This is a genomic window from Nocardioides sp. NPDC006303, assembly GCF_040613175.1.
Taxonomy (GTDB): Bacteria; Actinomycetota; Actinomycetes; order Propionibacteriales; family Nocardioidaceae; genus Nocardioides.
On record NZ_JBEXRR010000008.1, the window covers coordinates 56,980 to 169,291 of the forward strand.

A 112,312-nucleotide genomic window follows, 5' to 3' on the forward strand; every position below is an offset into this window, starting at 1 on the left:
GGCCCGCCGATGCTCGGCTCCTCGATGACGACCAGGGGTTTCGGGGTGGGGAGGTGGTGGCGTACGCCGAGGGTGTCGAGGACCTTGATCGCCATCAGCTGATGGCCGGGGGCACCCAGGAAGCCGTGGCCGTCCCAGTAGCCCGCATCGTCGTACTCGGTCATCCGCCAGAAGTCGACCAGCGTCGCCCCGCGCCGCTGCGCGATCTCGCGGACGGCTTCGTTGTAGACCGCGAACCGCCCACGGAGCAGGCGCCCGACGGTCGATGCCCGTGCACCGTAGGCGGTGAAGACCACCACCTTCGCGCCGCTGTCGACGAGCTGCCCGATCGCCGACTCGTAGGTCACGAGCAGGGCGTCGATGTCGACGTGCGGCCACATCAGGTCGACCGATCCGCCGTAGATCGTCACCACGTCCGGCTCGAGCGCGATCGCCGCTGCGACCTGCTCCTTGACGATCCGGTCGATCCCGCGGCCGCGGACGGCGAGGTTGGCGTAGGTGAACTCGGGGGTCCGCTCTGCCATCACCTCGGCGACCCGATCGGCCCAGCCGCGTACGCCGTTCGGACGACGGGCGTCGGCGTCACCGACGCCCTCGGTGAATGAGTCGCCCAGCGCGACGTACCGGCGATATCCGCCGGGGATCAGCGCATCCAGTGCCATGGCCCCGATTCAACCCGTTTTGCCCCGGGACGTACGACTCTGTCGCGGAATCTGTGACGGATGAGGCAGGGGAGATTCCCGGGACGCCGCAGGAGGGGTACGCAGCGACCGGCTGCGTTAGGTTTGGCTCGTGCTGCTCAGCGACAAGGACATCCTGACCGAGATCAACGACGGAAGGATCGTCATCGACCCCTGGGACGAGTCGATGCTGCAGCCGTCGTCCGTCGACGTACGCCTGGACCGGTTCTTCCGGGTCTTCGACAACCACAAGTACGCCACGATCGACCCGGCCGTGGACCAGTCGGAGCTCACCCGGCAGATCGAGACCGAGGGGGATGAGCCGTTCATCCTGCACCCGGGCGAGTTCGTGCTCGGGTCGACGTACGAGACCGTGAGCCTGCCCGACGACATCGCGGCGCGTGTGGAAGGCAAGAGCTCACTCGGGCGTCTCGGGCTGCTCACCCATGCCACCGCCGGCTTCGTCGACCCGGGCTTCTCCGGTCACGTGACACTCGAGCTGGCCAACGTCGCAACCCTGCCGATCAAGCTCTACCCGGGGATGAAGATCGGTCAGTACTGCTTCTTCAGGCTCACCTCGCCGGCTCAGAACCCCTACGGCAGCGAGAAGTACGGGAGCCGCTACCAGGGCCAGCGCGGCCCGACCGCCTCGCGCAGCTTCCAGAGCTTCCACCGCACCAAGATCTGAGCGGCCGGTGGGAGAGGTCTTCGCGGGGCGCTACGAGCTGCTGGAGCCCATCGCGGAGGGAGGGATGGGCGCGGTCTGGCAGGTCCAGGACCGTCGCGAGGGCGACGTCAAGGCCGCCAAGCTGCTGCGTCAGCGTGACGCCGCCTCCTTGCTCCGGTTCATCCGCGAGCAGGCCACCCGGATCCACCATCCGCACGTCGTGACCCCGCTCGGCTGGGCCGGCGAGGACGACAACGTGCTGTTCACGATGCCGCTGCTGCGCGGTGGCTCTGTCGCCATGCTGCTGGGCGACTACGGCGCGCTCTCCGAGCAGTGGGTCGTCGCGATCCTCGACCAGACGCTGTCGGGTCTCGAGGCGGTGCACGCCGCCGGTGTGGTGCACCGCGACGTCAAGCCCGGCAACCTGCTGCTGGAGGTGACCGGCGCGGGTGTCCCGCACGTGCGGCTCTCCGACTTCGGGGTGGCCGTGCCCGCTGACCAGCCGCGGCTCACCGAGGCGAACGTGATGATCGGTACGCCGGGTTACATGGCGCCTGATCAGGGCTTCGACCCCGACCCTCGCGACGATCTCTACGCCACCGCGGTCACCGGTCTGCACCTGCTGACTGGGACGAGGCCGCCGCACGATGCTGCGTACGTGCCACCGACTCCGCTGGGGCGGCTGCTGCTGCGCGCGGTCGGAGATGATCGCGCCGCCCGGCCGCAGTCCGCGGGGGAGTTCCGGCAGCTGCTCGCCCGGGCCGTGCCCGCACGGCCGTGGGAGCCGGGCGAGATCGAGGTCCTGGACCAGTACGCCACCGGGCGCATGTCGCCTCCGCCGCCTCCACCTCCGCCGACGCCTCGGGACACTCGGGAGAAGACCGCGGTCCGGCGTACGAAACAGCACGACGACCGGCCGATGTGGCCGATCGTCGTGCTGGTGCTCGCCGGGGTCCTGCTGCTGGCGGGCAGCGCGTTCCTGTTGAGCTAGGCGCGTCGCCTCCGGATCAGCAGCACGGCCGCCGCCGCGAGCGCGGCGATCCCGAGCCCGGCACCGCCGATGCCGGCGACCAGCTTGACGGTGTCGCCGGAGACCTTGGTGCCGTCCTCGTCGGTGCCGGTCCCGTTGCTCGCCCCGTTCTTGCCGGAGCCACCCGAGCCGTCCGGGTCATCGACGCCGTCGGCCGAGTTCAGGTTGAGGTCGGCGGTCGGCGGGGTGAGCCCGGAGACCTTCTCGTAGTCGGGCTCGCCGGCACCGTCCTCGCCGACGGTCTTGATGGTGAGCGTGTAGGGCACGTTGATGTTCTCGTCGAGGCCGTACTGAACCCGGACGTAGTGGACGCCCGGCAGCCCGGTCGAGGCCTCCGCATCGGCGTTGTCGAAGCGGTTGCGGTAGGCGATGACGTTGGACAGGGTGCCGGTGCGCCAGGCGTCCGGGCAGTTCTGGAGCAGGCCCGAGTCGCACCAGGTCTGCGGCGCCTTGCTGCCTAGGTCGACCGTGGCCTGGCCGCCGAGGGGACCGATGACGTCGAGCTCGACGCCGGCTCCGACTCCCCACTCGCCGCGGATCGCGTCGGTCATCTTGGCGTCGAACTGGGCCTGGAGGTGCTGGCCCCAGCCGACGGGGACACCGATGACCTGGTTCTCACCGGGGTTGATGTCGAAGGAGTAGGTGCCGTCCTCGAGGATCGGCGCGTTGGCGATCGCGCTGCCCGGGACGATGTTGCTCGTCGGCTCGACCGGCGTCATGTCCGTCCACGTCGGCTCCTCGGTCTGCGGAGGCAGGGCGTCGAGCGCGGCCGCACTGACCGGCGGCTCCTCGTAGACCATCAGCTGGACCGGCTTGCCGGCGATCGCACCGGTGTCGCCGCGGCCGGACGCGGTGCCCAGGACCAGCTCGTCGGCCGTGTTGCACAGCTCCTCCGGGTCCGTGTCCGCGCTGTGGGTGGAGCCGAAGATCAGCCGGTTGCCGTCGCCGTACGTCGTCGACTGGACCACCGTCCAGCGGCATCGGCTGAGCTCGCCGTTCTCGTCCTCGACGCTGATCTCGGGGCTCAGGTTGCTGACGAGATCCTCGGACTCACCCTCGAAGATCAGGCCGAGGTGCACGGTGGAGCCCGAGGCGGTGCGCTTGAAGCGGTAGTAGCGCTTGTCGCGGGTCTGGATGGTGTCCAGATACTGCCCCGCCTTCACGAGCGGTGCGCCGGCCGGGTCGGGGGTGCCCTTCACCGGGCTGCCGGTGAACTCGAACGGCCGCAGCGCCCGCTGTGAGGCGCCCGAGATCGACTCGCCGATGCCCTCGGCGTCGTCGGCGTCGTAGTAGGTGCCGTTGCCCTTCTCGGCGATGCACTCCAGCTGCCTGCGGGCCTTGCCCGAGACGGAGAGGCCGACGACGTCGATCTGCAGGTCGATGCCCTGCTCGGCGATCGCCTGCGCTGCCGGACACGGGTCGCCACAGGTCGACTCGCCGTCGGAGACGAGGACGATCGACCGCTTGCCCTCGGCCCCGATGTCCTCGGCGGCGCGCTCCAGGGCGACCGGGATCGGCGTCTCGCCATAGGGCTTGTATCCGCTCACCGCCGACCTCAGGTCGTCGCGGTTGTCGGTGCCGGGTTCGACGACCAGCTGGGTGTCCTCGCAGGCGCCCTTCTGCTTGCGGCCGAACACCTTCGCGCCGAACACCCGCATGCCCACGTCAGCACTCTCGGGGAGGTCGTCGATCACGGTGTCGAGCGCCTGCTTGGCAGCCTGGATCTTCGTGCTGCCTCCGCCGGCCGGCTCCTTCATCGAGCCGGAGGAGTCGAGCACCAGGATCATCCGGCCGTACGTCCCCTGGGTCTGCTCCTCGGTGGCGGCAGCGGGGGCGACGCCGATGCCGGCCACGGCTACAGTGAGGAGCCCGGCGAGGCCGGTGGCGATGACACGTCCTGTTCGCATGGGCAGCACCCTAGATTCACTAACGTATACGCCGCAAGTACGTTTGCAAACGTCTTGTCTACTTGTGTAGATTGCCGGCATGGGCGTCGAGGAGAACATCCGGCAGCAGCGGGAGCTGTACGGGGAGCCGCTCGGTGAGCTGGTGCGGCGTGCGACCGCGCCGCTCGGTCTCACCCAGGCGACGACCGCCAAGGTGCTCGGTCTGAGCCCGGCGATGCTGTCGCACCTGATGACCGGACAGCGGGTCAAGATCGCCAACCCGATCGCGCTGGGGCGCCTGCACGCGCTGATCGACCTCGGTGCCGAGGCGGGTGGCCTCACCACCTCCCAGATCAACGAGCGGCTCGACGAGATCCGTGAGCTCTCCTCGGAGCTGACCACCGGCTCCCGGGCAGCGGCCGTCGAGGGCGGTGCGGCGGTGCGCGGCGTACTGCGCGCGGTGGCCTCGGGCCGCGAGCTCCAGCAGGCTGTCGACGCCCTGCGCGAGGTCGCCCCCGGCCTGGCCGAGGTGCTCCAGATCTACGGCTCCGGGACCGACGAGGAGATGCGCGCTCATTTCGCCTCCGTCCGTCATCTGCTCTGAGAAAAGGGGTTGTCGGTGGTCGCGGCTAGGGTCGGGTGGATGAGTGAAGCACCATTCCTGGCCCCCGACGGCCAGACGCGTTGTGCGTGGGCCGGCGGGGCGCCGGAGTTCCTCGGCTACCACGACACCGAGTGGGGATTTCCGGCCGGCGGTGACGTACGGCTCTTCGAGAAGATCTGCCTGGAAGGATTCCAGAGCGGGCTGTCGTGGCGCACGATCCTGAACAAGCGGCCCGCGTTCCGTGAGGTCTTCGCCGACTTCGACTTCCACAAGGTGGCCGAGTTCGACGAGGGTGACGTCGAGCGCCTCCTGCAGGACGCGAGGATCATCCGTCACCGCGGCAAGATCGAGGCGGCGATCAACAACGCCCGCCGCGCGGTCGAGCTCGTCGAGGAGCGTGGGTCGCTGGCTGCGTACGTCTGGGGGTTCGAGCCGGAGCCGCTCAAGGTCCCGGAGGTGGTGGCCACCTCCGCCGCCTCGATCAGCCTCTCCAAGGACCTCAAGAAGCGCGGCTGGAAGTTCGTCGGGCCGACGACGATGTACGCCTTCATGCAGTCGATGGGGATCGTCAACGACCACTCGCTCGACTGCGTGATCCGGGATCGGGTCGAGGCCGAACGGGCGGCTTTCGTCAGGCCCTGACCGTCCACTGCGTCGTCCCAAACCCTGGGGGCCGATATCTCGTGGAAACCAGAATGTGTTTAGGCTGTCCTAACTAAGCATTGCCTAACCCGAGGTGGTTCCCCACGTGATCCGTCGTCCCGTACTCATCGCAGTGAGCACCGCGCTTGCTGTCTCCGGCCTGGCTGCCTGCAGCACGGGCTCCACCGATTCCGCCGACTCCGGCCAGGAGTCGACCTCGAAGGCCGACTCGGGCGCCTTCCCGGTGACCATCGAGCACGCCTTCGGTGAGGCCAAGATCGAGAAGGAGCCGAAGCGCATCGCCGTCGTCGGTGTCAACGACGCCGACATGCTCCTCTCCCTGGGCGTCGTGCCCGTCAGCATCCCCAAGGTCACCTGGGGCGGCGACGAGGACGGCACCACGCCTTGGTTCGACGAGAAGCTCGAGGAGCTCGACGCCGACATGCCGGCGATCCTCGACCAGACCGACGCCATCCCGGTCGACGAGGTCGCCAAGCAGACCCCCGACCTGATCCTGGCGACCTACTCGGGCATCACCGAGGAGGAGTACAAGAAGCTCTCCGAGATCGCGCCGGTCGTCGCCTACCCGGACCAGCCGTGGGCGACCGCGTGGGAGGACTCCCTCGACATGGTCGGCAAGGCGACCGGCCGCAACGAGCTGGCCGACGAGGTCGAGGCCGACACCCAGAAGCTCTACGAGGACGTCAAGAAGGACACCCCGGAGATCCAGGGCAAGACCTTCATCTGGGCCGCGCTGTCGACCGCCGACCTCTCCCAGATCCCGTTCTACACGACCGAGGACGCCCGCCCGGACTTCCTCTCCGACCTGGGCATGAAGAACGCGCCGGTCGTCGAGGAGAACACCAAGAAGGGCGAGTTCTTCGCCCAGGTCTCCGCGGAGAAGGCCAGCGAGCTCGAGTCCGACTTCCTGTTCACCTACGCGGTGGAGGACGCGGACGCCGAGACGTACGCCAAGGACAAGCTGATCGGCCAGATCCCCGCGATCAAGGCCGGCCACATGTGGGCCTCGACCGACAACGTCGCCTCGCTCGCCGCAGGCACCCCGACGCCGCTGTCGGTGCCCTACGCCATCGATGAGTTCGTCCCGGGCATCGTCAAGGCACTCGAGGGTCAGTGACCCTCACGACGACGCTCAACCGAGCCCCGGCCGCGGATCCGCGCGGCCGGGGCCGGTCGTCGATGGTGCGGGTCGTGATCCTGCTCGCCGGTGTCCTCCTGGTCGCCGTCGTCGCCTCGATGCTCATCGGTGCGAAGCTCGTCTCCCCGCTCGATCTGTGGCGTGAGGGCAGCGTCGGTCAGGGCATCCTGGAGACCCGGATGCCGCGTACGGTCCTCGGGCTGATGGTCGGCGCCGCGCTGGCGCTCTCCGGTGCCTGTCTGCAGGGTCTGACCCGCAACCCGCTGGCCGATCCGGGGCTCCTCGGGCTCAACTCCGGGGCCACGTTCGCGATGGTTCTGGCGGTCTCGGTCTTCGGCATCGGCTCACTCAACGCCTACCTCTGGTTCGGCTTCGCCGGTGCCGCGGCCGCCGCGATTCTCGTGCACACGGTCGCCTCCTTCGGCACCGGTGGCGCGACGCCGGCCAAGCTCGTCCTCGCCGGTGCCGCGCTCGCCGCCGGGGTCACCTCGTGGACAACCGCCGTCCTGCTCACCGACAAGGCCACCTTCGACGTGATCCGGCTGTGGCAGGTCGGCACCATCGGCGGCCGTGGCTGGGACATCGTCCTGACCGGGCTGCCCTTCCTCGCCGTCGGTGCGCTGCTGACCCTGGGTGGCGCCCGCACGCTCGACACGCTCGCACTCGGCGACGACCTCGCGCGCGGGCTCGGACGGCGCACCGGCATCGACCGCGCCGTCATCGGCCTCGGCGTCGTGCTCCTCACCGGCACCGCCACCGCGCTGTGCGGGCCGATCGGTTTCGTCGGTCTGATCGTCCCCCACATGGTCCGGGTCATGGTCGGCTCGGCCTACACCCGCGTGCTTCCTCTCTCGGCGGGCTTCGGTGCCGCCCTCACCCTCCTGGCGGACGTGGTCGGCCGGGTCATCTGGCCGCCCTCGGAGATCCAGGTGGGTGTGATGGCGGCCGTCGTCGGCGTACCCGTCTTCGTCTTCTTCCTGCGCCGTGGACGGATGGCTGGCCTATGAGTGTCCAGTCGATCAACCCCACAGCAGTCGTACGCAGCGCCCGGCGCATCCCGCAGCGGCGGCTCGCCCTGGTCACCGGTGGCATGGGCGCGGCCCTGTTCGGGCTGTTCGCACTCCGTGTGCTCGGCGGCGACTACATCATCACGCTGCCGGACTTCTTCCGGATCCTCGGCGGCGAGGAGATCCCCGGCGCGACCTTCATCCTGATGGAGTCGAAGCTGCCGCGGGCGGTCCTGGGCGTGCTGGCCGGAGTCGCCTTCGGCACCGCCGGCGCGATCTTCCAGTCGACCCTGCGCAACCCGCTCGCCAGCCCCGACATGCTCGGCATCTCGCTCGGGGCGAGCGCGTCGGCCGTCTTCGCGATCGTGGTCCTCTCGCTGAACGGCTCGGCGCTCTCGGTGGCCGGGACCATCGGTGCGTTGCTCACCGCCGTCGTGATCCGGCTGGTGGCCGGCAGCGACGGTGGCTATCGGCTTGTGCTCGTCGGCGTCACCGCCGCCGCGGGCCTGGTCGCGGTGATCCAGTACCTCTTCACCCGCGCCAACGAGTCCGACGCCCAGCTCGCGCTGCGCTGGATGACCGGCAGCCTCAACGCGGCCGCCTGGCCGACGATCCGGATCCTGCTCGTCGCCCTGGTGATCCTGCTGCCGCTGGTCGCCTGGACGGTGAAGTCGCAGCGCGTGCTCGAGCTCGGTCCGGACGTCGCCAACGCTCTCGGCGTCACCCATCGCTATGCCGACCTGCTGCTCCTCCTCGCCGTGCTGCTGTGTGCGCTGGCGGTCGCCGCGACCGGCCCGGTCGCGTTCGTCGCCTTTGTGGCCGGGCCGATCGCCCGGGTCCTCAACGGCGGGCGTACGACGATCCTCGGCGCCGCGCTGGTCGGTGCCGTCGTGATGGTCGGGGCCGACTACGTCGCGGCCTACGGATTCTCAGGCACCAACCTCCCGGTCGGTGTCGTCACCGGTGCGTTCGGGGCGCCGTTCCTGTTGTGGTTGCTCGCCAGCGGGCGGGCTGGAAGGCGATGACATGAAAGAGGCCCAGATGAGACTCGCTGCGGAGAGTGTGAGCCTCGGCTACGGCGCTGATCCCATCGTCGACGAGGTCTCGCTGGAGATCCCCGACGGCCTGACCACCGTGATCGTCGGTGCCAACGGCTGCGGGAAGTCGACCCTGCTGCGTGGGATGGCGCGGCTGCTCAGGCCCATCTCCGGGCAGGTGGTCCTGGACGGCAAGGCGGTCCACAAGCAGCCCACCCGCGCGGTGGCCAAGACGCTCGCCCTGATGCCGCAGTCGCCGATCGCGCCCGAGGGGATCACCGTCGTCGACCTGGTCGGCCGCGGTCGCCAGCCCCACCGGGGCGCGCTGCAGCGCTGGTCGCCCGAGGACGACGCGGCGGTCGCCGAGGCGCTCGAGCTGACCAACACGCTCGACCTCGCCGATCGGATCGTCGATGAGCTCTCCGGTGGCCAGCGGCAGCGGGTCTGGGTGGCGATGGCGCTCGCCCAGCAGACCGACCTGCTGCTCCTCGACGAGCCGACCACGTTCCTCGACGTCGCTCACCAGATCGACCTCCTCGACCTGCTCCACGGGCTGCGCTCGTCGCGCGGCACCACCGTCGTGATGGTGCTCCACGACCTCAACCTGGCCGCCCGCTACGCCGACCACCTGATCGCGATGAGCGGCGGAAAGGTCGCCGCCACCGGCACGCCCGCCGAGGTGGTCACCGCCGACCGCGTCGAGCAGGTCTTCGGCCTGGAGTCCCAGGTCATCGTCGACCCCGTCTCGGGCACGCCGATGGTCGTCCCCATCGGACGTCACCATCGACCCACCGCTCACCCCCACGCACAAGGAGCCTGACATGCCCATCCTCGCCCGCGTCTCGGTGCGCTCCGTCGAGCGCCTCTCCCCGTCCTTCGCCCGGATCGAGCTGGCCGGCGATGACCTGGCCGACTTCGGCAACGACGGCCCGACCCTCGACCAGCGCATCAAGCTCCTCTTCCCGGCCACGCCGGGCGTGCTGCCCGAGCTCTCGGCCGAGGACTGGTACACCGAATGGCTCGCCCTGCCCGAGGACGAGCGTCCGCGGATGCGCACCTACACGATCCGCTCGGTCGAGGGGGACGGCATCGAGAAGCGTCTGTACGTCGACTTCGTGCTGCACCCCGGCGCGCACGGTCCCGGCTCCGACTGGGCCGGCGCGGCCAAGCCGGGCGACGAGATCCTGGTCGCCGGGCCCAAGCTCGGAGAACCCTACGGCGGGATCGAGTGGCTTCCCGGTGACGCGACCCGACTGCTCCTGGTCGGCGACGAGACCGCCGTCCCGGCGATCGTCTCGATCCTCGAGTCGTTGCCGGCGGACGCCACCGGATCGGCCTTCCTGGAGGTGCCGGTCGCTGATGACGTACAGAAGGTTTCTGCGCCTGAGGGGCTGCAGGTCAGCTGGCTGCCGCGCGAGGGCGCGCCCGTGGGCGGACCGGCCCTGGCCGCCGTCGGTGGACTGCTCGGCTTCGAGGCGACGCCCGAGGACGTGACCTCGGTCGAGGTCGAGGACCCCGACCTGTGGGAGACCCCGGACTACTCGTCCTCGGGCGAGGCGGTCGCCGGCCCCGACGGCTCCACGAACGGTGCTGAGAACGGTGCTGAGAACGGTGCTGAGAACGGTGAGGACGGGCGGTACGCCTGGATCGCCGGAGAGTCCCGGATGGTCACCGCGCTGCGCCGTCATCTGGTCAACGAGCTCGAGATGCCGCGCAAGCAGGTCGCCTTCATGGGCTACTGGCGAGAAGGCGTGTCGATGAAGGGATGACCCAGCGTGTTTTTGAGGCGTACGCGTGGTTAAGTTTGGTGCGCCCAATCAAATAGAAGGGTCTCGGAATGCAAGCAAGCATCCTGGCCGCGGACACCCTGATCCAGGCCAACGCGGTCGACTATCTCCTGATCGCGATCTACTTCGCGTTCGTTCTCGGCATCGGCTTCCTGGCCAGCCGCGGCATGTCGAGCTCGGTCGACTTCTTCCTCTCGGGTAGGTCCCTGCCCGCGTGGGTCACCGGTCTCGCCTTCATCTCAGCAAACCTCGGCGCGGTCGAGATCATGGGGATGTCGGCAACGGGGGCGCAGGTCGGGCTCCCCACCGTCCACTACTTCTGGATCGGCGCCGTCCCGGCCATGCTGTTCCTGGGCGTCGTGATGATGCCCTTCTACTACGGCTCGAAGGTGCGCTCGGTCCCCGAGTTCATGAAGCGCCGTTTCGGCACCGGTGCCCACCTGGTCAACGCGCTCTCGTTCGCGGTGGCGCAGCTGCTCATCGCCGGCATCAACCTCTACCTGCTCGGCTCCATCGTGCACGCGCTGCTCGGCTGGCCGCTGTGGGTGGCTCTGATCGTCGCCGCGGTGATCGTGCTGTCCTACATCACCCTCGGTGGTCTGAAGGCCGCGATCTACAACGAGGTGCTGCAGTTCTTCGTGATCGTCGCCGGGCTGCTGCCACTGACCATCCTGGGCCTCCACCGGGTGGGCGGCTGGGACGGCCTGACCTCGCAGATCGAGAGGGCCGCGGCCGCCAACCCCGACACCATCGCGCCGGCGGCCGACCAGCTCAACTCCTGGCCCGGCACCGCCCTGACCGGCTTCTCCTCCGACTTCCTCTCGGTCGTCGGCATCGTGTTCGGTCTCGGCTTCGTGCTCTCCTTCGGCTACTGGACGACCAACTTCGTCGAGGTCCAGCGAGCGATGGCCGCCGACTCGATCAGCGCGGCTCGCAAGACGCCGATCATCGGTGCGTTCCCGAAGATGTTCATCCCGTTCATCACCATCCTTCCCGGCATGATCGCGGCAGTCCTGGTCACCGAGATCGCCCAGACGAAGGCGGGGGAGTCGGTCGCCGGCGGTGCTTCGGGTGAGGGCGTGACCTACAACGACTCGCTGCTCTATCTGATGGCGGAGGTGCTGCCCAACGGTCTGCTCGGCCTGGCGATCACCGGTCTGCTGGCAGCGTTCATGGCCGGTATGGCGGCCAACGTCTCCGCGTTCAACACGGTGGTGTCCTTCGACATCATCCAGGAGTACATCATCAAGGACCGCCCCGACGACTTCTACGTGAAGCTCGGCCGCTGGGCGACCGTCGCGGCGACCGCCATCGCGATCTTCACCGCTGTCCTGGCGTCCAGCTTCTCCAACATCATGGACTACCTGCAGACCCTGTTCGGGTTCTTCAACGCGCCGCTGTTCGCGACGTTCATCCTGGGTATGTTCTGGAAGCGGATGACCGCGACCGCCGGTTGGGCGGGTCTCGTCTCCGGCACCTTGGCGGCGGTGGGCGTCGGCATCCTCGCCGACGGCACGCTCGGCGGACTTTCCGTCGGCGTCCTGCCGCTGTCCGGTCAGGGTGCGTCGTTCGTCGCTGCCGGTGTGGCCTTCGGCGTCGACATCATCGTCAGCGTGCTCGTCTCGCTGGTGACCGCGCCGAAGCCGGAAGGCTCTCTGAAGGGTCTGGTCTACTCCGAGACCCCGAGGGAGGACCTGGTGGATCCCGAGGACGCCGGTCGCCCGTGGTGGCAGCGCCCGGTGCCCCTGGCGGGTCTCGCGCTGGTCATGGTCACCATCCTGAACGCGATCTTCTGAGGAGACTGAGATGCCTAGCGAATCGAAACCAGCCAAGACCAACAAGGGGCTGCTCGGCACGCTGCTGTCGCTCTTCGACATCCGCAACGTGATCGGGTCCCTGCTCGCGGTCTACGGCGTCATCCTGCTGCTGATGGGCCTGTTCGGCGACCCCGAGGTCGACAAGACCGGGGGGCCCAACGCCAACCTCTGGGCGGGCATCGCCCTGCTCATCGTTGGGGCCGCCTTCATCGCCTGGGGTGTGCTCCGGCCGGTCGTGCCGGACGCTCCACACCCCAGCAAGGAGAAGTAGGCCTCCCTCCTCGGGCTCAGAGCCCGATGAGGGTGATGTCACCACTCACGGTGGTGGTGCGGAGCTCGACGTAGGGCTCACCCGCGGCCGGTGCGCCAGCGCTCTCGACAGTGCTGGTGCACCGGCCGGTCACCGTGTTGACGTCGGTCCAGACCGGGGTGCCGTTCGGGATCCCGATGCGTACGTCGGACGAGGCTCCCTTCACCGAGATCCGCCCCGCGCTGACCGAGTGGATCGCGAAGTCGCCCGCGCCGGTCGAGTGGTTCACGTCGCCCTCCACCTCGTCGATCTCCACGGTGCCGGAGCCGGTCTTGGTCTGCAGGTCGTGGACCGTACCGATCCGGATGTCGCCGGATCCGGACTTGATCGAGGCGCGCCCGTCGAGGGTGTCCGCCTCGACGTCCCCCGAGCCGGACTCGACCTGGAACTCCTCGCTGACCCGGTCGATCCGAATGTCACCCGACCCGGTCTGGAGCCACGCTGCCCGCAGGACGCCCTGGGTGGCGATGTCGGCGGTCCCGGTGCGGGCTCGCAGCTGGCTGCGGGCGGGGACCGTCACGCTGATGTCGTAGCGCCGCGAGCGGCTGAACGGGCCTTTGTGCGGGTCGATGATGTTGATCGTGTCGCCGCTCTGCTCGACGACCAGACTCTCGGCGTCGTCGCCGTCGATCTCGACGACGGTCTCGTTGGTGTCGGTCGCTTGGACCTCGAGATTGCCCTTGCCGAACTCGACGAACAGCTTGGCGGGGGCGGTGGACATGAAGGTGTACGTGCTCATGATGGTGCTCCTCAGGGTGTGCTGATCTACCGGACCGGCCGGGCGGCCGTCCGTGGTCGTTCTCGAGCTCAGGTCAGAGCCAGCCGGTCATCCGGCGATCGGACCTGCCGCGGTTGCTCCCGCGGAACGGATCGAGGCTGCTCATCGCCTCGTTGACGATGTGTGGGATCGCGGACAGGTCGACGTCGACGTTGAGCGCGTTCTCGCGGGTCGCCGCGCGCACTGCGCCGACGAGCCAGGTGTTGAGGGACTGGCCGGCCTCGGCCGCAGCCTCCTCGGCCTTCGCCTTGAGCGACTCCGGGATGCGGAGGGTCACTCGGGCGAGGGCGTCGTCGCCCTCCGGTTCAGGCGGGGTCGGAGGAGCCGGGGGCGCGGGCGGCGTCGGCGGCGTCGGGGGAACCGGCTCGGCGAGCTCGGGAAGCGTGACCCCGAACTCCAGGTCGCGCCCTCGCAGACGTACGTCCACGTTGCCCGTCGGCAGCTCCGCCGTGATCTCCGCGGCCGCCTGGCTCACCGCCTCCATCACCGCCAGCCGAGCTGCCGGGTCGAGGGCGTAGGTGAGCCGCTCCGCGGTCTCCCTGGCCTCCGGCCCCGATGCCTCGGCAGCGGCCAGGAGGTCCCGTCGCAGGCTGTCGATGTACGGCGTGATGTCCATACGCACCACTATGACATCATCCTGACGTCATGACAAGTCCAATTTGACATCACGTGACGTCAGAGCCCTCGCCGAGGCGTCACCCCCGTCGGCCGAGACGTCGCGTACGTCGTTCGAGTGGGTACGCCGGTGCCATCTCGGCCAAATGACGATGACACCTTGTGAATCACTCACAAGGTGTCATCGTCTGGTGCAGCGGACCGCGGTGGGTCAGAGGTCGAAGAGCGACCCTGCCTCATGGATGTCGACGTCCGTACGTGGCGCGTGCGCCTCTCCGCTCACGGCCGGTGCCGGCTTCGGCTCCGGCGCGGGGGCGGCCTTCTCGGGCTCGGGCTCCGGCTCGGCCGGCGTCTCCACCTCGACCGCCGCTTCTTCGGCGGGTGCGGCGGGTGCCTCGTCGACCACGGTCTCCGGGGCAGCCTCGGCCACGGGTGCGGCCTCAGCGGGGGCGGGAGCAGCCGGAGCCGCAGCCGCGACTGCGCCCTCCGGGGCCTCGATGTCGAAGAGCGAGCCGAGGCTGTCGAAGTCGACGTCGGTCTTCGGGTCCGAGGTCACGCCCGAACCTGCCGCCGGTGCAGCAGGCGCAGCGGGTGCGGCCGGGGTCTCCGTCGTGGTCGCGACAGGAGCCGGGGCCTCGACCGGAGCCGCAGGCGCGGGCTCGCTGGCCGGGATGTCGAAGAGCGAACCACCCGCGCTGAGGTCGATGCTCGGCTCCTCGGCGGCCGGCGGAGCAGCCGGGGCCGCGGGCTCGGCTGCCGGAGCAGCCTTCGCCTCAGGCGCCGGTGCGGCCGGGATGTCGAAGAGCGAGCCGCCTCCACCGAGGTCGACAGCAGGCTCCTCGGCGGGCGCCGGAGCGGCCGGAGCTGCCTTCGCCTCGGGTGCGGCAGCAGGCTCCGCCTCCTGAGCCGGTACGTCGAAGAGCGACCCACCAGCCCCGAGATCCGCAGCAGGCTTCTCAGCCGGCTTGTCGGCAGGCTCCTCAGCAGGTGCCTCCGCAGGCGTGTCGAAGAGCGACCCGCCGTCGTCGAACAGCGAGCCACCGAAGGCCGGCTTCTCCGGCTCAGCGGCCGGCGCGGGGGCATCGAAGAGCGATCCGCCACCCGACGTACCTCCCGAGGCCGGCTCGGCCGGGGCGGGGGTGTCGAAGAGCGAGGACGCGTCGGCCGGCGCCTTCGGGGTCTCGGCGGTCTCCGCGGCCTCGGCGGGGGAGTCGAAGAGCGACGAACCCGCAGCGGCGGTGGCAGCACCGGCGGCCGGAGCGGCTTCCTCGACTGCCGGAGCAGCCTTGGCGGCGGCACCGACCTTCGCGCCCTCGCCCGGGGCCAGCTTGGTCGCCTGCTCGCCCTTCACGGACGCGAGCAGCATCTGCGCGACGTCGAGCACCTCGACCTCTTCGCGCGCGGCCCCGTTGGCCTGGGCCTTGGTCAGACCGTCGGAGAGCATGACGCGGCAGAACGGGCAGCCGACGGCGATCTGGTCGGCGCCGGTGGCGACGGCCTCGTCGGTGCGGTTCTCGTTGATCCGCGACCCGATCTTCTCCTCCATCCACATCCGGGCACCACCGGCACCACAGCAGAAGGAGCGCTCGGAGTTGCGGGGCATCTCCTTGTACTCGGCACCCGGCATGATCTGCAGGAGCTCGCGCGGCGGCTCGTAGACGCCGTTGTGGCGACCGATGTAGCACGGGTCGTGGTAGGTGATCGAGCGCTTGTGGGCGCCGGCGCCGTCCGAGACCGGGGTCAGCTTGCCCTCGCGGACGAGGCGGTTGAGCAGCTGGGTGTGGTGGACGACCTCGAGCTCGATGCCGAACTCCTTGTACTCGTTCTTCAACGTGTTGAAGCAGTGAGCACAGGTGGTGACGGCCTTCTTGACCTTGAACTCCTTGAACGTCTCGACGTTCTGCTGAGCCAGGCCCTGGAAGACGAACTCGTTGCCGGCGCGACGGGCGGAGTCGCCGGTGCAGGTCTCGCCGTTGCCGAGTACGCCGAAGGAGACCCCGGCCATGTCGAGCAGTTCGGCCACGGCGCGGGTGGTCTTCTTGGCCCGGTCCTCGTAGGCGCCGGCACAGCCGACCCAGAACAGCCAGTCGACCTCCTCCAGCGACTCGATGTCCTTGCCGACCTCCTTGACGTCGAAGGGCAGGTCCTTGGCCCAGTCCATGCGCGCGTTGGCGTTCATGTTCCAGGGGTTGCCCTTGCCCTCGAGGCCCTTGAAGAGGCCGTTGAGCTCGGAGGGGAAGTTGGACTCGACGAGCACCTGGTAGCGGCGCATGTCCATGATGTGGTCGACGTGCTCGATGTCGACGGGGCACTGCTGGACGCAGGCGCCACAGGAGGTGCAGGACCAGAGGACGTCCTCGTCGATGACGAAGCCGCCGTCCTCGGGGTTGTAGAACCAGTCGAGGACCTCGGTGTTGCCGCCGGCACCCTCCGGGGCGCCGTCGGCCTTGCCGATCAGCGGCTTCTCCTTGAGGTCGGAGTCACCGGCAGCGGCGTACGCGTGCTCACGCAGGCCCATCATCAGGAGCTTGGGCGAGAGCGGCTTCTCGGTGTTCCAGGCGGGGCACTGCGACTGGCAGCGACCACATTCGGTGCAGGTGGTGAAGTCGAGGATGCCCTTCCAGGAGAAGTCCTGGACCGAGCCGACACCGAGGATGGCGTCCTCGGGGATCCGGTCCTCCTCGACGTCCTCGAGGGTGACCGGCTTGCCGTCGATGAGCATCGGCTTGATCGCGCCGAGCGCGGTGCCGAGCGGGCGCGCGCCTTCAGTGGTGGACGTACGCGATCCCGGCTCGCGCTTGAACCAGATGTTGAACCAGGCCGTGAAGCGGTGCCAGGCGACACCCATCGTCAGGTGGGTGGAGACGACGGCCAGCCAGATCAGCGCCGTGATGATCTTGAAGGTCGCGATCGCGTAGATGACGTTCTCGAGCGTGTGGATCGAGTCGGGGCCCGTGGGGTAGAGCGCGCCGAAGAACTGCGAGATCGGGAAGTGGAACGCGGTGGCGTGCTCGGCGACCTCGCCGCCGTGGGCCTTGGCGAGGTTGTACTCCGCGCCGCGGATGAAAAGGATCGCCGCGCTCTCCAGCAGCACCATCGCCTCGACGAAGAAGGCCTGCCACTGCGTGGAGCCGTAGAACCGCGTGCCGCGGCCCATCTTCGAGGGCAGGTGGGTCACCCGGTAGATGATCAGCGGGATGATGCCCAGCGCGCCGAGCAGGCCGAGGAGCTCGGCGAGCCACTCGTAGGCGAACAGCTTGCCGATGACCGGCAGTGTCCACTCGGGATCGAAGAGCTGGAAGTACGCGGCACCCACCGCCGTCGAGAGCAGCAGGAACGCGGCGAAGGCGAACCAGTGGAGCACGCCGACCCAGGTCCACTGCAGCATGCGCGTGTGGAGGACCGTCTCTTTCAGCATCGTCAGGGTGCGGGCGAGTGGCTGGTCGACGCGGCTGATCGGCGTACCGATCTTGATGACCGCGAGCATCGACCGGACCGCCTTGATCACCAGGTAGGCGGTGGCCACCGTTGCCGCAAGACACACGACGATGGCGATGATCTGCAACATGCCTAGGCGCTCCTCATCAGGGGGCAGGACTGCCGGAATGAACCGAGCCTAATGCTTCGGGTCGGCTCGACTGCGTATGGGTGGGTTGATACTACCCGTGAGTAACTTCAGAATGAAGAAACGGCCCGCGACCTGGTCAGGACGCGGGCCGTTTCTTAGGACAGCCTCAGTGGATCAAGGCCTCACTTGTTGGCGTTCACCTTGAACTTCGCGTGACCGATGTTGACGACCGTCTTGGTGCCTTCGGTCGCGTCGAGGAGCGTCAGCCGCAGGGCGACGACCTCGACCAGGTTCTTGCTGCGCTCGACGACGACCTTGGTCTCGATCTTGGCCAGGCCGGGGATGTCGACGCGGGAGAGCGCCGATTCGAGCTGGGCGAGGGAGACCTTCTGCTTGCCGATGTAGATGTCACCGAACTTGGTGCCCGAGATGGACGTCGTCGAGCCCTTGCCCTTGACGAAGTTCGCGTTCGCCTGGGCACGGATGGCCTCGATGCGGATCGCGCCGTCGCCGATGTTGACGTTGGCGACCTCACCGAAGGTGTAACCCCCGGCGGTGGTCTTGGTCTGGTTCGAACGCTGACCGCTCGTGAGGCCCTTGACGTCCACGACGTCGCCGACCTCGCCCAGCGGGACGTGGCCGATGGACTTGGTCTTCAGCTTGCCCTTGGTGCCGGCGCAGCCGGCATTGGTCAGCGGGTTCTTGCCGACCTGGACGGCACCGCCGAGAGCGGAGGCGTCGACGGAGTTGGAGAAGCCGGAGAAGACGCCGGAGAACGCCTGGCCGTTGATCTCGGCGCGGGAGCGACCGACGATGACCTCGGAGTCGGTGCCGTGGAGCTTGATCCAGATGCCGTTGGCGTAAGCCTCGGCGCCGTCGGCGTTGGTCTTCTCGACGGTGTTGCCCAGACCGATGGTGGCAATGCCCGGGATGACGAGCGGCTTGTCACGGCCGGGGATCGGAAGGTCGATCTTCTGGCCGGGGCCGGCCGGGTCGAGGACCACGTGAGCGATCTTGGCCTTGGAGTCAGCCTTGTAGGCCTTCCCGTCCCACCAGGCCTGGGACACCGAGCTGAGGCCCTCGACGGTGACCTTGCCCAGCGGGCTCTTGTCGAGCACGACGTCGGCGATCTTGTGCTCCGAGATGGACTTGACCGTCGAGCCGGACTTGACGGTGCGCTGCTTGGTGGCGGTCGCACCGATCGTGCCGAGGCCGGGCACCTTGGCGCCGGCGGTGTTGTTGTTGACGTCGTAACCAGCCTTACGGGTGCACCCGATCGTCTGGTATCCGAGGTCTCCCGAGTTGGCCGGGATGCTTCCACCGGTCACGCGGGTGCCGAAGCCGGCGGCGAACATCCCGAAGGAGGTGTTCGTCAGCGCGGCCTGTGAGGGCGCCGGCACAACCAGAACTGCGCCGACGACGGCGGCAGCGGCTGCGGACAGCGCGAACGTACGGATGCTTCGCATTGTTGGTTGGACTCCGATTCTGCGGTGGGGATCCCCCAAGATCCCCGCAACGGGGCCGTGCCACCTGCCAGATCCGGGGGAACCTGGCGCACTCCCGAGTTAAGGGGTGGCACATCGCTCAAACGAGAGAAAACCACGGAAGTTATCGGGACGGAGGTCCTATTTCTAGATGGCCCGTCCTTGCCATGGGTAACCCACCCGGGCATACGCAAACGGGGCCGTGACCTCGGATGAGGTCACGGCCCCGTTCTGGGCCACTCGATAACTACGGCGTCAGGTCGAGCTTGATTCCGGTGAGACCGTCGATGACGCCCGTCACCGTGTCGAGCACCGGGGCGACCACGTTCTTGCCCAGCGACGGCTGCGCCGGCACGGGGGTCGGTTCGGGTTCGGGCTCCGGCTCGGGTTGCGGGGCCGGCTCCGGGGCCGGCTGCGGTGCCGGTTCGGGAGCGGGCGCCGGGTCCTTGTCCGACAAGGTGTCCCCGCTGCGCGGGGTCGAAGCCGACCCGCTGGAGGAGTGAGCGCCGCCGTAGGCCTCGGCGGTGGAGGGCGCGTCGTAGTCGCCGTTGGAGTGCTTGCCGCCGGAGGTGGTGCCTGCGGCGGCAGGGGAGAACGGGGACGTCTTCTCCGGCGCGATCACGCCGGGGGCGTCGATGACCTTCTGGTCGGCGATGTCGACCACGGGTACGGCGTCGTACTGGCCGGCGTGGGCCTTGGCCTGCGTGGTCTCGAGGCCCGGTCCGACGTTGGCCTGGGCGAAGGCGCCGATGCCGGCCGAGGCGATCGCCATCGCGGCGAGCGGCAGCAGCACGGCCTTCTTGTTGCGGGCGCGGCTCTTCGGAATCCGCTGTTCCTCGACCACGCCGTTCCGGGTCGGCACCTGTGCGGCGGCGTACGACGGCATCGCCGGGTTGGCGAACGTCACCGGCCCGGCAGGGTGGAACTGCTGTGCCGTGTAGGGGCTCGGCTGGTAGGCGTACTGCGGCAGCTGGGCGTGCGGAGGCATCGGACGCTGGTAGGTGGCCCGCGGCGGCTGGGAGTAGCCGGCATCGGAGTGTCGCAGGACGAGCGCCGTGCCGGGCTGCGGCGGTGGTGTGTACGGCGTGTGACGCGGTCGCACTCGCTCCACGGCTGGGTTCGTCTTGGGATTGGTGAACCACGACTCGTCTGCCGGCGACAACCCCTCGAGAGCGCGGCGGGCGATCTCGAGGGGTTCGGGCGCGGTGTCGTTCGTGGGGAGCATCGGTGTGGCGGGGTGTCGAGCCGGCGTGGGTGGGACGTTCGAGTGGTCCCCCGTCGCGGGCCGACGATTCGCTTCAGTCATCTGACGCTGTCTCCTGAGCGCGTAGCGAGTGTCGGTGGTGTCGCGCAGCACGTAACGGAACCAGAATCTCGACCGCTTGTCACCTTCTTCTCAGAAAAAAGTTACTGACAAGCCGAAATGCACGCAGGGAGTAACGGCGAAGATACACCCGGGGGTATATCTTCCTGTGGATTACAACGCTGCGATGGCCTCGGCGATGCTCAGTGTGCGCCGCGCGGACTCGACGTGGAGGTTCTCCACCATCTTGCCGTTGTAGGTCACCACGCCACCGTCGCTCGCCTCCCAGGTCTCGATGAGGCCCTTGGCGTCGGCCACCGCCTGCTCGCTGGGTGCGAAGCCTGCGTTGGCGCCCTCGACCTGGGCGGGGTGGATCAGGGTCTTGCCGTCGAACCCGAAGATCCGTCCCTGCTCGACCTCGGCCGCGTAGCCCTCGGCGTCCTTCACGTTGTTGTAGACGCCGTCGAGGATGACCTTGCCGCTCGCGCGTGCGGCGAGCACGGCCAGCTGGAGGCTGGTGACCAGGTTGGCGCGGGCCGGGACGTGGTCGACGTACAGCTCCTTGACCAGGTCGTTGGTGCCCATGACGAGCACTGTCAGCCGCTCGGAGGCGGAGGCGATCTCCTCGGCGTGGAGGATGGCGTACGGGCTCTCGATCATCGCCCAGAGCTTGGTCTGCTCCGGGACGCCGGCCTTCTCGAAGGCTGCGACGAGGTCGTGCACCTGCTGGGCGCTGTTGACCTTGGGGACGACGATCGCGTCGGGTCCTGCCTTGGCGGCGGCAGCCAGGTCGTCGGCGTGCCACTCGGTGTCGGCGCCGTTGATGCGGATGGTGAGGTACTTGTTGCCGTACTCGCCCGATGTCACCGCCGCAGCCGCGTTCTCGCGCGCCTCCGGCTTGGCGTCGGGGGCGACGGCGTCCTCGAGGTCGAGGATCAGCGCGTCGGCGGTGATCGTCTTGGCCTTCTCGAGGGCACGCGTGTTGGAGCTCGGCATGTAGAGAACCGAGCGCAGGGGGCGGAAGGTGGTCTCGGTCATCTCAGTCCTCGATCTCGATGGCGTCGTAGAGCTCCTTGAGCTTCGGGTCGATGGCGGCCAGCTCCTCGGCGAGGTCGACGAGCACGAGGCACTGCTTGAGGCTGGCGTCGTCCTCCATTTTGCCGTCGAGCATGACCGCGCCGGTGCCGTCGCCCATGGCGGCGACCACGCGACGCGCGTGCTTGATGTCCTCGACGCTGGGGGAGAAGACGCGGTTGGCGATCTCGATCTGCTTGGGGTGCAGGCTCCAGGTGCCGACGCAGCCGAGCAGGAACGCGTTGCGGAACTGGTCCTCGGCCGCCACCACGTCGGTGATGTCGCCGAACGGACCGTAGTAGGGGTAGATCCCCGCCGCGGCGCAGGCGTCGACCATCTTCGCGATCGTGTAGTGCCACAGGTCCTGCTGGAAGACCGTGCGGGTGCCGTGGATGTCAGGCCCTCCATCAGGCCCAGTGACCGGGTCCTGGCGGACCAGGTAGCCCGGGTGGCCGCCGCCGACGCGGGTGGTCTTCATCTTGCGGTCGGCCGCGAGGTCGGCCGGGCCGAGGCTGATGCCCTGCATGCGCGGGGAGGCGAGCGCGATCTCCTCGACGTTGGCCACGCCGCGCGCGGTCTCGAGGATGGCGTGGATGAGGATCGGCTTCTGTACGCCGCCCTTGGCCTCGAGCTGCGCGAGCAGCCGGTCCACGTAATGGATGTCCTCGGGGCCCTGCACCTTCGGCACCATCACGACGTCGAGCTTGTCGCCGATCTCGGTGACCAGGGTGACCAGGTCGTCGAGCACCCATGGGGAGTCGAGCGAGTTGATCCGGGTCCACAGCTGGGTCTTGCCGAAGTCAGTCTCGGAGGCGATCTTCACCAGACCCTCGCGCGCGGCGACCTTGTTGTCGGCCTTGACGGCGTCCTCCAGGTTGCCGAGGAGTACGTCGACGGTGCCGACCATGGCGGGCACCTTGGCCGCCATCTTCGGGTTCGACGGGTCGAAGAAGTGGATCGCGCGACTCGGCCGCGCCGGGATCTCCCGCAGGGGTGCGGGAGCGCCCACCGCCAACGGTGCGAAGAAGTCCTTGGGGCTCTTGTGACTCATGTCGGTCACCCTAACGGCCGGGGGTTACCGGCCGGTAGGCGTCTCGGCTTGTAACGATCACGACCGGCGTCGCGAGGGATGGTCCTTCGGAACCTGGGCTCCGTGACGGATCCGGGCGCCGGCGTCGAAGCCGGCGAGGACGGAGCGGACGGTGCTGCGGACCTTGCTGGGGTTCTTCTTGTAGTTGGTCATGACTCCAGAGTGCTCTCGTGGAGCCCTCTGCAGGAGTGGCAGGATTGACTAAGAGTGATAGATTCTTGCCATGCCTGCAAAGCCGTCCATCGCCATCCCGATCGTCGACGGGATGACCCTGTTCGAGATCGGGATGCCGCTCGAGGCGCTCGGCTACGACTGGGACCACGACGCCAGCCCCCTGTACGACGTGGTGCTGTGCGGTGACCTGCGTGGGGTGCGCGTCCACGGTGGGCCGCGGCTGACGCCACAGCAGCCGATGGCAGCGCTGGCTGAGTTCGGAACGGTGCTGGTGCCGGCGATCCGGCCGGGCGACCCGATCAGTCAGACCTTGATCCGAGAGCTGCGCCGGGCCGCCGCAGGCGGAGCCCGGATGGTCTCGCTGTGCACCGGTGCCTTCGCCCTGGCCGAAGCCGGGCTGCTCGACGGTCGCCGCGCCACGACCCACTGGCGATGGGCGGAGCTGTTCCGGCGTACGTTCCCGCAGGTCGACCTCGACCCGCGGGCGATCTACGTCGACGACGGCGTGCTGACCAGCGCCGGCTCTGCCGCCGGGCTGGACCTGTGCCTCCACCTGATCCGCACCGACCACGGCCAGCACGCCGCCAACACCATCGCCCGCAACCTGGTCATCGCCTCGCACCGCGACGGCGACCAGGCACAGTACGTCGCGGCCGACCCGCTCACCGAGCAGGCCCACTGGCTCGACGAGCTGCGTACCTGGCTCCGGGCCAACCTGCACGAGGACATCACTCTCGAGCGTCTGGCGGCGGCCGCCGCGGTCTCCCCGCGCACCCTCGCCCGGCGCTTCGAGCGCGACCTCGCCACCACCCCGATGCGCTGGGTCACCGCCGAGCGCATCGCGGTCGCCAAGACTCTCCTGGAGACCACCGACCTGCCGATCGAGCGGATCAGCCACGAGTCCGGCTACTACTCACCGGTGACCTTCCGGGCCGGGTTCACCACGGAGGTAGGCGTGACCCCAGCCCGCTACCGGCAGCGGTTCTCGCACCGCCGAGAGGTCAGAATCTGACGTCGAAGCGTCGATTTCTGACGTCGAGTGGTCCATTCACCGTCAGAAATCGACCTCTCGGGGGTTGCTCAGGGGCGGCGCCACCAGGGGCGCTTTCGGGGCTGTCGGGTGCGTACGTCCTTGGCGGCGGCCACTCGGGCTGCGCGGCGCTCTCGCCAGGCGTCGAGCGTGGCGTCGACGTCGCGGGGCATGGTGATCAGCGGCGGGCCCTCGGGTGCGCCGTAGCGGGCCGCAATGACCCGCTCGTTGAACTCCTCGACGATCCTGCGAGCGCCGTCCTCGGTGGTCTGGGTGTCGAGGAGGTCGTCGAGCTCGGCGTCGTCCTTGCGGAGCTGGACGGATCGGGGGAGCACCACGATCTGCTCGCGTTCGACGAGCTGCTTGACCCACCAGTCGGGATCGTGGTCGCGGTCGAGGTTCTTGATCGGCTTGCCGGCGCCGGGCAGGTCGTCGAAGTCGCCGCGCTGGATCGACTGCTGCACCTGGAGGTCGACCCACTTGGTCTGGTTCTCGATCCGGGCAGCGGCCGCCGCCTTGCTTGCAGTGTCGGAGAGAGGGGGCGCCTGCGTCTCAGGGCGCTCCTCGGGCCGGTCCTCGCTCGTGGGCATGTGATCACCTCCAGCGCGGGAAAGTTTACCGAGCGCTGGTTGTGCGGCGGGGCAGCAGGAGCAGCAGCCCGGCGACGAGAGCGGTGATGCCGCACACCGCCCACACCGTGAGGTAGCCCGAGAGCGGCGCGTGCGCCTCGCCGGCGATGGATCCGTCCGCGGCGAGCGCGATCGCGAAGACCGCGGAGGCGATGGCCCCGCCGACGGTCTTGGTGGCGTTGGTCATGCCGGTCGCGAACGCGGTGCGGGAGGACGGCGCGGCCGCGGCGGCGGCCGCCGGCAGCGAGGCGACCAGGGCTCCCGAGCCGAGCCCGACGACGGCCATGTTGAGGAGTCCCTGGCCGGTGGAGTCATGGAACGGGAGCCACATCAGATAGCCCGTGGCGACCAGGAAGCAGGCGACCGCCTGGGCTCGGACCGGGCCGAGGAACCGCGCCCACAGCGGCAGGGTGAAGGCGGAGATCGCCATCGCGATGACGTACTCCGCGATCAGCAGCGACACGAACGCCGCGTCCGCGCCCAGTCCGAAGCCGGCGTCGGCGGGATCGGTGCGCGCGAAGGTCGACAGCGGGACCTGCGCTCCCAGCACCGACATGCCGAACAGGAACGCGGTCAGCTGGATCGGCCACTGTCCGCGCGAGACCAGCAGACGTACGTCGATCAGCGGCTCGCGCCCGCCGGCATCGTCCAGCGCGGTCTCGATGCGCCAGAACGGGATCAGCGTGAGCAGCCCCAGGACCACGAGGGCCCAGGCGACGAGAGACCCGGCCCCGAGAACGCGTACGCCGACCAGGCCGGCCATGACCAGGCCGAGCACGAGGGTCAGCACCGTCAGCCCGAGCCAGTCGAAGGCGCCGCCGCTGGTGCCGGAGTCGGGCTCTATGCCCACGGCGATGACGACGAAGACGGCGGTCACGGCGACGGCCGGGAAGGAGAGGATCGCCCACATCGGGAGGATGCCGACGAGGGCGCCGGCGGCGATCGCGCCGATGATCACCGAGAGCTGCAGCGCGCCGACCAGGACACCGGCGGCCCGGCGGGTCAGGGCGGTGTCGCCCCCGGTGCGCTTGTGGACGATGGCGACCTCGAGCGGCAGCCAGATGACGTAGGCGCCCTGGATCGACCAGGCGACGAGGAACGAGCCGAAGTCGGGAGCGACCACGGTCCACCAGGTGGCGAGCGCGGTGATGCCGGTCGCCAGCAGCAGCACCTTCTTGTGGCCGATCAGGTCGCCGAGCCGGGCGAGCGGCGGCACGCACAGCGCGGAGACGATGAGCTGCCCGGCCTCGAGCCAGTTGAGGTCGGCGTCGGAGACGCCGAGATGGTCGGCGAGATCGGAGAAGATCGGGGTGTAGTAGCCCTGCAGGATGCCGCTGGCGAACTCGACGGCCACCAGGAAGCCGACGATCACCCAGATTCCGCGGGCGGCCTTCTGGACGCCGGTGCGCTGACTTTCGGTGGTCACAGTGACTCGATCAACCTTCGGTAGAAGCGGATCCCGTCGAGGTAGTCATCGACCCTGATGTTCTCGTCGGCGGCGTGGATGGTGGCGCGCTGGGCGGCGGTCATCCGAAACGGCGCGAACCGGTAGACCCGGTCGCTGATCTCGTAGAAGAAGCGCGAGTCGGTCGCGGCCATGACCGTGTAGGGAGCCGGCACGGCCTCCGGGAAGATCTCTGCGATGGAGTCGGTGACCAGGGAGAACGCCTCGTCGCGAGGGGAGACCGGCGACGGCTCACCCGCCCGGACGACCTCGATCTCGACCTGCTTGTCGCCGATCGCGGCACGCAGCCGCTCGACGACCTCGGCGACCGTCTCGCCGACCATGATCCGCAGGTTGACCCCGGCCGAGGCGGCCGAGGCGATGACGTTGGCCGCCGGGCTGCCCTCGAGCGTCGTGATTGCGACGGTGGTGCGCACCAGGGCAGCGGGCTCGGGCCCCAGCCGGGTCAGCAGCCGGGCCAGCGCAGGTGCCAGCCGGCCGGCGTTGGCCAGCACGGGTCGCAGGGGCTTGGTCGCGTACGGCGCGATCTGTTCGAACATCTCGACCGTCGGCGCCGGCAGCCGGACCGGCATCGACATGCGGTCGAGCCGGGTGATCGCGCGGGCCAGCCGCGCGGTAGGACCGTTCTGGCGTGGGGTGGAGGAGTGGCCGCCGTCGCCGGTCACCTTGAGGCGTACGTCGGTGGTGCCCTTCTCGGCGACGCCGACGACCCCGATCGGCGCGGTGACGCCCGGGAAGGCGTCGAAGGCGACCGCGCCGCCCTCGTCGAGCACGAACCACGGCTCGACCCCCTGGTCGCGGAGCTCCTCGACGGCCGCCCGCGCGGCCGCGCCGGTGGTCTCCTCGTCGGAGCCGAACGACAACCAGACGTCGTACGCAGGCTCGAACCCGTCCGTGAGCAGCCCCTCGACCGCGGCGCAGATCGCCACCAGTTGGCCCTTGTCGTCGAGGGTGCCGCGCCCGTGGATGACCCCGTCGACGATCTCGCCGCCGAACGGGTCGTGGGTCCAAACGCCTGCGATCGGGACGACGTCCTGGTGGGCCATCAGCACGACCGGCTTCTCTGCCGAGGCGCCGGGCCAGCGGAAGAGGAGCCCGTGCTCGCCGACCGGAGTGAGGTTGAGGGTCGCGTGCAGCAGCGGGAAGTGCTCGCGCAGCGCCTCGTGGAGCTGCTCGAATGCCTGGGTCTCTGCGCCGGAGCCGTCGTTGACGGTCGGGGCTCGAAGTGCGGCCTGAAGAGCGGCGACGGCATCGAGTGTCATGGCCGCAACCTAGTCGGCGACGGTGGCGTGGATCACCGTGGTGGCGTCTCCGTCACCAGTTTGTAGCCTTCTGCGCGCCGGGCAGCCGCACGTCGCGCGGGTGGATGACGTAGGTGATCCCGTCGGTCGAGGTCTGCCAGACCCGCTCGAAGTTCTCGCGGGTGTATACGTTGCGCACCTCGTCGTTGGAGGAGTGGTTGGGGTCGTAGACGATCGGGTCGCCCTCGGCGGTGAAGCCGCCGATGACCAGCAGGTGTCCGTCGGTGCCGTAGCCCGACTCCGGCATCTCCTCGAGCTCCCAGCTGGCGGAGACGACCAGCGGGAAGCCGGCCGCCACCAGGGTCTCGGCCTCGGCCAGCGAACGCAGTCGGGTCACGGCCCCGTCCAGGCCCCAGCGGCCGGCGTAGGCGGTGTTGAACGGCCAGTTGCCCGCGCCCTCGTAGGCGTAGTCCCAGGTGTTGATCGCGGCGTAGGCGACCTGCGGGTCGCCGTTGGGGGCCTCGATGCCCGCCAGCTCGCTCGCAGGGACCTCGTGACCCCAGTGGTACTGCACCATCGTCGTCGAGGTCGGTGAGCACCAGACCTGGCCGCCGCCACCGAACTCCGGGTATTCGCCGCGGTGGATGTTCTGGCTGAACGGCGGGACACGGAGGTCGACCGCGTCGTCGAGGGTCGGCGTGCTGGTGCCGGGGTAGGCGGAGTCTGGCAGGTATTCGTTGGTCAGCGTCGAGACCGTCCGCAGGCTGGGGGAGACTGTCGCGCCCTCGGGGCGCAGCAGGGTGACCCTGGTCTGGAACGCCTCGGGCTCCTTGCCGGTCCGGGCGACGTACGTGTCGGTGTAGAGCGCCGCGTCGGTGTCGCTCTGTCCTTCGACGGAGGTGCGGTGGATGTCGCCGGCCGCGAAGTCGTCGCCGGCCGTCCAGCGACCCATCACGAACCACTTCGTCCAGGTGCCGTCCGCCTTCCGCCCGCGGAACCGGATCTCGGCCCAGGTGCCGGTCGGGGTGTCGACGTCCCACGAGGTGACCGACTCGTCGATCGGGTAGCCGGTCTTCACCACGGGCGAGGTCCAGGTGCCGTACTCGTAGGTCTTGGCCGTGCCGTCGCCGAACGGGTCGGCGTAGGTCGTCGTCTCGCTGCCGCGGCCGATCCGGAGGGTGCCGTGCCGGTCGGGGCGCAGGTTGCTCGACCTGCCCTTCGCGAAGTCTTCGAGGCTGTTCCACCGGGTGAGGGTGATATTGGTGGGCTGGGTCCCAGGCTCGGCCGCGTGGACCGGAGTCGTGGGCGCGACCAGGACGACTGCGGCGGCGAGGGCGGCAACGTACGCGAGGCGGGACCGTGGGCTCATGCCCGGCACGCTATTCCTCCTCCGAGGCCCCGGCCATGACAATTCAGATGTCCGACTCCCCGGAAACTTCGCTGCGGGCTGGCATCCTTGGTCGACGTGAACAACTTCGCATCCGACGGCTGGTTCAAGGACGAGTTCCACAAGAGGTATTCCGAGTCGGCCAAGGAGATCGGCCGGTTCAACCTCGCCGTCTTCGGCAAGACCGGGGTCGGCAAGTCGACGCTGGTCAACGCCGTGTTCGGGGCGGAGGTGGCGAAGACCGGGATCGGCGAGCCGGTGACGAAGGAGTCGACGCTCTACCTGCACACCAGCGGGTTCTTCGGGCTGCTCGACACCCAGGGCCTGGAGATCGGCGTCGAGGGCGACCGGGTGATCAAGGATCTCGCCAAGCTGATCCAGGAGCGGCGCCGCAAGCCGCAGTCCGAGCAGATCCACGTCGCCTGGTACGCCGTACGTTTCGCCGATCGCCGCTTCGAGGACACCGAGGCCGCGTTCATCCAGAAGCTCGCCGACCTGGGGCTGCCGGTGGTGCTGGTGATGACCCAGGTGCCGACCTCGCCGACCGGTGCCTTCCACCCGGACGCGGTCGAGTTCGCCCAGCAGATCGACGCGCGGGGCCTGCCCGTGCACGGGGCGCGGGTCTACCTGACCAACGCCAAGGCCGACGACTTCTCCGGCCAGCAGGTCCACGGGCTGCAGGAACTCGTTGATGCCACCTTTCGATGCGCGCCTGCAGGGGTCGAGGAGGCCCTCACCGCGGCGCAGAGGGTGGATCTCAAGCGTAAGCAGGAGCAGGCGAACACCGTGATCGCGGGCGCCGCGACCGCGGCCGGGGCGGCCGGAGCGACCCCGATCCCGTTCTCCGACGCGGTCGTCCTGGTGCCGATCCAGCTCGGGATGATGGCGCGCATCTCGGCGATCTACGGCATCGAGGTGGACAAGGCCGCGATGGCCTCGATCGCGGCCACCGCGGCCGCCACCCAGGCCGGCCGCACCGTGGCCGGCAACCTGCTCAAGATGATCCCCGGGTTCGGCACCGTCGGCGGTGGGGCGATCAACGCCACCGTCGCGGCGGGCTTCACCGGCGCGATCGGCGCCGCCTGGTCGGCCGTCTGCGTCAAGCTCGGCGAGGGCAAGCTGCGCGGGGTCAACGGCGCCCTGGACACCGAGAGCATCAGGACGCTCTTCCTCGACGAGCTGAAGAACCAGATCTCGCGGCTGAAGCTCCACGGCAAGGAGAAGTGAGGCCTCGGCTCACTCCGCCATGGCCGCCTCGTACGCCGCGGCGAGCTGCTCGCTCGCCCGCGGAGCATCAGGGTCGGGCCGCGGCGTCCCCAGGTGGAGCTCGCGCAGCTCGTCCATGAACGACTCCACCATCTCGGGGCCGGCATCGCGCAGCAGCTCCGCCCGGACCCGGAGCTGCCGGGTGCCGTCGCGGTGGGCGAGCCCCCAATTGCCGAGCGCGACCATGATCGGCAGCGTCTGGATGCCTGCCTCGGTCAGCGCGTAGGCGGCCTTCTGGCCGCGGCCGGCCTCCTCCTTGGTGAGCAGGCCGCCGTCAACGAGCTTCTTGAGCCGGCTGCTGAGGATGTTGGAGGCGATGCCCTCCTCGGAGCTGCCGAGCAGCTCGCGGAAGTGGCGACGGTTCCCGAACATGACGTCACGCAGCACGATCACCGACCAGGGGTCTCCGAAGACCTCCACGGCTGCGTTGATCGGGCACCCCGATCTGGGCTCGCTCACTCGGTGTCTCCCGCACTCGGAAATAGTGGTTGCAATCTGCAATCGGGAAGTCTACTCTCGACGCCAGTGATTGCAAAGTGCAATCACTCTGATTCGAGGGAGACGGACATGTCACTCGTACGCGCTCACACCATCGGCATCTCGCTGGACGGCTTCGCCACCGGCGACGGCCAGAGCCTGGAGGCGCCGTTCGGCCACGCCGGCATGCGGCTGATGGAGTGGTTCTTCCCGACCAGGACCTTTCAGAGCGCGACCGGCCACCGGGAGCGGATGGAGGTCGACCCGGCCGCCGATCCCGACGACGCCTTCGCCGCCCGCTCCTGGGAGGGCATCGGCGCCGAGATCATGGGCGCCGGCAAGTTCGGCCCTCCGGGATGGCAGGACGACGCCGACTGGACCGGCTGGTGGGGCGAGGAGCCCCCGTTCCACACTCCCACCTATGTGCTGACCCACCAGCCCCGCGAGTCGATCGAGATGAAGGGCGGCACCGTCTTCCACTTCCGCAACGCGCCCATCGAGGAGGTGCTGGCCGAGGCGAAGGAGGCGGCCGCCGGTCAGGACGTACGCATCGGCGGCGGCCCGTCCTCGCTCCGGGACTTCCTGGCAGCCGGTCTCGTGGACCACCTGCACGTCGTCGTCGTCCCGATCATCCTGGGCCGTGGCGTACGGCTGTGGGACGGGTTGGAGGCGCTGGAGGACGGCTACGAGGTGGCCTCGACCACCACGCCGAGCGGCGTCACCCACGTCACCTTCGACCGGACGGCTGCGGCCCGATGAGCGGGAAGGTGCTGTGGCACTTCTCCATGTCGCTGGACGGGTTCGTCGACGCCCACGAGCCGGGGATGGCGTGGTTGAAGGGCGTCACGGGCCCGCCCGGGGTCGCGGAGGCGTACTCCTCGCAGCTCGGCGCCGTCCTGGGCGGGCGCAACGGTCACGACGCCTACCCCGACGCGATGCCGTACGGGGACTGGCAGGGACCGGTCTTCATCCTGACCCACCATCCCGAGGACGCCCGGCCGCAGGAGCACGTCACCTTTCTCAGCTGCGACGTCGGCGAGGCGCTGCGGATCGCGATCGGCGCGGCCGACGGGAAGAACGTCGAGGTCCACTCCGCCGACATCGGCCGCCAGCTCCTCGAACGCGGCCTGATCGACCAGATCGACCTGCACATCGCGCCGGTCCTCCTGGGCGACGGCATCCGCCTCTACGACAACCCCGGCGGCGAGCCGATCCGGCTGCACAACCTCATCGGCGACGATCCGCACCTGGAGGTCGACCTCCGCTACGCGCCGGTGCGCCCGTGACGTCCTGGGGTCAGCGGTCTCAGACCCGGCAACCGGCCGCGCGAGCGACGGCGAAGGGGTAGGACTGCGCCGGACCGGTGCCGTAGTAGTACGGCGAGCACAGGTAGGCCCAGGTCCTGGGGCCGACGATGCCGTCCACCACCACCGAGGAGTCCCAGTAGCGCCACGAGGTCTGACGCGCGACCACGGCCTGCCGCGTCAGGTTGCCGTACGCTCCGTCGACCGCCAGGTCGATGCCGGGCTGCCAGTTGAGCAGCGTCTGGATGTAGCTGACACACGTGCCGTTGCCGCCGTAGGAGTAGTTGTACGACGTGCAGGTCGCGGCGTGGGCCGGGGTCGGGGCCGCAAGACCGGTGACGGCTGCGCCGGTGATCGCGATGAGGGTCGCGGAGACGATCCCGGCGATCCGCCGCTTCCACGTACGCGGGACGATGCTGGTGGTTGACATGTTCTCTCCTGGGATCGTGCGGTGGTGCCGGCTCGGGCCGACATCTCGACGCGTCACGCTAAATGCCTCATACCCGGGACGGCACCCAACGAATTCGCGGAAACGAATCCGGGTCGAGGTCGCTAAGGTGCGGGAGTGGTCAGCCTGTTCTCGCTTCCGCTCCTGCAGACGCCGCGCGCACGGGTGGCGCGCACGATCCGGGCCGTGACCGGTGCTCCCGGCCCTCTCGCGGGCCGCACGGTGCTCGTCACCGGCGCCAGCTCCGGGATCGGTGAGGCGACGTCGTACGCCGCGGCTCGACGGGGCGCGCACGTGCTCCTCGCCGCCCGCCGGGCCGAGGAGCTCGAGCGGGTGCGGAAGACCATCGAGGAGAGCGGCGGAAGGGCGTCGACCTACCTCGTCGACATGGCCGACGGTGCCTCGATCGACGCGCTGGTGGAGCAGTTGCTCGCCGAGCACGGGGCGGTCGACTACCTGGTCAACAACGCGGGCCGGTCGATCAGGCGGTCGCTGGAGCTGACTCACGACCGCTTCCACGACTTCGAGCGGATGATGGCTGTGAACTACTTCGGTGCGGTCCGGCTGACGATGGGCCTGCTGCCGGCGATGCGCGCCCAGCGGTTCGGCCACGTGGTCAACATCGTCACCTGGGGCAACCAGATCAAGGCGCCGAAGTTCGCCGCCTACATCGCCGCGAAGTCGGCGCTCGACGTGTTCGGCCGGATCCTGAGCCGCGAGGCCTACTTCGAGAACGTCACCTGCACCAACATGCGCGTCGCGATCGTGCGGACGCCGATGATCGCCCCGACCGCTGAGTACGAGGGTCGCGGCGAGAGCCCCGAGGAGTGCGCCGAGCGCGTCGTCCGCGCGCTCGAGGACCGGCCGGTGACGGTCGACGGCGCCTTCGGCTCGGTCTTCGAGGTCCTCAACATCGTCACCCCGCGGCTGGCCGATCTCGCGATGGCCGTCTCCCACCTGCGTACGCCGGACTCTGCGGCCGCACGCGGAGCGGCGCGGATCGCGGACTGACCGGCGGCGTCACCAGCGGCCGCGGTGGACGACGTCCTCGAGCGGGGTGCGCTTGCGGCGGGTGGGGGAGCCCTTGGCGCCACCGGACGCGGGGTGGCCGATGGTGACGGCACCGATCGGGTCGAAGGCGTCGGGGATGTCGAACGCCTTGCGGACCGCGGCGTCGGACTCGGGCGGGATGCCGAAGTAGAGGGCGCCGAGGCCCTCGTCGACCACCGTCTGCAGGATCAGCATGGTCGCCATCGCGGTGTCCATGTGCCAGAACGGCATCGGCCAGTGGGCCTCGTCGCGGTCGGTCCAGCCCTTGTCGGGCTGTGCGTAGCGGTCGAGGTAGGCCGCCTTGGAGGAGCAGGGGATCACGATCACCGGGGCCTGCATCATCCCGGTCAGCCACGTGTCTGGGTTATCCACGTCGGCTGTCGCCTCCCAGTAGCGGCGTACGTCCTCAGGGGTGTCGAGGACGAGGAACCCCCAGCCCTGTGAGAAGCCGGCCGACGGCGCCCGGGTGGCGTTGTGCAGGATCTTGTCGATCACGGCCGGGTCCACCGGATCGCTGGTGTAGTTGCGGACCATCTTGCGGCGACGTACGACCTCGGAGAACTCCATAGGCCCAGTGTCCCGTCTAAGGCGCGGAGCGCCTGCCCTAGGTCGGAAAGTAAGGCGCCCGGGTCGGTAAGTAGGGCGCGCGACCGATTCGGGTGCCTACCTCAGCGGAGGAGTCTTCTCGATGTCAGCAGGACATCCCAGCAGGACAAACTCAGCAGGAGATCGAGATGTACACCACCGTAGGTTACGAAGCAGAGGTCAAGTACCGCCGCCAGCAGATCCAGAAGGACCTGGCCAAGCGCCAGCGGGCCACCGAGGCTCGTCAGACGCGACGCAACCGCGCTCGCTGAGATGCGGCCGCGGACCGGCAGTCAGGACCGGGGCAAACGCCGAGCAGGAGAGATCCCGCTCGGCGTTGCTTCATGTCCAGGGCACGGCAGTCTCGACCCCTGGGCCGACCCGGTGTTGTCAGAAGGCGCGATGATTGCGCCCATGGCGCAGAGTGCCGAGAGGCTGGTCGGACGTGATGCCGACCTGGAGACACTGGTGGGGCTGGTGGGGCTGGACGGCGCCGCACAACCGGGCGGACGCAGGCATGTCCTCCTCGCGGGCGACGCCGGTGTCGGGAAGACCCGGATCTTGCGCGAGCTTCGTGGCCGGGCCGCCGCCGACGGCAGGCAGGTGCTGGTCGGCCACTGTCTCGACTTCGGCGACAGCGCCGAGGCCTACCTGCCCTTCACCGAGATCCTCGACAACATCACCACCGCGCTGCCCGACGTGGTCGCGCAGGTCGCCGACGTACATCCGGCGCTCCTGCGGATGGCGCCCGTGGCCCGTGCGCTCGGCGGGGCTGACACCGCCGTCCAGGAGGCGCTCGACCGAGGCAACCTCTTCGCCGCGATCCACTCACTCCTGGAGCGCGCGGCCGAGAAGGCGCCGCTGCTGGTCATGGTCGAGGACACCCACTGGGCCGACCAGTCCACCCGTGACCTGCTGACGTTCCTCTTCACCCGGCCGTTCGACGGCCCGGTCACGATCCTCGCCTCCTACCGCGCCGACGACCTCCACCGACGTCACCCGCTGCGCCGCCAGCTCGCCGAGTGGACCCGGCTGCCCTCCGTCGAGCGGTTCCACCTCGGCCGGCTCTCCGACGATGACGTACGCATCCTGGTCGGTGAGCTCGCCGGTGACCTCTCCGACGGGGTCGACGTCGAGAGCGTCGTACGTCGCGCCGACGGCAACGCTTTCTTCGTCGAGGAGCTGGTGCAGGCCGCCGGCGCCGACGAGCTGCCCTGGGATCTCGCCGACCTGCTCCTGATCAGGCTGGACCAGCTCGACGCGACCGCGCGCGAGGTGGTCGACACCGCCAGCGCCGCCGGGCGCGACGTCAGCGACGAGCTCCTCGAGGCCGTCGCCGGTCTCGACCGCGCCACCCTCGACGCCGGGCTGAGGCAGGCGATCGAGCGCGCGATCCTGGTTCCGCGTGAGGACGGCTACTACGTCTTCCGGCACGCGCTGCTCGGCGAGGCCGTCTACGACGACCTGCTGCCGGGTGAGCGGGTCCGGCTCCATCAGCGGTACGTCGAGGCGCTGAGCAGCGACCTCACGACCGGCAGCGCGGCCGGTCTCGCCCGTCACGCCCGTCTCGCCGGCGACCACGAGACCGCCCTCGCGGCCGGGATCGCCGCCGGTGACGAGGCGGCCGCCGCCGGTGGTCCCGACGAGGCCTCGCAGCACTATCAACAGGCGATCGCCCAGCTTGCCGGTCGTGCCGACTCCGGCCACGACACCCAGCGCCTCGTCGATCTGGTGGTCAAGGCCAGCGACGCGATGGTGGCCGCCGGGCACGCCGACCGGGCCGGGAAACTGGCTCGTGAGCAGCGGGAATCGCTCCCGGCCGATGCCCCCGGGCTGTGGCGCGCACAGCTGATGACGGTCGAGATCGAGACCAGCTTCGCCTACGTCAACGATGTCCGGGTCGGGGCGCTCGCGGAGAAGGCGATGGCCGAGCTGCCCGAGGACGCCCCGCCGTTGGTGCGGGCGCGGCTGCTCGCGGCGTACGCCCGGTCGCTGATGATCTACCGTCGCCACGAAGACGCCGAACGAGCCGGCCGGGAGGCGCTGGCGCTGGCCGAGGAGCTCGGCCGGACCGGCCTCGCCGCGGAGGTGGCCGCGACCCTGGCCGGGTCGTGGGGGCGTCCGCCTCAGCTGTGGATCGAGCCGCTCCGTGAGGCGGTTGCGCGGGCCGCCAAGGTCGGCGCGCTGCACCCGGAGTTCCGCGCCCGGCTCCAGCTCGCCTTCGCTCTCGACGCGGCCGACCGTCGCGACGAGGCCGGCGAGAGCTACCGCAGCGCCTTCGAGCTCAGCGTGGAGCGGGGCGTCCCCTGGGCGCCGTACGCCTTCGACGCCCGGATCGCCTGGCTCGACTACCTCCACACCGCCGGCCGGTGGGACGAGGCGCTCGCGCTGACCGACGCGTTCGGCATCCCGCCGGCGCTGTGGCCGTGGCTGGAGTCCAAGCGGCTGATGATCGAGCAGGCCCGCGGTGCCGACGTCGGTGCCGAGGCGCGGCGGCTGCGGCCGTCGTGGAAGCAGGAGGTGGCCACCGCGAGCGAGTCGGCACCCGTGGAGATCAGGGCGGCCGCGGCTCGTGGAGACATCGACGGAGCGATCGAGGCCTACGACGCCGGCGTCGCGGCACTCACCACCGGCTGGGGCGAGTGGTTCGGCGCCCATGCCCGGCTCTCGGCGATCGCCGTCGGTGCGATCGGCTCCGCCGTTCCGGCGGTCCCCGTCGGTGCGCGACCGCAGGTGATGGCACAGGTGGACCGCATCCTGGAGGCCGGCACGCGGCCCGTCGAGACCGAGCAGCCCTGGGGGCTGGAGGGGCAGGCGTGGTCGGCGCGGCTGCGGGCCGAGGGGCTCCGTGCCCACTGGCTGGCCGGCATCTCCGTGCCCGAGCAGGCCGACCTCGTCGAGGCGTGGCGCGAGACCGTGGCCGCGTTCGAGGTCTTTCCGCACGTCCACGAGCTCGCCTGGTCGCGGGTCCGGCTCGCCGAGATCCTCCGCGCCGGTGGGGACACCGCCGGCGCTCGTGTGCTGGCTGACCAGGCCAGGGAAGCGGCGAAGCGGCTCGGCGCTCGACCGCTCCTCGACCACCTGCTCACGCTCGGCACCACACCGCAGCGGTCGGCTGCCGGGCCCTCCGGCCAGCTGACCGCCCGGGAGAGCGAGATCCTCGCCCTGGTCGCGGCCGGGCGCAGCAACGGCGAGATCGGCAAGCAGCTGTTCATCTCGACCAAGACCGTCTCCGTCCACGTCTCCAACATCCTGGCCAAGCTCGGCGCCTCCGGCCGCACCGAGGCAGCGGCCATCGGCCGCCGCCGGGGACTCGTGGAGTGACGCGCATCACGGCCGAATGAGGCACCCCTGACGTACGCCTAAGGCAGGCGCCTCATGCGTGGCGCTACCTCAGGAGCCGAGTCTGGATGCATGACTTACAGCAACCAGATCAGCTACGACGCCGAGCTGGCGTACCGACAGCAGAGCATTCGCCGCGCGACCGCGGCCGACCGCCTCGCCCGCCAGGTGAGGCGCCGCCGTCCCCGCCGGATGGACTCGATACACAACTGAGTCCTCGGAGGTCGGTAATGCGGGAGAATCCCGGGCCCGGAGGCGCGATGATAGTGGACATGGCGCAAAGTGCTCGGTCATTCGTAGGTCGCGACCCGGAGTTGCGCACCCTCACCGGGCTGCTCGGCGTCTCGTCCACCGAGGAGACGGGCTCGACCTCCGGACGGCGCCAGCACGTCCTCCTCGCCGGTGACGCCGGCGTCGGCAAGACGCGCCTGCTCACCGCGCTGCGCGACAGTGCCGTCTCCGACGGCTGGCAGGTGCACGCGGGACACTGCGTCGACTTCGGCGAGAGCGCCGTGGCGTACATGCCGTTCTCGGAGATCCTCGACCGCATCGTCGCGGACCTGCCCGACGTCGTCGAGCGGGTGGCGGCCGACTACCCGGCGCTGGCCAGGCTGAGGCCCGTACGCCGCGTGATGGGCGCCAACCAGGGAGCCGCCCCGACCGGCACCGACCGCGGACAGCTCTTCGATGCCGTCCACACCCTCTTCGAGGCGGCCGCCGAGAAGGCGCCGCTGCTGGTCGTGGTCGAGGACACCCACTGGGCCGACCAGTCGACCCGCGACCTGCTGACCTACCTCTTCACCCGGCCCTACGTCGGCCCGGTCGCGATGGTGGCGTCCTACCGCGCCGACGACATCCACCGCCGGCACCCGCTGCGCCGGCAGGTCGGCGAGTGGGGCCGGCTGCCCGACGTCGAGCGGATCGTGCTCGAGCCGCTCTCCGACGACTCGGTGCGCCTGCTGGTCCACGAGCTGGCCCCCGGAAAGGTCGACGCCGAACGAGTCGTACGCCGCGCCGAGGGCAACGCCTTCTTCGTCGAGGAGCTGGTGCAGGCCGGCTGCGACGAGGACCTCCCGGTCGACCTCGCCGACCTGCTGCTGGTGCGGCTGGACCGGCTCGACGGCTCGGCGCGGAGCGTGGTCCGCACGGCGAGCATCGCCGGGCGCCGGGTCACCCACGAGCTGCTCGCCGCGGTGACCGAGATGAAGACCGACGAGCTCGACGACGCGCTGCGCACCGCGGTCGAGCAGAAGGTGCTCGAGCCGACCGGCTCGCGCTACACGTTCCGCCACGCGCTGCTCGCCGAGGCGGTCTACGACGACCTGCTGCCCGGCGAGCGGGTCCGCCTGCACGCCCGGTTCGCCGAGGTGCTGAAGGAGACCCCCGGGCTGGGTGCGGCCGCGGAGCTCGCGCTGCACGCCAAGCACGCCGGTGACCTCGCGACCGCGCTACGGGCTCGCATCGCCGCGGCTGAGGAGGCTCGCAGCGTCAGTGGTGTGGGCGAGGCCGCCCACCACTACGAGAAGGCGCTGGGCCTCGCCGCCGACCCGAAGGTCGCCCAGGCAGCCGCGGTCAACCTGGACCGGGTCTACGAGCGTGCCGCCGACACGCTCATCCTCGCCGGACTGCCCTCGCGGGCCGACGCGATCCTGGCCGAGCGGCTCGACGCCATCCCGGCCGGCCAGTCGGTGGGCCGGGCGTTACTGCTGGCGACCCGGGCGGAGGCGGCGGTCCTCATGGAAAACGGCGATCCGCTCACCCACTCCCATGACGCGATGGTCGCGCTGCCCGACGACGCCGAGCCCAAGGCGCGGTGCGCGGTCCTGGCCGTGCGAACCCGCACGCTGGTGAGCTTCCGCCGCAGCGAGGAGGCCGAGGCGGTCGGGCTGGAGGGCATCGAGATCGCCGAGCGGCACAGCCTCTCCAAGCTCGCCTCCGACATGGCCACCAGCCTGTCGATGCTCAAGGTCCGCACCGGCCGCGGCGGCGGCGACAAGGTGGAGGGTTTCCGGCAGGTGCTGCGTGAGACCATCGACCAGGCGCGACGGGTCGGGTCGACGTACGCGGTCAGCCGGGGGATGTTCGCACTCGGCCGCTCCTATGACGAGGCCGGTGACTACGCGGAGGCGCTGCGGTGGTTCCGGGCGGTGATCGACGAGGGCGGGGGCGAATCACTGCAGTGGTCTCCCTACGCCGCTGCCGCCCGCTCCGACATCGTCCGGATCCAGATGGTCTTGGGGGAGTGGGACGAGGCGCTGGCGCTGGCCGGCGGCAACCTGCCCGACGCGCCGCCGGTCCCGGTCGCGCTCCTCGACGTGCTCGGGATGATGATGGAGCAGGCGCAGGGCGCATCGGTCGGTGACGAGGCCAACGCGTTGCGGCCGTTCTGGACCCAGGAGGGCCTGATCGCCCTCTACGGCTCGATCGTGGAGATGACCGCGCTGGCGCGTGCCGGCGACCCCGAGGGAGTCCTCGAGGTCTACGCGGACGCGGTCGAGACCCTCTCCCAGTTCTGGACCGAGTGGTTCGGCGGCCGGGTGCGGCTGGCAGTCGTGGCCGCCTCCGGGATCGCGCAGATGCTGCCCTCGCTGCCGGCGGCGCGATGGCCGTCGCTCGTTGAGGCTGTCGACGGTCTGCACAGCGACGGCGAGCAGGTGGTCGCGCAGTACGAGCCGGGAGAGTGGGGCCCGGAGGGCCGCTCCTGGGCCGCCCGGCTGGAGGCGGAGGTGCTCCGCGTCCACTGGCTCGCCGGCATCGACGCCCCGCCCCAGGAATCTCTGCTGGCGGCGTGGGAGCGCGCCGAGCAGCAGGTCGAGGCCTACGGCGACGTCCCGGGTCTGGCCGCCGTCCGAACGACGTACGCCACCATCCAGCGGGCCACCGGTGACGTGGCCGGATCGAGGGTGACCGCCGACAAGGCGCGGACGACCGCGAAGCGGCTCGGGCTGCAGCCGTTGCTCGACGAGCTGAGGTCGCTCGGCGCCACGGCGGTCAAGCAGCAGCAGGCGACGTCGACGTCGCTGACGCCGCGGGAGAGCGAGATCCTGACGCTGGTGGCCGCTGGACGCAGCAACGGCGAGATCGGCAAGCAGCTGTTCATCTCCACGAAGACGGTCTCCGTGCACGTCTCCAACATCCTCGGGAAGCTGGGCGCCGGGAGTCGCACGGAGGCGGCCGCCATCGCTCGTCGTCAGCAGCTGATCAGCTGAACCTGTGGTGCTCGGTAGGAACGTGTGGCTGAATTGTCACCATCACCACGGGCGGGTCGAGGAGCAGATGTGAAGCAGAGCGGGCAGCACCCGATCACAGCCGGAGTCACGGCCCTCGTCGCGGTCGCGGTCGGGGTGGGACTGATCATCGGGATCGGGATGTTCGTCGGTGCCAACATCCTGGGCCTCGGTGGCGGCGGTGCCGCCGACGACCAGGCCACCGACCCGGACGCGGGTGCCTCGCTCTACGCCCCGTCGCCCAAGCCGACCAAGACCGCGGACGGGCCGGCGATCACGCTCAACGCCTCGCCGACGAGCGCTCCGGAGAAGCAGGCGGCCTCCACGAGCCCGTCGCCGTCCAAGACCGTCGAGGAGAAACCGGCGAAGAAGGAGATCACCCTCCAGGCCGGAATCGTCCAGGCGAAGCCGATGGAGCGGATCGACCTCAGCGGGATCTACCCGCGCGGCGAGGGTGCCATCCTCCGCCTGGAGCGCAACGACGGCCAGGGCTGGGAGGAGTTCGGGATCCCGGACGTACCGGTCAGGGGCGAGCAGTTCTCCACCCCGATCCAGTCCGGACGGATCGGGAAGCACAAGTTCCGGATGAAGGACATCGACACCGGCACCTACTCCAACGTGGTGACCGTGACGATCGGCTGAGCCCTGGAATAGGCCATCACCCGCTTGGTTGTATGTGGGTATGACGGTTCCCACGATCAAGCTCAATGACGGCACTTCGATCCCGCAGTTCGGTCTCGGCGTCTGGCAGGTTCCGCTGGACGAGACCGAGCAGGTGGTGAGTCAGGCTCTCGAGGTCGGCTACCGCCACATCGACACCGCGCAGATGTACCAGAACGAGGCCGGAGTCGGCGCCGCGCTGAAGAGCGCCGGACTCGCCCGCGAGGACGTCTACGTCACCACCAAGCTCAACAACTCCCAGCACGACCCGGCCAAGGCGAAGGCGTCGCTGGAGAGGTCCCTGGAGCTGCTCGGCCTGGACCGCGTCGACCTGTTCCTGATCCACTGGCCGCTGCCGACGCAGTACGACGGGACGTACGCGAAGACGTGGGAGGCCCTCGTCGGCCTCCGTGAGGAGGGCCTGACCACCTCGGTCGGCGTCTCCAACTTCCAGCCCGACCATCTCGACAAGATCGTCGCCGAGACGGGCGTCGCGCCCGCGGTCAACCAGATCGAGGTCCACCCCTACTTCGCCAACGAGGCCGCGCGCGCCGCCACCCTGGCCCACGGCGCGAAGGTCGAGTCGTGGTCCCCGCTCGGGCAGGGCGGCGGTGAGCTCACCGACCCGGTGGTCGCCGAGATCGCCTCCGCCCACGGCAAGTCGCCCGCCCAGGTCGTGCTCCGCTGGCAGATCGACCGTGGCGACATCGTCTTCCCCAAGTCCGTACGCCGCGACCGGCTCGAGCAGAACCTCGCGATCTTCGACTTCGAGCTGAGTGCCGACCAGGTCACCGCCCTCGCCGCCCTCGACAAGGGCGAGTCCGGCCGTTCCGGCCCCAACCCCGACACCTTCGACTGGATCCCGTCCTTCTGATCCCCGCCTTCCGCCGAGTCGGCCCGTCCTGACGGGCCGACTCGGCCTGGTTTTGACCGGCGTTGGAATAGGGGGCGTAGGGTCTTCGTTGTGGAGAGTGAACGAAGTTGAGTTGATCCGACTCAACTTGTTTGCAACACTCGGCGGCAGCAGTCGCCGGGCGGGTGCAGAACAACCCAAGTCTTCCGGGGTCTCCCCAGAGAACAGTCCACATACACACAGCTTCAACAAGCGGAGGTAGCAAAGATGGCACGTGCCGTCGGTATCGACCTCGGGACCACCAACTCGGTCGTCTCGGTTCTGGAGGGTGGCGAGGCCACCGTCATCGCGAATGCCGAAGGCGCCCGTACGACGCCTTCCGTGGTCGCGTTCAGCAAGTCCGGTGAGGTGCTGGTCGGCGAGGTCGCCAAGCGCCAGGCCGTCACCAACGTGGACCGCACCATCCGGTCGGTCAAGCGTCACATGGGCACCGACTGGAAGGTGAACATCGACGACAAGGACTTCACGCCGCAGCAGATCAGCGCGTTCGTCCTGCAGAAGCTCAAGCGCGACGCCGAGGCCTACCTCGGTGAGACGGTGACCGACGCGGTCATCACCGTCCCGGCCTACTTCTCCGACGCGCAGCGCCAGGCCACCAAGGAGGCCGGTGAGATCGCGGGCCTCAACGTCTCCCGCATCGTCAACGAGCCCACCGCCGCGGCGCTGGCCTACGGCCTCGACAAGGGCGACGACCAGACCATCCTCGTCTTCGACCTCGGTGGCGGCACGTTCGACGTGTCCCTGCTCGAGATCGGTGAGGGTGTCGTCGAGGTCAAGGCGACCTCCGGTGACAACCACCTCGGTGGTGACGACTGGGACAACGCGATCGTCAAGTGGATGGTCGACAAGTTCAAGGCCGCCAACGGCGTCGACCTGGCCGCCGACAAGATCGCCGCTCAGCGCCTCCAGGAGGCCGCCGAGAAGGCGAAGATCGAGCTCTCCTCGAGTCAGAACACCTCGATCCACCTGCCCTACATCACCCACGGTGAGTCCGGCCCCCTCCACTTCGAGGAGACCATGACCCGGGCGGAGTTCCAGAAGATCACCGCCGACCTGCTCGACCGCACCAAGAAGCCGTTCGAGTCCGTCCTCAAGGACGCCGGCGTGGCCCTCAAGGACATCGACCACGTCGTCCTGGTCGGCGGCTCGACCCGGATGCCGGCCGTGACCGACCTGGTCAAGAGCCTGCTCGGTGGCAAGGAGCCCAACAAGGGCGTCAACCCCGACGAGGTCGTCGCCGTCGGTGCCGCGCTGCAGGCCGGCGTGCTGAAGGGCGAGGTCAAGGACGTACTGCTCCTCGACGTCACCCCGCTGAGCCTCGGCATCGAGACCAAGGGCGGTGTCTTCACCACCCTGATCGAGCGCAACACCACCATCCCGACCAAGCGCTCCGAGATCTTCACCACGGCTGACGACAACCAGCCGAGCGTCGAGATCAAGGTCGCCCAGGGCGAGCGCCCGATGTGGTCGGAGAACCAGCCGCTGGGCAACTTCGAGCTCACCGGCCTCCCGCCGGCGCCGCGTGGCGTGCCGAAGATCGAGGTCGCCTTCGACATCGACGCCAACGGCATCGTGCACGTCTCTGCCAAGGACCAGGCCTCGGGCCGCGAGCAGTCCATGACGATCTCCGGCGGCTCCGCGCTGTCGAAGGACGACATCGACCGCATGGTCAAGGAGGCGGAGCAGTACGCCGAGGAGGACGCCAAGCGTCGCGAGTCCATCGAGATCCGCAACCAGGGTGACAGCCTCGTCTACACCACCGAGAAGTTCATCACCGACTCCGGCGACAAGGTTCCGGACGACGTGAAGACCGAGGTGCAGGCCGACCTGGACGCCCTGAAGAAGGTCCTCGAGGACACCGAGGCCGACAAGGACGCCATCCAGACCGCGATCACCAAGCTCGGTGAGTCCTCGCAGAAGATGGGTGCGGCCATGTACGCCGCGGCCGAGGCCGAGCAGTCCGCTGCCGGTGGTGCCACCGGTGCGACCGGCGAGGCCGACGACGACGTCGTCGACGCCGAGATCGTCGACGAGCCCGTCGAGGGTGAAGAGGGCGACAAGAAGTGACGAAGCGCCGCCCCGGCGGGGCGGAGGAGGCCGTCGAGGAGACGACCTCCGAGGCCCCGCCGCCCGAGACCGACGAGGAGTCGACCGAGGGCTCCGAGGTGGACGCTCCTGAGGGCGACGCCTCGGACTCGGACGACGCCGCCGACGCTGCATCCGACGAGGATCGCTCCGCCGAAGAGGCGGAGGACAAGGCGGACGAGGCAGACGACGAGGAGGACGTGATCGAGGACGACAGCGATGTGGACTTCATGGGCGATGCCGCCGACGAGGTCGACAAGCGGGTCGCCGAGCTGACCACGGACCTGCAGCGTCTCCAGGCCGAGTACGTCAACTACAAGAGGCGGGTCGACCGTGACCGCGAGCTGGTCTCGCAGAACGCGACCTACAAGGTGCTCACTCCGATCGTGGAGGTGCTCGACACCATCGACCGTGCCCGCGAGCACGGCGAGGTCGACGGCGGCTTCAAGGCCGTCGCCGACCAGCTCGAGAAGATCGTGACCAACCTGGGTCTGAAGAAGTTCGGTGAGCCGGGCGACGTCTTCGATCCCAACCGTCACGAGGCGCTCAGCCACATGGGCACCGACCCGGAGGTCGAGGAGACCTCGGTCAAGCTGGTCGCCAAGGCCGGCTACATGATCGGCGACCGGGTGGTCAGGGCCGCGCAGGTCCTGGTCGTCGACCCGGAGTGACCCGGAGTGACAACGATGGGGGGCCGGGGCTGTCGAGAGATCGGCAGCCTCGGTCACCGAGAAGAAGGGAGGAGGGGCTAGGTGGCTGAGAACGACGGGATCCGGCCGGACTGGATCAACAAGGACTACTACGCCGAGCTGGGTGTCAAGAAGGACGCCTCGGGCGACGACATCAAGAAGGCCTATCGCAAGCTCGCGCGGGCCAACCACCCCGACTCCAACCCGGGCGACGACGCCAAGCACGAGAAGTTCAAGAAGGTCGCCGAGGCCTACGACGTCATCGGCGACGCCGAGAAGCGCAAGAAGTACGACGAGGTCCGCACTCTCGGTGCCTCGGGCGGGTTCCCGGGCGGCTTCGGCGGCACGGGCGGTGGCCGCGGCTACAACTTCGACGACCTCTTCGGCGCCGGTGGTGCCCAGGGCGGTGGCCTCGGCGACATGTTCGGCGACCTCTTCGGCGGTGCCGGTGGCGCCGGCGGAGGCTTCGGCGGGCGGCGTACGACTCCGAGGGCTCGGCCGATCAAGGGTGCCGACGTCGAGACGAGCGCCACGATCGGGTTCACCGACGCGCTCGACGGCGTGACCATCTCGCTGCGGCTGACCTCGGACGCCGCCTGTCCCGACTGCAACGGCACCGGTGGCAAGCCCGGCACCAAGCCGCGGGTCTGCCCCGAGTGCGAGGGCGCTGGCTACGTCGTCAACTCCGTCGGCGGCGCGTTCTCGATGAACGAGACCTGCCCGCGCTGCGGTGGCCGCCAGCTGATCTACGACGAGGCCTGCCCGACCTGCCACGGCTCCGGCCGCGGCACCTCCGCGCGCACCATCCAGGCGCGCATCCCGGCCGGCGTCAAGGACCGTCAGCGGATCCGGCTCAAGGGCAAGGGGGCCGCCGGTGAGAACGGCGGCCCGGCCGGTGACCTCTACGTCACCGTGCACGTCACGCCCCACCGCGTCTTCGGCCGCAAGGACGACAACCTCACCATCGACGTCCCGGTCGGGTTCGACGAGCTGGCTCTCGGCGCCGAGGCCAAGCTGCCGACGCTGTCCGGCTCGCCGGTGACGCTGAGGATCCCGGCGGGGACCCCCAATGGGCGTACGTTCCGGGTCCGCGGCAAGGGGTTCCGCCGCTCGGACGGTACCGTGGGTGACCTGCTCGCGACCGTCGAGGTGCAGATCCCGGCCGTGCTCGACGCCGATGCCAAGGCCGCCGTCGAGGCCTATCGGGCCGCGATGGCCGGCAAGCCCCTGCGTACGTCTCTTCTCGAGGAGTCATGATGAGTGACGGATTCGGCAGCCCGGCGCCGGATGCCGCGGTCTACGTGATCAGCGTCGCCGCGGAGCTGACCGGGCTGCACCCGCAGACGCTGCGTACCTATGAACGGATGGGCCTGATCACCCCTGGTCGCACCGGGGGCGGCGGGCGCCGCTACTCCTTCCACGACATCGAGCTGCTGCGCTCGATCGCGGACCTGACCGCGGCCGGCATCGGCATCGAGGGCGTACGTCGCATCCTCGCCCTCGAGCAGCACGTCGACGCCCTGCGCCGGCGCAACGAGGAGCTGCTGCACGAGCTGGCCGCGACCCGCGAGGCGCTCGCCCAGGCCAGGTCGGCTGCGCCTGAACCGAAGGGCCCGACCAGCAGGCTTCCTGCGGTTCGCCAGGCCCCGCCAGGACAGGCGATCGTGGTCTGGCGGCGCCAGCAGCAGTAGCACTGTCTGCCCTGAGATCACAGGAATGCTGTTGGCGAGTTGTGGATTTCGGTTAAAACCGATGTTGGTGCAATACCCGCATACTGATGAGTAAGCCGCGGGTGTCGGACCAACCCCCATATGGTCGGGGCACACGCGGCGGACCCGGTGGAGCCGACCCGAGACGGACCCGCCGGGTCCTTCCAATTTTCGAGGTTGGTGGTCGTTGGAATACCCGGTTAACCGGGTATTCCTGCACTTCTCTGGCAATGCAACACCTGAGAAGTGCAGGAATTGCCTGTTCTCTGTGACAGATGTGGCGCCCGGTGCGAGCGTCGCCCTGGACCGAACCCAAGTGATCGGGCAGGATCTGAAGTGACGCCTGCGCGCGGCGCGGGCGAGATATCTCCCAGCTCGGTGACTCTCGGCGCGCCTCTGTGTTGATCGGTGCAGTCTCCGGATAGCGGGAGACTCACTGACCGAAATACGAGGGGTCCCGTGTCTAGCGTCGTCGACGTGCTCTCCGGGTGGGACATCGACTGGTTCGAGTTCTGGTCGGTCCCGATCTTCACCGCCGTGATCGGCTGGCTCATCAACTGGTCGGGGCTGTGGATGCTCTTCTCCCCGATCCATTTCCACGGGATCACCGTGCCGGGGCTCAAGCAGATCGCCGGTTCGCTGCCGCGCAAGGTCCAGGAGATCCCGGGCATCCTGCGCGGCGGGCTCGGCTGGCAGGGGATCGTGCCGGCACGGGCCGCGAAGATGGGCTCGATCGCCGTCGACCGGGCGCTGTCGCAGATGGCGACGGCTCGAGACTTCTACGAGCAGCTCGAGCCGGACAAGATCGCCGCCCACATCGTCGACGTCTTCCGTCCCGAGATCCCGCTGCTTGTCGACGAGATCATGTGGCGGGAGCATCCCCGGTTCTGGCGCGACCTGCCGCGCCCGCTGCGTACGGTCGTGATCCAGCGGGTCCAGGACCGGCTCCCCGAGGTCGTCGGTGACGTGACCGTCGAGATCGGCAACCACATCGACCAGATCTTCGACCCGAAGATCATGGTGATCGAGAACTTCGAGAAGGACCCCTCGATCATCGTGCGGATCTTCAAGGACTTCGGGGCCCGCGAGCTGCGGATGATGGTCGTCTTCGGGGCGATCTTCGGTTTCCTGCTCGGCATCCCGGTCGCCGTCGTCGACCAGGCCTTCCACATCTGGTGGCTGCTGCCGATCCTCGGTGTGCTGGTCGGCTGGACGACCAACCTGCTCGGCATGCTGCTCATCTTCGAGCCCGCCGAGCCCAGGCGGATCGGGCCGTTCAAGATCCAGGCGCTCTTCGCCCGGCGGCAGTGGCAGGCCTCGGACGTCTACGGCAAGCACATCGCCCAGGACGTGATCACGCTCGAGCACATCGGCGAGCACCTTCTCAACGGGCCGTCCGGCGACCGCACCCGCCAGATGCTCGCCGCGGCCCTCGAGCCGGCGGTCAACGCAGCGGTCGGACCGGCCTACGGTGCGGTCCGGGTCGCGGTCGGGACCAGGAGGTTCGACGCGATCCGGTCCTCGGTCGCCGAGCAGGCCGTCGAGTACACACTCACTCCGCTGCGCGACGCCGCCTTCAGCCAGCAGCAGTCGTGCAACATCCGCCGGCTGATCGCCGACCGGTGCCGCGCGCTGCCCCCGAAGACCTTCGTTGAGATGATGAGAGCCGCGATCAAGGAGGACGAGTGGCTGCTCTACGCCCATGGGGCGATCATGGGGCTGGCGGGCGGGTTTCTGCACGTCGCAGTCTTCGAATGGTGGAACGTGTTGTGAGCGCCCTCCACATCAACACCGAGCCAGGGGCCCGTCAGCCACGCTCGATCGAGCCGCCAGAAGAGCTCGTCGAGGGCCGGGAGGGGATGCACCGCATGCCCACGCCGGCCCCGAGCGGCGGTCTCGTAGACGATGCGATGGAAGTCCTCCCGGGCCTGCTCCGGATCTCCGCGGTCACGGTCGCCCACACCGCGGGCTGGGGGCTGAGGACGTACGCCCGAGGGGTGGGGCGGGTCGCGAAGGCGGTCGTCGATCCCGACGAGGCGGTCCGGCTCACCGAGGACGTGGCGACCAACGCCCGCCAGGTGACCGCGCTCGCGAAGCGGGTCGCCACGGGCAACCCGGTCACGGGTCTGCTGGAGCGGTTCGCGCTGCCGGCCGCCGAGAGCGCGAGGGCGGCGATGGAGGGTCGGGCCGCCCGGGTCAACGGAGTCGCCCCGGGCACGGAGCCCGACCGGCTGCGGCGGACCGGCGAGGAGCTGCTGCGCCGCTCGCGTGACGTATGGGACGAGAACGAGCGCCACCCGGCCTTCGTGTCGATCCTCAACGAGCTGGCTCCCGACGAGGCCCGCATCCTGGTGCTGATGCTCAAGGACGGCCCGCAGCCGGCCGTCGACGTGGTCGAGGGTGGCCTGATCGGCCACCTGCGCGGGGCTCGGATGATCGCCCGGGGACTGACCATGATCGGAGCGCAGGCCAGCGTGCGCTACCCGTCTCTGGTGCCGCAGTACCTCAACAACCTGACCCGGCTCGGCCTGGTCTGGCAGTCCGAGGACCCGGTCAGCGAGCTGATCCGCTACCAGGTGGTCGAGGCGCAGCCCGACGTACTCGCGGCTCTCCACGCCAAGGGCGGTGCCCGGATCAAGCGGCGCTCGATCCACCTGACCCCGTTCGGGCAGGACTTCGCCCGGGCCTGCTTCGCCGACGTCGAGGATCTCGACCGGCTGCCGATCCATGAGATCCCGCCCGGCGCGGCGACGGAAGCCTCAACCGAATAGCAGACGCTTCGGGGTGGTTGCGTTCGCCTGTGGGTAGGGTACGCATACTGACGGTCTGGAACTCTGGCGGAAGGAGCTCGGATGTCGCCGGAGTGGCAGGACTCGCTGGTCAGCTGGTTCGAGGACTGGGCTGCCCACGTCCACTGGCTTTCGCTGATCACCATCCCGATCTTCACCGGTGTGATCGGCTGGCTGATCAACTGGTCGGGCCTCTACATGCTCTTCTCCCCGCTCTCCTTCAAGGGGTTCCAGGTGCCCGGGCTGCGCGAGCTGACCAGGGTGCTGCCGCACAAGCTGCAGGAGGTCCCGGGCTTCGCCCAGGGCGGGATCGGCTGGCAGGGCATCATCCCCGCCCGGGCCGCGAAGATGGGCTCCATCGCCGTCGACAAGGCGATCGCCAAGCTCGGCACGCCCAGCGACTTCTACCAGCAGCTCGGCCCCTCGGAGATCGCCACGCACATCGTGGAGACCTTCCGGCCGGAGGTGCCCGAGCTGGTCGAACAGATCATGATGCGGGAGCACCCGCGGCTCTGGCGCGACCTGCCGCAGGCGGTCAAGGACGCGATCGCCGTCAGGGTGCAGGCGCAGCTGCCCTCGATCGTGCACAAGGTCACCGACGACATCGGCATACACATCGACCAGCTGCTCGACCCGAAGCTGATGGTCATCGACCACTTCCGCAAGAACCCCGCGCTGGTGGTCAGGATCTTCCGTGACTTCGGGCAGCGCGAGCTCAACCTGATGGTCGCCTTCGGGTTCATCTTCGGCTTCCTGCTCGGCATCCCGGTGGCGCTGGTCGACCAGACCTTCCACGTCTGGTGGCTGCTTCCCGTGCTCGGCGTGGTCGTCGGCTGGGTGACCAACCTGCTCGGTATGTGGCTGATCTTCGAGCCCGCCGAGCCGCGGCGCATCCTGGGGATCAAGGTGCAGGGTCTCTTCCCGCGCCGCCAGGAGCAGGCCGCGGAGGTCTACGCCGACATCATCGCCACCGACGTGATCACGCTCGAGCGCATCGGCGACTTCCTGCTCGACGGTCCCCGCGGCGACGCCACCCGCAAGCTGCTGATCAACGCGCTGATGCCCGCGGTGGACAGGGCGGCCGGGCCCTACCGCGGTGCGGTGCGGATAGCGCTCGGCTCGGAGCGGTTCGACCGGATCAGCACCTCGGTGGCCAACGAGGCGGCGGATCGTACGCTGGTGCCGTTCCGCGATCCCGGCTTCAGCCGTCACCAGGCGGACAAGATCCGTGACCTGGTCGCGCGGCGCACCAAGGAGCTCCCGCCGGGCGACTTCGTGGACATGATGAGGTCAGCGATCAAGGAGGACGAATGGATGCTCTACGCCCACGGCGCGATCATGGGACTCGCGGGCGGCTTCCTTCACCTTCTAATCTTTCCGACATGAGTCTCCTCGGCAAGGTCATCCCGACCGCCTCCGCCGTGGCCGGCACCGCACCCGGTCTGGCGAGGGTGGCCGCGGGGGCTGCCTGGCACACGGCCGGGTGGGGACTGCGCACCTCCGGCCGCGCCGGGATCCGGGTCGCCCGGGCGATGGTCGACCAGGACGTACGCGTGGGGCTGGTGCGCGAGACGGCCGAGGCGGTGGGCATCGTCGCCGGCACCGCGGCCCGGATCATCCTCCCCAACGCGAACCAGGTGATGGAGCTCTCCGACGCCGACTACGAGGCCGCCGGTCGCGATGTCGTGCTCGCCCGCACCCGGGAGGCCGAGGCGTCTGAGGACTCCCTGCCGGTGCTGCGCCGGCGAGGGGCCGAGCTGCTCGACCGGTCCCGCGACGTCTGGGCCGATGAGCAGGGGCACCCGGCGTACGCCCGGATCCTCGACGAGCTCGCGCCCGACGAGGCGCGGATGCTGCTCTACCTGCTTCAGGCCGGGCCGCAGCCCTCGGTCGACATTCGCACCGGTGGGCCGGCAGGGCTCGTCGGCAGCACCATGATCGCGCCCGGTCTCAACATGATCGCGGGGCGCAGCGGCGTGCGCTATCCGGACCGGGTGCCGGCCTATCTCAACAACCTGTTCCGGCTCGGGCTGGTGTGGTTCTCCAAGGAGCCGCTGCCCGACCCGTTGGAATACCAGGTCTTGGAGGCCCAGCCCGACGTGCTCGGGGCGCTGCACTCGGTGAAGTTCGCCAAGATCGTGCGCCGCTCGGTGCACCTGACGCCGTTCGGCGAGGCCTTCGGCCGCACCACCCTGGTGGACGAGGTCTCGGCCGAGTCCATCTTCCCGGAGCATCAGGCTCCGGTCACGGGTGGAGCGGATCTGCCGAAGGCGTAGAGATCGCCTCGACGAGCTTCGCGAACTCGGGGTCGACGGTCTGCGGGGACACATCCGCGTCGCGTTCGAGCATGATCCCGGGGAGGCGACGTCCGGCGTACGCCTCGACTGCCGTCGCGAGCAGCGACAGCACCGGCGCCGGCATCGGGTGGGCATGGGTGTCGATGTAGAGGCCCTCGCGCTCGGTGCCGCCGGCGACGTGCATGTAGGCGACCGCGTCGAGCGGGAAGCGGGCCAGGTCGGCGATGGGGTCGGTGCCGCGGGCGACCGCGGAGGCGTAGAGGTTGGCGACATCGAGGACGAGGCGTACGCCGGTGCGCTCGACGAGCTCGGTGAGGAAATCGGGCTCGCTGATGGTGTCCTCGGGCCAGGTGAAGGTGGCCGCGATGTTCTCGACCGCGAGCGGCACCGGCAGCTGGTCCTGCGCGATCCGGATGTTGTCGACCAGCACGTCGAGCGAGTCTCTCGTGCGTGGCGGCGGCAGCAGGTGGCCGGCCTCCAAGACGTCGCCGTGCAGCGGGTCGGGGGAGTCGCTCGCCCGCACGAACGCGACGTGCTCGGAGACGAACGGGCTGTCGAGGGCCTCGGCGATCTCGGCCAGCCGGGCGAGACGGTCCGCCACGGGATGCGCGGCGCCGGCCAGGCCGAGGGTGACGCCGTGGGCGATGACCGGGACGCCGAGATCTCGAACGGCCTGCGGGACCCGCGCCGGCGCGGTGTTCTCCGCGACCACCTCGGTGAAACCGAGACGGCCGGAGGCGGCGTACGTCTGGAGGAGCTCGGCGATCGCGGGACGCCATGCCACGGCGACTCCTGAGACCGAGGGGTTCACAGGGAGAAGTGTGGCGGATCGAACGCGATCGTTGTGGGGCCTTCCGGTATTCTGAACACCTGTTCTCCAATCGTTCAGCAACCCTCGCCGGTCCTGGCTCGAGGCCCGGGTAGGAGCCCCCATCTTGGCGCGCAAAGTCGTTCGTACCATGCCGTTTCACCGCGTCGCGATGCGGTTCGCGGCATTCATCGGCGTCGCCGCGGTGACCGGGCTGGTCGCCTCCGGCATGGCGGTCCCGTTCATCCACCTGACCGGCGTCGCGGCCAAGTCCGGCGCCCAGGCGATCGACGAGCTGCCCCTCGACATCGACATGGGCGAGCTGTCGCAGACGACCCGCATCCTGGATGTGCACGGCAAGGTGATCACGACCCTCTACGACCAGAACCGGTCCTACAAGGCGCTCGACCAGATCTCGCCGAACATGCCGAAGGCCCTGCTCGCGATCGAGGACAGCCGCTTCTACGAGCACGGCGCGATGGACCTCAAGGGCACGCTGCGGGCGCTGCTGCGCAACTCGGCCTCCGAGTCGGGTTCGGTGCAGGGCGGTTCGTCGATCACCCAGCAGCTGGTCAAGACGACTCTCGTCTACGGGGCCGACACCGACGAGGAGCGGGCCGCGGCGACCGAGAAGTCCACGGCCCGCAAGATCCGCGAGCTCCGCTATGCGATCTGGCTCGAGGAGAACCACGACAAGGACTGGATCCTCGAGCGCTACCTCAACGCGGCCTACTTCGGTGACTCCGCCTACGGGGTCCAGGCGGCCGCGAAGCACTACTTCGGCGTCGACGCCGCCGATCTGACCTGGGGACAGGCCTCGATGCTGGCCGGGATGGTGAAGAACCCGACCGGCTACGACCCGACCGACTACCCCGACGCCACGGTCGCGCGCCGCAACCTGGTGCTCGAGCGGCTGGCCCAGGTCGGCGACCTGCCGCGGGCCGACGCCGAGAAGCTCAAGGAGACCGAGCTCGGGCTCAACGTCCAGGACAGCCGCAACGGCTGCTTCGGATCCTCGGCAGAGTTCTTCTGCGACTACGCGCTGCAGTGGCTGCTCGCCGACAAGTCGCTGGGCGAGACCGAGGCCGAGCGCTGGCGGCTGCTCCAGACCGGCGGTCTGACCATCAGGACGACCCTGGACGCGAGCTTCCAGAAGGCGGCGCAGCGGTCCGTCAGCGGCCGCGTCTCGCCCACCGACAACGCGGTCGGCGCCCTGGCGATGGTCGAGCCCGGCACCGGCAACGTCAAGGCGCTCGCGCAGTCGCGGCCGATGGGGGAGAACCGGAGGAAGGGCGAGTCCTACCTGAACTACCTGGTGCCGAAGGAGTACGGCGACGCCAACGGCTTCCAGGCGGGCTCGACCTTCAAGGTCTTCGTCGGCGCCGCGGCGATCGAGAAGGGCTTCCCGCTCAGGCAGGAGATCCCGTCGCCGGCCAAGAGGACGTTCAACCAGGCGTCCTTCGCCAACTGCCCCGGCGAGGGCAACTTCAACCCCAACCCCTACCCGGTCGGCAACTCGACCACCTCGGGCAACAAGAACCTCTACACCGGCACCCGCGAGTCGGTGAACACCTTCTACGTCCGGCTCGAGCAGTTCACCGGCGTCTGCGCCCCCTACACGCTCGCGAAGAAGATGGGCATCAGCCTGACCAATCCCGCCCACGAGCGGGTGCCGTCCTTCACCCTCGGTCCGGTCGATGTCAGCCCGCTGGAGATGGCCGAGGCGTACGCGACCTTCGGTGCCCGCGGCAAGCACTGCGACTCGCGGCCGGTGACCGAGATCGTCGGCCCTGACGGGAAGACGATGAAGGAGTACGCGGCCTCGTGCGAGCAGGTGATGCGTACCGGGACCGCGGATGCGATGAACGACATCCTCCGCGGCGTGCTGCAGCCGGGTGGGTTCGGGCAGCGGCTCGCGCTGAGCGTGCCGTCGGCGGGCAAGACCGGGACCACCAACAGCAACCGCGCGGTGTGGTTCAACGGCTACACGCCCAAGCTGGCGACCGCCTCGATGATTGCCGGTGCCAACTACGAGGGCAAGTGGGTCTCCCTCAACGGGCAGCGCCTGCGCGGAGGCTACGTCGCCTCGGCGTCGGGCTCGACCGTCGCCGGTCCGATGTGGGCCGACGCGATGCGGGCGATCGACGGCAAGCTGGGCTCCGCGAGCTTCGTACGTCCTGGCGCCAGCGTCGTCAACGGCAAGGGCGTCAAGATCCCGAAGGTCGAGGGGCTCTCCGTCGCCCGGGCCACCGCCCGGCTCAAGGCCGCCGGGTTCAAGCCGGTCGTCGGCAAGCGGGTCAAGTCGCGCTGGAAGGCGGGCACGGTCGTCGGCACGGTTCCCGGAAGCCGGGCGATCAAGGGCGCGACGGTCGAGATGCTCGTGTCGAAGTGGCGCGGGTGAGCAGGTGTTGGTTTCGACACGCCTTCGCCTAGCGGCTCCGGCGGCTCAACCAGCGGTTGCGTGCGTTGGTTGAGCCCGGCGAGCGCTAGCGAGTCGGTGTCGAAACCAACACGGTCGGCTAGGCAGCCGCGCGCGCTCGAGCCGCCTCGACCGCGTCGCGGAAGGCGCGGGTGACGTAGTCGGGGACGGGGAGTCCGCGGTCGCGGGCCCAGAGGAGCTCCTGCTCGACCCGGGCCACGTCGGCGGCGAGGTCGCGGCCTTCGTGATCGACACCCAGGGTCTCCATGACGTCGCCGAAGTCGGCGAGCTGGGTGACGTTGTTGACGCCGACGGGGGCGAAGGAGATCCGGCGCAGGCGTCGGACCAGCCACTTCTGCCAGGCCGCGAGCGTGGCCCAGTGGGAGCGGGCGGAGAGCTGGTAGAAGGCGTAGTGGCCCGGCTCCTGGCGCTTGATCGGCGCGATGACGGTCTCGGCGACGGCGTGCTCGCCGGTCTCGATGACCCCGTCGTGGAGCAGGTTGTAGGCGATCACCGCGGAGCGTTCGGTGGCCATGCCGGTCAGGTAGTAGAGCATCCGGCAGACGTCTTGGAACGGCTCCAGGTGAGCCAGCAGGCCGAGCACCTTCAGCTTCAGGCCGACGTGGTCCAGGTCGGTGGTCGCCGGCGGACGGCCGAGGATCTGCTGGAGCCGGTCGAGGATCAGTCCGTGCTGGATCTCCTGCGGCTGCCACACCTCGCCGTAGAACTGCTTGTCGACCTCGGGTGGGTTGGGGAGCATGGTCGAGATCTCGAGTACGTTGCGGTCGACCTCGAGCTCGACCCGCGCCATGTAGTCGAGCACATGGCCGAAGCGGGCGCCGAAGCCGGCCGGGTCGTTCACGGTGAAGTCGACCGAGTCCATCGAGATCGGTGGGTGCTCCTCGCCGAGGCGCGCGACATGAGCAACGAGACGTTCGGTATCGGTCGGCATCGGGCGGCTCCTGGTGGGGGAGTCAAGCAGCGCCTCCAGTCTGCCCGCACCGGGCGACGTTGTAATGCGATTTAACGTAACCGAGGGGTGTTGGCCTCGACACGTTCGCGCGGCGGCTCCACGCTCGACCAGCGGGGGAGGGCGGTGGTCGAGACGTGTGCGCGGGCGGAGGTGTCGAGGCCAACACGTTGGGGGCCCGATTCTCAGGGCGTGCTCGCCGTGGCCTCCGCGCCGGCGGACTCGCTGGCCGACTCGGTCGCGGCCGGAGTTTCGGTGGGCGTCTCGGTCGGGGCTTCGGTCGGGGTCTCGGTCGGAGTCGGATCCACCGTGGGGGTCTCGGTCGGAGTTTCCGTGGGCGTCTCGGTGGGCGTCTCGGTCGGTGACCCCGTCGGGGAGCTGCTCGGGTCCGGGCCCGAGGTGGGCGACGGGATGACGGACCCGTCATCGCCGGGGGAGCCGGACGGCGAGGGAGTCGAGGGCGTGGTCGAGCCGCCGCCGGGCGTACCGGTGTCCGTCCCGCCCGAGGGCGAGCCGCCTGAGCCCCGGGGCGGCTGGGCGCTGGGCGAGGCGCCGGAGAGCGGCTCGAGATCGGAGGCGGAGGTGACCGGGATCTGTGCGGCCGGCAGGACGACGCCGGTCGGTGCCTCGAAGGTACCGAGCCGATAGCCCTCGGCGATCTGCAGAACCGCCGAGACGTACGCCTCGCTGTGGTTGTAGCGCAGCACCGCCGAGCGTTGCCCGGCCTCGGTGGACAGGTCGGCGGAGCCGGAGCACAGGTAGACCGCGGCGGCGAGGGCGGCGTCGTCGACGTCCTGCGGGTCTCGGTGCCCGTCGCCATCGGCGTCGACCCCGACATCGGACCAGGTCGACGGGATGAACTGCATCGGCCCGACCGCGCGGTCGTAGACGAGATCGCGGTCGTAGGTGCCGCCGTCGGTGTCGAGGATGCGTGCGGTGCCGCCAGCCCCGGTCAGAGGTACGCCGAAGATCCCGGGCGTCGCGACCCCGGAAGCGGACAGCGTGTTACCCCCGGCCCGGCCGTGGTCGGACTCGACCCGCCCGATCGCGGCGATCAGCGACCAGTCGAGACGACAGCCCGGGTCGGCGTCGGCGAGCACCGTCGCGGCCCGCTGGTAGGCGGAGAGCGCGGTCTCGGGAATGACGCCGGCGGCCGCCTTGGCGGCGAACCCGGCGGGCTTGGCCGCGAGGGTGGGACTGGCCTTGGGGATGGGCTTGACCGCGGAGACGCTCACCGGCGGCAGCAGCTCCTGGGCCGGCACCTCGACCGGCACCTGACGCACGCTGGCCGTGGCGTCGACGGGCCGGCCCTCCTGGATCGCGTGGATCGTCCAGGCGGCGGTCGCGGCGGCGACGGGCAGCGCAGCTGCCTTGAACAGCAGACCGGGTCGTGGGGTCATCCGCGGTCACATCCTCGGGTCGGGCGGGGTGGGTCGATGTCACCGATCCAGCCATCATGTGAGCCCCGCCACAACGAGGTGAGCGCGATCCGGGCCGAGAATCCGCAAAACTACTCACGTACGTGACAAGTTTCCCGACCTCGCCACCGGGACCGCGCCGACCACGGCCGCGGTCACCAGGCAGAGCAGCGCGCACCCCGCGGCGAGCACGACCGAGCCCGCGCCCAGGATCGTCAGCACCGCCCCGACCACCGCCGGCACCAGCGCGACGGGCCCGGCCCAGCGACGCCCCACGACGGCCCCGCGCGCGAGCGAGATCAGCTCGGCGACGCGCCGGACGTCGAGATCCGCCAGCCGTACGCCGGAGCTCCCGCCCACGGCCAGGTCGGCCACCGCCTGGGCCTCGGCGTCCTCCGGGCGAGAGCTCACGAAGGCGACCACCCGCCCTTGCTCCTGCAGCTCGGCGACGAGCCGCTCCCGCTTCTCGGGGGCGATCTCGGAGTGCCACCGCTCGATGCCACAGGTCTCGGCCAGGTGCTCGGTCTCGCGGTCGGTGTCGTCGGAGACCAGCAGCGGCGTCACTCCGGCCGCCGTCAACCGTGACACCGACGCGCCCGCGTCCTCGCGCGGCTGGTCCCCGACCACGAGATAGCCCAGCGGCCGCCCGTCGAGCTCGACGCCGAGGACGGTGCCGCGGTCGGTGCGCTCGGCCATGCCGACCCAGGACGGCCGCCCGACGCGTACGGGATGCCGGTCCACCGACCCCCGCACCCCCGATCCGGGAACGACACCGAAGTCGGTCACCTTGCCCCGCGGTGAGAGCCGAGCGACCGCGCGGGCGAGCGGGCCCTCGGCCTCGTGCTCCAGCGCCCCCGCGAACCAGCGCAGGTTGCGCAGATGGTCGGGGTCGAGCGGGTCGACGGTGGTCACCACGAGCCGCCCGGTGGTCACCGTCCCCCACCGGTCGAGCACCACCGTGTCGACTCGAGCCGCGAGCGCCCACGACGACCGGGGCACCGACTCGATACCGCTCCGGCGCCCGGCCCAGGCCGCGAAGACGTGCGGGAACACCGACCCCAGGACGTACGCGACGACAGCACCGGCCACGAGAACGATCACTTCCACCATGAGCGGCTCCGGGTCAGCCGGTCTGCTGCTGATAGCGGTCGAAGTCGCTCTGGTCGCCGGCGACCCACAGTGGCACGCTCGCCTTGAGCAGCAGCAGGAGCTGGGTGACGAACTCGGGGTCGCGCAGGGATTCCCCGAAGAGCTCGTTGATCCGCTTCCAGCGGTAGCGGATCGTCTGCGGGTGTACGCCGAGGACCGCCGCGATCGCCGGGGCGCTCTCCCGGGTCTCGAGCCAGACCAGCAGGGTCTCGGTGAGGATCTCGCGGGAGTTGGCAGACTCGGCCAGCAGCGGCTCGAGCAGCTCCTGGGCGAGCTGGCGGCGCATCACCGGCTCGGCGTGGAGCCAGATCTCGGTGCGGTAGGCGAGGCAGTTGATGACCGGCTTGGCCGGGATCACCCGGGCGTTGACCAGCGCCAGGGCGCGGTTGGCCCAGCGCCAGGCGGCGGGTACGTCCTCAGGTGGCACCGGCCAGCAGATCGAGACCCGCGCCTTGGGTGCTGCCGCCCGGACCTCCTTGGTCACCGCCTCGGTGTCGCGAGGCGGGCACATCACCACCTGGGTCGGCTCGCGGCGACGGGTGAGGGCGGTGGCGGACAGGGCGTCGGACGGGATCCGGCCGCCGTCCCGCAGCTCGACCGCCATCACGGTCACCTTCTCGGGCAGTGCCCAGTCGCCCAGCGCTGCCTGCACCTCGATCTCGTCGGCGGAGGCCCCCGACAGCATCCGGTCGATCAGCCGGGCCCGGGCGACGTCGTTGTCCTGGTCGCGAGCCTCGGTGCCGGCCTCGAAGCCCTTGCTGACCTGCGAGGTCAGGTGGCTGACGTACGTCGTCATCATCTCGTTGAGCGCGTTCAGCGCCGCGGCGGAGAGCTCGTTCTCGACCGCCCGGCGGCGCAGCTCGTCCCAGAGCTCGGTGGTGGCCATGTCGATGCCCTGGTCGACGATGGCCCGGTCCTGGCCCAGTGCGGCGACCTTGAAACCGACCTTGCGGAAGTGGTCGTCGATCGCGATGTAGGGCGCCGAACGCCCGAGGCCGAGGTCGATGAAGTGCGACATCGCGCCGTGCACGGCGGTGAAGATGAGCTCCTCGAAGCCCTCGGTCTCAGCCGGCAGCCCCTCGCGCAGGTGGCGGGTGATCTTGCGCGCGATCGGCCGCACCTCGCTCTCGAGGCTCTTCAGCATCCACACGGCGGAACCGGGGAGACCGGGGGACTGCTGGGTCTGCGTCATCTCGTGCTCCGTCGCACGTCAAACTCCTTCGTCCAACATGCCTGTGAAGGTATCGACCACCATGGCACGTCTTTGCCAAGCCTGCCCCCGAATTCCGGTACGACTGTTCCACCAAGCGGGCCGAACGGCGTGCGTGCGCTGGATCCAGTCGGTCGATTTGTCATGCGCGTGACAAATCACGGCACTCATTTGATGCCTGAGCGAATTTACCCTCCCGTGTGATCAGGGCCACACGTACTGTCCCGATCGTCGACGCACCCCACAACGGCAGAACAGGGAGGTCCCGCGATGGGCGGAACCGTGGAGGTCACCGGGCTCACCAAGAGCTTCGGGTCCCAGAACATCTGGAGCGACGTGACCCTCACGTTGCCGCAGGGCGAGATCACCGCGCTGCTGGGGCCCTCGGGCACCGGGAAGTCGGTGTTCCTGAAGTCGCTGATGGGGCTGCTGCGGCCGGAGGCCGGCGCCTGCCTGGTCGACGGGGTCGACATGGTGAAGGCGCGCGAGTCGCAGCGGCAGGAGCTGCGCAAGCGGTTCGGGGTGCTCTTCCAGGACGGTGCGCTCTTCGGCTCGATGAGCGTCTTCGACAACGTCGCCTTCCCGCTGCGCGCGCACACCAGGAAGCGCGAGTCGGAGATCAAGCAGATCACCAACGACAAGCTCGACCTGGTCGGGCTGATGGGGCAGGAGCACAAGCTGCCCGGCGAGATCTCCGGCGGGATGCGCAAGCGCGCCGGCCTGGCCCGCTCGCTGGTCACCGAGCCCTCGATCATCCTGTGCGACGAGCCCGACTCCGGGCTCGACCCGGTGCGTACGGCCAACCTGGCCCAGCTGCTGGTCGACGTCAACGCGGCCACCGACGCCACCATGCTGGTGGTCACCCACAACATCGAGCTGGCACGTACGCTGCCGGACAACCTCGGCATGCTCTACCGCCGCCGCCTGGTGATGTACGGCCCGCGCGAGGAGTTCCTGCTCACCGACCACCCGGTCGTCTCCCAGTTCATGAGCGGCGACCCGATCGGGCCGATCGGGATGAGCGAGGAGACCGACCACGGCGTCAACGACGACTACGTCGAGGGCGAGGCCTACTACCCGTCCGGCGGCGTGGCGACCGTACGCGCCGGGGCCCGCGCCATCGAGGTGCTGCCGCGCCAGCTCGCCCCCGCCAACGGCTCTCCGCGGGCCGCGGTCGAGCGGCACGGCGCTCGGGTCGCGAGCGGTGCGGCGACGCTCTACACCGCTGATGACGACGACGTTGACCGAGCACCGAGGACGAAGGTCAAGGACCCGGTCAGCCGGGGGCTGGACCAGGTCGGGGCGCTCTTCGCGCTGGGCCTGGACACCTTCCGGGCGGCCTTCCGCAGGCCGTTCGCGGCCCGCGAGCTGCTCGACCAGTTCTGGTTCGTCACCTCGATCTCCTGGATCCCGGCGATGCTGGTCGCGATCCCGTTCGGAGCGGTGATCGCGCTGCAGCTCGGCACGCTGACGGTGCAGATCGGGGCGCAGTCGTTCACCGGCGCCGCCTCGGTCCTCGCCGTCGTGCAGCAGGCGGCACCGATCGTGACCTCGCTGGTGATCGCGGGGGCCGGTGGCGCGGCGATCTGCGCCGACCTGGGGTCCCGGACCATCCGCGACGAGATCGACGCGATGCGGGTGATCGCGGTCGATCCGATCCAGGCGCTCGTGGTGCCACGTGTGCTCGCCTGCGTGCTCGCGGCGGTGCTGCTCAACGGCCTGGTCAGCGTCGTCGGCGTCCTCGGCGGCTACTTCTTCAACGTCATCATCCAGGGCGGGACGCCCGGGGCGTACCTCTCCTCCTTCACCGCCCTCGCCCAGCTCTCCGACCTGTGGGTGGGCGAGCTCAAGGCGGTGCTCTTCGGGCTCATCGCCGGCCTCGTCGCCGCCTACCAGGGGCTCAACACCAAGCCCGGGCCGAAGGGGGTGGGGGAGGCGGTCAACCAGTCGGTCGTCGTCACCTTCCTGCTTCTCTTCTTCGTCAACTTCGTGATCACGACGCTCTATCTCGAGCTCGTCCCCGGGAAGGGGGCCTGAGAATGGCGACCATCGATGTGGCCAAGAAGCGGCCCCGCTGGGACCGTGCGCTGGACGGGCTGGTCCAGACCGGCCGTGACATCCGGTTCTACGGGAAGGTGCTGGTCGGGATCCCGTCCGCGATCCGGCACTACCCGCGCGAGATCCTCCGGATCCTCTCCGAGGTCTCCTTCGGCACCGGCGCGCTCGCCGTCATCGGCGGCACCATCGGCGTGATGACGGGGATGAGCATCTTCGTCGGCACGGTCGTCGGCATGCAGGGGTACGCAGCGCTCGACCAGATCGGCACCTCGACGCTCAACGGGTTCATCTCCGCCTACTTCAACACCCGCGAGATCGCGCCGCTGGTGGCTGCCCTGGCGATGTCGGCGACCGTCGGCGCCGGGTTCACCGCGCAGCTCGGCGCGATGCGGATCAACGAGGAGATCGACGCGGTCAAGGTGATGGGGCTGGGCACGATCCCCTACCTGGTCTCGACCCGCGTGGTCGCCGGTTTCGTGGCGATCATCCCGCTCTACGTCGTCGGGCTGCTGACCTCCTACGCCGGCTCGCGGATGGTGACGGTCTACTTCCACGGGCAGTCGGCCGGGACGTACGACCACTACTTCCAGCTCTTCCTGCCGCCCATCGACATCCTGCTGAGCTTCGGGAAGGTGCTGATCTTCTCGATCCTGATCATCCTGATCCACTGCCGGTTGGGCTTCTACGCCAGCGGCGGGCCGTCGGGGGTCGGGATCGCGGTCGGGCGTTCGGTGCGGCGGACCATCGTGGTCGTCGCGCTGCTCGACCTCGCCCTCTCGATGGCGATGTGGGGCGCCACCACGACGGTGAGGATCGCGGGATGACCCGGCCCACAATGAGCCTCTCGAGACTTCGCGACGCCTTCCTCGGCCTGTGCTACCTGGCCGTCGTCGCGGCGGTGGCGCTCGGCGCCTGGCTCGCCTACGACCAGACCTTCGTGGACCGATCCGAGGTCACGCTGACCACCGGCACCTTGGGCAACGCGCTCCAGGTGGGATCCGACGTCAAGCTGCGTGGGGTGCCGGTCGGCACCGTCCGCACCGTCTCGGCCCGCGAGGGCGGCGCCGAGCTGACCCTGGCGCTGGAGCCGGACGTACTCTCCGATCTCTCGGCCGACACCACCGCGCGGCTGCTGCCCAAGACCCTCTTCGGGGAGCGGTACGTGGCGCTGCAACCGGCCTCGGGGCCGGAGCTGTCGGCCGGCGACACCATCGAGCAGGACCGCTCCGACGAGGCGGTCGAGCTGGAGCAGGTGCTCGACGAGCTGCTCCCGGTGCTCAAGGCGATCCAGCCCCACAAGCTCAACGCGACGCTGAGCGAGCTGGCCACGATGCTGCGCGACAACGGCGACGACATCGGCCAGGTCTTCTCGGCGTGGGCGGACTACCTCAGGAAGCTCAACCCGCTGGTCCCGCAGCTGGCCGACGACCTCGCCTCGCTCGGCCGGGTCGCGGGCCACTACGAGGAGGCCGCGCCGGATCTGCTGGACGCGCTGGACACCATGACCGTGACCGCAGAGACCCTCGTCGACCAGCAGAGACAGCTCGCCGACACGTTCCGGTCGGTGACCACGACGGCGGCCGACACCGACCGCTGGCTCGAGCGCAACCGGGAGACGATCGTGGTGCTCTCCGACACCTCGCGCGACGCGCTCCGCGCGGTCAGCCCGTACGCCTCCTCCTTCCCGTGCCTCTTCAGCGCCCTGCGCGACTACGCGCCGGCGATGGCCAAGAACCTCGGCAAGGGCACCGACGAGCCCGGCTTCCACGCGCTGGTCAGCGTCTCCGACATCCGGCAGCCCTACCCCGCCGGCTACGTCCCGAAGCTGCGTACCGGCGGCCCCCGATGCCCGTACGTCACCGGTCAGACCGGCAGCCAGCCGGCCGTCACCGGGACGGCCGACACCGCCGAGCGGATCGAGGCACCACCGACGGACCGGGTGCGCGCCTTCGGTGCGGCCACGGGCCTCGGAGAGCAGAACTCCAAGAGCGAGAACCAGCTGATCGCCGAGGTGATGGCACCAGCGGAAGGCCTGGCACCTGATGAGTATCCGACCTGGTCGAGCCTGCTGCTCGGCCCGACCCTGCGAGGCACGGAGGTGATCGTGCGATGAGACTGAACAGCGGCGGCTCGGTCGCGGTGACGCTCACCAAGTCGGTGGTCTTCGCGCTGGTGACCGTGCTTGCGATGGCGGCGCTGGCGACGACGATCTCCAACGGATCGACCTCGTCGGGGCGTACGTTCACGGCGCTCTTCACCGACGTGACCAGCCTCAACAAGGGCGACGACGTGCGGATGGCGGGGGTGAAGATCGGCACCGTCCAGTCCATCGGACTGCATCACAACGACACCGCCGAGGTCGTCTTCACCGCGGCCGACTCGGCGCCGATGGTCGAGGGCACCCGCGCCGAGCTGCGGTTCCGCAACCTGATCGGGCAGCGGTACATCGCACTCGAGCCAGGCTCTCCTGGCGGCGAGCCGTTGCGCACGGGCTACACGTTCTCGCTCGACGAGACCCAGCCGGCGCTGGACCTGACGATGCTGTTCAACGGCTTCCAGCCGCTGTTCAAGTTCCTCGACCCGGAGGACGTCAACAACCTCAGCGCCCAGATCATCGCGGTCTTCCAGGGCGAGGGCGCGACGGTGGAGTCGCTGCTCTCCTCGACGGCCTCGCTGACCTCGACCCTCGCGGACCGCGACCAGGTGATCGGCGACCTCATCACCAACCTCAACTCGGTCCTGGAAGTGGTCAGCCAGCGCACCGGGATGCTCGACACCACCCTGGTGACGCTGCAGCGGCTGGTCTCCGGGCTCGCTGCCGACCGGAAGACGCTCGGCTCGACCATCGAGGGGATGGGGGAGCTCTCCCAGAGTGTCACCGGGCTGCTGGAGGAGGGCCGCGAGCCGCTGCGCGACTCGATCGACTCCCTCGGCGACGTCTCGGAGAACCTCGCCGAGAACGACGAGGCGCTGACCAAGTTCCTGACCACCATGCCGCAGAAGACCGACCAGATCGGCCGGATGGCCACCTACGGGGGCTGGCTCAACTTCTACATCTGCTCCATCGACGGGCGGATCCCGAAACCCGAGGGCTACTACGGCGACCTCGGCGTGGACTCGCCGGCAGGAAGGTGCCAATGATGGCCCGCTATCCGAAGTCGTTCGCCGAACGCAACAAGATCGTCATCGCCGTGGTCGGGATCCTGGCCATGACCGGCGTCTTCTTCGCCACCTTCTACGCCGAGGACCTCCCCGTCATCGGCGGTGGCGACACCTACGAGGCCTACTTCGCCGAGGCTGCCGGGATACGTCCCGGTGACGAGGCGCGGGTCGCCGGGGTGAAGGTCGGCGAGGTCTCCGAGCTCGAGCTCGACGGCGACAAGGTGCTGATCAGGTTCCGGGCCAAGGACGTCTCGCTCGGCTCGCAGACCACCGCGTCGATCAAGGTGAAGACGCTGCTCGGGCGCAAGTTCCTCGCCCTGGATCCGGGCGGCTCGGGCCGTCTCCGCGAGCCGATCCCGGTGTCCCGGACCACGACCCCGTACGACGTGAGCGCCGCCTTCTCCGACCTCTCCACCACCGTCGGGGAGATCGACATGGCCCAGGTCGAGCAGTCGATGGACGCCCTCTCGGAGGTCTTCGAGGACACCCCCGAGGACGTACGCGGCATGGTCTCGGGCCTCACCCGGCTCTCCCGCACGATCTCCTCGCGGGACCAGGAGCTGGCCGAGCTGATGAGGACGACGACCGAGGTCACCGGCACCCTCGCCGAGCGCAACGAGGAGATCGGGCTCCTGATCGAGGACGGCGACAAGCTGCTCGAGGAGCTCGCCGCCCGCCGCCAGGCGATCCACCAGATGCTCACCTACACCGACGACCTCGCCAAGCAGGTCACCGGTCTGGTCGAGGACAACCAGAAGCGGCTCCAGCCGGCGTTGGAGAAGCTCGACCAGGTCTCCGAGATCCTGCAGCGCAACCAGGACCACCTCGACAAGGCACTCTCCCAGATCGGCGCCTACTACCGGGTGGTCGGCGCCTCGATGAGCAACGGGCCGTGGATCGACGTCTACGGCTGCGGCCTCTTCGACGAGAACAACGCGCCGGTGCTCGACAACGACGTCCAGCGCGACTGCAAGCCGGGAGGGACGAGATGAGACGGCTCATCGCCGGGTTCCTCGTGATCGCCGTCGTCGGCGCGATCGGGTGGGGTGCTGCGTACGGGATCCGGGAGGGACGGAAGGGCACCACGTTCTCCGCCCTCTTCGAGGCCTCCGTCGGCCTCTATCCCGGCTCGGACGTGCAGATTCTCGGAGTGCCGGTCGGCGAGGTGACCTCGGTGACCCCGGCCGGCGAGCACGTGAAGGTCTCGATGATGCTCGACGCCGGACAGACCGCCGCGGCCGACACCGAGGCGGTGATCGTCGCCCCGACGCTGGTCTCGGACCGCTTCGTCCAGCTCACCGAGCCGTACGTCGACGGGCCCGAGCTCCGCGACGGCACCGTCATCGAGGAGACCGCGGTGCCGGTCGAGATCGACGACCTCTACGCCTCGCTGACCGAGACCGGCGATCAGCTCGGTCCCAACGGCGCCAACAAGAACGGCGCGCTCTCGCGGTTCCTGGAGGTGATGGCGGCCAACCTCGACGGCCAGGGTGCCGACATCAACCAGGTGATCCGGGAAGGCGCCGATGCATCGGCGACCCTGGCCGACATCGACCAGGACTTCTTCGCCACCGTCGAGAACCTCGACACCTTCAACAAGACCCTCCTCGAGCACGACGACGGGGTCGAGGACGCCAACCGCCGGTTCGCGCAGGTCACCGAGTACCTCGCCGAGGACCGCGACGACCTGGCCTCCGCGGTCGGCAACCTCGGCGAGGCGCTCGCGCTGCTGGAGTCGTTCATCAAGGACAACCGCGGCGAGATGCGCACCAGCGTCGAGAACCTACAGGGGCCGACCCAGGTCCTCGTCGACCAGAACGAGTCGCTCGAGGAGGCGGTCGCCACGATCCCGCTGGTGCTGCAGAAGTTCGTCAACGCCTACGACCCGGACTCCAACACCCTGGTCGGCCGCACCAACCTGAACGAGCTGAGCGTCTGGTCCGGCGACGGCCTCACCGGCCAGACCTCGGATGACGCGCCACCGGTCCTGCTTCCCGGTGTCGGAGAGGAGCAGTGATGTCGCGCTTGTCGAGATCCCTGTCGAGTCCGCTGGTGGCTGTGCTGGCCACGGCCGCCCTGACCCTCTCCGGCTGCGGCCTCGGTGCCGTCAGCGGAGGCGTCTACGAGGCCCCGCTGCCCGGCGGCGCCGACGTGGGGGAGGATCCGATCACGTTGAGTGCCGAGTTCAGCGACGTACTCGATCTGGTTCCTCAGTCCAGCGTCAAGATCGACAACGTCGCGGTGGGCCGGGTCTCCAAGATCAGGCTGACCGAGGACGGCCGCAGCGCGCGGGTGTCGCTGGTGGTCAACGACGACGTCGAGCTCCCCGCCGGCACCACGGCACGACTGCAGCAGACCTCCCTGCTCGGGGAGAAGTACGTCGCGCTGATCCGACCCGCCACGCCGGTCGCGGGCTCGCCCCTGGGTGATGGTGCGGTCCTCGGGAGGGGTGACACCGCGGCGGCTGCGCAGGTCGAGGAGGTGCTCGGGGCTCTGTCGATGGTGCTCAACAGCGGCGGCATCGCGCAGTTCCAGGAGATCTCCCGCGAGCTGCAGAAGGTCTCCGACGGTCGGCCGGAGGAGATCAAGGCCTTCCTGACGGAGATGGACCGGTTCGTCTCGGTCCTCGACTCGCGCTCGGCCTCGATCACCTCTGCGATCGAGTCGCTCAACGAGCTCGCGGTCACGCTGGAGAAGGACAAGACCAAGATCGCAGAAGCGCTGGAGGGGCTCTCGCCGGGCATGCAGGTGCTCGTCGACCAGCGTCCGCAGCTGGTTGCGATGCTCGAGGCCCTGGACAAGCTCTCCAAGGTCACGATCAGCACCCTGGACGAGGCCCAGGACGACATCGTCGCCGACCTGAAGCTGCTCGACCCGATCCTCGACCAGCTCGCCAAGGCCGGCTCCGACCTGCCCTACGCGCTCGAGATCCTCTTCACCTACCCGTTCCCCGACGAGGTGCTCAACGCGCTCCGCGGCGACTACATGAACCTGTTCATGATCACGAACTTCCGTACTCCTGCCGGCTGCCAGTCCAAGGGGTGTGAGTGGCTGCAGCCGGCGGTCGAAGGCGGGCCCGGCGGCTCGGTCGGCTCCCAGTCCGGGCCGTCGGACGCACCGCCCGGACTGCTGCCGTCGACCACGTCACCGGTGCCGGGCTCGTCCTCGCCGTCGATCCCGGGGGAGTCGATCCTGCCCTCCGATCCCGGCTCGTCCTCGTCCTCCTCGGACCCGTCGGAGTCCGGGTCGCCCTCGTCGTCTCCGTCCGATCCCTCAGAGTCGCCTGCGGGGTCACCGACCGAGTCGGGCTCGGCGACCTCCGAGACCTCGCCGGAAGGCACGGCGGGCGACGCCGGCTCCGTGGAAGGGAGCGAATGATGCAACGGCTCACCGGAGGCGTACGCGTCAAGCTCGGGCTCTTCGTCGCCCTCGCGCTCGTGGGCACCAGCTATGTCGGGGCCCGCTATGTCGGCCTGGACCTGCTCGACGAGCCCTACCGCGTCGACGTCTCGCTGCCCGAGGGCGGCGGCCTCTTCGTCAACTCGGAGGTGACCTACCGCGGCGTGCCCGTGGGCGAGGTGACCTCCCTGGAAGCAGGCTCCGACGGCGTACGCGCGGCGCTGGAGATCGAGGGCGACGCCCCCGCCATCCCCGAGGACGTGACCGTGAAGGTCGCCAACCGGTCGGCCATCGGCGAGCAGTATCTGGATCTCCGCGGTGGCGCTGTCGGCTCCGCCCGACTCTCCGACGGCGACCGGCTGAGTGCGGGCGAGGAGGCATTGCCGTACGACGCCTCCCAGGTCATCGAGACCGGTCGCGACTTCGTCGCCTCGGTGCCCGAGGAGGCGCTGGTGACGACGATCGACGAGTCCTACCTGCTCTCCCAGGGGGCCGGGTCCGACCTGCGGAAGCTGGTCGACACCTCGCTCTCGTTCCAGCAGGAGGCCGACCGCAACTTCCTCGTCTCGGCGAGCCTGATCCGCAACTCCGACCAGGTGCTCGCGACCCAGGAGGAGTCGGCGACCAGCATCAAGGCGTGGAGCAACGACCTCGCGCTCTTCTCCTCGACCCTTGCTGATTCCGACAAGGACCTGCGCGACCTGATCGGGGCCGCGCCCGGCTCCGCCACCGAGATCTCGCTGCTGGTCAAGGAGGTCGGTCAGCCGCTCGGGATCCTGATGAGCAACCTGGTCACGCCCGCGACGCTCTTCGGGACGAACGCGGCCGCGCTCGAGTCGACCTTCGTGACGGTCCCGGAGGCGGTCAGCATCGGCTGGGCGATCAACACCTCCAACGGGCCACGGCTGAGCCTGATGCCGTCCTTCTTCAACCCGCCTGCCTGCGTCTCCGGCTATGAGGGCACCGACCTGCGTGCCGGTACCGATGTGAGCAAGGGAAAGCCGTTCAACACCGCGGCGGGCTGTTCTGCCGTACCCGAACCGAAAACCACGAAGACCGAGACAGTCGAGCCGGGGACGGTTAGCGTCCCCACCACGCTCGCCGGACTGATGGGGGAGCGATGAGCACGACAAGCACGACAACGGAGAGAAGTACGGAGGCTTCGGTGGTCGAACAGAAGGCGTCGGTAGTCGAGCTTGTCGAGACCCCGCCGTCCAAGCGCGACCGGGTGCTCACCTGGGCCCTCCCGCTGGTGGCGCTGTGTGTGCTGATCGCGGGCGCGCTGACCTGGTGGCGTGCGACCGGCCACGACCAGGAGATGGTCGACGAGGCCGCCCTGCGCGACCGGGTGATGATCGTCGCGACCAGCCACATCGAGACCCTCAACTCGCTCGACTACCGGAAGGTGGACGAAGGGCTGAAGGGGTGGGCCGCGGTCACCACCGGAACCCTGCACGACCAGCTGACCAGCGTCTCGGATGAGGACCGCAAGGTCCTCGCCGAGCAGGAGAAGATCTCGACCGGCTCGGTGATGGAAGCCGCCGTGACCGAGCTCGATGACGACAGCGCGACCGTGATCGCGGCGGTCGAGATCACGGTCCGCGACGGCTCTGCTTCTGGTGAGGACGCCGAGCCGACGGTCAAGCGCAACAGGTTCGCGGCCGACCTGGTCAAGGTCGGCGACGACTGGCTCCTGGAGAGCCTCGAGCAGGTAGCGGTGAACATGTCATGAGTCTTCTCGTACGCCGTTGGGCACCGTTCCTCGCCGCGCTCGCCCTGATCCTGGGCCTGGGAGCTTTCTGGCAGGCCGACCGGGAACGGAAGACCGACCACGTCGGCAACCGCGCCGTCGTCGACGCCGAGGCGACCACCGAGGTGCAGTCGGCCGTCTCCACCGGCCTGCTCCAGGTCTTCTCCTACGACTTCTCCGACCCTTCGCCGACCGCTGCTGCGGCCGATGAGTTCCTCGCCGGTGACGCCCGCAAGGAGTACGACCTCCTCTTCAAGCAGCTCCAGGAGAAGGCCCCCGGTCAGAAGCTCGTGCTCAGCGCCGAGGTCCAGGTCGCCGCGGTCAAGTCCCTCGACGCCGACTCCGCCGAGCTCCTGGTCTTCCTCGACCAGGCCTCCCAGCGCTCCACCGACAAGGAGTCGTCCATCTCCGCCGCCCAGATCGCCGTCGAGGCCGCCAAGGTCGACGGCCAGTGGAAGGTCACCGCCCTGGACCTCTTCTGATGCCGAGTCGGCTCGTTATGACGAGCCGACTCGACGCGGATCTTGGTCAGGATGAGCCGACTCGGCGGGGAGCGGGTCAGTCGCCGCCGCCTCCACCGCCGCAGCTCGAGCCGCAGGAGGAGCTGCTGCACGAGCTGGTGTGGTTGTCGCCGGAGTCGTAGGTGGAGCCACCCGAGCTCGAGCTGCCGCCGCCGCGCCTGCGGGGACCTCGGCGGCGGTTGCGACCCTTGAGCGCGGGCTCGATCAGTAGATAGATGACCAGGCCGAGGACCCCGAGGATGATCAGGATTTCCACGTGAAGCTCCGTTTCCAGGTGCGGTGGGTGAGGTGCCAGATCTGCGAGCCGAGACCGATGGTGAGCACCCGGCGCCCGCCGATCCGGGTGAGCGCCAACCGACGCCGGCCCTCGTAGACCTCGTGCAGGCGGAGCCAGTCGGCGCCGATGGTGGTCAGGAAGTCGCGTACGTCATCGTGGGCGCAGCCCTGCTGCGGATGCTGCGCGGCCCAGGCATGGAAGCGGTCGCGCCAGTCCGGGAGCAGGTCGAGCTCGGGGGCCGCGTGCTCGGCGGCCGAGGAGCGCTTGTGGTGGAGCACCCGCGTCGTCGCGGTCGTCCCGGCGGCGTCGAACCCCGGCGGCGTACGTCCCGCCAGCAGGTCGTCGAGGACCTCGCGCTGCCGCGCGGCGAGCTGCTCGCGTACCGCGCCTCGGGAGTCCACGGGAGGAGTGTGCCCGATCGTTTGGTCCGCCGCCGCAATATATAAAAGTCAAAGTTGAGTGGAACAGACTCAACTTTGGTTGTGTTGAGATAGATGCGGGTGACAGGCACTCGCGGCAGACTCAGGTGCGTCCCCAGGAGGAGAGCAGACACAGATGAGCCAGTTTTCGGCAGACAAGTTCACCACCAAGGCTCGCGAGGCGATCGAGGCCGCGCAGCTTGCCGCCACGACGGCGGGCAACACCACGACCGAACCGATCCACCTGCTGGCCGCGCTGCTGCAGCAGGACGAGGGCACCGCGACGTCGATGGTCACCAAGTCCGGTGTGGACGCCGAGGAGCTGTCGCGAGCGGCGGCCGCCGATCTCGCCGGGCTCCCGCGCGCCAGCGGTTCCTCGGTGCAGCAGCCCGCTGCCTCGGGTGGGCTGACCCGTGTCCTGGCCGGCGCGATCACCCTGGCCACGTCCCTGAAGGACGACTACGCCGCCACCGAGCACCTGCTGATCTCGCTGGCCACGGTCGAGTCGTCGGCGCAGAAGGTGCTCAAGAAGGCCGGGCTCACCGAGAAGGGGCTGCGCGAGACGCTGAAGGCGGTCCGCGGCAACCGCCGGGTGACAAGCCAGGACGCCGAGGACTCCTACGAGGCGCTCGAGAAGTACTCCCAGGACCTCACCGAGGCCGCCGAGCGCGGCAAGCTCGACCCGGTCATCGGCCGTGACTCCGAGATCCGCCGGGTCATCCAGGTGCTGTCGCGGCGTACGAAGAACAACCCGGTCCTCATCGGCGAGCCCGGCGTCGGCAAGACGGCCGTCGTCGAGGGGCTCGCCCAGCGGATCATCGCCGGGGACGTACCCGACTCGCTGAAGGGTCGCCGTCTCCTCTCGCTCGACCTGGCGGCGATGGTCGCCGGTGCGCAGTACCGCGGCCAGTTCGAGGAGCGGCTCAAGGCCGTCCTGGAGGAGATCAAGGCCGCCGAGGGGCAGGTCATCACCTTCATCGACGAGCTCCACACCGTCGTCGGCGCGGGCGCCGGCGGCGACTCCGCGATGGACGCCGGCAACATGCTCAAGCCGATGCTCGCGCGCGGTGAGCTGCACATGATCGGTGCGACCACGCTCGACGAATACCGCGAGCGCATCGAGAAGGACCCGGCCCTGGAGCGCCGCTTCCAGCAGGTCTTCGTCGGCGAGCCGTCGGTCGAGGACACCGTGCAGATCCTGCGCGGCATCCAGGAGAAGTACGAGGCGCACCACGGTGTCCGCATCACCGACGCCGCGCTGGTGGCCGCCGCGACCCTGTCCGACCGCTACATCACCGGCCGGCAGCTGCCCGACAAGGCGATCGACCTCATCGACGAGGCCGCCTCCCGGCTGCGGATGGAGATCGAGTCGTCTCCCGAGGAGATCGACCAGCTCCGCCGCGCCGTCGACCGGCTGAAGATGGAGGAGTTCGCGCTCTCCAAGGAGTCCGACGACGCCTCGCTCGAGCGTCATGCGGCGCTGCGCAAGGAGCTCGCCGACAAGGAGGAGGAGCTGCGCGGGCTGGAGGCGCGCTGGGAGCAGGAGAAGGCCTCTCTCGAGGGTGAGGGTGCCCTGCGCAAGCAGCTCGACGCGCTGCGCAGCGAGGCCGAGCGGCTCCAGCGAGAGGGTTCGCTGGGGGAGGCCTCGGAGATCCTCTACGGCCGCATCCCGGAGCTGGAGCGGCAGATCGCCGAAGCCGCCGAGGCAGAGGACGAGGACAACGTCACCGACCGGCTGGTCGGCGAGGAGGTCGCCGCCCAGCAGATCGCCGAGGTCGTCGAGGCGTGGACCGGCATCCCGACCGGCAAGATGCTCCAGGGCGAGCAGGCCAAGCTGCTCGAGATGGAGACCGAGATCGGTCGCCGGCTGATCGGGCAGAAGTCCGCGGTCACCGCGGTGGCCGACGCGGTCCGCCGCTCGCGTGCCGGGATCGCCGACCCCAACCGCCCCACCGGCTCGTTCCTCTTCCTGGGCCCGACCGGCACCGGTAAGACCGAGCTCGCCAAGTCGCTCGCCGACTTCCTCTTCGATGACGAGCGCGCGATCGTACGCATCGACATGTCCGAGTACTCCGAGAAGCACTCGGTCGCCCGGCTGGTCGGAGCGCCTCCGGGCTACGTCGGCTACGACGAGGGTGGACAGCTGACCGAGGCGGTGCGCCGCCGCCCCTACTCGGTGGTGCTGCTCGACGAGGTCGAGAAGGCTCACCCCGAGGTCTTCGACATCCTGCTGCAGGTGCTCGACGACGGGCGGCTGACCGACGGTCAGGGCCGCACGGTCGACTTCCGCAACACGCTCCTCATCCTCACCTCCAACCTCGGCTCGGCCTTCCTGGTCGACCCGGTCATGGACGAGCACGAGAAGCGCGAGTCGGTCATGGCGGTGGTCCGGGCGTCGTTCAAGCCCGAGTTCCTCAACCGCCTCGACGAGGTCGTCATGTTCGACGCCCTCTCGCTCGCCGACCTCACCAAGATCGTCGACATCCAGCTCGGTCTGCTCGAGAAGCGTCTGGCCGCCCGCCGCATCTCGATCTCCGTCACCCCCGAGGCTCGGGAGTGGCTGGCCGAGACCGGCTACGACCCGGCGTACGGCGCCCGACCGCTCCGCCGCCTCATCCAGTCCGCCATCGGCGACCCGCTGGCGCGGATGCTCATCGGCGGGGAGGTGTCCGACGGCGGCCAGGTCACCGTCGACCGAGACGGCGACGGTCTCACCCTGAAGCCCTGACCCGTCACCGGCCGAAACCGTAGTTCTGGCGGCCGAAACCGTTGTTGTGGGCGGCGAAACTCTAGTTTCGTCGCCCACAACTACATTCTCGGCGATCGGGCGGCCAGTAGCCTCCTTGCATGCGGAGAGGTCGGGTCATCCTCTTGAACGGGGCGTCGAGCTCGGGCAAGAGCAGCATCGGGCAGGAGCTGCTGCCGCTGTTCGAGGACCCGTGGTTCCTGGTGCCGGTCGACGGGATCAGCGGGATGCGGTCGACGGTGCACACGCGGGAGCTCGATGACGCCGAGATCGCCGAGATGCTGCGGCGGACCAGGCTGGGTTACCACCGCGCGGTCGCGGCCCTGGCCTCGGTCGGCAACGACGTGATCATGGACTACCCGCTGAGCGAGACGTGGCGGCTCGAGGATCTTCTCGCGGTGCTCGACGGCTACGACGTCACCCTCGTCGAGGTCTGGTGCTCGCCGGAGGAGCTCGAACGCCGGGAGGCCGCCCGCGGCGACCGTCCTGCCGGCCTGGCCCGGTCGCAGACCTTGGTCTACTCACACGCGTACGACCTCCGCGTCGACTCCACCAGCGCGACCCCGGCAGCGTGCGCGAAGGAGATCGCCGAGGCCCTTCCCGCTCTCACCGCACCCAAGGTCTTCGACCGCCTCCGCGCCGAATAGGCCCGACGTAGCCGCCCTCTCGGCGGGTGGGGTTGTCAGGGATGAGAAAATGACTCCCGACATGTCTGAAACGAAGCTTCCCCGCCCCGGTCAGGCCACCCTCGCCGGGTGGCTCATCGTGCTCGGCTCACTGCTCACCGTGGTGACGGCCTGGGACCAGATCTCCGGGCTGCGCAGCCTGGACACCCGGGAGCGGGTGGAGGAGGTGCTGGCCGAGCCGCCGCTGGCCGGCTCGGGGATCGGCCTCGACAACATCCTCGACCTCATGCACGTGATGGCGCTGGTCACCGGCGCCATGGCGGCAGCGGCGGTCATCCTCGGCTGGCACGTGCTGCAGCGGAACAAGCAGGCCAGGCTCGCGCTCACGGTGATCGCGGCGCCGCTCTTCTTCGCCGGGATGTTCGGCGGAGGGTTCTGGTCCACGCTGTCCGCGGTGGCTGTCGTACTCCTGTGGATGTCGCCCACCCGCGACTGGTTCGACGGCGTCTCGCCGACGAAGCGGGAGGCGCTCGACAGCGGCGACCCCGACCAGGAGTCGTACATCGCGCCGGCTCCGCCGGAGACCCCGACAGCTTCGGCTGCTTCGACCACCCCGACCGGCTCGACCCCCGGACCGGCTCGGCTCTCACAGCAGCAGCCGCCGCCGTGGACCGGTGCGATCGCCCAGCCCACCAAGGCAGCGCCCAAGCGCCGCCCGGGCGCCGTGACGGCGGCGGCGGTGCTCACCTGGATCGGCTCCGGGCTGACCGCGCTGATGATGCTCGCCTCGGCGGTGACGGCGACCGCCAACCCCGACCTGATCCTCGAGCAGGTCCGCAAGCAGGCGGAGAGCGACCCCAACATGCGGGAGGTGGCGAGCCTCTACACCACCGACATCATCGTGGCCTCCGTCTGGATCATGGCCGTGCTGATCGCGCTCGTCTGCGTCGCCGCCGCCGTGTTCGCGGCCTTCGCGATCCGCCGCCACTCCTGGGCCCGGGTCGCGCTGATGATCTCCGCAGGCGTCTCGGCGCTCTCGCTGCTCCTCTTCGCTCTCGCCTTCCCGCCGGCGGTGGTCCTCTTCGGCGCCGCGGTCGCGACCTTCTCGTTCCTGCTGCGACCCGAGGTCGCGGCCTGGTTCCGTGGCCGAAGCGAAGGCCCGCGGCAGTAAAGCAGCGCGTCTGACCCTGCGGGCCGGATAGGCTCCGCGACATGTCAGATCAGTTCGGCTCCTTCGACAACCCCTACGGCGGCAAGCCGCCGTTCGAGGGGCAGGAGCCGCCGCCCCCGACGCCGTACGCCACACCCCAGCCGTACGCCGCCCCGCAGCCGACACAGCCGCAGCAGCCCCAGGGATGGGGCCAGGCGCCCCCGGCCTACGGCCAGTACGCGATGGGTCAGCAGCCCCCGGCCTACCTTCGCCCTCACTATCCGCAGCCCGATCCCGACACCCGCCCGGGGACGGTGGTCGGGGCGTCGGTCATGACGATCGTGGGGTCGGTGATCGCGCTGCTGATCTCGGTGTTCATGGTGCCCGCGGGGATCGCCGACTACAACGATCCGACGTCCTCGGACAAGGGCGTGACGCTGGCGATGATCATCTGGTTCGCCGTCTGCGGCGTACTCAGCCTGATCGCCATCCCGCTCGGGATCATGGTGCTGTTCCGCTCCAAGGTGGCCCGGATCCTGCTCACCGTGGTCGGCTCGGTCGCCGCGCTGCTCTCGCTCTTCGTGGTGCTCTATCCCGCGCTGATCATCGCCGCGCTGCTGATGCTGTACGTCGGCAGGGCAGGCAACTGGTTCGCCCGGAGGAAGCCCGCCGACCCCTGGCAGCCGCCGGCGGGGCCGGGTATGACACCGCCGACCCACCAGCAGTTCTAGACCTAGGAGACGAGCGAGTCGTCCTTGGCCCCGTTGTCGGATCCCCGGACGATCTTGTAGATGCGCACGCCGATCCAGGCCACGACGGCGACGGCGACGACCACGATGACGACGTTCTGGAAGCGGCCGACGATCGGCTCGACCTTCTCCCAGTTGTCGCCCAGCTGGTAGCCGGCGACGACGAAGATGGTGTTCCAGATCGCCGAGCCGACGGTGGTGAGGAGCAGGAACTTCCAGATCGGCATCCGGGTGACCCCGGCGGGCACCGAGATCAGCGACCGGAAGATCGGGATGAACCGGCCGAAGAAGACCGTCCAGGCGCCGTACTTCTCGAAGAACGCCTCGGTCTTCTCCAGGTCGGAGGTCTTGACCAGCGGCAGCTTCTCGCCGATCCAGTAGACCCGCTCACGGCCGATGGCGGCACCGATCAGGTAGAGCACGAGCGCGCCGACGACCGAGCCGAGCGTGGTCCAGATCAGCGCCTCGGCGATCGTGAAGCGGCCCTGCGCGGCGGTGAACCCGGCCAGCGGCAGGATGATCTCCGAGGGCAGCGGCGGGAAGAGGTTCTCCAGCGCGATGCCGAGCCCCGCACCCACCGGGCCGAGCTTGTCCATCAGGTCGACCGCCCAGCCGGCGACGCCGGTGAGCTCCTCGGGCTGGGTGGCGGTGAGGATCATGATGCTCTCTTCGAAGTGTGTGGGTGGGCCGGGGCGGCCGAAGCCTAGCGACCCGAGTTGTGGATCCCCTAGGAGGCCGCGTTGACCGCGTCCAGGTCGGCCCGGGTCAGGACCGACCGGATCTCCAGCTCGACGTCACGCAGGGACTCGCCGGGCTCGGGCGACCGGTCGATCGCACACACCACAGTGTCCACGACCGCACCAAGCGGACGGAGCGCGTTGACGGCGTCGCGTACGGCACCACCGGAGGTGATCACGTCCTCGATCAGGGTCACACGCTTGCCCTCGAAGGACGGACCCTCGGCGAGCTTGGCGGTGCCGTACTCCTTGGCCTTCTTCCGGATGAAGATCGCCGGGATGCCGGTCTTGGCCGACACCATGGTCACGATCGGGATGCCGCCGAGCTCGAGGCCGCCGAGCAGCTCGGTCCCCTCCGGCAGCAGCTCGACCATCCGTGCTGCGACGCGGTCCAGCAGAGCCGGGTTCGCCTCGAAGAGGTACTTGTCGAAGTACGTGTCGCTGACCTGCCCCGAGCGGAGCGTGAACTCCCCGTGCAGGCGGCAGGTGGCGTCGATGTCGGCAGCAAGGGTCTGGTCCGTGGTCACGGCACCTAGCCTAAGTCGTATGACTGCGCGACGACTCCACGGCATCCCGCCGACGATCTTCTCCGAGATGTCCGCCCTGGCCGCCGCCACGGGTGCGGTCAACCTCGGCCAGGGCTTCCCTGACGTGGACGGCCCCGACGAGATCATCAAGGAAGCCGTCGCTGCATTGGAGGGCGGGCGGAACCAGTACGCCCCGGGCCCCGGCATCCCGGCGCTGCGCGAGGCGGTCGCGGCCCACCAGGAACGCCACTACGGCCTGACCTTCGACCCGGCGCGCGAGGTCGCGGTCACCACCGGCGCCACCGAGGGCATCGCGGCGGCGATCCTGGCCCTGGTCGACCCGGGCGACGAGGTGATCCTCGTCGAGCCCTACTACGACAGCTACCCGGCCATGGTGCAGTTCGCAGGCGGTGTACGCCGCCCGGTGACGTTGAGCCTGGACGCGTCCGCGGCGGGCGGCAGACTGCCGCGCGAGGCGCTGGAGGCCGCTGTCTCCTCGAAGACGAAGGTGCTGCTGCTCAACTCCCCGCACAACCCGACCGGCACGGTGCTCACCCGTGAGGAGCTGGAGACTGTCGCCGCGTTCGCCGTCGAGCACGACCTGATGGTGGTCTCCGACGAGGTCTACGAGCACCTGACCTTCGACGGCGTCGAGCACATCCCGATCGCCACGCTCCCCGGGATGCGCGAGCGCACCCTGACCCTGTCGAGCATCGGCAAGTCCTACTCCTTCACCGGCTGGAAGGTGGGCTGGGCGGCCGGCCCCGAGCACCTGGTCCAGGCGCTGCTGGGCGCCAAGCAGTGGCTGACGTTCACGTCCGGTGCCCCACTGCAGCCGGCTGCTGCGTACGCGCTCGAGCACCTCGACCACTGGCCCAAGGAGCTCGCCCTGGATCTGCAGGGGCGGCGCGACCTGCTCTGCGACGGGCTGAAGCAGATCGGCCTGGACGTGACGATCCCGGAGGGCACCTACTTCGCCGTCTCCGACATCACCGACCTCGGCTGGAACGACGGGCTGGAGTTCTGCCGCGCGCTGCCCGAGCGGGCCGGTGTGGTGGCCATCCCGCTGCAGGGGTTCTACGACACGGACGCCGGCAAGCAGCTGGTCCGGTGGACCTTCACCAAGCAGCGCGAGGTGATCGAGGAAGCCCTGGAGCGGCTCGCCCGAGCGCGCCTGGCGCGTTAGCGGTCGGCCCGGGTCTCGGCGTCGTCGTCGGCCGGCGTGCGCGGCGGCACGGCCATCCCCAGGATGTCGCGGTCTGCGTGACCGTCGTGGTCGAGGTCCGTGGCCAGCCGCGAGGCCGTACGCCGCCGGCGCCACCACTCCACCATCGCGGGCAGGAACGCGAGCGCGAAGAGCAGCAGGATCAGGTAGTCGATGTTGTCGGCCAGCCAGGGCCAGCGGGATCCGACGAAGAAGCCGAACAACGTCACCGCGAGCACCCACAGCACGCCGCCGACGAGGCTCCAGAGGTAGAACCGTCGCCGGTCCATGTGGGTGACTCCGGCGACGACGGTGACATAGGTGCGTACGAAGGCGATGAACCGGCCGATCACCAGCGCCTTGTTGCCGTGCTTGTCGAAGAACTCACGGGTCTGGTCGAAATGCCTCTTTTTGATGAACCGGCCGTCGCGTTCATAGAGCCGCGGACCGATCTTTCGGCCGATCTCATAGCCGGTCACGTTGCCGGCGAATGCCGCGGCGACGAAGAAGAGCATCGCGATGACGATCTCGACGCCGGGTGGCCCGGGAAAGATGTCGATCTTGCCGGTCGCGATGAAGATTCCGAGCGCGATCAGCAGGCTGTCGCCGGGGAGGAACGGGAAGAAGAGGCCGCACTCGATGAAGATGATGATCAGGCTGATCCAGAAGAGCGGCTCGCCGAAAGTGGCCAGCAGAAAGTCCGGACTCATCCATTCCAAACCGGCCAACATCGGCGCAAAATTCCCCGCACCTGTCACGGCCCCTACGGTACCCATAGGTAACAACTCTTGTTGTCGAATATTCTGACTCGTCGATGAACGAGACACGACCGTCCGAGGCTGATTCCAGAGCGCCCTACGACCCGATGCCCCACGGGCAGCCGGAGGTCGGACTGGGCCCGTGGCCAGGTGAATGGCCCGAGGGAGAGCACTGGGATCCGGAGCTGCTGACCAACGGCGACCGCCGCAACGTGGTCGACCGTTACCGCTACTGGACGCTCGAAGCGATCGTCGCCGACCTCGACCGGCGCCGCCACGGCTTCCACGTCGCCATCGAGAACTGGCAGCACGACTTCAACATCGGCACCATCGTCCGCACCGCCAACGCCTTCCTGGCCGCCGAGGTGCACATCGTCGGCAACCGCCGCTGGAACCGCCGCGGCGCGATGGTCACCGACCGCTACCAGCACGTCCATCACCACCCGGACGTGCCCGCGCTCGCGGCGTACCTCCATGAACGAGACGTACGCCTCCTCGGCATCGACAACCTGCCCGGCTCTCTCCACCTGGAGACCATGGAGCTGCCGAAGTCGGTCTGCTTCCTGTTCGGGCAGGAGGGCCCCGGGCTCTCCGAGCAGGCCCGCGAGAGCGTCGACGGCACCTTCTCGATCGCCCAGTTCGGCTCGACGCGGTCGATCAACGCCTCCGCTGCGGCGGCGATCGCGATGCACTCCTGGGTCGTCCAGCACGCCGACCTCTCGTCAGAGCAGGCCTGGCGCGGCTGACGGTGGGTTGTAACCCGGTTACGACCCGGTGTCACCCGCGAGAAGTGGATCCGCTAAAGTTAACTCCCGGGTCGCCCGGATGTGCCCCACTTTCGTGGGTGCGTGGCCTCGGGGCCGGGCGGCAGCGGGGGCTCTCTCAGGGCCTCGCGATCCGGTAGCGGATCTGCACCTGCTCGCCGGTCTGCAGGACATCGATGACGCTCATCCGCTTGCTGGTGATGCGGCGGGGGAGCAGTGGCGCTCCGGCGCCGAGGGTGACCGGGCAGATCCCGGCGACGACCTCGTCGAGCAGACCGGCGTCGTCGAACTGGCCGACCAGGTCCCCACCGCCCACGAGCCAGATCCCGCCGTCGACGGTGGCCGCGATCTCGTCGTAGACGGGCTTCACGTCGCCCTGCACGACGCGCACCTGCGTGCCCTGGACCTCCGGCAGGTCGGTCGCGTGCGTGAAGACCCACACCGGCCGCTCGTCGTAGTACTCGCGCCACTTCTCGGGCCCGGTCAGCATCTCCGGATCGTGGTCGATCATCCAGCGGTACGTCGTACCGCCCATCACGAGCGCTGCCGACTCCGCCATCAGCCGCTCCCAGGAACTCTCGTCGTCGCCGTGCGGTGTCTCGAAGAGCCAGTCCAGCGAGCTGTTCTCGTCGGCGATGTAGCCGTCCAACGACGTTGCGGTGAAGTAGGTGACCTTGGGCATGCCCCTGACGCTAGGCGCGTCAGGGGCATGCCCGCCCGACCGTTCTTGCTCTGTCTCCTGCTGGTCGGTCAGGCCCTGGAGGAGTCCCCCGTCTCCAGGCAGGTACGCAGCGCGGTGAGGCCGCGCGAGGAGTGGCTCTTGACCGTGCCCTCGCTGATCCGCAGCTCGCGCGCGGTCTCGGCGACCGACAGCTGCAGCCAGTGGCGCAGGACGACCACCTTGCGCTGCATCTCCGGCAGCGCCTGGAGCGCCGCGAACAGCTCGGACCGCTCCTCGAACCGCGCGGCGGGCATGGGCCGCTCTGGGATGTCGCCCGAGCGTTCCCGCTTCCACCACGGCCGCCGGGTCTGGTCGATGTGGGCGCGGACCAGGATCGTCCGGACGTACGCCTCCTCCGACCCCGCCTCCACCCGCCGCCACGAGGCGTACAGCTTCAGCAGCGACGTCTGCACCAGGTCGTCCGCCCGGTGCCAGTCGCCGCACAGCGCGTACGCCACCCGCACGAGGTGCGGCCGCCTGGCCGCGACGAACGCGGTGAAGGCCTCGTCGTGCGCGCTCATCACCACAGCCCCGATCCGGGAGTCATGCGACGGTCGACCATTTCCGCGAACTCGTCGAGGGTGAGCGGTCTGCGGTCCTCTGCTCGCGGCGCCGGGAGCACGGAGAAGGAGTAGGCCTGCGTGACGCCGTCCTTCTCGCGGACCAGCACGTATCGCTCCTTGCTGCCGACCGTGATCCGCGCGGCCGCGGTTCGCGATGTCCCCGTGGCGAACGAGTGACCGATGTCCGGGTCGGCGACCTGCTCGACGATCTTGACCCGGTCCTCGCTGGAGACGACCTCGGAGCCTGATCCGAACTCGACCGCCTCTGTCGGTTCGATGCTGAAATCGACGTTGCCGGGACGGTAGTCCTTGCGGTCTGTCGCGACCTGGACGGCCAGCCATTCCTCGATGGTCTGGCCGGGAATGGCATAGACCGCGTCCAGCCCGCTCGACTCACCGCCATCTTTCGGACGGTTGCCGCTGTAGAGGATCCACTGCTCGACGCCCTCGCGCTCGACGACTGCACCGACCGAGTCCCAGGGTGCTGCGTAGCCGAGCGGGTTGGGAATCTCGCGGACGATCTCCCAGCCGTTCTGCTTCACGCGGAGCTTCCCACCTGCGTTCCAGGTGGCACTCAGGTGATGGGCTCGCACGTCGTCGACCCAGGCGCGGAGGCTCGTCGCGCTCGTGCGGGAGGCATCGGTGTAGGCGATCTCGGTCGGGTTCATGAAGTGCACGTAGACGGTTCTGTTGCCCTTGGTCGCCGCGACCGCCAGCGCGTTCCCGGAATCGAGCGGACCGACCTGGTCGGTCTCCTTCCAGCCTCGATAGAGGGTCACCTCGCCGGTGCCGTGGTCGTACGCGACGGGCGCGAGGTCGCTCAACGGGATGTCGGCCTCGGGCGGCCATTCGTCCTCGGCCGTCGACTGGGTCGCGATCGGCGGGTTCGGGGTGGCGCTGTCGCGCGAGGGAACGACGATCGCGCCGATCCCGACCACCGCGGCGACCGCGGCGGCGGTGCCGGCGACCACGGCGAGCCGCCGGCGGCGTACGAGCTTCTTCCCGTCGGCCAGCAGCGCGGCCGGGTCGGGGTGCGCGGGCGGGGGTTGGGGGATCGCCCGTTCCAGGGTTTCCTGCCAGTCCATGTTGCCTCCAAGATCAGTCTCACCTGTGGATACGGATCTCGCGGCAGATCGGTTGTCCTGCTTGATCGATCCAACTCCGAGCGTTGGCAACGGGTGGTCGGGGGCGCATTACGCTGGCCACCAGCGCACCGGTCGACAACGGATCTCAAGGAGAACCTCCAGATGCCCATCGCCACCCCCGAGAAGTACGCCGAGATGCTCGCGACCGCGAAGGAGAAGGGTTTCGCCTTCCCTGCGATCAACGTCTCCTCGTCGCAGACGCTCAACGCGGCGCTGGCCGGCTTCGCGGAGGCTGGCTCGGACGGCATCATCCAGATCTCCACGGGCGGCGCGGAGTACCTCTCCGGCCCCACGGTCAAGAACATGGTGACCGGCTCGGTGGCCTTCGCCGCGTACGCGACCGAGGTCGCCAAGTCCTACGACGTCAACATCGCGCTCCACACCGACCACTGCCCCAAGGACAAGCTCGACGGCTTCGTACGTCCCCTCCTCGAGCTCTCCGCCGAGCGCGTCCAGCGCGGCGAGGCGCCGCTGTTCCAGAGCCACATGTGGGACGGGTCCGCGGTGCCGCTGGCCGAGAACCTGCAGATCGCCGAGGAGCTGCTGGCAAAGGCCAAGGCCGCCCGCATCGTGCTCGAGATCGAGGTCGGCGTCGTCGGTGGCGAGGAGGACGGCATCGTCGGAGCGATCGACGACAAGCTCTACTCGACCCCCGAGGACGCCATCGCGACCGCCGACGCGCTGGGCGTCGAGGGCTACCTGACCGCGCTCACCTTCGGCAACGTGCACGGCGTCTACAAGCCGGGCAACGTCAAGCTCCGTCCCTCGATCCTCCGTGGCGCTCAGGACGCCGTCGTCGCCAAGCTCGGCCTCCCGACCGGTGCCAAGCCGTTCGATCTCGTCTTCCACGGCGGCTCCGGCTCGAGCGCCGAGGAGATCGCCGAGGCGGTCTCCTACGGCGTGGTCAAGATGAACATCGACACCGACACCCAGTACGCCTACACCCGCGCGGTCGCCGGCCACATGCTCGCCAACTACGACGGCGTTCTGAAGGTCGACGGCGAGGTCGGAAACAAGAAGCAGTACGATCCTCGCGCGTGGGGCAAGCTCGCTGAGGCCAACATGGCCACTCGGGTCGTCGAGGGTGCCCAGCATCTCGGTTCTGCGGGCAATTCCATCGGCTGAGCGACACGCCGGGGATGGGCCAATGGTCCCGGTTCGGAAAACGTTGTGGCACACGGCATAGCAAACTCGGGCTTATGTCGTTGTGCCGGTCATTGGTAAAGCGATTCAATGCCCTAGCTGGACGGCGACCCTCGGGTAACAAGGTCGAACCGTCCCTTCGGCGTTGATCTTGGGAGGGACATCCTCGGTATGGAAACCACTGCGCGAAACCGCACAATCGGCGGAATCGTCATAGGCGCGATCATTCTGATCCTGCTGCTCGTCTTGTTCTCGTGCACCGTAAACAGCGATCCACAGAGCTCGCCGAAAGAGGATCCGACCACCGGGGAGTCTTCGCTCCCCAGTGACCCGGACACCCTCGAGCCCGACGACAAGCCGTCGGAGAAGGACTCCGACGAGCCGGAGGTCGTCGACGACGACATCGTCCCGGCTGCGAACACCGGTGTGACCTTCATCCCCGCGGGCAACGTCCCGTCGGGCAGCACGCCCACCTGTGAGCTCGACCCGAGCGCCTGTGAGGACACTCGTCCGCCGGGTGCCGGTGTGGACATCTGCGAGATCCGCCCGGACCTGACCCAGTGCCAGGAGCCCGAGCCGACCCCGCCGCCGACCGAGCCGACGGACCCGACGGACCCGACGGATCCGACCGACCCGACGGACCCGACCGACCCGATCTGCGAACTCTTTCCCGACCTGCCGATCTGCGACGACGACGGTCCCGGCCCCGGCGAGCCCGAGGACGAGACTGCTCCCGACCCGGTCACTCTTAGCGGGTGCGACGTACTGACCAACACCTCCGCGAAGGTCGACTGGTCCAGGGCGCACGACAAGAGCGGGATCTCCCACTACACGGTGACCTCGTCGCCGGACGCCGGGAACCCGGGTCGCACCGAGGAGACCGCGGCGACCTTCACAGGCCTCGAAGCCGGCCTCACCTACACCTTCTCGGTCACTGCGACCGACAAGGCTGGCAACGAGTCCGAGGAAAGCAACGAGATCGACTGCGTCATGGACGTCGCTGCCCCGCAGATTCCCCAGGACGTGACGGTTGAGGCGGGTGACCCGAGCGACAGCACGCTGAACGTCAGCTGGTCGGAGTCCGAGGACAACACGGACGGCGTCGGTGACGTCTCCTACAACCTCTACCGCAACGGCAAGCTGGTCGGTCCGGTCAATGACACCTCGTACGAGGACACGGGCTTGGAGGCAGGCAAGCAGTACACCTACACCGTGACGGCTGTGGACGGTGCGGGCAACGAGTCTGACCAGTCTGCTGAGGCCACCGGTACGACCACGAAGATCGCGCCGACGGTGCCGCAGAACGTCAAGGTCGCTTCCGACCTGCTCGGCTTCGACGTGTCCTGGTCGCCATCGACTGACGAGGACGGGGTGACACCTCAGAACCAGCTCGTCTACATCGTGCGCGTCCAGGGTGGGCTGCTCTGTCTTCCGGAGCGCTCGGAACCGGGCGCCACCTCCATGCGGGTGACGTGTCCGCTTAGTAGTCGGGACTCGGCTGTCACGGTCACCGCCGAGGACGGCGATGGCAACCAGTCTGCGCCGAGCGACCCGGCCCGAGACCCCGACGCTCAGCCTCAGGGCGGCGACGGGAATGCGACTCTCCGCTCGAACACCCCGGGCGAAGACAAGTCCGACGCTCCGGCCGACAAGCCGGTGTCGCCGGAGGCCCCGGCCGAGGACGCTCCTGCCGAGGAGCAGCCGTCCGAGGAGAACTCGCCGCTGCTGCCGGGTCTGGATGACATCCTCCCGGGTGGCGAGGATACCGCTGAGGCTCCTGCTGAGGAGCCGGCGGAGCCCGAGGCGACGCCGAGCGAGTCGGAGTCCCCGGCCGCGCGGCCGACGACCGAGGAGCCTGCTGACGAGGCGACCGAGGAAGCTCCCGCCGAGGAGGACGAGGGCGGCCTGCTGGACAACATCGGTGACGCGCTGACCAGCGCCGTGGCCGCGGTGTTCTAGCCGACACACGCCGAGAAACAGGGGCGGGGAGAGCCGAGAGGCTCTCCCCGCCCTTGTCGTATCCGTAGACAGTCGCGAGCCGCCCTCATGCTCACCGAGGTGACTCGGTCAGCAGTCACTTCCATCGTGGAGTTCCGCGCGGGAAGTGCGCGCTCACCGAGTTACCTCGGTCGGCATTCATCAGCACAGACGCCCGAAAACCAAGGAGTCGGATGCCCAGCGCCCCCCACAAGCCCTGGACATCCGACGATCTTGGGTGACCGACACCAGTGTGCGTCAGCCGTGCGCACAGGTTAGGCATAGAAACGCCCATGGATCCAGATGGTTAAGACGAAATTCATGAACTTTCTGTGCGCATTCGAACAGATTCGAACAGATCTGGCGGGCGAATCATCTAGATCCATACATTAGGATTTCGGTGTGCGTGTGATGACCTCCCGAGCTCGCGCGGCCATCTTCGCCCCGATCGGCGACGAAGGCCGGGCAGCGCGCGTCGAGAACCGGCTCGCGGAGGCGATCCGCTCCGGCGTGCTCGCACACGGCGAGCGGCTCCCCAGCGAGCCGGAGCTGGCCCAGATGCTCGGCGTCGCGACGGTCACCGCACGGGAGGCGTTGGTCGCACTGCGCGCCAAGGGCCTGGTGGTGACGACCCGGGGGCGGGGCGGTGGCTCGTTCGTACGTGCCCCCGAGAGCGGCGACCTCGTCGAGGACCGGCTCGCCTCGATGTCGCGGGTCGAGCTGCGCGACCGGGCCACGGTCTACCTGGTGGTGCTCACCGGTTGTGCGGAGATCGCGGCGGAGCGTACGGATCCTGACGAGGTCGAGGACCTGCGCGACCTGCTGATCCCGCTCAACGTCAGCAACGTGGCCCGCTGGCGCAGCGCCGACAGCGAGCTCTACCTGTCGGTGGCCGCGTTGACCCAGTCGGCCCGGATGACCCGCGAGGTGGTGCGGCAGGAGGCGGACTTCGGCGCACTGCTCCGGATCCCGCTCAACGAGCCGGGCTTCCGGGAGGCCACGGCGACCCGCCACCAGGAGCTTGTCGAAGCCCTCGCAGCAGGAGATGCTGTCAGGGCGCGGGAGAGCGTACGCGAGCACGTCGCCCACTCCCTTGAACGCTTGGCCGAGATCCACGAGGCGGTGCGACGATGACGAAGACGATGACTCCCATCGACTGTGTGGCTCAGGTCGAGCAGCATTTCGGGCCGATCGTGACCGAGCTCGAGCGCGTACGCGACGAGGTCGCCGCCCTCTTCGAGGCCGGCTCGGTCACCACCGCATCCCTGCGCGAGCGGCTCGAGCCCGGCTCCCTGGAGTTCCTGCGCAACCCCAACCTCATCGGTGGTGGCTTCGTCGCGGCTCCGGGCGTCCTCAGCGACCGCCGGCTCTACCTCGTCTGGTGGCAGGGCGAGGAGCGTGACTTCCTCGGTGACGCCGATGCGCCGGGCACCGGAGAGGCGATCGACTACACCCGCCAGCCCTGGTATCGCTCCCCGGAGCGCACCGGCGAGCTGACCCTCGTCGGGCCGTACGTCGACTTCGTCTGCACCGACGAGTACGTCATGACCACGACGATGCCGGTCTACGCCGGGGGTCGCATGGTCGGCGTCGCCGGGGCCGACACCCTGGTCGAGACGCTCGAGACGATGCTGCTGCCGGGGCTGCGCGAGGCCGGCGCGACGCTGGTCAACGGCCACGGCAAGGCCATCGTCTCCGCCGACCCGCAGCTGGCCACCGGCGCCCCGCTCACCACTGCCCGGGACATGATCCCGTGCCGCGGGCTGCCGCTCTCCGTCGCTCTAGGCTGACGGCTTCACCATGTGACGCGGTGTGGTGAAGAAGAGCACCGCCACGAAGCCGACCGCCAGCGCGACCGCCGGCAGCAGCATCACCTCGGACATCGCCTCGGCGAACTCCGTAGCCACGGCGGGCGGGACCGAGGAGCCCGCCGCGGTCTCGTGGCCGCCGGCCAGCGATCCGCCCAGGCCGTGGGCGTTGAGACGGAGGTCGATGAGCACGGCGACCGCGGCCGAGCCGATCACCGACCCGACCAGCCGGGTGGCGTTGTAGACCCCGGCGCCCGCGCCGGCCAGCCGCATCGGCACGTTGCGGGTGGCGGTTGCCGCGAGGGGCGCCCACACGGCGGCTGAGCCGAGGCCGAAGACGGCCATCGGCACCAGCAGCTGCCACAGCTGGGAGTCGACGGTCATCGGCACCGCGAGCCAGAAGAGCGAGACGGAGCAGAGGAAGAAGGCGACGCCGGTCAGCAGCCGCGGATGCATCCGGTCGCTCAGCCGGCCGACCAGCGGCGCGGCGAGGAGGGAGACCAGCGCCATCGGGACCATCAGCATCGAGGCCTCGAGCGCGGTGTAGCCGCGGACGAGCTGGGCGTAGAGCATCAGCGGGAAGCCCTGCGCGACGGCCGCGAAGCCCATGCAGGAGATCGCCAGGCTGGAGACGGAGAAGTTGCGGTCGGTGAAGATGGACAGCGGCACCAACGGCTCTTTGCGGTTGCGCGCCTGCCACCAGACGAAGAGCGCCATGATCGCGACGCCGCCGGCGACGAGCGCCCAGGTGACGGCGTCCCAGCCGCGCTGCTCGCCGTTCTGCAGGCCGAAGACCACGCAGAACATCCCGACGCCGCTGAGTGCCACGCCGAGCCAGTCGAAGACGTGCGCGTGGGTCTCAAGCGCGGGGACCATCAGCCAGTTGAGGACGATCGCGATGACGCCGATCGGCACGTTGACGAAGAAGATCCACTCCCAGCCGCCGACCGCGACCAGCGCCCCGCCCGCGAGCGGGCCGACGAGCGTCGCGATGCCCGCCGTCGCGCCCCACAGCGCCATCGCCGAGCCACGCCGCTCTGCCGGGAAGATCCGGGTGATGGTCGCCATCGTCTGCGGCGTCATCATCGCCGCGCCGAGACCCTGCACCGCCCGCGCGGCCACCAGCGACTCGATGCTGCCGGCGAGCCCGCACCACAGCGACGAGGCCGTGAAGACCGCCAGCCCGGCGATGTAGACCCACTTGGGCCCGAAGCGGTCACCGAGCCTGCCCATGATCAGGACCGGCACGGCGTAGGCCAGCAGATAGGCGCTGGTCACCCACAGCACCGCGTTGGCGCTCGCGTCGAGCTCGGCCATGATGTCCGGCGTCGCGACGGTGACGATCGTCATGTCGACCAACAGCATGAAGAAGCCGATGCACAGCGCGAACAGCGCCCGCCACGGGTGCTCGGTCGTCTGCGCTGAGGTCGTCTGCGTCACGGGCTGGGTCATGGCCACAGTCAACACCCGCGCGCCGACATCTCCCTGATCGGTCTGCCCGGGGAAAGACGGTCGGTGGCTGCGGGCACAATGGTGCGTATGACCCACCAGGACCTGATGGCCGGACCGCCGCCGACCCACCTCCCCGCCGACCCCGCGACCGACGAGCTGGCCGCCGGCACCGACCCCGCCGAGGTCGTACGCCGCCACCCGGCCTCGCCCTCCGCCTGGGCCGCGCTCGCCACGGCCGCCAAGGAGGCCGGCGCCGAGGACGTGACCATCTACGCCTACGCCCGCGTCGGCTACCACCGCTCGCTCGACATGCTGCGCCGCAACGGCTGGAAGGGCCACGGCCCGGTGCCGTGGGAGCACGAGCCCAACCGCGGCTTCCTGACCAGCCTCGCCCTGCTCGCCGAGCAGGCCAAGGCGATCGGCGAGACCGAGGAGTGGGAGCGCTGCAGCGAGTTCCTGCGCGACAGCAGCCCGACGGCGTACGACACGCTTCTGGGGTGAATACCGAATCGCGTCCGACCAGCGATCTCGCCTAGCCTTGACCCGTGACTGAGCAGACCACCAACGCGCCCGAACCGGACCTCAACGAGCAGATGCTGGTCCGGCGCGAGAAGCGGGAGCGCCTGCTGGCCGAGGGCAAGAAGGCGTACGCCATCGGGGTCGGCCGCACGCACACGCTCGCCGAGGTGCGGGAGGCCTACGAGGACAAGCTCGAGGCCGGTGACGAGACCCAGGACGTGGTCACCGTCGCCGGTCGGGTCATGTTCGTCCGCAACACCGGCAAGCTCGCGTTCGCGACGCTGCAGGAGGGCATCGGCACCCGGCTCCAGGTGATGCTCTCGCTCGCCGAGGTGGGGGAGGAGTCGCTCGCGGAGTGGAAGAGCCTGGTCGACCTCGGTGACCACGTCGCCGTCACCGGCCGGGTGATCTCCTCGCGGCGCGGCGAGCTCTCCATCATGGCCTCGAGCTGGGAGATGGCGTCCAAGGCGCTGCGGCCGCTGCCGGTGCTCCACAAGGACCTCTCCGAGGAGGCCCGGGTCCGGCAGCGCTACGCCGACCTGATCGTGCGCCAGGAGGCGCGCGACATGGTGCGTACGCGGGCGAAGATCACCCAGGCGATCCGCCGCCGTCTCGAGGACGACGGCTACCTCGAGGTCGAGACGCCGGTCCTGCAGCTCATCCACGGTGGTGCGCACGCACGGCCGTTCAACACCCACATGAACGCCTTCGACCAGCCGATGACGCTGCGCATCGCGCTCGAGCTCAACCTCAAGAAGGCGGTCGTCGGCGGCGTCGACAAGGTCTACGAGATCGGCCGGATCTTCCGCAACGAGGGCGTCGACTCCACGCACAGCCCCGAGTTCACGATGATCGAGGCCTACCAGGCCTACGGCGACCAGTTCACGATCGCCGAGGAGATGCGGCAGATGTACCTCGCCGCCGCCGACGCGGTCGGCTCGCGCCAGATCGAGACCGACGCCGGTGTCATCGACCTCGACGGCGAGTGGAAGTGGCTGCCGGTCTACGAGGGTGTCTCCGAGGCCGTCGGCGTCGAGGTCACCCCCGACACTGACGTCGAGACGCTCAAGGCGCTCGCCGACAAGCACGACGTCGAGCTCGACCCGGCCTGGGGCGCCGACAAGATCGTCATGGAGCTGTGCGGCGAGCTGGTGGAACCCCACCTGATCCAGCCGACCTTCCTGTGCGACTTCCCGGCAATCGCCCAGCCGCTGGCGCGGATCAACGACGAGGAGCCGGGCAAGGTGCTCGCCTGGGACCTGATCATCGGCGGTGTCGAGCGCGGCACCGGGTTCACCGAGCTGATCGACCCGGTCGTGCAGCGCGAGGTCCTCACCGCCCAGTCCCTCCTCGCCGCCGGCGGCGACCCCGAGGCGATGCAGCTCGACGAGGACTTCCTGCGGGCTCTGGAGTACGGCGCCCCGCCCATGGGTGGCCTCGGGCTCGGCCTGGACCGGGCGATCATGCTCTTCACCGGTGCCGGGATCCGCGAAACGATCCTCTTCCCCCTGTTGAAGCCGGAAGCCTGATCTGACCGCTGGTCGAGCCGCCGGAGCCGCTAGGCGAAGGCGTGTCGAGACCAACACAGTCGCGTACGAACTGTGTTGGTCTCGACACGCTCGCTGGCGCTCGCGGCTCGACCGGCGGCGGTTTGGTGAGACTAAAGTGCCGGGTATGGAGAACGGCCGGTCGGAGACGTTGATGACCGCGCTCGGGTTCGACCCGGGCGCGGCTCAGCTCTACAGCCGCCTCCTTCCGCTCACCGGGTGGCCGTGCATGGTGGTGGCGGCGACGCTGTCCACCTCCGAGGAGGAGTTGAAGGAGCAGGCCGCGCCCCTGGTCGAGAGCGGAGTCATCAGCTGCGGTGAGACCTTGACCGTGCTCAGCCCGACGGCGGTGGTCGCCCACATGCTGGAGCGGGCAGCGACCAGAGCCCAGGACGCCCACGACCATCTGCTGAAGATCTCCCAGTCGGTCCCGTACGTCGCCGGCACCGCCGCACGCCTCCCGGCCCAGATCGGCGAGGAGCAGCCGATCGAGGGTGAGGTGATCGCGACCGAGTTCACGCCGGAGACCTTCGAGCGGCTGGTCTCGGCCACCTCGGGCGACATGATGTGGCTGCGCCCGGCGGTGACCGTGCACCCCTCGGAGATGCGGTTCATCTCGGTCATCGAGTCCACGATCAAGTCGGGTCGCCGGTGTCGTGGGATCTACCCGGTGGCAGCCCTGAAGCAGGCGCCCGACGTGCTGCGGATGCGGATCGAGATCGGTGAGGAGGTCCGAATCCTGCCGCGCGTCGGCACCCACCTGATGGTGGTCGGCAGCACGCATGCGATGTTCCCGGACCCGCTCGGCCCGGTGGAGCAGCCGATGATCAACGTACGCCAGCGGGGCATCGTCGAGGTGGTGACCAGCTACTTCGAGGAGCTGTGGCGCCGCGCCCTCCCGGCGGCCGAGCTCGAGGACCTGCCGAACGCCGAACGCCGCCTGCTGCTCGCCGAGCTGGCCAGCGGAGCCCAGGACGAGCAGATCGCCCGGAGGCTGGGGGTCTCGCTGCGTACGGTCCGGCGACGGGTCGCCGAACTGCTCGAGGAGCTCGGTGCGACCTCGCGGTTCGAGGCGGGTGTGGAGGCCGCCCGGCGAGCCTGGCTGTGACGTACGCGCCTGAATTTGCTAGCGTGTGGTCGCAAGAGCCCTGGTCTTGCCAGGGTTTTTTGCATTTGTAGATGGATCCAACACACACGAGATATTGGTGCGTTGAGCAGCCGGGCACGCCCGGAGGGACTCCGTCCGGAGCGAAGGAGCGACACACATGCCCGCGATCACGATCATCGGTGCCCAATGGGGCGACGAAGGCAAGGGCAAGGCGACCGACCTGCTCGGTGAGCACGTCGACTACGTCGTCAAGTTCAACGGCGGCAACAACGCCGGCCACACGGTTGTTATTCGCCAAGAAGACGGGCAGAGCGAGAAGTACGCCCTCCACCTGCTGCCCAGCGGCATCCTGACCGCCGGCGTGACGCCGGTGATCGGCAACGGCGTGGTCGTCGACCTCGCGGTCCTCTTCGAGGAGCTGACCGGTCTGGAGGCGCGTGGCGTCGACATCTCCAAGCTGAAGCTGTCCGCCAGCGCCCACGTCATCGCCGACTACAACCGCCAGCTCGACAAGGTCACCGAGCGCTTCCTCGGCTCGCGCAAGATCGGCACCACCGGCCGCGGGATCGGGCCCACCTACGCCGACAAGGTCAACCGCATCGGCATCCGCGTCCAGGACCTCTTCGACGAGTCGATCCTGCGCGGCAAGGTCGAGGGCGCCCTGGAGCTGAAGAACCAGCTGCTCTCGAAGGTCTACAACCGTCGTGGCTTCACCGTCGACGCGGTGGTCGAGGATCTGCTGTCGTACGCGGACCGGATCGCGCCGATGGTCTGCGACACCGGCCTGCTGCTCAACCAGGCGCTCGACCGGGGCGAGACCGTGCTGCTCGAGGGTGGCCAGGCGACCCTGCTCGACGTCGACCACGGCACCTACCCCTTCGTGACCTCCTCCAACGCCACCTCGGGCGGCGCCTGCACCGGTTCCGGGATCCCGCCGACCCGGATCGACCGAGTCGTCGCGATCGTGAAGGCCTACACCACCCGCGTGGGGGAGGGGCCGTTCCCGACCGAGCTCTTCGACGTATCCGGCGACTACCTGCGCGACAACGGCCACGAGTTCGGCACCACCACCGGCCGCCCGCGCCGCTGTGGTTGGTACGACGCGGTCATCGCCCGCTACGCCGCCCGCGTCAACGGGGTCACCGACTTCGTCCTCACCAAGCTCGACGTGCTCGACGGTCTCGAGGAGATCCCGGTGTGCGTGGCGTACGACGTCGACGGTGTCCGCCACGACGAGATGCCCGTCAACCAGTCCGACTTCCACCACGCCAAGCCCATCTTCGAGATGCTGCCGGGCTGGAAGGAAGACATCTCGGGCGCCCGGTCGTTCGCCGACCTCCCGGCCAACGCTCAGGCGTACGTGAAGTACGTCGAGGAGATCTCCGGCGCCCCGATGTCGGTCATCGGTGTCGGCCCGGCCCGCGACGAGACCGTCATCATCAACTCGCTGACCTGAGGTGGTGAGCTGAGAGTGGCCGATCGGCCACTCTCAGCCAGGTCATGACCGACGGATGGTGACGCGTCCGGCCTTCAGGTCGACCCCGTAGGGCGGGTCGTCGCCGTCGGGCGAGGGGACCACGTGACCGATGTTGTCCTGCTCCTTGAGGTCGCGCGCGGCGCGGGCGTTGCCCGGGTCGAAGACGTCGATGAAGTTGCCGAGACCGTCGCCGATCCCGGAGGAGACGCCGCGGCGGGAGGAGCGCAGGGCCTTGTTGCAGGCCGCGATGATCAGCCCGAGCACGAGGACAACGGCGACGCCGAACACGACCCAGGTCATGCTCGGCAGAGTACGCCGATGCTCAAAGCAGTGAGGCGCCCTCGACGACACCGAGCGGCTCGGCGGCGATGTCGGAGCGACGCTGGAGCCCGTCGAAGCTGACGAGGTCGGCGGCGGCGTACGCCCTCGAGCGCGCGTCGTCGATGTCGTAGCCCTTCGCGCGGACCGCCAGCACCCGGCCGCCCGCGGTGACCAGGTGGCGGTGGTCGGGTTCCTCGGGAGTGGAGGCGTCGACGATCGCCGTGCCGGCGTGGATCACGTCCACGTCGTTGATCGAGTTGGCGTTGCCGGCGCCGGTGATGACGTCGCCCTTCGAGGACGACTCCGGGTAACCGGCCGAGGCCAGCACGACGGTCACCGAGGCACCGTCGGAGAAGGTCGGCGCCTCGACGCTGTCCAGCGCGCCCGTGGCCGCCGCGAGGAGCAGGTCGCCGAGGTTGGACTCGAGCAGAGCGAGCACCGGCTGGATGTCGGGGTCACCGAACCGGCAGTTGAACTCGATCACCTTCGGACCCTTGGCGGTCAGCGAGAGCCCGACGTAGAGGCACCCGACGAACGGAGCGCCGCGCTTCTCCATCTCGACCAGGGTCGGCTGGACGACGGTCGTGAGCACGACGTCGGCCAGGTCCGGCTGCGCCCACGGCAGCGGCGAGTAGGCACCCATCCCGCCGGTGTTGCCGCCCTTGCCGCCGTCGAAGATCCGCTTGAAGTCCTGCGCCGGCTGCAGCGCGTAGGCCCGCGTCCCGTCGCAGATCGCGAACAGCGAGACCTCGGGGCCGTCGAGGAACTCCTCGATGACGACCCGCTCGCACGCGGCCGCGTGGGCCAGCGCCTCCTCGCGGTCACGCGTCACGACGACACCCTTGCCCGCGGCGAGAGCATCGTCCTTGACGACGTACGGAGCGCCGAACTCGTCCAGCGCGGCGGCAGCCTCCTCGGGGGTGGTCGCCACGCGCGAGCCCGCGGTCGGCACGCCGGCCACGGACATCACGTCCTTGGAGAACGCCTTCGACCCCTCGAGCTGCGCGGCAGCCTCCGACGGTCCGAAGACCGCGATCCCCGCCTCACGGACCGCGTCGGCCACCCCGGCCACCAGCGGCGCCTCGGGCCCGACGACGACCAGATCGGCGCCCAGCTCGCCGGCCAGGGAGGCGATCGCGGGACCGGACATGATGTCCACGTCCCGGAGCGTGGCGAACTCCGCGATCCCGGGGTTCCCGGGCGCGGCGTACACCTCGTTCCCTTCCTGGGAGAGCTTCAGAGCGAGCGCGTGCTCACGACCACCGGTGCCGACGACGAGGATCTTCACGTGGCCACCTTATGACGAGCCCGGCTCACTCCTCGGCGGGCGGGGTGACGGCCTCGTCGGGGCGGTGCTGGATGACGTCCGCGTAGTAGGACTCCGCGGCGTTGATGAGCTTGACCCACTCGCCGGCGAACTGGGAGAGCACCCAGCGGTGCTCGAGGATCTCGTGGAACATCTGCGCAGGCGTGAGCTTGGCGGCGGCGTCGGGCGGGCGCATCGCGACGATGGGCTCGTAGACCTCGCGCAGCCAGCGGCTCGCCGCGACCTCGATCGGCCGGTCGCCGAGCTCGCGGGTGGCGCGGAACGCGGAGATGTCGTTGAGGATCCGCCGTGCCTGGGCGTCCTGGACGTCCAGCCCGGTCAGCGTACGCAGCTCGCGGCGGTGGTGGCCGAGCTCGACCACCCGCGGGCGGAGGGCGACGGTGTCGCCGTCCTCGCTGGTGGTGATGTCGAGCTCCTCGACGTCGAAGCCGAGGTCGTGGAGGCGCTCGATGCGCTGCTCGATGTGCCACATCTCCTCGGCGGAGAAGACCTGCTCCTCGGTGAGCTCGCGCCACAGCGCGTCGTAGCGGCTCTGCAGCCGCTCGACGATCGCGTCGATCGGGAAGGCCTCGGGCAGGGACTCGCTCGCCTGCAGGTCGAGCAGCTCGCCGTAGATGTTCTGGTAGGCGACGTCGAGGTCGTACTCCCGCAGCCGGTCGGAGAGCTCCGGCTTCAGCTCCCCGGTCTCGGCGTCGACCAGGTAGGCGGCGAACCCGGCCGCGTCGCGCACGAACAGGACGTTCGACAAGGACACGTCGCCCCAGTAGAAGCCGGCCAGGTGGAGGCGTACGAGCAGGACGACGAGGGCGTCGATCAGGCTGGGGAGCCGGTCGGCGGCCAGGCCTCGCTCGAACAGCGCGCGGTAGGGGAGCGAGTAGGTGAGGTGCTCGGTCATCAGTGCGGCGCCGAGGTCGTTGCCGTCGCGGTCCGTGCGACCCGTGACGACGCTCTTGGCGACCACGGTCGGCAGGCCGAGGCGCTGCAGCTCGCGCAGCATGTTGTACTCCCGCCGGGCGATGTCGGCCTGGGTCTCCTTGACCGCGTAGATGTTGTTCCGCACCCGCACGATGCGTACGACATGGCGACTCAGCCCGCGGGCCAGCGGCACCACGACATCATCCGGCCACTCCTCCAGGGGGAAGGACCAGGGCAGGGTGTAGATCGCCGGATCGGGCCGGCTGGCGAGGATCCGCAGGGCCATACCGCCACGTTAGTGGGGGTGGGCACGGAGCATGGGAGAATATCCGCCGTGACTGTGGTGCCCAACGTTCTCGCCAACCGCTATGCCGCGGCCGACCTCGCCGGGATCTGGAGTCCCGAGCACAAGATCGTCCTGGAGCGTCAGCTCTGGATCGCGGTGCTCAAGGCCCAGAAGGATCTCGGCATCGACGTCCCCGACGGGGTCGTGGAGGCGTACGAGAAGGTCGTCGAGGACGTCGACCTGGACTCGATCGCGGCCCGTGAGCGGGTGACTCGCCACGACGTGAAGGCGCGGATCGAGGAGTTCGCCGCGCTGGCCGGTCACGAGCACATCCACAAGGGCATGACCTCGCGGGACCTCACCGAGAACGTCGAGCAGCTCCAGGTGCTCTCATCGCTGAAGGTGATCCGCGACCGTGCCGTCGCGACGCTGGCCCGCCTGGCGCGGCTCGCGGCCGAGCACGAGACCACCGTCATGGCCGGCCGTTCGCACAACGTCGCTGCCCAGGCGACGACGCTCGGCAAGCGGTTCGCGACCGTCGCCGACGAGATGCTGGTCGGCCTCCAGCGGGTCGAGGAGCTCATCGCCCGCTACCCGCTGCGCGGGATCAAGGGCCCGATGGGCACGGCACAGGACATGCTCGACCTGCTCGACGGTGACGCCGACAAGCTGGCCGCGCTCGAGGAGCGGGTCGCGGCCCACCTCGGCTTCGAGAACGTCTTCACCAGCGTCGGCCAGGTCTACCCGCGCTCCCTCGACTTCGACGCCGTCTCGGCGCTGGTCCAGCTGGTCTCCGGCCCCTCCAACCTCTCGACCACGATCCGGCTGATGGCCGGCAACGAGCTGGTCACCGAGGGCTTCAAGGAGGGCCAGGTCGGCTCCTCGGCGATGCCGCACAAGATGAACTCGCGCTCCACCGAGCGGGTCAACGGCCTCTCGGTCGTGCTCCGCGGCTACCTCTCGATGATCTCCGAGCTCGCCGGCGACCAGTGGAACGAGGGCGACGTCTCCGACTCCGTCGTGCGCCGCGTCGCGCTCCCGGACGCGTTCTTCGCCGCCGACGGCCTCTTCCAGACCTTCCTGACCGTGCTCGACGAGTTCGGCGCCTTCCCGGCCGTGATCCAGCGCGAGCTCGACCGCTACCTGCCGTTCCTGGCGACCACCAAGGTGCTGATGGCCGCTGTCCGCAACGGCGTCGGCCGCGAGGAGGCCCACGAGGCGATCAAGGAGGCCGCCGTCGGCACCGCGCTCTCGATGCGCAAGGGCCAGGCCGAGAACGACGTCTTCGCCAAGCTCGGAGCCGACTCCCGTCTCGGTCTGACCGAGGAGCAGATCCAGTCGCTGGTCGCCGACCCGATCGAGTTCACCGGTGCCGCCGTCGCGCAGGTCCAGGAGGTCGTACGCCGGGTGGAGGCCGTCACCGCTCGCCACCCCGAGGCCGCCGCCTACGCGCCGGGAGAGATCCTCTGAGCCCCGTGATCACCGTTGCGGCCGTCGTCTTCCGTGACGGTGACGGGCGGATGCTGACCGTCCGCAAGAACGGCACCGCGAAGTTCATGCTCCCCGGCGGAAAGCTGGAGCCGGGGGAGTCGGCTGCGGAGGCGGCCGTCCGTGAGGTGGCGGAGGAGCTCGGCGTACGGCTCCGGGTCGAGGACCTGGCGCTGCTCGGCGAGTTCGAGGCGGACGCCGCCAACGAGCCGGGCCACCTGGTGCGCTCGACGGTCTTCACCTGGGCCGGCGAGGTCGCCCCGGACGCCGCTGCCGAGATCGCGGAGCTGCGCTGGGCGACGCTCGCCGAGATCACCGACGGAGCCGACTTCGCCCCGCTGACCCGGGAGTACGTCGTCCCCGCCCTCGAGCCCGCCTGAACCCTCGCGGCCAGCCGCCGCGCGGTGTCAGACTGTCGGTGTGTCCGGGTACTTCGCCGCCGACTCGATGGTCGTCCGTGCCCTGCGTCAGCGGGTCGTCGGGCTGAGCTGGGGACAGCGGGCGCTGGTGATCGGCGGCCTGCACCCACGGCTCTTCGTCGGCACCGCGCAGCACACGGTGCACCGGGCGACGCCCTACACGCGGCTCGCGCTGACGGCTCGGCTGATGGAGACGGTCTTCCTCGGGACCAAGGAGGAGGCCGACCGGGCGCTCGCCTTCACGGCGAAGCGGCACGTGCCCGTCGAAGGGACGATGGAGGTTCCCGGCGGTCCGGCGCATCCCGAGGGGTCGCCCTACTCGGCCGCCGATCCCGGGCTGATGTGGTGGACGGCGGCGTTCGCGCTCGACTCGGTCGAGTTCATGTACGACGCCCTGGTCCGCCCGCTCCGCCCGGACGAGCGCGAGGAGCTCTTCGACGGGTTCGTGACCTGGGCCGGTCTCTTCGGCGTGCCGGCCTCGGCCGCGCCGGCGTCCTATCCAGACTTCCGCCGCCGCTTCGACGCCTGGCTCACCTCGGACGAGCCGTGTCTCGTGGACGAGGCGCGCCTGGTCGGCCGCCACATCGCCGGCACCGCCGGCTACCACCTCCCTGGCGGGCCGCCGACCTCCGAGACGCTCCGGACCGTCGTCCAGGGCAGCCTCCCGGCGCTCGTCCGCGAGCACTACGGCATCCCGTGGTCGGCCGCCGCCGAGAGGAGATGGCGGGCCGTACGCACCGCCAGCCGCCTCGCCCACGGCCGCCTGTCGCTCCTCGGACCCACGCCGCTGCTGCGCGGGCGGAGCGAGCACTTCTACAAGGTCGTCCAGCAGGGTGAGCAGGCGTTGGTGCGCCGAGGAGGCGTCAGCATCCCCGGCGTCTCCGATGTCTCCGACGTCAGGCGGGCTTGACGTCCAGCACGACCTCGAACTCCAGCAGATCGGCGCCGGTGGCGACGGGCTTGCGCGGCGCCTCACCCGGCGGAGTCGCGTGCGCGGCCCGCGCATCGCCGTCGCGCCAGGCCGCGAAGGACTCCTCGGAGTCCCAGTGGGTAACGACGAAGTAGCGGTCGTCGCCGGCAACCGGGCGCAGCAGCTGGAAGCCGAGGAACCCCGGTGACTTCTCGACCGCACCGGCTCGCGCCGCGAACCGCTTCTCGAGCTCCGCGCCCGCCTCGGCCGGAACCTGGATTGCATTGATCTTCACCACAGACATGCCGCAAACCTATGCGAGGGCTGGGGAGGCGGCGTACGTCCCTGCGACGATGGACGGCATGTCCGAGCCGGTAACCGTGACCATCGCCCGTCGAGTCTCCGTGGAGCGCCGCGACGAGATGGTCGCCTGGATGCAGGCGGGGATCCGGCTGGCCAGCGAGTTCCCGGGCTTCCTGGGAGCGGGCTGGGTGCGGCCGTCACCGGACTCCGACCAGTGGCACCTGCTCTACCGTTTCGACTCCCACGAGACCCTGGGCAGCTGGGACAACAGCCGACAGCGCGGCTGGTGGCTGGGTGCGGGGGAGCCGTTCGTGGAGGAGACCCGGATCGAGCGGCGTACCGGCATCGAGGGTTGGTTCGACCCGCCGAGCACCTACGACGTCGAGCAGGTCTCCGGGGTCGCGACGGCCCCGCCGCGGTGGAAGCAGACGATCACCATCTTCCTGATGTTCTACCCGGTCAGCCTGCTCGCCAACTGGCTGCTCGGCCCGCTTGTCGGGGACTGGGCGCTGCCGCTGAAGGTGCTGGGCGTGATGGTCGTGACGCTGCCGTTCATGACGTACTTCGGGCTGCCGTGGATCACCCGCAACATGGAGTGGTTCCTGCACGGCCGCCCGGCGCCCTGGCGCCGCAGCTAGGACTTCGGGGCGCCGTCCTCGGCGGAGAGCACGGCGTCGAGGAGTCCGGGGAACCGCGCGTCGAGATCCTCGCGGCGCAGCGAGAGACGCCGGGCGCGGCCGTTGGCCTCGTTGCGGACCACGCCCGCCGTCCGCAGCACCTTCATCAGGTGCGACTTCGTCGACTTCGGTACGTCCGGGTTGCTCAGGTGGCACTCGGCCATGTCGAGAGGTCCGTCGACCAGCTGACGGGCGATCGCCAGGCGCTCGGGGTCGCTGAGCGCGAAGAGCACGGTCGTCAGTGAGAGCTCCGACCGATCAGGATGCGGAAGGTCCGGGGAAGAACTCATGGTTCGATAATAGTTGCACAGTCAGCGGAAGGCACGTACTCTCCATAAAAGGTTCGAAATAATTCGAACGATGGATGGAGTGGTGATGTCGGTAGAAACGGTGAGCGCGACGACGATGACGGACGCCGTCGCCGGGCGGCGACTCGGCGCGGGCGTGGCCCTGGTGGCGGTCGTGCTGATGATGGCCGGGGCCAGCGCGCCCTCGCCCTTCTATCCCGACCTCCAGGTGGGCCTCGGGCTCGAGCCGTGGGTGATGACGGCTGTCTTCGCCGTCTATGCGGTCGCTCTGCTGGCCACCCTGCTCGTGTTCGGCTCGGTCTCCGACCACGTCGGCCGGCGTCCGGTGGTGACCGTCGGGTTCCTCCTGCTGGCGGCCAGCTTCGCGCTCTTCCAGGGCGCCGACACCGCCGCTGTCCTCTTCGAGGCGCGGATCCTGCAGGGGGTCGCGAGCGGACTGCTGCTCTCGACGCTCTCGGCCGCGATCGCAGACTTCGAGCGGCCCTCGCGACCGGGCTCCGCGGCGGTGGTCAACGCCATCGCTCCGATGGTCGGACTGGCGATCGGCGCCATCGTCGCCGGTGTGGTCCTGCAGGTGGCGGCGGACGCGCAGCTCATCGTGTTCGACGCCCTCGTCGTGCTCTCCCTCCTCCTCGCGGCCGGCGTGTGGCTGGTCCCCGAGACCGCGCCCCGTCACGAGGGTCTGCTCGCCTCGCTGCGTCCGCGGATCGCCGTGCCGCCGGCCATCCGGGGCCTGCTCAGCCGTAGCGCCCCGGCGATCTTCGCGGGCTGGGCGACCGGTGGGCTCTTCCTCTCCCTCGGCGCCGCGATCGTACGCACCGAGCTGGGCGCCAGCAGCCATGTCCTCCAGGGGCTGGCGATCGGTGCCCTCGCCGGGTCCGGCGCGGTGGCGGCGTACCTGTTCCGGAACCGCTCGGCCCGGGCGACGACGCTCTACGGCACGGCCGCGCTGGCCGGCGGCACGGTGCTGAGCCTGCTCGCGCTCCCGACCGGCTCGGCGGCGGCGTACCTCGTCGCGGTGGTCGTCGTGGGCTCGGGCTTCGGAACCGCCTTCTTCGGCATCCTGCGCTCGATCATGCCGCTCCTGCCGGCCCACGAGCGGGCGGAGGTCTTCGCGGTGATCTTCATCGTGTCCTACCTCGCATTCGGCATCCCGGCGGTCGTCGCCGGGCTGCTGACGCCGCAGATCGGTCTCACGACCACGACCTATGTCTACGGCGCCGTCGTCGCGGTGCTCTCCGCCGTGGCCGGGTTGCTGCGCTGGCGCAGCGGCGACTGAACAGGCCCTGGTCAGGGGTGCGCGATCGCGCCGCCACCCTTGCTCTCCTGGTACGTCGCCGAGAGCTCGTCGTAGGTCCGGGTGATCCGGGCGAGCTGGTCGGGGTCGGCGAGCGGGGCGAGCCCGGTGCTGACGAAGTAGGCGTTGGCGCGGTTGTAGAGGTCTCGCCCCGGGGCGACCTCGTCGCGGTCGGGGTCCGGCACGGCGTAGACGCCCTTCAGGATCGCCAGGTCGTAGGGGATTGCGAAGGACTCGGCCGAGTCCTGGTGGCTGAAGAGATAGGCGAACTCGGGGAACCCTGACCAGGCGATCCCCGACAGGCACAGCGAGCAGGGCTCGTGGGTCGCCAGCAGCAGGCAGTCGGCGGGCGCCGGTCGATCCTCGGCCGGCACCTCGAAGAAGCGCTTGATGGCATGGATCTCGCCGTGCCACAGCGGGTTCTCGGTCTCGTTGTTGGTCTCGGCGACCACCGTGGAGAGGTCCGCGCGGCGCACGATCGCGGCGCCGAAGATCTTGTTGCCCGCTTCCACGCCGGCACGCGTCAGCGGGACAATCTCCTGCTCGATCACGTCCAGCAGGCGGCGTACGTCCGCCTCGTCGGTCAGGTCCATCAGACCAGCGCCTCGCCGCCGTGGGTGGCGAGCTTGCGGGCGACCTCGGCGAGGTCGGCGCGCCAGATCTCCTCGGGGCCGGGCGGGAGGATGTCGTCCCAGTCGGGCGAGAAGCTGCCGCGTACGGAGAGCAGGTCCTTCGGGCGGGCCAGGAACCACATGTGCAGGTGCTCGGCACCGTCGCCGATCCGCATCGCGTGGCAGCGGGCGATGTTGGGCAGGCTCTCCACGATCCTGGCGAGCCGCACCGTGAGGACCCCGAACTCGGCCGCCTGGTGCTCGTCGAGATCGGGCAGGTCGTAGTGCTCGAGCGGCTCCAGGATCAGCACCAGCGGCAGCCCGGACTGCGCCAGGTGCTTCACCCGCCAGCTCTCGTCCTGCCAGATCACGCCCGGCAGGTCGGTGCCGCACAGGTTGCAGTCCATCCCGTCCTCGCCGTTGCGCGGCTCCTCGGGAGCCGGGGGAGCGAGCGGCTTGGGGGCGATCTCGCCGTCGCGTACGACCCACGGGAAGACGTCCCACTCGGTCACGCTCGGCGCGGGCAGGTCACCGCCGGCCTGGACGCGGGCATAGATCTGATCAGCTGTCTCGGCCATGGCTCGAACGATGCCACAGCGGGCGGAGATGTAACACGCTGTTCGTAGGACTGACCGGTCGTTCCAATAGGGCGAGTAGTCCTACGAACGACGTGTTACATCAAGTGGCGCCGCGGCGTGGATCCTTAGGCGAGTGAGTGACTTGACTAAGATGACTCTATGACCACCGGTGTGCTTCCGTCCCTCCCGTCCTACGACGGCGCCGAGCTCGTGATCCCGGCGCCGGGCGAGGGGCCGGGCAACTGGGCCGGCGCCTCGAGTGCGGTCCTGGTCGACGGGGTCTTCTGGCTGACCTGGCGCAACCGGCGGCCGCTCTCGGACGGGCGCGGGGTGACGGTCAGCGTCGCCCGGTCGACCGACGGGGTGCGGTTCGAGACGGTGACCGAGGTCCACCGCGACCAGTTCGGCTGCGAGTCGCTGGAGCGGCCGGTGCTGGTGCCGCTGCCTGAGGGTGGCTGGCGGCTCTACCTCTCCTGCGCCACCTGGGACTCCAAGCACTGGTGGGTCGACAGCCTCACCGCCGACACCGTAGCCGGGCTCCCCGAGGGAATCCGCCAGGTCGTCCACCCCGGCAGCGACACCGTCGCGGTCAAGGACCCGGTGATCGCGATCGACCCGGTGACCCAGACCTGGCAGATGTGGCTGTGCTGCCACCCGCTCACCGAGCCCGGCCACGAGGACCGGATGACGACCCGCTATCTCACCTCGACCGACGGCCTGGAGTGGCACGACGACGGCGAGGTCCTCGCCGGACGTCCGGGCCTGTGGGACGCCCGCGGGGCCCGGGTCACCACGGTCGTCTCCCACGACCCGCTCGTCGTCCTCTATGACGGCCGCGCCGACGCCGAGTCCAACTGGTACGAGACCACCGGCGTCGCCCGCTGGGACGGCACCCGTCTGGTCGCCGACCCCGACGCGGCCCCGGTCACCAGCCCCCACTCCGACGGCGCCTTCCGCTACGCCAGCGCGGTGGCGCTGCCCGACGGCCGGATCCGCTACTACGTGGAGGCCGCCCGTGAGGACGGCGCCCACGACCTGATCACGCTGGTTCGCTGAGGTTCTCCGCGAGTCTCGCGCGCTCCTGGAACGATCCCCGGCTCGAGGTGGAGAGCCAGTCGGAGAAGTCCTGCCCGCTCACCTTGGTGAGCAGCTCGATGTCCTCGGCGAAGGCGGGGAGGAGCTGCTCGCGCTGCTCCGGAGTCAGCCGGGGCCGGTGGTGGTCGCCCGGTCCGGCGAGCTGGCGCAGCAACGGCGGGTAGCTCCTGCGCCAGATCTCCGGCGGCGCGAACTGGGCGAGCCAGGCACCGCCCCTGACCACGGGACCGAGCACCTTCGGGCGCCAGCCGGGTTCGACGTACGTCCTGCTGTTGTCGTTCGGGATGTGGCCGACATGGCCCTGCTCGATGCCGAGGAAGCGGCAGGCGCGGTCGACCGTCACGGCGGGCTCGTCGACGATGTCGCGGTAGCGCACCACCAGCACGCGGTCCTCGCCGACCAGCCCGTAGAGGTGGTCGAGCTGCCGGCCGTAGAGCCCGAGCTCGCGGTAGCGCCAGAACGGTGCCCAGCCGTCGTGGGCGCGCCGGTCCTGGAGCCGGAACGCCGTGGGGAAGTCGGCGACGGGTTCCAGTCCGTCGCACCACAGATGCATCCAGTTGGAGTAGGCGCGGTCGATCGGGTCGCGCACGACGGCGATCAGCTTCACGTCCGGAAGCTCCTGGGCGATCCGCCGCTGGGCGCTGGTGGAGTAGAGGTAGAACGGCGTGCTCTCGCCCCTGATCGCGTGCTCGGGGGCGGCGGCGAAGAGCCGGTCGTAGTCCGTACGCCGCCAGACCCACTCCTGCTGCGAGTGCTTGTCGCCGGGGCCGCGCCAGTGCGGCGGAGGTGCGTCGTCGCAGAGCCAGTACTTCGGCTCCTTCGGTGTCGTGGCGAACACCTGCGGGTGCCTCGCCAGTGCCGAGTGCAGTGCCGTGGTCCCTGCTTTCGGTGCTCCGATGATCAAGAAGTCTGGCTGTGGTCGTCGCTCCATGGGCGGCCCTTCCGCTTAAATCGCTCGAAACAGTCTACTTAAGCGAGAAACGGTTCGGGAGGACTATCTCTTAGGCTGATCCCGTGGCTGAACTCAACATCCCGCCGGCGCCGGCGATCCCGGGCGCGAAGCACCTCCACTCCGGCAAGGTGCGCGACCTCTACGAGCTGGAGGAGGGTCCGTACGCCGGTCAGCTCCTGATGGTCGCCAGCGACCGCATCTCGGCCTTCGACCACGTCTTCGACACGGTCATCCCGGACAAGGGCGAGATCCTCACCCGGCTGTCGCTGTGGTGGTTCGAGCAGTTCGAGGACCTGGTGCCGACCCATGTGCTCTCGACCGACGTCCCTGCGGCCGTCGAAGGTCGGGCGGTGGTCGCTCAGAAGCTCCACATGCTGCCCGTCGAGTGCGTCGCGCGCGGCTACCTGACCGGGTCGGGCCTGCGTGAGTACGAGGCCACCGGCGAGGTCTGTGGCATCCGGCTCCCGGCCGGTCTGGTCGACGGCTCCCGGCTCACCCCGCCGATCTTCACCCCGGCCACGAAGGCGGAGCTCGGCGACCACGACGAGAACGTCACCTACGAATACATCTCCAAGCTGATCGGCGAGGACGACGCCGCCGCGGTGCGCCGGCTGACTCTGGCGGTCTACCAGCGCGCCGACGAGATCGCCCGCGGCTGCGGCCTCATCCTGGCCGACACGAAGTTCGAGTTCGGCGTACGCCAGGACGACCTGGGCATCCGCACCATCGTCCTCGCCGACGAGGTGCTCACTCCGGACTCCTCCCGCTACTGGGACGCGAGCCAGTGGCACCCCGGTTCCGCGATCCCCAGCTTCGACAAGGACGTGATCCGGCGCTGGCTGCTCTCGCCCGAGTCCGGCTGGGACCGCGCCGCCGGTGGCCCGCCGCCGGAGCTGCCCGAGGAGATCGTCGCGCGCACGCGGGCGAAGTACGTCGAGGCGTACGAGAAGCTCACCGGCCACCGCTTCTGACAGGACCCGGGCAAAGTTTCAGGGACACGTGTCGCAGTAAAAATCGAGACCGTGTTCCGCGAGAAGCTACGCACGGGTAGGTTGTGACGGGTAACACGCACACCACTGGAGGCCATGTGTCCACGTACAACCTCGCTTCGCTGCTCGAAGACTCCGCGGCGAACTATCCCGAGCGCACCGCGATCGTGCTGGGAGACATCCGTCTGAACTACGCCCAGATCAACGGTGCCGCCAACCAGGTCGCGAACCTGCTGGCGAGCAAGGGCATCGGTGCGGGTGACCGGGTCGCTCTGATGAGCCCGAACCTGCCCTACTTCACGATGGTCTACTTCGGCATCCTCAAGGCCGGCGCAACCGTCGTGCCGCTCAACGTGCTGCTCAAGGGGCGCGAGGTGGCCTACCACCTCAAGGACTCCGACGCGAAGGCCCTCTTCGCCTTCGAGGGCACCCCGGAGCTCGCCATCGGCGCCGAGGCGCATGCCGGTGCGCAGGAGGCCGGGGTCGAGAACCTCTTCCTGATCACCGCCGACCCGACCGCCGCGTCGCCGATCGAGGGCGTGACCACGCTCGGCCAGGGCATCGGGACCCAGCCGCCGACCTTCGAGACCGTGGGCACCGACGAGGACGACACCGCGGTCATCCTCTACACCTCCGGCACCACCGGGCAGCCCAAGGGCGCCGAGCTGCGTCACCGCAACATGCGCGACAACGCGCTGGCCGGCGCGGACCTCTTCGGTGCCTCGTCCGAGCGGCCCGACACCTATCTCGCCGTGCTGCCCCTCTTCCACGCCTTCGGCCAGACCGTGGTGCAGAACGGCGCGATCGCCTTCGGTGGCACCGTCGTGCTGCTGCCCCGCTTCGACGCTGCTGCCGCGCTGGCGACGATGCTCAAGGAGAGCGTCACGTTCTTCGCCGGCGTGCCGACGATGTACTGGGGCCTGCTCGGTGCCCTCTCCGAGGACACCGACGTGGACACGCTCGCCAAGAACCTCCGCGTCGCCGCCGCCGGTGGCTCGGCCCTCCCGGTCGAGATCCACAAGGAGTTCGAGAAGCGCTTCGGCGTCACCATCCTCGAGGGCTACGGCCTCTCCGAGACCTCGCCGGTCGCGTCGTTCTCGCTCTACGGCCAGCCGGTGCGCCCGGGCTCGATCGGCGTACCGATCCCCGGTGTCGAGATGCGCCTGATCGACCCGGCGTCGTGGGACGACATCGAGTGGACCGCCGACGCGATCGGCGAGATCGCGATCAAGGGCCACAACATCTTCAAGGGCTACTACAACCGCCCCGAGGCCACCGCCGAGGTGCTCACTTCGGAGGGCTGGTTCCGCTCGGGCGACCTCGCCAAGCGCGACGAGGACGGCTGGTACTACATCGTCGACCGCGCCAAGGAGCTCATCATCCGCGGCGGCTTCAATGTCTACCCGCGCGAGATCGAAGAGGTCCTGCTGACCCACCCGGCGGTCTCGCTGGCCGCCGTGATCGGCGTCCCGCACGACTCCCACGGTGAGGAGATCAAGGCGGTCCTCGTGCTCAAGCCCGGCGCCTCCGCGACCTCCGAGGAGATCGTCGCCTGGAGCAAGGAGCAGATGGCGGCCTACAAGTACCCGCGCATCGTCGAGATCGTCGACGCCCTCCCGATGACCGCCACCGGCAAGATCCTCAAGCGCGAGCTCAAGTAGCCGATTCCGTACGCCGGCAGCAGCCGTAGCTCGAAGATCGCAGTCACCCGGTGGCTGCGATCTTCGAGTTTACGAAGGTCCGATCTGGGGTAGAACGGTTTCGTGGAGCACTCGGGGGACGCGAAGCAACCGTTCGACCACGATGGCATGCTGCGACTGCGTGATGAGATCCAGGGCGGTGTCATCTCGCGGCGACAGTTGCGTGACCTGCATGCGCAGGACCACGACATCCGTCGCCTCGTACGAAACCGTGAGCTCACCGCGATCCATCCGGGGGTCTACGTCGGTCACACTGGCAACCCGACTTGGGGTCAGCGTGCCTGGGCGGCGGTGCTGGTGTGCTGGCCGGCGGCTCTGGCGGGTCGATCCGCACTGCCGAAACCGCCCGAGCGCGCCCCGATCGAGGTGATGGTGCCTCTCGACCGCACCATGCGTGCACCCCGTGGCGTGATCGTCCGGCGGCGCGCTCGTTTCGATGGGTACGTCGACTGGGCCGCCTACCCGCCCCGGCAGCTGCTCGCCGAGGCTGCGATCGACGCGGCAGCCGAGGGGAGTGATGTCGGTGAAGCGTTCTCGATGCTTGCCGGCCTCGTTCAGACCAAGGCTGCGACGGCGTCGGCCCTGATTCAGGCTCTCGGCTACCGCAAGCGGTTGACCAACCGGGGCCTTCTGACAGAGCTGCTCGAGGACCTGAAGGCCGGCGCGTGCTCGGTCCTCGAACGCGAGTACCTGCGCCGCGTCGAGCGCGCCCATGGTCTGCCCGCGGGTGAGCGCCAGGTCGCCGACTCGATTCGGGGCTTCTCGGTTGAGCGTGACGTTGCCTATGCGGCGTACGGGCTGGTCGTGGAACTCGACGGCCGTTCCTTCCACGGCAGCGCTGCGGCTCGAGACGCCGATCATGTTCGTGATCTGGATGCGGCGGTCGCGCGTGGGTTGCGGACCGTTCGGCTCACATATGGGCAGGTGCTCGGTGACCCGTGTCGAACGGCCATCGGCATCGGTGAGCTGCTTCGGCTCGGGGGTTGGGAGGGCCAGATTCGCTCGTGCCCGGACTGTCCGGCGGCTCCGTGTGACTAGCTCGAAGATCGCAGTCACCCGGTGGCTGTGGTCTTCGAGTTTGTGGTTCCTGCACGGAAGGTGAGCATCGGCCGGGAGGTGGCGCCGACGGCGGCGAGGGCGAGCAGGCAGGTGACGCCCCCGCTGACCAGCGCGAACGAGCCCGAGGTGAGCTGGGCGACGGCACCGCCGCGGAGGTTGCCGACCTCCGGCCCGCCGGCGCCGACGATCATCTCGATCGCGGCGGTACGGCCGCGCAGATCGTCGGGCACGGCGAGCTGGATCAGCGTGCCTCGGGTGACGACGCTGACCGAGTCGGCGGCTCCGGCGACGGCGAGCAGGGCGAGGCACAGCCAGGGTGAGGTGACCAGCCCGACGGCGCCGAGGCTGGCACCCCACACGGCTGCGGCGCCGATCGTGATCGGGCCCGGGCGGCTGCGTCTGGTGAACGAGCCCGAGACGAGCGAGGCCGCCACGCCGCCGACCGCGATCGCGGTCAGGAACAGCCCGAGGGTGCGTGGGTCGCCGCCGAACCGGGCCTCGTTGACCAGCGGAAACAGGCTCACGGGCATGGCCAGGACGGTGGCCGCCAGGTCGACGAGGAGCACGCCGCGTACGACCGGCTGGGTGGCCGCGAAGCGCAGGCCTTCGAGGACTCCGCCGCCGCTCGTCCTCGTCGCCGGCGCGAGAGCCGGGAGGCCGACTACCCCGAGGAACCCGGCGGCGAAGGAGATCGCGTCGACGGCGTACGCGATCTCGAGACCTGCGTAGCCGATGATCAGCCCGCCCAGCGCTGGGCCGAGGAGCATCGATCCCTGGAAGCTCAGCCGGTTGAGGGCGAGCCCGGCGGCGACCTGGTCGGTGCCGAGGAGCCGCGGGATCACGCCCATGCTCGCGGGGGCGGCGACCGAGCCCGCGGCGGCCATCAGCGCGACCAGGACCAGGACGAGCCCGAGCGAGGACGGCGAGGTGCCGAGCCAGAGGGCCTGCGCCATCAGCAGCAGCGCCAGCGCGAGCTGGGTGAGGGTGGTGACCAGCAGGATCGAGCGCCGGTCCGCGCGGTCGGCCACCGCGCCGCCCCAGAGCCCGATCGTGAGCATCGGGACGAGCTGCGCGAGCGCGACGCTGCCGGACCAGAACGGGCTGTGGGTCGCCTCCCAGACCTGGTACATCACCGCGACCACCGAGATCTGCCCACCCAGCCCCGACACCGCCCGCCCGATGAAGAACCGGCGGAAAGCAGGAGACGTACGCAACGGGGTGATGTCGATCAGCAGATGGCGCACGAGGAGCGATCGTAAAGACCGGGTCGGGCAGGGTGCCAACGGTTTAGGTGAGCGGCGTATGGCCCACCTAGACTGCAGCCATGCCTCGCGTTGTCGTCGACGTCATGCCCAAGCCCGAGATTCTCGACCCGCAGGGGAAAGCCGTACTCGGCGCCCTGCCGCGGCTCGGGTTCACCGGGGTCACCGAGGTCCGTCAGGGCAAGCGGTTCGAGCTGGAGATCCCCGAGGTCACCGACGACGCGCTCGCCCAGATCGAGAAGCTGGCCGAGACCTTCCTGGCCAACACGGTGATCGAGAACTACGTCGTGCGCGTGGAAGAGACCGCCAAGTGAAGATCGGCGTCATCACCTTCCCGGGCACGCTCGACGACGTCGACGCACAGCGCGCCGTCCGTGTCGGCGGCAACGAGGCCGTTGCGCTGTGGCACGGCGACCACGACCTGCAGGGGGTCGACGCGGTGATCCTGCCGGGCGGCTTCTCCTACGGCGACTACCTGCGCTGCGGTGCCATCTCCCGCTTCGCGCCGATCATGACCGAGGTCATCGAGGGCGCCCAGAAGGGCCTTCCGGTGCTCGGCATCTGCAACGGCTTCCAGATGCTCGTCGAGTCCCACCTGCTCCCCGGCGGCCTGCTGCGCAACGACCACCTCAAGTTCATCTGCCGCGACCAGAAGCTGCGCATCGAGAACACCTCGACCGCCTGGACCTCCGCGTTCACCCAGGACCAGGAGATCGTGGTCCCGCTGAAGAACGGCGAGGGGCAGTACGTCGCCGACGCCGACACCATCAAGCGGCTCGAGGGCGAGGGCCGCGTCGTCGCGCGCTACCTCGACGTGAACCCCAACGGCTCGGTCAACGACATCGCCGGCATCACCAACGAGGCCGGCAACGTCGTCGGCCTGATGCCCCACCCCGAGCACGCCGTGGAGACCCTCACCGGCTCCGGCACGGACGGGCTCGGCTTCTTCACCTCGCTGGCCGAGAAGGCTTTCGCCTGACCCAGGTGTACGAATCGGCCCGGCTCGCGTTCGCGAGCCGGGCCGTTCTCGTTCGGGGCGGAACAGTCACTCGGCCCCAGCCGCGACCTGCCCGGCAGCGTACGAATGCATCCCGGACGGTCGCCGGAGCACCACGCTCAGCGAGGCGATGATGCCGAGCGCGCCCAGGGCGGCCGCGGCGTAGAAGGCCTCGCGCATCCCCGGGACGACCTCGCCCGGGGTGCCGTTGGCGACGTAGACCGAGGCGATCACGGCCAGTCCGATCGAGCCGCCGAGCTGCTGCATGGTCTGCACCAGGCCCGAGGCCGAGCCGGCGTGGGCGGCGTCGACACCTTCCAGGCCGAGGGCAGTGGTGGAGGTGAAGACGAGCGAGGCGAAGGCGCCGTTGAGGAGGAACGGAGCCAGGACGGCGCCGGCGTACGTGCTCGTCTCCGTGAGCGTGCTCAGCCACAGGAACGACGCCGTGAGGCCGGTGGCACCCAGGACCAGCACTCGCGACATCCCGATCCGGGCCGCGATCCGAGGCGCCACCCGGGACATCGCGAAGATCATCAGGGTGAGCGGCAGGAACGCCAGCCCGGAGGCGAGCGGCCCCATGCCCAGCACGCCCTGCAGGTAGATCACGGTCAGGTAGAACGTCGCGAACTGGGCCCCGACCAGCCCGACAGCGGCGATGAACGCGGCGACGCGGCGGTGGCTGTTGAAGAGGTGGAGCTGCAGCAGCGGGTGGGCGACCCGGCGTTCGGTGAGCACGAGGGCGACCAGGAGGAGAAGGCCGATCGCGATCCCGCCGAGGGTGCGCGCGGAGGTCCAGCCGTGCTCCGGTGCGCCGATCAGCGACCAGACGATCGCGGCCGCACCACCGGTGGCGGTCACGGCGCCGACGATGTCGAAGCGTCCCGGTCGCGGCGCGGTCTCGGCGACGAGACGGCCGACGAGGGCGAGCACGACGAGCCCGATCGGTACGTTGATGAACAGGGTCCAGCGCCACGACGCGATGTCGGTCAGGATGCCGCCGAGGATCAGCCCGATCGAGGCACCGCTGGAGGAGACGGCCGAGAAGAGCGCGATCGCCCGGGCACGGCCGGCCTCGTCCTTCGCCGACGTGGTCAGCAGGGCGAGCACCTGAGGCGCGGCGATCGCGGCACCGAAGCCCTGCAGGGCGCGGGCGATGACGAGCAGGTCGTCGGTCGGCGCGAACCCGCCGGCCAGGGAGAAGAGGGTGAAGACGGAGAGGCCGGCGACGAACA

At 69.4% G+C, this 112,312-nt stretch carries 107 protein-coding genes and 1 pseudogene (2 of these 108 running past the window's edge); 67 read left to right on the forward strand and 41 right to left on the reverse strand.

What is annotated here, in order from left to right:
* A protein-coding gene (locus ABZY89_RS08875) for an SGNH/GDSL hydrolase family protein (RefSeq protein WP_355226405.1) crosses the window boundary here: on the reverse strand, positions 1–662 show its 5' portion. Its footprint begins 121 nt before the window's first position; the window shows 662 of its 783 coding nt (coding positions 1–662); it begins with the start codon at positions 660–662; its stop codon lies off the left edge, out of view.
* Positions 663–792: 130 nt separating this feature from the next.
* Here ABZY89_RS08875 and dcd point away from each other — a divergent pair, with 130 nt between their 5' ends.
* Together dcd and ABZY89_RS08885 are read left to right on the forward strand one after the other, a co-directional pair.
* The gene (gene dcd / locus ABZY89_RS08880; RefSeq protein ID WP_045547715.1) at positions 793–1,368 is read left to right on the forward strand and encodes a dCTP deaminase; all 576 of its coding nucleotides are present in this window, start codon (positions 793–795) and stop codon (positions 1,366–1,368) included.
* Between the two features lie 7 nt (positions 1,369–1,375).
* The gene (locus ABZY89_RS08885) at positions 1,376–2,338 is read left to right on the forward strand and encodes a serine/threonine-protein kinase (protein ID WP_355226408.1); all 963 of its coding nucleotides are present in this window, start codon (positions 1,376–1,378) and stop codon (positions 2,336–2,338) included.
* On the opposite strand, the gene ABZY89_RS08890 is transcribed toward ABZY89_RS08885, so the two are convergent.
* Positions 2,335–4,284: a VWA domain-containing protein gene (locus ABZY89_RS08890; protein WP_355226410.1), complete on the reverse strand. Its 1,950-nt coding sequence runs from the start codon at positions 4,282–4,284 to the stop codon at positions 2,335–2,337. The two genes, ABZY89_RS08885 and ABZY89_RS08890, sit on opposite strands and share 4 nt — an antisense overlap.
* A 79-nt stretch (positions 4,285–4,363) precedes the next feature.
* On the opposite strand from ABZY89_RS08890, the gene ABZY89_RS08895 reads away from it, so the two are divergent.
* The 9 genes from ABZY89_RS08895 to ABZY89_RS08935 all read left to right on the forward strand — a co-directional run bounded on the left by ABZY89_RS08895 (position 4,364) and on the right by ABZY89_RS08935 (position 12,587).
* Entirely contained in the window at positions 4,364–4,867 is a 504-nt protein-coding gene (locus ABZY89_RS08895) for a DNA-binding protein (protein WP_355226411.1), read from the forward strand.
* Positions 4,868–4,906: 39 nt separating this feature from the next.
* The gene (locus ABZY89_RS08900; RefSeq protein WP_355226413.1) at positions 4,907–5,509 is read left to right on the forward strand and encodes a DNA-3-methyladenine glycosylase I; all 603 of its coding nucleotides are present in this window, start codon (positions 4,907–4,909) and stop codon (positions 5,507–5,509) included.
* 106 nt (positions 5,510–5,615) lie between these two features.
* Entirely contained in the window at positions 5,616–6,647 is a 1,032-nt protein-coding gene (locus ABZY89_RS08905) for an iron-siderophore ABC transporter substrate-binding protein (RefSeq protein ID WP_355226415.1), read from the forward strand.
* Positions 6,644–7,675 (forward strand): iron ABC transporter permease, encoded by a 1,032-nt coding sequence (locus ABZY89_RS08910; RefSeq protein ID WP_355226417.1) that lies wholly within the window; start codon positions 6,644–6,646, stop codon positions 7,673–7,675. Before ABZY89_RS08905 ends, ABZY89_RS08910 begins: the two co-directional genes overlap by 4 nt.
* Positions 7,672–8,700: an iron chelate uptake ABC transporter family permease subunit gene (locus ABZY89_RS08915; protein ID WP_355226419.1), complete on the forward strand. Its 1,029-nt coding sequence runs from the start codon at positions 7,672–7,674 to the stop codon at positions 8,698–8,700. Before ABZY89_RS08910 ends, ABZY89_RS08915 begins: the two co-directional genes overlap by 4 nt.
* Before the next feature lie 16 nt (positions 8,701–8,716).
* Entirely contained in the window at positions 8,717–9,532 is an 816-nt protein-coding gene (locus ABZY89_RS08920) for an ABC transporter ATP-binding protein (RefSeq protein ID WP_355226421.1), read from the forward strand.
* 1 nt (position 9,533) lies between these two features.
* On the forward strand, positions 9,534–10,481 hold the full coding sequence (locus ABZY89_RS08925; protein ID WP_355226423.1) for a siderophore-interacting protein: 948 nt from the start codon (positions 9,534–9,536) through the stop codon (positions 10,479–10,481).
* Between the two features lie 83 nt (positions 10,482–10,564).
* Positions 10,565–12,295, forward strand: a complete 1,731-nt coding sequence (locus ABZY89_RS08930) for a sodium:solute symporter family protein (protein WP_355226579.1) — start codon at positions 10,565–10,567, stop codon at positions 12,293–12,295.
* Between the two features lie 10 nt (positions 12,296–12,305).
* Positions 12,306–12,587 carry a hypothetical protein gene (locus ABZY89_RS08935; RefSeq protein WP_355226425.1) on the forward strand — a complete coding sequence of 94 codons (282 nt, stop codon included), beginning with the start codon at positions 12,306–12,308 and terminating at the stop codon, positions 12,585–12,587.
* A gap of 16 nt (positions 12,588–12,603) precedes the next feature.
* On the opposite strand, the gene ABZY89_RS08940 is transcribed toward ABZY89_RS08935, so the two are convergent.
* The 8 genes from ABZY89_RS08940 to ABZY89_RS08975 form a co-directional block, all read right to left on the reverse strand.
* Entirely contained in the window at positions 12,604–13,365 is a 762-nt protein-coding gene (locus ABZY89_RS08940) for a DUF4097 family beta strand repeat-containing protein (protein ID WP_355226426.1), read from the reverse strand.
* 73 nt (positions 13,366–13,438) lie between these two features.
* On the reverse strand, positions 13,439–14,020 hold the full coding sequence (locus ABZY89_RS08945) for a toxin-antitoxin system HicB family antitoxin (RefSeq protein WP_355226428.1): 582 nt from the start codon (positions 14,018–14,020) through the stop codon (positions 13,439–13,441).
* A 210-nt stretch (positions 14,021–14,230) separates the two neighbouring features.
* Positions 14,231–17,587: a (Fe-S)-binding protein gene (locus ABZY89_RS08950; protein ID WP_355226430.1), complete on the reverse strand. Its 3,357-nt coding sequence runs from the start codon at positions 17,585–17,587 to the stop codon at positions 14,231–14,233.
* A gap of 182 nt (positions 17,588–17,769) precedes the next feature.
* The gene (locus ABZY89_RS08955; protein WP_355226432.1) at positions 17,770–19,053 is read right to left on the reverse strand and encodes a choice-of-anchor P family protein; all 1,284 of its coding nucleotides are present in this window, start codon (positions 19,051–19,053) and stop codon (positions 17,770–17,772) included.
* 265 nt (positions 19,054–19,318) lie between these two features.
* Positions 19,319–20,296, reverse strand: a complete 978-nt coding sequence (locus ABZY89_RS08960) for a hypothetical protein (protein WP_355226434.1) — start codon at positions 20,294–20,296, stop codon at positions 19,319–19,321.
* Between the two features lie 252 nt (positions 20,297–20,548).
* Positions 20,549–21,412 (reverse strand): CoA ester lyase, encoded by an 864-nt coding sequence (locus ABZY89_RS08965; RefSeq protein ID WP_355226436.1) that lies wholly within the window; start codon positions 21,410–21,412, stop codon positions 20,549–20,551.
* Position 21,413: 1 nt separating this feature from the next.
* The gene (locus ABZY89_RS08970; RefSeq protein ID WP_355226438.1) at positions 21,414–22,499 is read right to left on the reverse strand and encodes a CoA ester lyase; all 1,086 of its coding nucleotides are present in this window, start codon (positions 22,497–22,499) and stop codon (positions 21,414–21,416) included.
* Positions 22,500–22,556: 57 nt separating this feature from the next.
* Positions 22,557–22,691 carry a hypothetical protein gene (locus ABZY89_RS08975; protein ID WP_350718664.1) on the reverse strand — a complete coding sequence of 45 codons (135 nt, stop codon included), beginning with the start codon at positions 22,689–22,691 and terminating at the stop codon, positions 22,557–22,559.
* A gap of 70 nt (positions 22,692–22,761) precedes the next feature.
* On the opposite strand from ABZY89_RS08975, the gene ABZY89_RS08980 reads away from it, so the two are divergent.
* Positions 22,762–23,724, forward strand: a complete 963-nt coding sequence (locus tag ABZY89_RS08980; protein WP_355226440.1) for a helix-turn-helix domain-containing protein — start codon at positions 22,762–22,764, stop codon at positions 23,722–23,724.
* A gap of 68 nt (positions 23,725–23,792) precedes the next feature.
* Here ABZY89_RS08980 and ABZY89_RS08985 read toward each other — a convergent pair whose 3' ends face one another.
* The 4 genes from ABZY89_RS08985 to ABZY89_RS09000 are packed head-to-tail and all read right to left on the reverse strand — an operon-like array spanning position 23,793 to position 28,446.
* A complete protein-coding gene (locus ABZY89_RS08985) occupies positions 23,793–24,332 on the reverse strand; it encodes a DUF1992 domain-containing protein (RefSeq protein WP_355226442.1) in 540 nt (179 codons plus the stop codon).
* Between the two features lie 25 nt (positions 24,333–24,357).
* The gene (locus tag ABZY89_RS08990) at positions 24,358–25,797 is read right to left on the reverse strand and encodes an MFS transporter (protein ID WP_355226443.1); all 1,440 of its coding nucleotides are present in this window, start codon (positions 25,795–25,797) and stop codon (positions 24,358–24,360) included.
* Positions 25,794–27,098: a M20/M25/M40 family metallo-hydrolase gene (locus ABZY89_RS08995; protein WP_355226444.1), complete on the reverse strand. Its 1,305-nt coding sequence runs from the start codon at positions 27,096–27,098 to the stop codon at positions 25,794–25,796. The genes ABZY89_RS08990 and ABZY89_RS08995 overlap by 4 nt, the downstream gene beginning before the upstream one ends.
* 52 nt (positions 27,099–27,150) lie before the next feature.
* Positions 27,151–28,446: a C39 family peptidase gene (locus ABZY89_RS09000; RefSeq protein WP_355226445.1), complete on the reverse strand. Its 1,296-nt coding sequence runs from the start codon at positions 28,444–28,446 to the stop codon at positions 27,151–27,153.
* 96 nt (positions 28,447–28,542) lie between these two features.
* Here ABZY89_RS09000 and ABZY89_RS09005 point away from each other — a divergent pair, with 96 nt between their 5' ends.
* Entirely contained in the window at positions 28,543–29,691 is a 1,149-nt protein-coding gene (locus ABZY89_RS09005; protein WP_355226446.1) for a GTPase, read from the forward strand.
* A 9-nt stretch (positions 29,692–29,700) separates the two neighbouring features.
* Here the strand turns inward: ABZY89_RS09005 and ABZY89_RS09010 are convergent, their stop codons facing one another.
* Positions 29,701–30,189 (reverse strand): helix-turn-helix domain-containing protein, encoded by a 489-nt coding sequence (locus ABZY89_RS09010; RefSeq protein ID WP_355226448.1) that lies wholly within the window; start codon positions 30,187–30,189, stop codon positions 29,701–29,703.
* 108 nt (positions 30,190–30,297) lie between these two features.
* Here ABZY89_RS09010 and ABZY89_RS09015 point away from each other — a divergent pair, with 108 nt between their 5' ends.
* Both ABZY89_RS09015 and ABZY89_RS09020 read left to right on the forward strand, forming a co-directional pair.
* Positions 30,298–30,966 (forward strand): dihydrofolate reductase family protein, encoded by a 669-nt coding sequence (locus ABZY89_RS09015; protein WP_355226449.1) that lies wholly within the window; start codon positions 30,298–30,300, stop codon positions 30,964–30,966.
* The gene (locus ABZY89_RS09020; protein ID WP_355226451.1) at positions 30,963–31,493 is read left to right on the forward strand and encodes a dihydrofolate reductase family protein; all 531 of its coding nucleotides are present in this window, start codon (positions 30,963–30,965) and stop codon (positions 31,491–31,493) included. The genes ABZY89_RS09015 and ABZY89_RS09020 overlap by 4 nt, the downstream gene beginning before the upstream one ends.
* 19 nt (positions 31,494–31,512) lie before the next feature.
* Here the strand turns inward: ABZY89_RS09020 and ABZY89_RS09025 are convergent, their stop codons facing one another.
* Positions 31,513–31,941, reverse strand: a complete 429-nt coding sequence (locus tag ABZY89_RS09025) for a peptidoglycan-binding domain-containing protein (RefSeq protein WP_355226453.1) — start codon at positions 31,939–31,941, stop codon at positions 31,513–31,515.
* 135 nt (positions 31,942–32,076) lie between these two features.
* Between ABZY89_RS09025 and ABZY89_RS09030 the strand changes: the two genes are divergently transcribed.
* Complete coding sequence (locus ABZY89_RS09030; protein WP_355226455.1) at positions 32,077–32,970, forward strand: SDR family NAD(P)-dependent oxidoreductase; 894 nt, start codon at positions 32,077–32,079, stop codon at positions 32,968–32,970.
* 9 nt (positions 32,971–32,979) lie between these two features.
* Here the strand turns inward: ABZY89_RS09030 and ABZY89_RS09035 are convergent, their stop codons facing one another.
* Positions 32,980–33,576: a nitroreductase family protein gene (locus ABZY89_RS09035; protein WP_355226457.1), complete on the reverse strand. Its 597-nt coding sequence runs from the start codon at positions 33,574–33,576 to the stop codon at positions 32,980–32,982.
* A 167-nt stretch (positions 33,577–33,743) separates the two neighbouring features.
* Between ABZY89_RS09035 and ABZY89_RS09040 the strand changes: the two genes are divergently transcribed.
* The 14 genes from ABZY89_RS09040 (at position 33,744) to ABZY89_RS09105 (ending at position 51,284) form a co-directional block, all read left to right on the forward strand.
* Complete coding sequence (locus ABZY89_RS09040; protein ID WP_355226458.1) at positions 33,744–33,866, forward strand: hypothetical protein; 123 nt, start codon at positions 33,744–33,746, stop codon at positions 33,864–33,866.
* 142 nt (positions 33,867–34,008) lie between these two features.
* Positions 34,009–36,918, forward strand: coding sequence for an AAA family ATPase (locus ABZY89_RS09045; protein ID WP_355226459.1), 2,910 nt, complete (start codon positions 34,009–34,011; stop codon positions 36,916–36,918).
* 90 nt (positions 36,919–37,008) lie between these two features.
* A complete protein-coding gene (locus ABZY89_RS09050) occupies positions 37,009–37,149 on the forward strand; it encodes a hypothetical protein (RefSeq protein WP_355226461.1) in 141 nt (46 codons plus the stop codon).
* Positions 37,150–37,208: 59 nt separating this feature from the next.
* Positions 37,209–40,145, forward strand: coding sequence for an AAA family ATPase (locus tag ABZY89_RS09055; protein ID WP_355226463.1), 2,937 nt, complete (start codon positions 37,209–37,211; stop codon positions 40,143–40,145).
* Positions 40,146–40,214: 69 nt separating this feature from the next.
* The gene (locus ABZY89_RS09060) at positions 40,215–40,805 is read left to right on the forward strand and encodes a hypothetical protein (protein WP_355226465.1); all 591 of its coding nucleotides are present in this window, start codon (positions 40,215–40,217) and stop codon (positions 40,803–40,805) included.
* A 40-nt stretch (positions 40,806–40,845) separates the two neighbouring features.
* Positions 40,846–41,697, forward strand: a complete 852-nt coding sequence (locus tag ABZY89_RS09065; RefSeq protein ID WP_355226466.1) for an aldo/keto reductase — start codon at positions 40,846–40,848, stop codon at positions 41,695–41,697.
* Between the two features lie 246 nt (positions 41,698–41,943).
* The gene (gene dnaK / locus ABZY89_RS09070) at positions 41,944–43,803 is read left to right on the forward strand and encodes a molecular chaperone DnaK (RefSeq protein ID WP_355226468.1); all 1,860 of its coding nucleotides are present in this window, start codon (positions 41,944–41,946) and stop codon (positions 43,801–43,803) included.
* Positions 43,800–44,492 carry a nucleotide exchange factor GrpE gene (gene grpE / locus ABZY89_RS09075; RefSeq protein WP_355226469.1) on the forward strand — a complete coding sequence of 231 codons (693 nt, stop codon included), beginning with the start codon at positions 43,800–43,802 and terminating at the stop codon, positions 44,490–44,492. The genes dnaK and grpE overlap by 4 nt, the downstream gene beginning before the upstream one ends.
* Before the next feature lie 81 nt (positions 44,493–44,573).
* Positions 44,574–45,767, forward strand: a complete 1,194-nt coding sequence (locus ABZY89_RS09080) for a DnaJ C-terminal domain-containing protein (protein WP_355226471.1) — start codon at positions 44,574–44,576, stop codon at positions 45,765–45,767.
* Positions 45,767–46,201 (forward strand): MerR family transcriptional regulator, encoded by a 435-nt coding sequence (locus tag ABZY89_RS09085; RefSeq protein ID WP_355226473.1) that lies wholly within the window; start codon positions 45,767–45,769, stop codon positions 46,199–46,201. The genes ABZY89_RS09080 and ABZY89_RS09085 overlap by 1 nt, the downstream gene beginning before the upstream one ends.
* A 477-nt stretch (positions 46,202–46,678) precedes the next feature.
* Positions 46,679–47,992, forward strand: a complete 1,314-nt coding sequence (locus ABZY89_RS09090; protein WP_355226474.1) for a hypothetical protein — start codon at positions 46,679–46,681, stop codon at positions 47,990–47,992.
* Positions 47,989–48,990 carry an Abi-alpha family protein gene (locus tag ABZY89_RS09095; RefSeq protein ID WP_355226476.1) on the forward strand — a complete coding sequence of 334 codons (1,002 nt, stop codon included), beginning with the start codon at positions 47,989–47,991 and terminating at the stop codon, positions 48,988–48,990. The genes ABZY89_RS09090 and ABZY89_RS09095 overlap by 4 nt, the downstream gene beginning before the upstream one ends.
* 81 nt (positions 48,991–49,071) lie before the next feature.
* A complete protein-coding gene (locus ABZY89_RS09100) occupies positions 49,072–50,394 on the forward strand; it encodes a hypothetical protein (RefSeq protein WP_355226478.1) in 1,323 nt (440 codons plus the stop codon).
* Positions 50,391–51,284, forward strand: a complete 894-nt coding sequence (locus ABZY89_RS09105) for an Abi-alpha family protein (protein WP_355226480.1) — start codon at positions 50,391–50,393, stop codon at positions 51,282–51,284. The genes ABZY89_RS09100 and ABZY89_RS09105 overlap by 4 nt, the downstream gene beginning before the upstream one ends.
* On the opposite strand, the gene ABZY89_RS09110 is transcribed toward ABZY89_RS09105, so the two are convergent.
* A complete protein-coding gene (locus tag ABZY89_RS09110; protein ID WP_355226482.1) occupies positions 51,253–52,089 on the reverse strand; it encodes a DUF692 domain-containing protein in 837 nt (278 codons plus the stop codon). The genes ABZY89_RS09105 and ABZY89_RS09110 overlap by 32 nt on opposite strands.
* Positions 52,090–52,264: 175 nt before the next feature.
* Between ABZY89_RS09110 and ABZY89_RS09115 the strand changes: the two genes are divergently transcribed.
* Positions 52,265–54,514, forward strand: coding sequence for a transglycosylase domain-containing protein (locus tag ABZY89_RS09115; RefSeq protein ID WP_355226484.1), 2,250 nt, complete (start codon positions 52,265–52,267; stop codon positions 54,512–54,514).
* A gap of 118 nt (positions 54,515–54,632) precedes the next feature.
* On the opposite strand, the gene ABZY89_RS09120 is transcribed toward ABZY89_RS09115, so the two are convergent.
* The 4 genes from ABZY89_RS09120 to ABZY89_RS09135 form a co-directional block, all read right to left on the reverse strand.
* Positions 54,633–55,484: a GTP-binding protein LepA gene (locus tag ABZY89_RS09120; RefSeq protein ID WP_355226486.1), complete on the reverse strand. Its 852-nt coding sequence runs from the start codon at positions 55,482–55,484 to the stop codon at positions 54,633–54,635.
* A gap of 203 nt (positions 55,485–55,687) precedes the next feature.
* A complete protein-coding gene (locus tag ABZY89_RS09125; RefSeq protein ID WP_355226488.1) occupies positions 55,688–56,902 on the reverse strand; it encodes a lytic murein transglycosylase in 1,215 nt (404 codons plus the stop codon).
* A 114-nt stretch (positions 56,903–57,016) separates the two neighbouring features.
* A complete protein-coding gene (locus ABZY89_RS09130; RefSeq protein ID WP_355226490.1) occupies positions 57,017–58,030 on the reverse strand; it encodes an HAD family hydrolase in 1,014 nt (337 codons plus the stop codon).
* A gap of 13 nt (positions 58,031–58,043) precedes the next feature.
* Complete coding sequence (locus ABZY89_RS09135) at positions 58,044–59,261, reverse strand: helix-turn-helix domain-containing protein (protein WP_355226491.1); 1,218 nt, start codon at positions 59,259–59,261, stop codon at positions 58,044–58,046.
* 288 nt (positions 59,262–59,549) lie between these two features.
* Here ABZY89_RS09135 and ABZY89_RS09140 point away from each other — a divergent pair.
* The 11 genes and pseudogenes from ABZY89_RS09140 to ABZY89_RS09190 form a co-directional block, all read left to right on the forward strand.
* Positions 59,550–60,038 (forward strand): annotated as a pseudogene (locus tag ABZY89_RS09140) (ATP-binding cassette domain-containing protein); the annotation flags it as partial.
* A gap of 528 nt (positions 60,039–60,566) precedes the next feature.
* A complete protein-coding gene (locus tag ABZY89_RS09145; RefSeq protein WP_355226581.1) occupies positions 60,567–61,316 on the forward strand; it encodes an ABC transporter permease in 750 nt (249 codons plus the stop codon).
* Between the two features lie 2 nt (positions 61,317–61,318).
* Positions 61,319–62,161, forward strand: coding sequence for an ABC transporter permease (locus ABZY89_RS09150; protein ID WP_355226493.1), 843 nt, complete (start codon positions 61,319–61,321; stop codon positions 62,159–62,161).
* A complete protein-coding gene (locus ABZY89_RS09155) occupies positions 62,158–63,450 on the forward strand; it encodes an MCE family protein (RefSeq protein ID WP_355226494.1) in 1,293 nt (430 codons plus the stop codon). Before ABZY89_RS09150 ends, ABZY89_RS09155 begins: the two co-directional genes overlap by 4 nt.
* Positions 63,447–64,478, forward strand: coding sequence for an MlaD family protein (locus tag ABZY89_RS09160; RefSeq protein ID WP_355226496.1), 1,032 nt, complete (start codon positions 63,447–63,449; stop codon positions 64,476–64,478). Before ABZY89_RS09155 ends, ABZY89_RS09160 begins: the two co-directional genes overlap by 4 nt.
* Positions 64,478–65,491 carry an MCE family protein gene (locus ABZY89_RS09165; protein WP_355226497.1) on the forward strand — a complete coding sequence of 338 codons (1,014 nt, stop codon included), beginning with the start codon at positions 64,478–64,480 and terminating at the stop codon, positions 65,489–65,491. The genes ABZY89_RS09160 and ABZY89_RS09165 overlap by 1 nt, the downstream gene beginning before the upstream one ends.
* Positions 65,488–66,516, forward strand: a complete 1,029-nt coding sequence (locus ABZY89_RS09170) for an MCE family protein (RefSeq protein WP_355226499.1) — start codon at positions 65,488–65,490, stop codon at positions 66,514–66,516. The genes ABZY89_RS09165 and ABZY89_RS09170 overlap by 4 nt, the downstream gene beginning before the upstream one ends.
* A 35-nt stretch (positions 66,517–66,551) precedes the next feature.
* Positions 66,552–67,877 carry an MCE family protein gene (locus ABZY89_RS09175; protein WP_355226500.1) on the forward strand — a complete coding sequence of 442 codons (1,326 nt, stop codon included), beginning with the start codon at positions 66,552–66,554 and terminating at the stop codon, positions 67,875–67,877.
* The gene (locus tag ABZY89_RS09180) at positions 67,877–69,022 is read left to right on the forward strand and encodes an MlaD family protein (protein ID WP_355226502.1); all 1,146 of its coding nucleotides are present in this window, start codon (positions 67,877–67,879) and stop codon (positions 69,020–69,022) included. The genes ABZY89_RS09175 and ABZY89_RS09180 overlap by 1 nt, the downstream gene beginning before the upstream one ends.
* A gap of 41 nt (positions 69,023–69,063) precedes the next feature.
* Positions 69,064–69,630 carry a hypothetical protein gene (locus ABZY89_RS09185; protein ID WP_355226504.1) on the forward strand — a complete coding sequence of 189 codons (567 nt, stop codon included), beginning with the start codon at positions 69,064–69,066 and terminating at the stop codon, positions 69,628–69,630.
* Positions 69,627–70,130 (forward strand): hypothetical protein, encoded by a 504-nt coding sequence (locus tag ABZY89_RS09190; RefSeq protein ID WP_355226506.1) that lies wholly within the window; start codon positions 69,627–69,629, stop codon positions 70,128–70,130. The genes ABZY89_RS09185 and ABZY89_RS09190 overlap by 4 nt, the downstream gene beginning before the upstream one ends.
* Positions 70,131–70,206: 76 nt before the next feature.
* On the opposite strand, the gene ABZY89_RS09195 is transcribed toward ABZY89_RS09190, so the two are convergent.
* Together ABZY89_RS09195 and ABZY89_RS09200 are read right to left on the reverse strand one after the other, a co-directional pair.
* Positions 70,207–70,425: a hypothetical protein gene (locus ABZY89_RS09195; RefSeq protein WP_355226507.1), complete on the reverse strand. Its 219-nt coding sequence runs from the start codon at positions 70,423–70,425 to the stop codon at positions 70,207–70,209.
* Complete coding sequence (locus tag ABZY89_RS09200) at positions 70,413–70,847, reverse strand: hypothetical protein (protein ID WP_355226509.1); 435 nt, start codon at positions 70,845–70,847, stop codon at positions 70,413–70,415. Before ABZY89_RS09200 ends, ABZY89_RS09195 begins: the two co-directional genes overlap by 13 nt.
* Positions 70,848–71,001: 154 nt before the next feature.
* Between ABZY89_RS09200 and clpB the strand changes: the two genes are divergently transcribed.
* The 4 genes from clpB (at position 71,002) to ABZY89_RS09220 (ending at position 76,118) form a co-directional block, all read left to right on the forward strand.
* Entirely contained in the window at positions 71,002–73,593 is a 2,592-nt protein-coding gene (clpB, locus tag ABZY89_RS09205) for an ATP-dependent chaperone ClpB (protein ID WP_355226511.1), read from the forward strand.
* Positions 73,594–73,712: 119 nt separating this feature from the next.
* Positions 73,713–74,258 (forward strand): AAA family ATPase, encoded by a 546-nt coding sequence (locus tag ABZY89_RS09210; RefSeq protein WP_355226513.1) that lies wholly within the window; start codon positions 73,713–73,715, stop codon positions 74,256–74,258.
* A gap of 61 nt (positions 74,259–74,319) precedes the next feature.
* Positions 74,320–75,408, forward strand: a complete 1,089-nt coding sequence (locus ABZY89_RS09215; RefSeq protein WP_355226515.1) for a hypothetical protein — start codon at positions 74,320–74,322, stop codon at positions 75,406–75,408.
* 41 nt (positions 75,409–75,449) lie between these two features.
* Positions 75,450–76,118: a hypothetical protein gene (locus tag ABZY89_RS09220; RefSeq protein WP_355226517.1), complete on the forward strand. Its 669-nt coding sequence runs from the start codon at positions 75,450–75,452 to the stop codon at positions 76,116–76,118.
* Between the two features lie 2 nt (positions 76,119–76,120).
* On the opposite strand, the gene ABZY89_RS09225 is transcribed toward ABZY89_RS09220, so the two are convergent.
* Positions 76,121–76,795, reverse strand: a complete 675-nt coding sequence (locus ABZY89_RS09225; protein WP_355226519.1) for a DedA family protein — start codon at positions 76,793–76,795, stop codon at positions 76,121–76,123.
* A 68-nt stretch (positions 76,796–76,863) separates the two neighbouring features.
* Positions 76,864–77,400 carry an orotate phosphoribosyltransferase gene (gene pyrE, locus ABZY89_RS09230; RefSeq protein WP_350715851.1) on the reverse strand — a complete coding sequence of 179 codons (537 nt, stop codon included), beginning with the start codon at positions 77,398–77,400 and terminating at the stop codon, positions 76,864–76,866.
* A gap of 19 nt (positions 77,401–77,419) precedes the next feature.
* Here pyrE and ABZY89_RS09235 point away from each other — a divergent pair, with 19 nt between their 5' ends.
* Positions 77,420–78,586, forward strand: coding sequence for an aminotransferase class I/II-fold pyridoxal phosphate-dependent enzyme (locus tag ABZY89_RS09235; RefSeq protein ID WP_355226521.1), 1,167 nt, complete (start codon positions 77,420–77,422; stop codon positions 78,584–78,586).
* On the opposite strand, the gene ABZY89_RS09240 is transcribed toward ABZY89_RS09235, so the two are convergent.
* The gene (locus ABZY89_RS09240; RefSeq protein ID WP_355226523.1) at positions 78,583–79,314 is read right to left on the reverse strand and encodes a VTT domain-containing protein; all 732 of its coding nucleotides are present in this window, start codon (positions 79,312–79,314) and stop codon (positions 78,583–78,585) included. The genes ABZY89_RS09235 and ABZY89_RS09240 overlap by 4 nt on opposite strands.
* A gap of 155 nt (positions 79,315–79,469) precedes the next feature.
* On the opposite strand from ABZY89_RS09240, the gene ABZY89_RS09245 reads away from it, so the two are divergent.
* Positions 79,470–80,108: a TrmH family RNA methyltransferase gene (locus ABZY89_RS09245; protein WP_355226583.1), complete on the forward strand. Its 639-nt coding sequence runs from the start codon at positions 79,470–79,472 to the stop codon at positions 80,106–80,108.
* A 136-nt stretch (positions 80,109–80,244) separates the two neighbouring features.
* On the opposite strand, the gene ABZY89_RS09250 is transcribed toward ABZY89_RS09245, so the two are convergent.
* From ABZY89_RS09250 to ABZY89_RS09260, 3 genes are all read right to left on the reverse strand, one after another.
* Positions 80,245–80,808, reverse strand: a complete 564-nt coding sequence (locus ABZY89_RS09250; protein ID WP_355226525.1) for a dihydrofolate reductase family protein — start codon at positions 80,806–80,808, stop codon at positions 80,245–80,247.
* A 68-nt stretch (positions 80,809–80,876) separates the two neighbouring features.
* Positions 80,877–81,368: a SigE family RNA polymerase sigma factor gene (locus ABZY89_RS09255; protein ID WP_355226526.1), complete on the reverse strand. Its 492-nt coding sequence runs from the start codon at positions 81,366–81,368 to the stop codon at positions 80,877–80,879.
* Positions 81,368–82,495, reverse strand: coding sequence for a hypothetical protein (locus tag ABZY89_RS09260; protein ID WP_355226528.1), 1,128 nt, complete (start codon positions 82,493–82,495; stop codon positions 81,368–81,370). Before ABZY89_RS09260 ends, ABZY89_RS09255 begins: the two co-directional genes overlap by 1 nt.
* A gap of 93 nt (positions 82,496–82,588) precedes the next feature.
* On the opposite strand from ABZY89_RS09260, the gene fbaA reads away from it, so the two are divergent.
* From fbaA to ABZY89_RS09280, 4 genes are all read left to right on the forward strand, one after another.
* Positions 82,589–83,680 (forward strand): class II fructose-bisphosphate aldolase, encoded by a 1,092-nt coding sequence (gene fbaA / locus ABZY89_RS09265; RefSeq protein ID WP_355226530.1) that lies wholly within the window; start codon positions 82,589–82,591, stop codon positions 83,678–83,680.
* A 189-nt stretch (positions 83,681–83,869) separates the two neighbouring features.
* On the forward strand, positions 83,870–85,657 hold the full coding sequence (locus ABZY89_RS09270) for a fibronectin type III domain-containing protein (protein ID WP_355226532.1): 1,788 nt from the start codon (positions 83,870–83,872) through the stop codon (positions 85,655–85,657).
* A gap of 429 nt (positions 85,658–86,086) precedes the next feature.
* The gene (locus tag ABZY89_RS09275) at positions 86,087–86,809 is read left to right on the forward strand and encodes a GntR family transcriptional regulator (RefSeq protein ID WP_355226585.1); all 723 of its coding nucleotides are present in this window, start codon (positions 86,087–86,089) and stop codon (positions 86,807–86,809) included.
* Complete coding sequence (locus tag ABZY89_RS09280; RefSeq protein WP_355226533.1) at positions 86,806–87,465, forward strand: cache domain-containing protein; 660 nt, start codon at positions 86,806–86,808, stop codon at positions 87,463–87,465. The genes ABZY89_RS09275 and ABZY89_RS09280 overlap by 4 nt, the downstream gene beginning before the upstream one ends.
* Here the strand turns inward: ABZY89_RS09280 and ABZY89_RS09285 are convergent.
* Positions 87,457–88,935, reverse strand: a complete 1,479-nt coding sequence (locus ABZY89_RS09285; RefSeq protein ID WP_355226535.1) for a DHA2 family efflux MFS transporter permease subunit — start codon at positions 88,933–88,935, stop codon at positions 87,457–87,459. The two genes, ABZY89_RS09280 and ABZY89_RS09285, sit on opposite strands and share 9 nt — an antisense overlap.
* An 87-nt stretch (positions 88,936–89,022) precedes the next feature.
* Between ABZY89_RS09285 and ABZY89_RS09290 the strand changes: the two genes are divergently transcribed.
* The 4 genes from ABZY89_RS09290 to ABZY89_RS09305 all read left to right on the forward strand — a co-directional run bounded on the left by ABZY89_RS09290 (position 89,023) and on the right by ABZY89_RS09305 (position 93,565).
* Positions 89,023–89,436 carry a DUF3151 domain-containing protein gene (locus tag ABZY89_RS09290; protein WP_350844192.1) on the forward strand — a complete coding sequence of 138 codons (414 nt, stop codon included), beginning with the start codon at positions 89,023–89,025 and terminating at the stop codon, positions 89,434–89,436.
* Between the two features lie 44 nt (positions 89,437–89,480).
* A complete protein-coding gene (lysS, locus tag ABZY89_RS09295) occupies positions 89,481–90,983 on the forward strand; it encodes a lysine--tRNA ligase (protein ID WP_355226536.1) in 1,503 nt (500 codons plus the stop codon).
* Between the two features lie 145 nt (positions 90,984–91,128).
* The gene (locus ABZY89_RS09300) at positions 91,129–92,109 is read left to right on the forward strand and encodes a helix-turn-helix transcriptional regulator (RefSeq protein WP_355226538.1); all 981 of its coding nucleotides are present in this window, start codon (positions 91,129–91,131) and stop codon (positions 92,107–92,109) included.
* A 157-nt stretch (positions 92,110–92,266) separates the two neighbouring features.
* Positions 92,267–93,565 carry an adenylosuccinate synthase gene (locus ABZY89_RS09305; RefSeq protein ID WP_355226539.1) on the forward strand — a complete coding sequence of 433 codons (1,299 nt, stop codon included), beginning with the start codon at positions 92,267–92,269 and terminating at the stop codon, positions 93,563–93,565.
* Positions 93,566–93,607: 42 nt separating this feature from the next.
* Here the strand turns inward: ABZY89_RS09305 and ABZY89_RS09310 are convergent, their stop codons facing one another.
* From ABZY89_RS09310 to ABZY89_RS09320, 3 genes are read right to left on the reverse strand one after another with little or no spacing between them, the layout of a single operon-like run.
* The gene (locus ABZY89_RS09310; RefSeq protein ID WP_355226540.1) at positions 93,608–93,886 is read right to left on the reverse strand and encodes a hypothetical protein; all 279 of its coding nucleotides are present in this window, start codon (positions 93,884–93,886) and stop codon (positions 93,608–93,610) included.
* Between the two features lie 22 nt (positions 93,887–93,908).
* On the reverse strand, positions 93,909–95,195 hold the full coding sequence (gene purD, locus ABZY89_RS09315; RefSeq protein ID WP_355226542.1) for a phosphoribosylamine--glycine ligase: 1,287 nt from the start codon (positions 95,193–95,195) through the stop codon (positions 93,909–93,911).
* A gap of 25 nt (positions 95,196–95,220) precedes the next feature.
* Positions 95,221–96,435 (reverse strand): DUF4032 domain-containing protein, encoded by a 1,215-nt coding sequence (locus ABZY89_RS09320; RefSeq protein WP_355226544.1) that lies wholly within the window; start codon positions 96,433–96,435, stop codon positions 95,221–95,223.
* A 39-nt stretch (positions 96,436–96,474) separates the two neighbouring features.
* Here ABZY89_RS09320 and purB point away from each other — a divergent pair, with 39 nt between their 5' ends.
* Genes purB through ABZY89_RS09335 form a run of 3 tightly spaced genes read left to right on the forward strand, consistent with a single transcriptional unit; the run spans position 96,475 to position 99,252 of the window.
* A complete protein-coding gene (purB, locus tag ABZY89_RS09325) occupies positions 96,475–97,905 on the forward strand; it encodes an adenylosuccinate lyase (RefSeq protein ID WP_355226586.1) in 1,431 nt (476 codons plus the stop codon).
* A 5-nt stretch (positions 97,906–97,910) separates the two neighbouring features.
* Complete coding sequence (locus tag ABZY89_RS09330) at positions 97,911–98,303, forward strand: NUDIX domain-containing protein (RefSeq protein ID WP_355226546.1); 393 nt, start codon at positions 97,911–97,913, stop codon at positions 98,301–98,303.
* 40 nt (positions 98,304–98,343) lie between these two features.
* Positions 98,344–99,252, forward strand: coding sequence for an oxygenase MpaB family protein (locus ABZY89_RS09335; protein WP_355226548.1), 909 nt, complete (start codon positions 98,344–98,346; stop codon positions 99,250–99,252).
* On the opposite strand, the gene ABZY89_RS09340 is transcribed toward ABZY89_RS09335, so the two are convergent.
* A complete protein-coding gene (locus tag ABZY89_RS09340; protein WP_160026672.1) occupies positions 99,239–99,556 on the reverse strand; it encodes an antibiotic biosynthesis monooxygenase in 318 nt (105 codons plus the stop codon). The genes ABZY89_RS09335 and ABZY89_RS09340 overlap by 14 nt on opposite strands.
* A gap of 58 nt (positions 99,557–99,614) precedes the next feature.
* On the opposite strand from ABZY89_RS09340, the gene ABZY89_RS09345 reads away from it, so the two are divergent.
* Positions 99,615–100,193, forward strand: coding sequence for an antibiotic biosynthesis monooxygenase (locus tag ABZY89_RS09345; RefSeq protein WP_355226550.1), 579 nt, complete (start codon positions 99,615–99,617; stop codon positions 100,191–100,193).
* Here the strand turns inward: ABZY89_RS09345 and ABZY89_RS09350 are convergent.
* Positions 100,190–100,522: a helix-turn-helix transcriptional regulator gene (locus ABZY89_RS09350; protein WP_183547952.1), complete on the reverse strand. Its 333-nt coding sequence runs from the start codon at positions 100,520–100,522 to the stop codon at positions 100,190–100,192. The genes ABZY89_RS09345 and ABZY89_RS09350 overlap by 4 nt on opposite strands.
* 85 nt (positions 100,523–100,607) lie before the next feature.
* On the opposite strand from ABZY89_RS09350, the gene ABZY89_RS09355 reads away from it, so the two are divergent.
* The gene (locus tag ABZY89_RS09355) at positions 100,608–101,819 is read left to right on the forward strand and encodes an MFS transporter (protein ID WP_355226552.1); all 1,212 of its coding nucleotides are present in this window, start codon (positions 100,608–100,610) and stop codon (positions 101,817–101,819) included.
* A gap of 11 nt (positions 101,820–101,830) precedes the next feature.
* On the opposite strand, the gene ABZY89_RS09360 is transcribed toward ABZY89_RS09355, so the two are convergent.
* Positions 101,831–102,430, reverse strand: a complete 600-nt coding sequence (locus tag ABZY89_RS09360; RefSeq protein ID WP_355226554.1) for a nucleoside deaminase — start codon at positions 102,428–102,430, stop codon at positions 101,831–101,833.
* A complete protein-coding gene (locus ABZY89_RS09365) occupies positions 102,430–103,026 on the reverse strand; it encodes a hypothetical protein (RefSeq protein ID WP_355226556.1) in 597 nt (198 codons plus the stop codon). The genes ABZY89_RS09360 and ABZY89_RS09365 overlap by 1 nt, the downstream gene beginning before the upstream one ends.
* 159 nt (positions 103,027–103,185) lie before the next feature.
* Between ABZY89_RS09365 and ABZY89_RS09370 the strand changes: the two genes are divergently transcribed.
* Complete coding sequence (locus ABZY89_RS09370; protein WP_355226557.1) at positions 103,186–104,082, forward strand: hypothetical protein; 897 nt, start codon at positions 103,186–103,188, stop codon at positions 104,080–104,082.
* Here the strand turns inward: ABZY89_RS09370 and ABZY89_RS09375 are convergent.
* Entirely contained in the window at positions 104,066–105,052 is a 987-nt protein-coding gene (locus ABZY89_RS09375) for a sulfotransferase (protein WP_355226559.1), read from the reverse strand. The two genes, ABZY89_RS09370 and ABZY89_RS09375, sit on opposite strands and share 17 nt — an antisense overlap.
* Positions 105,053–105,135: 83 nt before the next feature.
* Between ABZY89_RS09375 and ABZY89_RS09380 the strand changes: the two genes are divergently transcribed.
* The 3 genes from ABZY89_RS09380 (at position 105,136) to ABZY89_RS09390 (ending at position 108,800) form a co-directional block, all read left to right on the forward strand.
* A complete protein-coding gene (locus ABZY89_RS09380) occupies positions 105,136–106,044 on the forward strand; it encodes a phosphoribosylaminoimidazolesuccinocarboxamide synthase (RefSeq protein ID WP_355226561.1) in 909 nt (302 codons plus the stop codon).
* A 116-nt stretch (positions 106,045–106,160) separates the two neighbouring features.
* Positions 106,161–107,723 (forward strand): long-chain fatty acid--CoA ligase, encoded by a 1,563-nt coding sequence (locus tag ABZY89_RS09385; protein WP_355226562.1) that lies wholly within the window; start codon positions 106,161–106,163, stop codon positions 107,721–107,723.
* 102 nt (positions 107,724–107,825) lie between these two features.
* Entirely contained in the window at positions 107,826–108,800 is a 975-nt protein-coding gene (locus ABZY89_RS09390; RefSeq protein ID WP_355226564.1) for a hypothetical protein, read from the forward strand.
* Positions 108,801–108,814: 14 nt separating this feature from the next.
* Here ABZY89_RS09390 and ABZY89_RS09395 read toward each other — a convergent pair whose 3' ends face one another.
* Positions 108,815–110,065: an MFS transporter gene (locus tag ABZY89_RS09395; RefSeq protein WP_355226565.1), complete on the reverse strand. Its 1,251-nt coding sequence runs from the start codon at positions 110,063–110,065 to the stop codon at positions 108,815–108,817.
* A gap of 80 nt (positions 110,066–110,145) precedes the next feature.
* Between ABZY89_RS09395 and purS the strand changes: the two genes are divergently transcribed.
* Both purS and purQ read left to right on the forward strand, forming a co-directional pair.
* Complete coding sequence (purS, locus tag ABZY89_RS09400) at positions 110,146–110,397, forward strand: phosphoribosylformylglycinamidine synthase subunit PurS (protein ID WP_160026681.1); 252 nt, start codon at positions 110,146–110,148, stop codon at positions 110,395–110,397.
* The gene (gene purQ, locus ABZY89_RS09405; RefSeq protein ID WP_355226567.1) at positions 110,394–111,062 is read left to right on the forward strand and encodes a phosphoribosylformylglycinamidine synthase subunit PurQ; all 669 of its coding nucleotides are present in this window, start codon (positions 110,394–110,396) and stop codon (positions 111,060–111,062) included. The genes purS and purQ overlap by 4 nt, the downstream gene beginning before the upstream one ends.
* A gap of 66 nt (positions 111,063–111,128) precedes the next feature.
* Here purQ and ABZY89_RS09410 read toward each other — a convergent pair whose 3' ends face one another.
* Positions 111,129–112,312, reverse strand: the 3' portion of a protein-coding gene (locus tag ABZY89_RS09410; RefSeq protein WP_355226569.1) for an MFS transporter. Its footprint extends 259 nt past the window's final position; only the last 1,184 of its 1,443 coding nucleotides appear in the window; its start codon lies off the right edge, out of view; the stop codon is at positions 111,129–111,131.

Excerpts from the sequence above, each read along its gene's own strand:
- ABZY89_RS08890 (WP_355226410.1), bottom strand. The coding sequence starts at position 4,284 with ATGCGAACAGGACGTGTCATCGCCACCGGCCTCGCCGGGCTCCTCACT.
- ABZY89_RS08895 (WP_355226411.1), top strand. The coding sequence starts at position 4,364 with ATGGGCGTCGAGGAGAACATCCGGCAGCAGCGGGAGCTGTACGGGGAG.
- ABZY89_RS08900 (WP_355226413.1), top strand. The coding sequence starts at position 4,907 with ATGAGTGAAGCACCATTCCTGGCCCCCGACGGCCAGACGCGTTGTGCG.
- ABZY89_RS08915 (WP_355226419.1), top strand. The coding sequence starts at position 7,672 with ATGAGTGTCCAGTCGATCAACCCCACAGCAGTCGTACGCAGCGCCCGG.
- ABZY89_RS08920 (WP_355226421.1), top strand. The coding sequence starts at position 8,717 with ATGAGACTCGCTGCGGAGAGTGTGAGCCTCGGCTACGGCGCTGATCCC.
- ABZY89_RS08925 (WP_355226423.1), top strand. The coding sequence starts at position 9,534 with ATGCCCATCCTCGCCCGCGTCTCGGTGCGCTCCGTCGAGCGCCTCTCC.
- ABZY89_RS08935 (WP_355226425.1), top strand. The coding sequence starts at position 12,306 with ATGCCTAGCGAATCGAAACCAGCCAAGACCAACAAGGGGCTGCTCGGC.
- ABZY89_RS08940 (WP_355226426.1), bottom strand. The coding sequence starts at position 13,365 with ATGAGCACGTACACCTTCATGTCCACCGCCCCCGCCAAGCTGTTCGTC.
- ABZY89_RS08945 (WP_355226428.1), bottom strand. The coding sequence starts at position 14,020 with ATGGACATCACGCCGTACATCGACAGCCTGCGACGGGACCTCCTGGCC.
- ABZY89_RS08950 (WP_355226430.1), bottom strand. The coding sequence starts at position 17,587 with ATGTTGCAGATCATCGCCATCGTCGTGTGTCTTGCGGCAACGGTGGCC.
- ABZY89_RS08955 (WP_355226432.1), bottom strand. The coding sequence starts at position 19,053 with ATGCGAAGCATCCGTACGTTCGCGCTGTCCGCAGCCGCTGCCGCCGTC.
- ABZY89_RS08960 (WP_355226434.1), bottom strand. The coding sequence starts at position 20,296 with ATGCTCCCCACGAACGACACCGCGCCCGAACCCCTCGAGATCGCCCGC.
- ABZY89_RS08965 (WP_355226436.1), bottom strand. The coding sequence starts at position 21,412 with ATGACCGAGACCACCTTCCGCCCCCTGCGCTCGGTTCTCTACATGCCG.
- ABZY89_RS08970 (WP_355226438.1), bottom strand. The coding sequence starts at position 22,499 with ATGAGTCACAAGAGCCCCAAGGACTTCTTCGCACCGTTGGCGGTGGGC.
- ABZY89_RS08975 (WP_350718664.1), bottom strand. The coding sequence starts at position 22,691 with ATGACCAACTACAAGAAGAACCCCAGCAAGGTCCGCAGCACCGTCCGC.
- ABZY89_RS08980 (WP_355226440.1), top strand. The coding sequence starts at position 22,762 with ATGCCTGCAAAGCCGTCCATCGCCATCCCGATCGTCGACGGGATGACC.
- ABZY89_RS08985 (WP_355226442.1), bottom strand. The coding sequence starts at position 24,332 with ATGCCCACGAGCGAGGACCGGCCCGAGGAGCGCCCTGAGACGCAGGCG.
- ABZY89_RS08995 (WP_355226444.1), bottom strand. The coding sequence starts at position 27,098 with ATGACACTCGATGCCGTCGCCGCTCTTCAGGCCGCACTTCGAGCCCCG.
- ABZY89_RS09000 (WP_355226445.1), bottom strand. The coding sequence starts at position 28,446 with ATGAGCCCACGGTCCCGCCTCGCGTACGTTGCCGCCCTCGCCGCCGCA.
- ABZY89_RS09015 (WP_355226449.1), top strand. The coding sequence starts at position 30,298 with ATGTCACTCGTACGCGCTCACACCATCGGCATCTCGCTGGACGGCTTC.
- ABZY89_RS09020 (WP_355226451.1), top strand. The coding sequence starts at position 30,963 with ATGAGCGGGAAGGTGCTGTGGCACTTCTCCATGTCGCTGGACGGGTTC.
- ABZY89_RS09025 (WP_355226453.1), bottom strand. The coding sequence starts at position 31,941 with ATGTCAACCACCAGCATCGTCCCGCGTACGTGGAAGCGGCGGATCGCC.
- ABZY89_RS09035 (WP_355226457.1), bottom strand. The coding sequence starts at position 33,576 with ATGGAGTTCTCCGAGGTCGTACGTCGCCGCAAGATGGTCCGCAACTAC.
- ABZY89_RS09040 (WP_355226458.1), top strand. The coding sequence starts at position 33,744 with ATGTACACCACCGTAGGTTACGAAGCAGAGGTCAAGTACCGCCGCCAG.
- ABZY89_RS09045 (WP_355226459.1), top strand. The coding sequence starts at position 34,009 with ATGGCGCAGAGTGCCGAGAGGCTGGTCGGACGTGATGCCGACCTGGAG.
- ABZY89_RS09050 (WP_355226461.1), top strand. The coding sequence starts at position 37,009 with ATGACTTACAGCAACCAGATCAGCTACGACGCCGAGCTGGCGTACCGA.
- ABZY89_RS09055 (WP_355226463.1), top strand. The coding sequence starts at position 37,209 with ATGGCGCAAAGTGCTCGGTCATTCGTAGGTCGCGACCCGGAGTTGCGC.
- ABZY89_RS09065 (WP_355226466.1), top strand. The coding sequence starts at position 40,846 with ATGACGGTTCCCACGATCAAGCTCAATGACGGCACTTCGATCCCGCAG.
- dnaK (WP_355226468.1), top strand. The coding sequence starts at position 41,944 with ATGGCACGTGCCGTCGGTATCGACCTCGGGACCACCAACTCGGTCGTC.
- ABZY89_RS09085 (WP_355226473.1), top strand. The coding sequence starts at position 45,767 with ATGAGTGACGGATTCGGCAGCCCGGCGCCGGATGCCGCGGTCTACGTG.
- ABZY89_RS09100 (WP_355226478.1), top strand. The coding sequence starts at position 49,072 with ATGTCGCCGGAGTGGCAGGACTCGCTGGTCAGCTGGTTCGAGGACTGG.
- ABZY89_RS09105 (WP_355226480.1), top strand. The coding sequence starts at position 50,391 with ATGAGTCTCCTCGGCAAGGTCATCCCGACCGCCTCCGCCGTGGCCGGC.
- ABZY89_RS09115 (WP_355226484.1), top strand. The coding sequence starts at position 52,265 with ATGCCGTTTCACCGCGTCGCGATGCGGTTCGCGGCATTCATCGGCGTC.
- ABZY89_RS09120 (WP_355226486.1), bottom strand. The coding sequence starts at position 55,484 with ATGCCGACCGATACCGAACGTCTCGTTGCTCATGTCGCGCGCCTCGGC.
- ABZY89_RS09125 (WP_355226488.1), bottom strand. The coding sequence starts at position 56,902 with ATGACCCCACGACCCGGTCTGCTGTTCAAGGCAGCTGCGCTGCCCGTC.
- ABZY89_RS09130 (WP_355226490.1), bottom strand. The coding sequence starts at position 58,030 with ATGGTGGAAGTGATCGTTCTCGTGGCCGGTGCTGTCGTCGCGTACGTC.
- ABZY89_RS09135 (WP_355226491.1), bottom strand. The coding sequence starts at position 59,261 with ATGACGCAGACCCAGCAGTCCCCCGGTCTCCCCGGTTCCGCCGTGTGG.
- ABZY89_RS09150 (WP_355226493.1), top strand. The coding sequence starts at position 61,319 with ATGGCGACCATCGATGTGGCCAAGAAGCGGCCCCGCTGGGACCGTGCG.
- ABZY89_RS09155 (WP_355226494.1), top strand. The coding sequence starts at position 62,158 with ATGACCCGGCCCACAATGAGCCTCTCGAGACTTCGCGACGCCTTCCTC.
- ABZY89_RS09160 (WP_355226496.1), top strand. The coding sequence starts at position 63,447 with ATGAGACTGAACAGCGGCGGCTCGGTCGCGGTGACGCTCACCAAGTCG.
- ABZY89_RS09165 (WP_355226497.1), top strand. The coding sequence starts at position 64,478 with ATGGCCCGCTATCCGAAGTCGTTCGCCGAACGCAACAAGATCGTCATC.
- ABZY89_RS09170 (WP_355226499.1), top strand. The coding sequence starts at position 65,488 with ATGAGACGGCTCATCGCCGGGTTCCTCGTGATCGCCGTCGTCGGCGCG.
- ABZY89_RS09180 (WP_355226502.1), top strand. The coding sequence starts at position 67,877 with ATGCAACGGCTCACCGGAGGCGTACGCGTCAAGCTCGGGCTCTTCGTC.
- ABZY89_RS09190 (WP_355226506.1), top strand. The coding sequence starts at position 69,627 with ATGAGTCTTCTCGTACGCCGTTGGGCACCGTTCCTCGCCGCGCTCGCC.
- clpB (WP_355226511.1), top strand. The coding sequence starts at position 71,002 with ATGAGCCAGTTTTCGGCAGACAAGTTCACCACCAAGGCTCGCGAGGCG.
- ABZY89_RS09210 (WP_355226513.1), top strand. The coding sequence starts at position 73,713 with ATGCGGAGAGGTCGGGTCATCCTCTTGAACGGGGCGTCGAGCTCGGGC.
- ABZY89_RS09215 (WP_355226515.1), top strand. The coding sequence starts at position 74,320 with ATGTCTGAAACGAAGCTTCCCCGCCCCGGTCAGGCCACCCTCGCCGGG.
- ABZY89_RS09220 (WP_355226517.1), top strand. The coding sequence starts at position 75,450 with ATGTCAGATCAGTTCGGCTCCTTCGACAACCCCTACGGCGGCAAGCCG.
- ABZY89_RS09225 (WP_355226519.1), bottom strand. The coding sequence starts at position 76,795 with ATGATCCTCACCGCCACCCAGCCCGAGGAGCTCACCGGCGTCGCCGGC.
- ABZY89_RS09235 (WP_355226521.1), top strand. The coding sequence starts at position 77,420 with ATGACTGCGCGACGACTCCACGGCATCCCGCCGACGATCTTCTCCGAG.
- ABZY89_RS09240 (WP_355226523.1), bottom strand. The coding sequence starts at position 79,314 with ATGAGTCCGGACTTTCTGCTGGCCACTTTCGGCGAGCCGCTCTTCTGG.
- ABZY89_RS09245 (WP_355226583.1), top strand. The coding sequence starts at position 79,470 with ATGCCCCACGGGCAGCCGGAGGTCGGACTGGGCCCGTGGCCAGGTGAA.
- ABZY89_RS09250 (WP_355226525.1), bottom strand. The coding sequence starts at position 80,808 with ATGCCCAAGGTCACCTACTTCACCGCAACGTCGTTGGACGGCTACATC.
- ABZY89_RS09255 (WP_355226526.1), bottom strand. The coding sequence starts at position 81,368 with ATGAGCGCGCACGACGAGGCCTTCACCGCGTTCGTCGCGGCCAGGCGG.
- ABZY89_RS09260 (WP_355226528.1), bottom strand. The coding sequence starts at position 82,495 with ATGGACTGGCAGGAAACCCTGGAACGGGCGATCCCCCAACCCCCGCCC.
- ABZY89_RS09270 (WP_355226532.1), top strand. The coding sequence starts at position 83,870 with ATGGAAACCACTGCGCGAAACCGCACAATCGGCGGAATCGTCATAGGC.
- ABZY89_RS09275 (WP_355226585.1), top strand. The coding sequence starts at position 86,087 with ATGACCTCCCGAGCTCGCGCGGCCATCTTCGCCCCGATCGGCGACGAA.
- ABZY89_RS09280 (WP_355226533.1), top strand. The coding sequence starts at position 86,806 with ATGACGAAGACGATGACTCCCATCGACTGTGTGGCTCAGGTCGAGCAG.
- ABZY89_RS09285 (WP_355226535.1), bottom strand. The coding sequence starts at position 88,935 with ATGACCCAGCCCGTGACGCAGACGACCTCAGCGCAGACGACCGAGCAC.
- ABZY89_RS09290 (WP_350844192.1), top strand. The coding sequence starts at position 89,023 with ATGACCCACCAGGACCTGATGGCCGGACCGCCGCCGACCCACCTCCCC.
- ABZY89_RS09300 (WP_355226538.1), top strand. The coding sequence starts at position 91,129 with ATGGAGAACGGCCGGTCGGAGACGTTGATGACCGCGCTCGGGTTCGAC.
- ABZY89_RS09305 (WP_355226539.1), top strand. The coding sequence starts at position 92,267 with ATGCCCGCGATCACGATCATCGGTGCCCAATGGGGCGACGAAGGCAAG.
- ABZY89_RS09310 (WP_355226540.1), bottom strand. The coding sequence starts at position 93,886 with ATGACCTGGGTCGTGTTCGGCGTCGCCGTTGTCCTCGTGCTCGGGCTG.
- ABZY89_RS09320 (WP_355226544.1), bottom strand. The coding sequence starts at position 96,435 with ATGGCCCTGCGGATCCTCGCCAGCCGGCCCGATCCGGCGATCTACACC.
- ABZY89_RS09340 (WP_160026672.1), bottom strand. The coding sequence starts at position 99,556 with ATGTCTGTGGTGAAGATCAATGCAATCCAGGTTCCGGCCGAGGCGGGC.
- ABZY89_RS09345 (WP_355226550.1), top strand. The coding sequence starts at position 99,615 with ATGTCCGAGCCGGTAACCGTGACCATCGCCCGTCGAGTCTCCGTGGAG.
- ABZY89_RS09350 (WP_183547952.1), bottom strand. The coding sequence starts at position 100,522 with ATGAGTTCTTCCCCGGACCTTCCGCATCCTGATCGGTCGGAGCTCTCA.
- ABZY89_RS09355 (WP_355226552.1), top strand. The coding sequence starts at position 100,608 with ATGTCGGTAGAAACGGTGAGCGCGACGACGATGACGGACGCCGTCGCC.
- ABZY89_RS09360 (WP_355226554.1), bottom strand. The coding sequence starts at position 102,430 with ATGGACCTGACCGACGAGGCGGACGTACGCCGCCTGCTGGACGTGATC.
- ABZY89_RS09365 (WP_355226556.1), bottom strand. The coding sequence starts at position 103,026 with ATGGCCGAGACAGCTGATCAGATCTATGCCCGCGTCCAGGCCGGCGGT.
- ABZY89_RS09370 (WP_355226557.1), top strand. The coding sequence starts at position 103,186 with ATGACCACCGGTGTGCTTCCGTCCCTCCCGTCCTACGACGGCGCCGAG.
- ABZY89_RS09375 (WP_355226559.1), bottom strand. The coding sequence starts at position 105,052 with ATGGAGCGACGACCACAGCCAGACTTCTTGATCATCGGAGCACCGAAA.
- purS (WP_160026681.1), top strand. The coding sequence starts at position 110,146 with ATGCCTCGCGTTGTCGTCGACGTCATGCCCAAGCCCGAGATTCTCGAC.